The organism is Actinocrispum wychmicini, from assembly GCF_004345645.1.
GTDB lineage: Bacteria > Actinomycetota > Actinomycetes > Mycobacteriales > Pseudonocardiaceae > Kibdelosporangium > Kibdelosporangium wychmicini.
This window is the reverse complement of record NZ_SLWS01000020.1, coordinates 1-115,343: the sequence shown is the minus strand read 5'-3', so window position 1 is coordinate 115,343 and position 115,343 is coordinate 1. Positions and strand designations below refer to the sequence as shown.

Here is a 115,343-nt window from a genome sequence, read left to right as displayed (position 1 = left end):
CAAGCTCCCGGAGCACGACCGCGGTGATGCCGCGACCGCCCCCGGCCGCGACGATCACCGGCCGCTCGCCGAGCGCGGCCGTTGCCCCATCCGGGGCTTCGGGCAGTGGCCGATGACTGGCCTCTTCCGTGTAGCGCAATCCTGCCCGGTAGTGCACGACACAACGGTCCCGTGCGGTCGTGGCCTCTGCCGCGAACAGGTCCAGTGCGTCGCTCACGGTGGCGTCGGTGACCAGCGCGCAGACTCGCTCCCTGGGCAGCTCCAGGGCGAGGCTACGGAAGAATCCGGTGAACAGAGCGGTTTCCGGATGCGGCAGGCACTCGCCGAGCGGGTCCAGGATGATCGCCGCCGCGCTTCCCTGGCCGTCGGCGATTCGCACGTGCAGCCGCTTGAGACAGAGCACCGCCATTTCCAGCAGCCGGGTGAGCTCGGGTGCTTCGGCAGGCCAGGGACGGGTCGCGTCCTGGACACGGAGCAGTACCCGCAGATGCGGGGCGTAGGCGTCCAGCCGGCTGAGCAGTGGCGCCACGTCCCGCTCGTCCGCCAGCTCGGCGACCACGTTCGCCGGGTGCGGGTCGGTCAGGGGATCGGTGCTGATGAGCAGGGTCTCTGCCTCGCGAGCCTGCTCGGCGAGCTGTTCGGCGAGCAGAGCGGACCCGACCAGCACCACCCCACGGCGCGGAAGACCGGCCGGGGAGCCGAACGGATCGGGCTCGGCCGCCGCGTAGCCCTTGGGGTCGGTGCGCCGCAGGCTGGTGGCCCAGCGGCGGGTGTCGGCGCCGAGCGTTTCGTCGAGCGCACGGCGCAGGAGGTCGACGACTCCTTGGGCTCCGTAGTAGTCGAAGGTGTCGCCGGATGCCGGCTTCGCAGGGTGGTTCACGGGTGCGACGATCGTCCAGCCGCGTTCACGCGCGAACGACTCGCGGGCGAGGGCCAGCAGGAACGCGCCCTCGGCGAGCTGCCCCTCCGGCCGTCCGCAGCACCAGGCGGCTTCCTGTTCCGCGTTGGCGTTGATGGCCAGCAGCAGCACCAGATCCAGGCGGCCGTCGGCCAGATAGCGGCGTGCGGTGCGCAGTGCTGACTGTGACGAGTCCGGCCCGGTGTCGATTGTCATGATCGGGCCGTGCAGGTCCCAGCGGTTGGCGATCCGGTTCACGGCGACGCTTGGGGTGGCGGCGGTGAAGCTGTCCTCGGTGACCCCCTGACGGGTCCGCACAGTGTCCAGATACGCGGACAGAGCCTCGTGATCGTCCCCCGAGGAGAGCAGGTTCGCCAGTTCGGCGCTGCCCGCCCTGATCATCGTGTCGTGCAGAGCACGCGGCAGACCGGACTGCGCCCCGATCACTCCGGTGGTGTCCCGCAGATCGGCCCACAGTTCGCCGTGTTCGGCCACGAACCGGCCGGAGACGTCCAGGGCGAGAAGTTGTCCGCGGTCCATCACATCGGTGACTGTCGGCGAGAGCCGGGACACGGTGACCGGAGGTCCACTGTAGTGCGGGCCGAAGCTGCGCTCGGGAGCGCCGGTACCGGTGCGCAGCCAGTCCTCCAGCCGCTGGCGCGATCCCTCGCCCGGCACGCGGGCGCTCCAGCCGACCAGCACCACCGGATCATCGGCTGGGAAGGCAGGCGGCAGCGGCTCGCCGCCAAGCAGCCGGTCGTGTACGACAACGTGCCCGTTCACTCCGCCGATACCCATGCTGGATACTCCCGCGGTGCGGGGCCGATCGGCGCGCGAGGTCCAGGGGAACGCGGTGCGTGGAACGTGTACCCGCGTGCCGACCAGCGCCTGGTTCGGGTCGGTGAACCGCTGCTGCGCCGGGATCGTCTGGTGCCGCAAGGCCAGCAGGACGTGGATGACGGATACGGCGCCGGATACCCAGCCGGTGTGCCCGATCACTGATTTGTTGCTGGAACACGTAAGTTCGCCCGCGACGGTCTGCCCGGACAGGACCTCGATCTCGGCGGCGTCGCCGGCGAGGGTGCCGGTGCCGTGCGCCACCACCCAGTCCACAGCTGCGTCACCGAGCCCCGCGGCCTGCCAGCCGCGCTGGATCGCCAGGCGCACACCGGCGGGGTTGGGCGCCGCGATGGCGCGGCCGCGGCCGTCCGAGGACAGCCCGGGTCGGCTCAGCACCCCGAGGATCCGGTCGCCGTCGGCGACGGCCCGGTTGAGCCGCTTCAGCGCCAGTACGGCCGCGCCGTCGGAGAACACGGTGCCGTTGGCGGCCACGTCGAAGCTCCTGACGTCAGAAGTCGGCGATACGCCGTGGAACCTGTCGCCCATCAACGTGAAGGCGCGGCACAGTCCGTTGACGCCGCCACAGAACGCCACGTCGCAGGTGCCTTCGTAGAGGGACTGGATGCCGAGGTCTATCGCGTACAGCGCGGAGGCGCACGCCGCGCCGACGGTCAGCCAGTCGGTGGTGTCGGGGAGCACACCGGTGAAGGCCCGTCGCACGATCTCGTGCGGCAGCGCCTCCCGCAGGTCATGCGGTGCGCAGCGGAAGTGCCCCGCAAGGAGATCACGAAGCCGCTTCTCGTGCCGCTGGCGGCCGACAGCATCGTCGGCCAGGCGCCCGGCCAGTTCCCGCGCCACGGACGCGCACAGCAGGCCGTCCTCCAACGCCATCGACCCGCCGGTCCAGGCACCGACATAGCAGCCCGCCCTGGCACCGTCGGTCATCGCGCAGGTGTCCAGGCACTGGAGAAGGCTGTGCCGTAGCCATAGGCACTCCTCGTCGCCGTCCTGCCACAGCCCTTGCTCGGCCGCGATCTTCGCGTGTGGACGGAAGCCACGGAGGAAGCCGCCGACGCGGATCCCGACCCGGTCCGGGACGGATTCCCCGGGCTCGGACATGGCGTCGATGTCGAACCGCTCGGGCGGGCCGAACTGGGAGGTCTGCTGGTGCAGCACCGACCAGAACTCGTCCGGGGAACTGGCACCGGGGATCGCGAGGCCGTAGCCGACGACCGCGACCGGTGCCACGCACGCGTCACGGGCTCGACGACCGGTCATCGCCGGGCCGCCAGATCACGCAGCAGCCCGGCCATGTCGGCGACCGTCCGATAGGTGAAGACCTGCACCTCCTCAGCCGGGGTGGGCAGCCCGTAAGTGTCGAGCAGCCGGACGAACACGTTGGTCCGCTGCAAGGACGAGATGCCGAGTTCGCCTTCGAGCTCGGTGTCGTCCTCGACCATCTCGACCGGGAACCGCAGCACATCGGCGTAAGCGTGCCGGATCTGGTCGCGCAGTTCCGGCTCCGCCGGCAGGTCGTCCGAAGCCTCGGCCGGGCCAGGCACGGCAACTGGGTCGGGCGCGTTCGGCTTCAGGTCGTCGAGTGAGAGCTGTGGGTTGTCCAGCGCCGCCGGGACGACGAGCAGGGAGGCTGTCTGCCACGACGCGGGATGCTCTGCCGCCAAAGACTTCAGCAGCCGCGGAACGGCGTGCGCCTGAGCCCTGCCGATCAGCAACGGCACCGCGGATGCCGCGGCGGGCAGGTTGTGCGGCACGAGTTCGCTGAGCACCTGGCGTGCCCCGCACTCGACGAACACGCGGGCGCCGTCGTCATAGAGGGTTCGCAGCGTTTCCCGGAACCGGACCGGCAGGACCAGTGTCCCGGCCAGTAGTTCCCTGGCGTCATCGGCGGTGGCCAGTGTCCGTCCCAGTTGAGGGGAGTACACGCGGCGCTGTGGTGAGCGAACGGGAACGTCACCGACGCGAGCCGCGAGCCGCCGCGCCGCCCCGCCGAGGACCGGGTTGTGGTAAGCGGCGGCGAACCTGAGCCGGTGGGTCTTGATCTCCAGCGCGGCGGCGACTGTCTCCAGCCGCTCCAACCCGGAAACCAGCCCGGTGACGACGACTTGGTCGGGGCTGTTGTCGACCGAAACGGCCAGCGAGCTGTCATCCACGACGTCGCACATCATCGCCAACCGGCGGGCCGGTGCCGCCACAGCGAGCATGCCGCTCTCGGGCAAGCCGTTGCCCTCCACCGCCAAGGTCCGCTCGCACAGCACCCGAGCCGCGTCCTCCACGGTCATGCACCCGGCGACAACCAACGCGCTGACCTCACCCCCGCTGTGCCCGATCAGCACGTCGCCCGCCACGCCGGCGTCGATCAGCAACTCCGACAGCACCAGGGAAGTGGCGAAGAAGCCGAGCCACAAGTGTCCGTCGTGCTGCTCGGTCGTCTCGTCCGCGGGACCGAGCAACAGCGGGGACACCGGTCCCCACCGGTATTCGTCGGCGACCGTGTCGATCGTCTTGAGGATCGACAACTGATCCGATTCGGGGTCGACCAACTGACCCAACGCGCCGGCCACATGGCCACTGGGCCCCGGAAACATCCAGACCGTCTTCATCTCAGGTTTCCTTCTTCCCTTGACGTTCTCGTTGGTCAGCGGTGCGGGCAACGAGCTGGTTGGCCGGGTTCGGGTGAGGGCGGCAAGAGTGCCTCTTTGAGCGGGCTCATGTGCTCGTCGCGGCCAGGCCGGTACCAGGGCACGTCGGCGGCGGGACGGCGGTTGCGGATGATCACCTCGGTTTGGCCCACCGGCCGGTTCAGGGTGGCCATCACGTAGCGGGCGTGGTCTACCCGGGGGAAGCAGGGTTCCAGGTCGAGGCGGCCGAAGAGGCGGTGGGTGACGATGCTGGCCTCGGTGAGGTAGAACGTGCTGCCGGGGCAGCGGTGGGGCTGGGCCGATACGCCGAAGGGGACGAAGCCCCAGCGGTCGGGCTTGCCCTCGAGCCATCGCTCCGGGCGGAACTGTTCGGGCTGGGGGTACAGCTCTTCGTTGTGGTGCACGGCGGTGATCGGCACGAAGACGAAGGTGTCCTTGCGGATGCGATAACCGCCCACGGCGATGTCCTGCGTGTTCGAGAACGGAACCAGGGCGGTGACCGGCGACACCATGCGCAGCGCCTCGGTATTGGCCGCCTGGGCGTAACGGTCGGTGACGGCCGCGCGGGCTTCGGCGATGACCTTTTGCCGGGGGCCGGGATTGTGCAGCAGGTACTGGGCCGCCCAGGAGTAGGCGACCACGGAGGTGTCATGACCGGCTATCAGCAGGGTGGCGATGATGTCGCGCAGCCGCTTGTCCGTCCAGGCGGGGTTCTCCCGGGCGCCGTACCCGATGAGCCGCGACGCGACACTGTCGTTGGGGTGGGCGCGTTGTTCGGCGATCTTCCGGTAGATCAGCTCGTCGGAGCGCCTCCGCAGCCGATAACCACGCGGCGAGAACACTCGTGACGGCATGTCCTGGCGCAGCGAGACAGCCGCGGGAAGGTAGCCGCGGCGCAGCGAGAACATGCTGGCGACCATATATCCGCCCAGCCGGCGTCCGCCCGGTTTGATGTAGTACTTGCTGGCCTCGTAGAGGAAATCCCGCAGTTCGTCGAGATCACGGCAGTCCCAGCCGAACACGACCCGCAGGATCACGTCCTGGGTGAACCGGGTGAAGAAATCGTGCAGGGCGACGGGGGTGTCGAGCGGGAGCGCGTCGATCATGTCGTCGAGCAGTGCCACGCTGCCTTCCCGATAGTGCTCGACCTGGGCGGGGGTCAGCTCGGCGGCGAGCGCTCGGCGTATCCGGACGTGATCGCGCCCGCCGACCAGGAACGGACTCTGCGCGCCGAGCAGGAAGAGCAGGAACTTCTTCCAGTCCTCGTAGTTGAGCTGGCCGGGCGGCAGACTGTACAGCTCGCGGACCAGCCGGGGTGAGGTGATGATGACGGTCTCGCCGGCGAAACCGTCGACAAAGGACTCGGTGATGAGCGCCTTGAACGGATTCGGCATCCGGGGGACGGCGAGACGGAAGATCTCGCCGGTGTCGCGCATCCGGAGGCCGGGGTCGTCGATCAGGGCTGCGAACGACAACACCGTGTCCACCGTTCGCCAGGCGCTGCGCCAGGTCAGCGGAGCCAACGGCAGTTCCTCGACGGGTGTGGTGGCGGCCGGCTGGTCGACGGTGGTCATCGCTGGGTCCTCCGCTCTCGATAGTTCGGTGGGTCCTGGATCTGGGCGCGGCTGAGGTCGGCGCCGAACTGGGCTGCGCAGTCGGCCATTTCGCGTGGCCACGGGCAGGGTTCGTAGTGGCCGTCCACCAATGAGGCGCTTGCCCACATCTGTTCGCCGCGAGCGACCAGGTCGCCGTCAGGCTGGCCGGGGACATCGATTCGGTGGTAACGGAATTCGGCCTTCATCAGGTGCAGCCGCACCCAGCGGACGGTGAGCCGGATTGCGACGAGATCGCCGTAGTAGAGCTCCTTGAAGTACTCGCAGGAGCAGGACTGGGTCAGCATCGCGTAGTCGCCGGAGATATCGCTGCTGAACAGGGGTGCGCCGGCCATGCCGGCGCGTTCGCGGCATTGGCCCTGCCAGTCGATCAGGCGGGCGTAGTAGACCGGGCCGACGGCGCTGGTGTCGCCGGCCGTGACGGTGTGTTCGATGGTGAACCACGGGGTTTCCGGCGGCAGCGGGGCGGTCCGGACGACGGGCTCCTCGAGGATGGTCATTCGTGCCACTCCCGGTAGGGGATGTCCGCGGGGACGGTGTCCACGGTGTGGATGGTCAGGTCGGTGACGGCGATCAGGACTCGGCCGTCGGCGACCGCGACGGCCCGGCGCCCCGCGACGTCGTAGGACAGGTCCAGGCCCGCCGGATACCGTTCGGCGAGTACGACGTCGGTGTCGGCGGTGAAGAAGTCGATCCGCGCGACAGCACCCGGGACCGCCATGATCTGGCGCCCGTCGGGCAGTGGTGGGTACCCGAAGAGCCGGAGCGTCGAGTCGAGCAGCAGCGCCGGGATCGGGAGCCGCGCGAACACGCTGTGCGGTTCGGGATGCGGCCGGCAGCGGGCGCGAGCGCCCGTGGCGTTGCTCGCGGGGTGATGAATGGTGCGCCAGACACCGGTGAGCTGCGCGGCTACGTCGGGCCGGACCGCGGGGTCGTCGGCGAGTTCGGGCATGTCCGGTATGGACGGTGCTGGTGGCGGGGGCGCGAACTCGCCGAGGTCGACATCGACGCGGCAGTGCAGCCGGTCGCGCACCAGTACCCGCCCGTCCGGCATGACCACATCGGAGCGAAGTTCGACCCGAACAGCCTCAGGCGCAACGGCTTCGGTCGTGATCCGGCATCCGGCGGCCGGCACGTCGGTGTAGACCGGCGCGTCGATCCGCACGTCGCGGAAGGCGGTGACGTGCGATCCGGGCCGCGTCCGCAGTGCTGCCTCGGCGGCCATCGACAGCATCATCACCGCGGGCAGGACCGGCCGGCGGTCGATGAGATGTTCGCCGAGGTACGAGTCGCGGACCGGGTCGGGCCGCCAGGTCCACATCCCGGCGCTGTCCGGCTCGCCCAGCAGGGGCCCGACCGGATCGGCGTGGTGTCCCCAGGCGTCCGCGACACCGTACAGGGCAACCGGATCCAGGGGACGGGGCACCGCGAGTTCCGACAGCATCAGGTGCGCGCCTTGCGTGTTGCGTATTCCGGTGAACCCGTGTTCCTGGCTCAGATGCTCGGCGACGCTGTGCACCATGCCGGTTTCCGACCACAGTCCCCAGGCCGGGGTGAACTCGCTGTCGTCACTGTATCTTGCCGCGGCACAAAGGTATTCGTTCGCGGCGGCGTAGTCGGTGTCGCCCGCGCAGCCGAGCAGGGCGTTGCCGGAGCCGAAATTGCACCACAGCGCCGGAGCCGGGTCGGCGAAGGCTTCCTTCAGGGTGTGGTAGCCCGCCACCTTGATGTCACGGATCTCCCGGAAATCGGTGAGGGACTTGTGGGCGACGTCGGCGGACCGGATGCGTCCCGCGCCGTGGATGAGCAGGTCGACGCGATGGTGTCGGGCGTACACCGATTTCGCCGCGTGCATCACCTGTTCGCGGTCGCGCACGTCACAGACCAGGTAGTGGACGTTGTCGGCCCCGCACAGTCGCTCCAGCCGCCGGAGAGTCCTGCGGATCTCGCGGCCTCGCAGCAGAGTGTCGAAACGCTTGTTGAGGGCGATGATCGTGGCGAGCGGATCGAGTCTCCGCTCGCGCGCGAGGAACTCCGACCGCAGCCGGGCGAGCTCGTGGTCGGCCGCCTCGCACAGGTCGTCGGGCGGATCGTCGATCGGCGTGGTGCCCAGCAGCCACAGTGCCGCTGGGTGCGTCCGCTCGGCCAATGCCGTTACCACCACTGCGGTGGCTCCGCGTGCGCCGCCCGTCGCGACGATCACCGGATTGTCCCGCCACGGCAGTGGACCCGCCTGGCGATTCGCGGGAAGCGGTGCGGGGCACAGCTGTTCGAGGTAGCGCAGTCCTTGGCGGTAGTACACGACAGTGCGGTCGCGTGGTTGGGCTGACTCCGTGCGGAGCTGCTCGATGCCGGTGCCGAATGCGGCGTCGGTGACCACCGCGTGGACCGGGTTCGGGATCTCGTGCGCGAGACTGCGCAGAAACCCGGTGATCAGCGTGAGATGTGGATGGATGACGCTGTGGCGCAACGGATCCAGCAGCAGAGCCGTCACCGTGCTGGCGGGCGCGGGTTGCTCGCCGAGGGCCGCGGTGGCGGCCAGCACGTGTTCTTGCAGTGCCAGCAGTTCGGGCGACGGCGGAGCGGGCCAGGCGGCGACGCGCGCCGAGGCGACGACGAGTACATGCTCAATACCGCCGCCCACCACTGCGGCGTCGACGGCGGCCCGCGGATCGGCGCCGTTCGCCGTGGTGATTCCGTGGTTCCCGGCAGCTGCCTGATCGGTGCACAGCACCCACGAACCAGCCGTTCGGGCAAGGAGTTGGAGTTGCGAAGCGATATCGGCGCTGTGGGTCACGATCAGCGTGCCAGGTTTGATCGCGGGCTGCCGGGTACCGCCAGGTCGCGGATCCACGCGGCGCAGCACGACCACCGAACGGTCCGGCAGCGCGGCTGTTCCGGTGTGCGACGGCATTGGCTCGATCTCAACACGGGGACCGGGGTCCAGGTTACGGAGGACGATCGACCCCGCGTGCCTGTCTTCCAGGGCACGTAGTACGGCGAGTGCGCCGTCGGCGCCGAAGTAGCAGCGACCTTTGGCGCCTGGCATCCCTGTGTGCCGCCCGGCCCGACTCGAGTCGGTGCGCACGACTGCGCGTACCGGCCAGCCGTTGCGTTCCGCGACAGACCTGCGGGTGACCGCCAGCAGCACGGCCGCTTCGCCGAGTTCCTCGTCCCTGATTCCGCTCAGGTCCGCCATCAGCTCGGTGCTGTGCCCGTTGACGCCAATCACCAGGGCGAAGTCCAACTCCTTGAAGCGCAGGCAGCGTTCGGCGGCATGCAGCGCCCCCTGGGTGGACGACCGGCCGCAGTCCACATTCATCGCCGCGCCGTTGAGCCGGTACCGATTGACCACGGTCGCGCCGATGATGTTGGTGAGCTGTCCCGTCATGCTCCAGTCGTTGGCTTCGGGCAGCCGTGCGCGCAGGGCTGCCAGTGTGTCGTCCAGCCGCCGCAGCTGTTCGGAGGTCACGTTCGGCACTTCCCGCAGTGCGGCGTGCAGATCGTCCGCGCCCACTCGGATGGTGTACTCGGCCATGCAGCGAGCGGGGCCCGTATGTCCGGTGAAAACCCCGGTGCGCTCCCGGATCTCGTCCCAGACCTCGCCGTGTTCGGCCACGAAGTTCCGTACGGCGGCGAGTGCCATCAGATGAGTGCGGTCGATGCTGCGCGCGTTGACCGGTGGCATCCGCAGTTCTTTGAAGGGGGGTAACGGATACTCCTCGCCGAATGACGGGGCTGGAACGGATCCCTCGCCGCGCAGCCAGCGGGCGATATCCGCGGGTGACGTGACACTGGGAAACTGCACCGAGGTGCCGATCAGCACCATCGGATCGTCATGCGGGTCAACGGTGTTCGGTCCAGTTGATCGGAGCGGCGCAAATCCCGGATCCGGAGCTTGCACGAGGAGATGAGCGTTGGTGCCGCCGAGGCCGTAGGCACAGACACCGGCGAGCCGACGGCGGTCAGTGCGAGCCGGCCACGGAACCGGAATCTTGGGAATGGTGACACGGTCGGTCCGCACCCCGTCGCGCAGCGTTGTGAAGTACTGTTCTGCGGGGATTTCACCGTGCCGCATGGCCAGTATCGCGTGGATGATGTTGATCGCGCCGGCCGCCCACGCGCCATGCCCGATCAGCGGTTTGTTCGAGGTGCACCACAACCGACCGGATCCGGGCGCGTCGGTGAGCGTTTCAAGCTCCACGTCGTCGCCGACCATGGTGCCGGTGCCATGCGCGACAATCCATTCGACCGTGTCGGCGGTGGTGGGGTCGGCGGCGTGGGCACGTTCCAACGCCAGACGTTGGCCCACCGGCGATGTCGCGAGCAGACTGCCCTGGCCGTCGGTCGCTGCGCCGAATCCGCCCAGCAGCCCGAGGATCTCGTCACCGTCGGCGAGCGCGCGGTCGAGTGGTTTCAGGGCGACGACCGCCGCTGAATCCGCGAACAACGTCCCGGCGGCATGGGCGTCGAACGCCCGGACTTCACCGTTGGGCGCTAGCCCGTGCAGTTTCGCGAACAGTACGAGGTCACGGCGCGAGCCCACGATGGCCCCACCACAGAACACCACGTCCCGCTCACCGGCCAGCAGGCTCTTGACACCGAAGTCGATGGCGTACAACGAGGATGAGCAAGCCGTGTCGAGAACGAGCAGGTCACTGTCCTCCGGTAGCAGATCCCGGCATGCCGTACGCAGCATCCGGTCGGGGAAGGCATCGACAGTCCGCTCGGGCGCGTGCGGATAGTGTGCGCGCCACCGTTCGCCCGATCGTGAACCCAGGGCGTGCGCTGCCGTGGCCAGCAGAATCGCGTCTTCAAGCGCGAGCCCGCCCGGCTGCGCGCCGACGTAGGCCCCGCAGCGATCGTGCGGGCGGACGGTGACGGTGTCCATGGCCTGCAGCAAACTGTGGCGTAGCAGGAGTGTGGTCTGGTCCGCGCCATCCCAGTAGCCCCGGGATTGTTCTTCCGCGAGGCGTGGATGCGGTGTGAAATCGTGCAGGAATCCCGAGACACGGGCGTAGGTCTTGTCCGGTGCCGATCGGTCGGTGTCGAACCAGTTGGTGACGTCGAAGTGCTCGGGTTCTCGCAGTGTGTTCGTGGTCGTGTTCAGGACCCGCCAGAAGTCGTCTGGGCCGTCGACTCCGGGCGCGACCATGCCGATGCCGACAATGGCGACGGTGTCTCGGCTGGCGGAGGCGGTGTTCATGCGGCGTCCCCATCGGCGGCGAGTGCTTCGATGAGTCCGGCGAGTTTGGGGAGCGTGGTGTAGTCGCGCAGACGCACCTGTGCCGGTGGTGTCGGCAGGTGGTACTCGTCGAGCAGGCGGACCAGCAGTTCGGTTTTCTTGACCGAGGCGATGCCGAGATCGGCCTCGAGGTGGGCGTCGTCGGTGAAGACGTCCTCCGGGTAGCCGAGAGCCTCGGCGAAGATGGTTCGCAGGCGGGCCAGCAGCGCCGTACGGTGCGGAAGGGTGAGCGTGGCAGTGCCGTTCGTCGCTGGAGTGGGTTGCTGTACAGCGGAGCCGTTGACTGCCGGCGAGGGGTGCGATGCGGCCGGTTCCGCAGCGTGCGTGGAGATCGTCTGGACAGGCAGGCGGGGCGGGAGCTGCGCAGTCGCCGCGCCAGTCAGAACGTCCAGGATCTGCCGTGCGTCAACAGCATTCGGCGGCGCGCTCAGCAAAGTGGTTCCGGCAGGCAGGGTTTCGCGAGCGGAGTGGGCCAGCACCGAACGGACTCCGACTTCGAGGAACTCGCGAACGCCGAAGTTGTCGTACAGTGTCCGGATCGCACCCAGGTAGTCCACCGGATCGGTCAGATGCCGGTCGACGATGCGGCGCGCGTCCGCGGCGTCGGCGACAAAGCGGCCGAGAATGGGGGAGTACACCCGCGCGAGTGGATCGCCGATCGAATAGGACGCGGTCGCCGCCGCGACCCGGTGTGCGGCCGGCCGCAGCGCGGAATTGTGATGCGGATAGCGCACCAGGAGCCGGGTTGCCTGGACGCCCGCGGCCCGCGCCACCGCCTCCAGCCGCGGCAGCTCCGGCTCGGTCCCGGAAATCACGCTCTGCTCAGGCGAGTTCGACAGTGACACCTGCAGCGACCAGCCGCCCGCAGCTCCGCACAACTGCTGGGCGCGTGCGGAGCCGACGCGCACCGCGACCAGTCCGCCCAGAATGCCCGTCTCCTCGAGTGCGATCTCACGTTCGCACAACACCCGGGCCGCATCCGGGACGCTCAGTGCACCGCCGGCAGCCAGTGCCGTGATCTCGCCGGTGCTCTGGCCCAACAGCACATCGCCGTCGATTCCCTTGTCGCGCAACGCCTGGTAAAGCACATATGCGGAGGCGAAGGATGCCAAGTGCAGCACTGTCGGCGTCTGGGCGAGTTCTTCGATGGCCGGACCGGCCGGATCGGTCAGTGGTGCCGACACCGAGCCGATCCGGTAGGCCGCGGCGACCTGGTCGACGTCGGCCAGGATCGCGGCGAGACGTGGTGCGTCCGTGACCATCTGGGCGAGGATGCCCGGCGTGTAACCACCTAAACCTGGGAACTGGATGAGGACACCATGTGCCATCGCGATGCTCCTCGAATCGTCGAAGCGTAGTTTGGTCTGCCCGAACCATGTCGAGATCGCTGTCCACATCGGATCGCTGGACGATTGCCTCGGCTCGCACCACAGGCAGAACACTGCAGCCGGCCGTCGGCCGAGCTGGCACGGCAAGACTGGCGATGGCTGCGCGCGATACCAGCCGCGTCCACCTCCTCGTGGGCTGTCCGGGCGTCGACTCGCTCGGCGTCCTGCTACCTGACGGGTTCGCGTCACCAGTCCAGCCCGAGAAGATTCCCGCCGTACACCGCCGCGCGGAATCCGAGTTGTCAAACTCCTGGCCGATCTTGACTGCGGAGCGTGTTCGCCCCCGTTCGGGGTTCCCCTGAGCGAATGCTTTTGCTGGCCCCGCGTTGGTCGACACCGGATAGTGGACGTGGTCGTTGGTCTTCATCCTGGCCGCCTGCTGACTTGGGCAGGCGCGATATTCACCATGAGGAGAGGTTTGACGATGAATCGGAGCGTTCTACGGGAGCGGCTGGCCACGACCACGCAAGTACTGCCAGGTGAGGTCGTGGTGGCGCATCAGGTTGAGCACCCGACGCGAGGCCCTGTCCGGTGCGCGGCGGCGTCCCTGGTGAGCGGAGCGTTGCGGCGGCGCGGGATCCCTGTGCGGTACGACGAGTTCAACGCCCCAGGACCTGGTGAGCGGGACTCGATGCTTGACGTGACGAGCTGGTTGGACCAGGAAGGGCAGGCGGTGGGATTCGGCGCCGCGGCCCACCATGACGACTCGGCCGCGACCATTGCGATGAGCGAGGTGATGCGCGAGTGGTCGTCGGTGTTGCGCACGCGGCGAATGCTGCTGGCCGCGGTGCCGCCGGTGTGCTCAGGCGCGATGCGCACGACGGAGATGGCTGGGCAGATCCTGACGGCCGGGGACACGGCCTTCGTGTACGGATCGATGGTGGCCGAACAGCATACGCTTGAGGACTTGCGGCGTCGCGGCGCACTCAGCGGCACCGAGTTGGCGCGGATACCGGATGGCGCTACCTTGGTGTTCCCCGCCCATGGGGTGTCGCTGGCCGTGCGCGCCGAGGCCGTCGCCCGCGGAATGTCCGTTGTGGACGCTACCTGCCCGGTGGTGGCCTGGGCGCACGCGGAGGTTCGGCGGTTCGTCCGTCGGGGCGACGAGGTGGTGGTGATCGCGCACGCTGATCACGCGCTGGTCGATGCCCTGATCGGGCAGGCACCGGAAAGCGTCCACCTGGTCACCACAGTCGCCGACGTGCACCGCGTACGGATCAGCGATCCGGACCGGTTGTCCTACCTAGTGGCGCCAGGGTTCCCGGTCGCCGAGGCCGCCCCGATGATCGCCGCTCTGCGTGCCCGGTTCCCGGCCTCGCGCGCCCAGCATCCGAACGGATTGTGCTACGCGGCCACAGACAGGGCCGAGGCGATCGCGAGCCTCGGCCGGGCCTGTGACCTGCTGCTGGTCGCCGGTGCCAGCGACTGCCCGGACGCGGCGAGCGTGGCCGATCAGGCACGGGCCAGCGGCTGTCCCGCTGTACGGGTGGTCGCGTGTCCCGACGATATCCAGCCGCAGTGGTTGGCTCCCGCCTGGTGCGTCGGCCTGACCAGCTCATTGTCGGCTGCGCCGCACGTGGTCGAGCAGATCGCGACCGCCGTGTCCGGGCTTGGACCGCTGTCGGTGGTCCGCCGGGCGGTCGACAGCTACGTGACCGCGCTGGGCTCCCTGACCGGCCCGGGACCGCGTCCGGCACTCACGATCGGCTGACGGGTGTGTCGCCGCCCTTGAGCGCACGCAGGACCACCGGCCGGGACATCACCCCAGCCGCGACCGCGGCCAATCGGTTGGCACTCGTGCCGGTTTGATGCTCGGCGCGCAGCGCATCGACTAACCGTTCCCGCGCGCGCTCCGTCGCGGCCATCGCGTCATGCAGATCCGCCACCGCGTCGGTGAGACTCGCCGGTCCTGTTTCAGAATGAGGTTCGGTGGTCAAGGGGTTGACCACCCGTGTAGCACCGTCACTATGCTCCGATCCCCACCGCGCCATCTGGTGCAGGGCCGTTGCCCGACGCAGCACCGTCGCCGCGCTCGGGTTGCTGGCGAACGGGCGTACCCGCGCGCGCAGCGTGGCCAACGCCGAGTCAGCGCGGCCACTGCCCAGGCAGGGATAGTCGTCCAGGAATCGATGCGAACTCGCCACGGCATCTTCCAGGTGCCCCTGCCGCAACTGCAAGTCAGCCAAGGACGCCAGGGTGATGGCACGCGAGCGCCGTTCGGTGGCCGGTCGATACCGGATCGACTGGCGCAGCGCGGTGATCGCGCCGGGCCGGTCGCCCAGGCATGCCCGGACCGCGGCACGTTGATGGGCCATCGACGACTGGTGGTGCACGCCAAGGGCCGCCGAGTCGTCGCCGGCACGGTCGAGAAGATGTTCGGCGGTGCGCAGGTGGTCGATGGCGCGATAGCGGTCCCCGGTGGCCGCAGCGGCCAACGCGAGCTGGCCGACCAGGAATGCCCGGCTCGACGGCGCAACGGCGGCACCGGTTGTCTGGGCGGACTCCGCCAAGTCGAAGGCGTGCGTGTAGTGGCCGAGCGTGTACGCCTGCACTGACATCGCTCGCAACGTGGTCGCGTAACCTGCCGGGTCGTTGGCTTCGGCCGACATGCGCAGCGCGGTGTGATAGTAACGTTGTGCGATGCCGGGAAGTTCGTCGTCCACACAGAGGAAACCGCACAGATAGGCAAGTTTCGCCGCGACCGCGACCAAGGCGCGGTGTGTCTGATCGGTGGCGGGCGCGCGCAGCCACGGACTGATCGTGGTGGCCAGGTAGTCCGCTGTCGCCCTGCGCGTGGCGCGGGCACCGTACTCGGCATCCACGGCGGAGAACTTCCGCAGCATCGCGTCCGCCGCCTCCACCTGACCACAGCCGACCCGCAGCGTGGATGCGTCGTCCGCCACTGTCACCGGCGCGGTGATCGCGTCGACCCACCGGGGGAACGACAGTGCCGCAAGGCTGTACACCGCCGCCCGCATGACCTGTCTCCGCTGAACACCCGCGAGTGTCACAAGCTGTTCCACCGGATCCGCCTCCGACTGCCAACCCCCGTCATGGCCATCGCAGTACCCGATCTGGGCCGGCGTCACCGGGTGGCCGACCTTGCGGGACAACGCCTCGGCGATCAACTCCGGCACCGGAGGGCGGGGACGCACGCCCGCGAGCCACTGCGCCACCGACGCCCGACTGTACCGGAGCGGTAGGCCCGACTCCGTACCAATCTGGTTGACCTCTCTCGCCAGCGCGGCCCCACTCCACCCCACCCGGTCCAGCAACGCGCGCAGGCGTTCACCCGATCGGTCCGAGTCCGGCATGTCAAGCTGTGCCCGGGGATCCATGATCTCTCACGTTAAGATCGGTACGACACTTGACGATGCCGTCAACACGCGGCGGTGTTCGCTGGCGACACCGTATGGCTTACTGGTCCCATAGTGGCGTGCCGGCGCCGGGACAGCTAGCGCCGAACAGAGTCTCCTTGCGGGTACGAATCTTTACCGGCACGGTCGTCCGACTCGACGGCACTTCCCAACGGAATCAGCGGCTTTGTACGGGGTGATACTGATGACGACCAGTAGTGAGGCCTCAACGGGACGCGCCGCGACATTGTCCCGGGCGTCGACCGCGACGATTGTGTTGGAGGGCGGCCCGCGAGGGTTGGCTGGGGTCTGCCGAGTGTCTGCCGTAGCGATGCCGGCTCGGGTGACGGTCGATCACTACGGGCGGCATGAGCATTTCGAGCGCACCGACGGGGTTGAGACCGTCGACGGCCAGCAGGTGCCAGTCTTCCGATGGTCCTACAGTACTGCGATCGCCGAATAGTCGATACCTGCCGGCGAGTATCACGGGCTGTTGGTAGAAATCGGCGCCGGAGAAAGCACCGATTCGGCGGAGTGCTGGCGACCGCGGTTCCGCCATTGTGGACTGGCGGAAGCGGACTTCTCCCGTGGCAGCCACGGTTCCCCGCTCCTTCTCCCGCGATCGGGCCCGGACACATCTGCCAGGACACGCCTAAAAAATGGGGGCGGCATGCGAAATGATCTCACCGGCTTCGACCAGATCGTCCTGCCCGAGTTCGCATTGCCCTGGACGGCCGGCCTCCACCCCGACGTGCAAGCGACCCACGTGGCCCTGGTCGACTGGTCTGAACGACACGGGCTGCTCCGCGACGACGCGGAACGCGAACGCTATGCCGGCTACCGGTTCGCCTGGCTGGCCGGGCGCTGTTTCCCCGCGCCGACCGGGTGTTCGCCCGGTGGGCCGCCACCGCTGGCGAGCCAGACCGCGCGGTTGCACCCACGTGAATCTCCGGCATTGGCACCATGCGCCGCTCGAATGTCACCGTGGCTGACGGGGTTGAGAGCCTGTCTGGATGATCGTGCCCCTGTTGCACAAGGTGACCCGTAGGGCGGGCGGCGATTGGAGAAGCTGGCCGGTCCGGGTGATCACAATGCATCAGCTACCACCACCTTCCCCGCATCCGGCTCATGTGCCGCGTACAGCGCATCGACCTGGGAGTTCTCCTCACCTGACAGCGAATTCACTCCCGTGAGGCAGGCGACGCAGCCATCGGCACAGCGTTCAACACCCCCCGAGATTCAACAATGTCACCGCCGAACTCAGGCCTCGCCGCCGTTCTGCGACGGTTGACTGGGTCGGGTCACCCACACGGGTTCGGTTGATTGCGGTGGAGGACAGGCATGGCCAACGTGGTCTGGATGTACCCCGGCCCGGGTGCTCATCTCGCGGGCGCGCTCGGACATCTGGTCGACGAGGACTCGGCGCCGTGGTTGATCGTGAGCACTGTCGACGAAAGCAGAAAGAACTACTGGACCGCGTACGTCCCACCCTGGAGGTTCGAGGGAGCGTGCCGGGCGCGTTCCCCGAACTGGGCAGCGACGGGACCGGACACGGGCGCTACGTGGACGGCACGTGGAAGCTGACCGCGGACGTGTTCCTTACGGCCGACCGGTCGAACGTGGGTGGCGTTGACCTCAACGAGAAGCAGATTCCATGGGAGACACGGTTCTTCAACGCCATCACAAGGAAGCGAAGGCGAGCCGGTGTGGACTACCTCGGAGTGACGGACGAACACGGCGGATGCCCTGTGTGTGTGGGAGACGAACTCCTCAAGTCCTTGGACAACAAGGTGAATCTTGGAATCTGGGTGTGCTTCACCGTGGGAAATTTGATCTATGACAACATGCTGCTCGGTGAACCGGGAGACCAATCGCTCGGCAGCCGCTGACCGCGGTCATGCCGTCCTCGAAGCGCATAGGGCCGCGGACGCGGCGGGCGATTGTCTCGTCCTCGCCGTCGATCGCCCGCAGAGTGTGCGGCATCGCCCAGGCAGCGTCCGCGATGATGAGGGCGTTTTTCGCCTCGGTCTTGGCCGCAACTGAGCACGGCCGCCCACGTGCGTGCCCCGGGCCTGGCAGCGGGGGTGATGCCGAGTGAGGCGTTGATCAGCCACTATGGACACCGCTTCGCATCCAACGCGAACGACGGAGCGTGACCGTGGCAGGTCAAGGCGACCGGTTTCCGGGTTCCGCCCGGCTGCACCTGGTCGACGGCGTAGCACTGCTGCGCACGGAAGAGCAGGTGTTCGAGGAGATGTTGGTCGGCTGGCGCAACCAGCAGTTGGCCCGCAACCTGGCGCTGTCGACGATCGAGAAGCGAGCAGGTCGACTACGCGCGTTCGTTGAGCACACCGGTGGGGCGTTCCCCTGGCAATGGACACCGCAGCACGCCGACGAGTGGTTCGGCGACCTGCAGGCGGTGCGCGCCTGCGCGCATTCAACCCTGCGGTCCTACCAGGACGCGTTGCGCTCGTTCTGCGCATACGTGGCCGACCTGGCCTACGACTGGATCTCGGTGTGCGAGCAGCGGTTCGGCACGCACCCGATCCAGGTGGTGCACGAGTGGGACACCGCGGCGCATGTCCAGAAGACCGAGTCGCGGCCGAACAAGCGCGCGTTCACCGTCGACGAGTTGCAGGACTTTCTTCGACTACGCCGACGAGCAGGTGACGAAGGCCCGCGATCGGAGCTGAAAGGGCTGGTTACCCCCGTTCCGGGACGCGACCCTGGTCAAGATCGCGTATAGCTTTGGCCTACGCCGCAACGAATCCCGGATGCTCGACGTCACCAGTATCGGTCGCAACCCCCACGGGCCTGAGTTCGGCGACTACGGCCTGGTCCACGTCCGGTACGGCAAGGCCAAGAAGGGCTCGCCGCCCAAACGGCGCAGCGTGGCGACCGTGTGGACATGGGCGGCGGAGATCCTGGAGGAATGGGTCACCGAGTTCCGGCCTCTGCTGGCCACGGCTGCCACCACATCAGGATATGCACCCTCTCCAACGGACGCACCGCAGACACCATGCACCTCATCAACCAGGCAACGAACCACACGACACCACAATGACGAAGGTCCCTACACACAACGACAACCACGCGGACAATGCAGAGAACCACTGCGCAACAACGACACCCACCAGCAACGTGGTCTCGACGGCGCCTTGTGACCACGCCGCGTGCAAATGGCTGAGTGTCATCGCAGCTTCACGCCGCCGACCGGCCAGGTGGACTCCACAGGAAGCTCATGGAGGTCTTCCAGTTCGAGTTCTTGGATGACCGGTAGCTGCGGCTTCGACGCTGGACGGGGCTGGACAGGACCGCTGCTGCTGGACCTCCTCTTTCAAGTCCGGCAGAATCCGGCTGACCTACCGCTCGGGCCCGCGCAACGCCGATCGTCGTCCTCGCACGCCGTCTCGGCGATCACCCTGTACCGCTCGAAAAGTCGTCGCTCTTGGTCTGCTACCAGGACAAGGACCTGAGACCGTGTCCGGCCCGGTAGGGGGCATCCGATGCCTCGCCCGACTGACCGGCTCCCTCAGTCAGTCGAACGGCGGTTGCCCCGCATCCCCTTCGCACGGCAAGGTAAGCATCACGGCGCGATACGTCGCTCGTTCGCGTCCGTATGGTGCTGCTCCGGTCCCTGGCGGCCCCGGCCGATTGTTTCGTGTCGCCGTTAACGTCAGGGAGCGGTTCATGCTCATCCACGGTCATCCCTTGGCGCAGAAACTGTTCCCGCAGGGTTCTCTGCTCGGCTTGGCCGTCACCCCGGTCCCACCCGCGACCAGCGCCGAACTGGCAGGGGTCATCTGGTTGCCCCGCCGTCCGGCGTACGTACCGGTCCGGCGCCGCGATCCGGGCAACCCGGCATGTTGTCGTGATCGCAACCTCGGGCCTCGGACGCCCGGGCTGGAGTTGATCGCGGAGGCCTTGTCGTGCAGGCTCGGCCGTCCGATCACCTGTGCTCAACTGGGGTATGTGCCTTCTGCGGGCGGCGACTTTGAGGTGAAGGGAGAATCCCGTGGTCCAACTCGTCACCCTCGCGGCGGGTACCGACCCTCGCCGGCGGAGGGTGTTGCTTGCGGCTGTGTACGGTCTCGCGGCGCTCTCGGTGCCCGAGTGGGCCAGAGTCGCGGCACGGCCGATCGCCGTCGCGGCCGAGGCTTCCGCCCTCCGGGTCGGTCCCGCTCAGGTCGAGACGGCCAGGACGATGCTGCACCTGTTCTCTGCTGCCGACGCCGCGTATGGCGCCCGCGCCACCCGCGCCGCGGTTGTTGACTACCTCGCCACCACGATCAGTCCGTGGCTGCACGTCCCGACCACCAGACAGCTACACCATGAGTTGTTCACGGTTGCGGCGCAGTTGACGTATCTGTGCGGTTTCCTGTGTATGGACGACGAACTGCACAGGGCGGCCCAACGCTACTTCCGGATCGCGCTGAATCTGTCGGCCGAAGCCGATGATCCAGTCACCTACGCCACGACACTGCGGACGATGTCGGTGCAAGCCCACACACTGCACCACCACTCCCAGGCACTTGACCTGGCCGAGTCCGCCCAGTCGGGCAACACCGCGGCGCCGGGCGCCACACGCGCATTTCTCAGTGGCCAGCTCGCCCTGGCCTGCGCGGCCACCGGCGACCGGTACCACGCCCTTGTCCACCTGCGAACCGCCGAACGCCACCTTGATCGCGTGCCCAATGGTCGGGCCGTGGTGGGCGCCCACCATCAGGCTTCGATGGCTCACCAGCGCGCCGCGATCCGGGCCTGCCTCGGTGATCGGTCCGGTGCGATCTCCTCTCTTCAACACTCGATCGAGCAACGGCCCGTCACCGAGCGCCGCTCACGCGCGATCACCCTGGCAACCCTGGCCGATCTCCAACTCCGGCACGGCCAGTTGGAGGCGGCAGTGGCCACCTGGCACCGGTTTCTGGACGACTACCCGCATGTGGGCAGCGCGCGTCTGGATACCGCACTGGCCACGCTCCAGGCCCGTGTTCGCCCCTACGCGAGAACCTCTGTGGCTACCGCGCTATTGGCGCGGACCACCGACCTGCAGCAGTTGCGGCGCCAACTATCTCCTCCACTGAGCAGGCGCGCGTGATGCTTGGGGTGGCCTCGATGGGTGCCCGGTCACTCACGGATTCATCGCAACCGTCTCTCTGGCCAGGCCACCGGGTGCCATCATGGTGTTGTATGGCTGCGGCCGTTGCCTGCCGACGCGAACGGGGGAATCCAAGGCGACGACGTGGGTGTCGATTTCACGATGGGCCACCGACAGCGGCCCAAGGCCGGAGATGGCCGTTACGGCCTCGGCGACTATTCCGGGCGCCGCCGACCGTGCGCACGTCATCCCGACGCACCAGGCTGATGCCAGCCAGTGTGGCTGGATGTCCTCGACCCGAGTGACGGTGTGGACCTCGGCATGCCGTTGCGCGCGGGCCCGCTCGGCCACGTTCGTCGTGTCGGCGCAGTCGTTGGCACCGGCCACCAGCAGGACGTCACACGCTCTGGCGGCACCGGCGAGCGCCTCGGCCCGGTCCGAGGCGGAGTAGCACAGGCCGTCGGGATGCTGGGCGCGTGCCGTCGGGAACCTGGCCCGCAGGGCGGTGATCACCGCAGCGGCCTCCTCCACCGGCAGCCCGGGTGCCACCAGGTAGGCGGCGTGGTCCCGGTCGGGGATCTCCAACGCGTCGACCTGCGACACGGTCCGTGCCCAACGGATGCTTCTCGGCGCCTGCCCGGTCAGGGCACCGGCCAAGGCATGGTCCGCACCGCCGATCACCACGACCGTGTCGCCGCGCCGGATCAACCTGCGCACCTCGGCGTGTACGCCTGCCACCAGCGGGCAGGTGGCGTCGACAATGGACACCCCGCAGGCATGGGCTTCTGCTCGCACCGCACGGGAGATCCTGTGGGGTGCCAAAGCCTTGCAATGTGTTCTTGACCTGCGGTGATCGCGGGTGTTGGTCATGGGGCATGATCGCGGGCCGTGGGTTTGCGATTGATGTACCTGATCTTCGTTCGGCTGGTTGGCTGGCTGGTTGTCCTGGGACGCTCCTCGGCGGCGAAGGACGCCGAGTTGTTGGTGTTACGGCACGAGGTCGCGCTGCTACGGCGGAGAAATCCCCGGCCGAGGCTGGACTGGGCTGATCGCGCCATACTGGCGGCTCTGGTACGGCGGTTGCCGCCGGTGTTGCGCCGACGTCGGTTGGTGACGCCGAGCACGCTGTTGCGGTGGCACCGGCGCCTGGTGGCCAGGAACTGGACCTATCCGACCCGATCCGGTCGCGCGTCCATCGCGGCAGAGGTGGTGACACTGATCGAGCGGATGGCGCGAGAGAACTCGACGTGGGGCTATCGCAGAATCCAAGGCGAGCTCCGCAAGCTGGGTCACCGGGTCGGCGCTTCGACCATCCGCCGAGTCCTGCGGTTTCTGCGGGTGCCGCCGGCACCGGGCCGGGACACGGACACCTCATGGCGGCGGTTTCTGCGGGCGCAGCCATCCACCATGCTCGCGTGCGACTTCTTCCACGCGGACTGCGCCGTGACGCTCAAACGGATCTACGTGTTCTTCGTGCTCGAGGTCGCCACCCGAAATGTCCACATCCTCGGCACGACGCCCCATCCCGACGGACTCTGGAGCACACAACAGGCCGCAACCTCCTCATGGACCTCGACGATCGAGCGGACAGCTTCCGGTTCCTGATCCGTGACCGCGCTGGCCAGTTCACCGCGTCGTTCGACACGGTGTTCGCCGACGCCGGTATCGACGTGGTGAAGATCCCGCCAGGCTGTCGGAGAGCGAACTGTGATGCCGAGAGGTTCGTCGGCATGGTCCGACGCGAGGTCGCCGACCGGCTCTTGATCATCAACGAGCGACATCTGCGAACGGTGTTGGCGCGCTATGTCTTGCCCTACAACCACCGCCGTCCGCACCGTGCCCGGCAACTCCGTCCCCCACGGCCGGATCGCTCCATTCCGACCCGGTGTCACGGTCGTGCCGTCCGCCAGTCGGTCCTGGGAGGCTTGATCAACGAATACGAGCCCGTAGCGGCTTAACGCCAGGTCAGCGCCGTGGCCCCAATTATGGAACCCCACAGGCCGCCTTCGACCTACGTTACGACATCGTGCGACGCACGGAGACTGACTATTCAGCGTTCGTCTTCGGCCAGTACGGCCAGGACAGCTTCTTCCTGCTGCATCTGGTGGATGATCCCACCGACACTGACTGCCCTGGACCGACGACCTTCGGCCTGCTGGTCGACGATCTGGACCTCCGGCATTCCCGGGCGCTCACCGCTGGCGGCACCGAGATCACTGCGCCCCGCGACCGTCAGGGCATGCCACGCAGCTCGGTGATCAGAGACCCCAGCGGCAACTGGATTTGGCTCTACCAAGCCTGACTACGGACAACCGGTGATCAGCGTACGGCCCCGACCCCGCTGGCCGCGCTGCCGGCCCGTCCTAACTCGCAACACGTCGATACGCGATGGCGTCAGTATCGGCTTGACCCATCGGAACGAAAGCAGGCCAGGGGCTGGGAGTTCCTCCGCGGTACTGCGTTTGGGTGAATATCGGAGCGTCCGTCGACGGGATGCCGGGGTTGCCATCTCCGGGATGCCGGTTCCCACGGAATTGCAATGCCCCGTTAGTGGTCATCATCGGATGGCGACGTTGGGGTCCGAATGCGACTCTCGGTGCCGTATGCGCGATTGCGGCGTCTACGCGGGAGGAGCGGTGGGGATGCTTACGCGAAAACGCAAGGCTGGCCTGGCAGGCGGCGCGGTCCTGCTGGCGGCGACGCTGGGCGCCGGGGGTGTGGCGCAAGCAGGGCAACCAGGCCCCACGCGGCCGGCGGCCCCGGTGGCGGGAGATGTCGACCTGTATCTGGTGCGTGGCGGGGCGGAGTTGGTGCCCGGCGCGGCGGTGGATCGCGCCATGACCGTGTTCAACCGGGGCCGTGACATGACCGGCAACGTGGAGTTGTTCTACACCACACCGTTCTTCGTCAACATCGACAAGAGCAAACCCCTGCCCGCGGGCTGCGTCATGCGCTATGTGAACAAGGACTACTACGTCCCCGAAGTCGTGAAGTGCACCCTGCCTCCACTCGCCCACGACGCGCGCCACGAGGTGAGCTTGCCCCTCGTGGTGCTGGCCGGTGCCCCGACCACAGCCACCTACGGCGCGGCGATCGCCCGGCCCGCCGCGCCTGACAAAGATCCTGAGCGCAACATCACCGACAACATCGCCACGCCCGGCGGGGTCATCGCCACACCCGCCGCGCCCGGCACGGCGAAGAAGGAGACCGCGGGCGCACGCGTAGCGACCCAGGTCACCAGCGGGGTGCTCGTCGACGACAAACCCTCCGAACAGGTCTACCGGATATCCAACCTCGGCGACCAGGCCGCGCGCGGGGTCCGCCTGGTCTCGGTCACCCCGCTGTATGTCAACACCAGCACCGCCGGAAGCCTGCCCGACGGCTGCACCCTGCAACTCAAAGACCCCGACCCGGCCGTCCCCGAGATCGCCGACTGCGCGATCGGCACCATCGAACCAGGCCAATCCCGCGAACTGCGCATCCCCGTCAAAGCCGTCCCGGGCGGACCCGACACCCTCAAACTCGGAGCCGTCGTCACCGCCGTCAAGCCCATCGGCCGACAGGACGGAAACATCGAAAACGCCAACGTCAACACGGTCGCATCTGGCAACGCTGTCAGCGTTGGGCGATTGTGATCTTTCCGGGGACCACAGCGCCAGCCGGTCGGCGACGCCCTGATCCACGCCTTCACCCGCCGACCCGGAGTTCCGGTCACGGGTCGCGGTCCAGCGCGGCGTCGATGGCGTGCTCGGAGACGCCCAGGAGCTTGAGGTGGCGCAGGATGAGCCGGAGGTTGAGGTCGATCCGCTGGGTCCGGCGGGAGATCGCGCGCAGCCTCGGACACATTGGACCTGTCAGGGGTGGTGCCCCAAGCGGAAATTGACACCACCGAAGAGGCGCGCCGTAGCCAGTGCCGGACAGGGGTGTCCTCGGTGGACTCGCGAAGGACACCATCGTCGCTGTTCTACACGAACCTCGCGGACAATCAAATGACGATCGGGCCCGGAACGGGAGCCGCACAACGAACTGGGCTGTGATCGGCGACGTCGACACAGGGCGATAGCGCAAACTGTCAAGTTTTCAGTGAGCCATGTTCACTCCGTTGTCGAGGTTCCTTGGTGGCTGATCGTCCGTCGGCGGCCGTCCGCGCCTTCGCATTCCTTGTGAAGCGCAGAGTCAAAGGTAAAATGGGAGGACATCATGAGCAGACGGCGAACAGTAGTGCGCCGCAGTGCGTTGGCGTCAGTGGTAGGTGCTGTCCCCATCGCCATCCTGCTGGGCTTGACAGGAACGAACACCGCATCAGCCGCCACCATCACGTGCCCTCCGGTGTCGCTGCTCGGCATCCAGGCGAGTTGCAGCCTCACCGTCACCGGCGGCAGCGGGTTGCTGCCAGCGAGATACACGTCGACGGTGTGATCACCTGCCGGGGGTTAAGGTGTCGGTGTCCGGGACACCGCCACGCCGTGACCCGCGCTCAGGCTCGGTGTGCTCGGGTTCGGTGTGCTCAGCCAACCGCATGGCTTCCTCGAGGAGGGTGTCGACGATGCGGTGTTCGGGGACCGTCGTGATGATGGTGCCGTGGGCGAAGATTTGGCCTTTGCCGTTGCCGCAGGACACACCGAGGTCGGCTTCCCGGGCTTCGCCGGGGCCGTTGACCACACATCCCATGACCGCGATGCGCAGCGGGTGAGGGAAGCCGTCGAACGCGGCTTGGACTTGGGCGGTGAGTCGGTAGAGGTCGGCTTGCAGACGGCCGCAGCCTGGGCAGGACACGATCTCCAACTGGCGGGGCCGAAGGCCGAGACTGGCGAGGATCTGGTTGCCGGCTTTGACTTCCTCCACTGGGGGGCCGGTCAGGGAGACACGGATGGTGTCCCCGATACCGTCATTGAGCAGGACGGCGAAGGCGACCGCGGATTTGATGGTTCCCTGGGGTGCGGGTCCCGCTTCGGTGACGCCGAGGTGCAGCGGGTAGTCACAGCCAACGGCCAGCAGCCGGTACGCGCGGATCACCGTCGGCGGGTCGTGGTGTTTCACACTGATTTTGAGGTCCGTGTAGCCGTGTTCCTCGAACAGGGAGCATTCCCACAACGCGGATTCGACCAGTGCCTCTGGTGTTGCGCGTCCGCCGTGCTTGGCGAGGATCCGGGGGTCCAGGGATCCGGCGTTGACGCCGATGCGGATCGGGATACCGGCCTGCCCGGCGGTGTGGGCGATCTCCTTGACCTTGTCGTCGAAGCGTTTGATGTTGCCGGGGTTCACGCGCACGGCGGCGCAGCCAGCGTCGATGGCCGCGAACACGTACCGGGGTTGGAAATGGATGTCGGCGATCACGGGGATGGGGGACCTGCGGGCGATCGTGGGCAGTGCGTCAGCATCGTCCTGGGAGGGCACGGCGACCCGGACGATATCGCAGCCCGCCGCGGTGAGTTCAGCGATCTGTTGCAGTGTGGCGTCGATGTCGGCGGTGACGGTGGTGGTCATCGACTGGACACTGATCGGTGCATCGCCGCCCACCGCGACCGCACCGACCTGAATCCGGCGGGTGGCGCGCCGCACCGCCGTGGGCTGTGGCGGCGCCGGGACAGTGGCTCGGGTCATGGTCGGCTCCGGTGTCGTAGCAACAGGTTCAGGCAGGTGTCGGCGATGCCCGGCCCGGACAGTCCATGTGCGGCCAGGATGTCCCCGCGGGAGCCGTGTGCGATGAACGCGGTGGGTAGGCCGAGCCCACGGCACGGAGTCGACGTTGCCGCGGCGGTAGCGTGGGCCAGTCGGGCGCCGACGCCGGCGTCGGCGATGCCGTCCTCCACGCACACCACAAGTTGGTGACGGGCGGCCATGCCGAGCAGGGCGGGGTTGATCGGGTGGACCCATCGGGGGTCGACGACGGTCACCCCGAGGTGGTGCTTGGCGAGGATGTCCGCGGCGTGCAGGCACGCCGGGGCCAGCGCACCGACCGCGACCACGAGCACGTCCAGCGGGGTGTGCGGGGCGCGGTACAGCACGTCGACGCCGTCCACACGGGCCAGGCTCCGCAGGTCCGGTCCGATGGTGGCTTTCGGGAACCGCAGCGCGGTGGGTCCGTCGATCCGCGCGGCCTCGTGCAGCAGTTCCCGCAGTCGCGCCGGGTCGCGGGGGCACGCTACCCGCATCCCGGGCACGGTGCTCAGCAGTGCGAGGTCCCACATGCCGTGGTGGCTGGCGCCGTCCGGGCCGGTGATCCCAGCGCGGTCCAGGACCAGGGTCACCGGCAACCGGTGCAGCGCGATGTCCATGAGCAGTTGGTCGTAGGCGCGGTTGAGGAAGGCCGAGTACACGCACACCACTGGATGTCGGCCGGCGGTCGCTAGCCCGGCGGCGGAGGCGAGCAGGTGCTGCTCGGCGATGCCGGAGTCGAACACCCGGTCCGGTGCAGCCGTGGATAGCCGGCCCAGTCCGGTGGGTAACCGCATCGCCGCGGTCAGCGCGACCACGTCCGGTCGCTGGTCAGCGAGCACGATGATCTCGTCGGCGAACACGTCGGTCCAGGTCGGCTTGGCCGGGGCCACCGGCATGCCGGTGGCGGGGTCGATGACCCCGCACGCGTGCATCCGATCGGCATCGTCGGCCTCGGCGGGCGGGTAGCCGCGCCCCTTGACGGTCAGGACGTGCACCAGACAGGGCCCGGCCACCGTCGTCGCCTGCCGCAGGGCCCCGCACACCGCGTCGATGTCGTGGCCGTTCACCGGCCCGAGATACGTCAACCCCATGGCCTGGAACAGGTTCCCGCCCGGGCGCGGAAGGTCGAGACGCAGCCGGGCCAGGTGCGCGGCCAGGCCGCCGATGGTGGGGTCATAGGAGCGGCCGTTGTCGTTGAGGACCACGATGACCGGGCGCTCCGCGCCGCCGATGGTGTTGAGCCCTTCCCAGGCCACCCCGCCGGTGAGCGCCCCGTCACCGATGACGGCCACCACGCGCCGGTCCGGTTCGCCACCCAGAGCCAGGGCCTTGGCGATCCCGTCGGCCCAGGCCAGGGCGACCGAGGCGTGGGAGTTTTCGGTCCAGTCGTGTGGTGATTCGACCCGGCTGGGGTACCCGGACAGGCCCCCGGCCTGGCGCAGCGTGTTGAACCGCCCGGCCCGGCCGGTCAAGACCTTGTGCGGATAGGTCTGGTGCCCGGTGTCGAACAGGATGACGTCGCGCGGCGAGCGGAACACGCGGTGCAGGGCGATGGTCAACTCCACCGTTCCCAAGCTGGCGCCCAGGTGGCCGCCTGTCGCGGTGACCCGGTCGATGAGCAACGCCCGCACCTGCTCGGCCAGTACGGGCAGGTCCTCGGCGGGTAGCCGCCGCACGTCAGCCGGACACCCGATGCTGGCTAGCACGTCGCGAGGATCCGTGGTATCGGCGGGCGACGTCGCCGGGGTGACGATGTCCGTCGCAGTGATCATGGGAAATCCTCCCTGGACACCTCCGGCCCAGCCGAGACAGCAGTGGACCCGTCCGCACCGGCCGGGGTCCGTACCTGCTTGGGTAGCGCGAAACGGATGGTTTCCACGGCCACCTCACGCTCCAGCACCCGGGTCGGGCCGCGGGCGGCCAGAGCGCTCAACACCTGGTCGACCAGCACTGCGGGGGCCGACGCGCCCGCAGTCAGACCGATCGGTGTCACACCATCCACCCAGGCCGGGTCGATGTCCTGTGGGCCGTCGATCAGGTAGGCGGGCGTGCCATGTCTGCGGGCCAACTCCACCAGGCGCACCGAGTTCGACGAGTTGCTCGACCCGACCACCAGCAGCACCCGAGCCTCGGCGATGACCGCACGCACGGCCTCCTGCCGGTTGGTGGAGGCATAGCAGATGTCCTCCGACGGTGGTTCGCGCAACCCGGGGAACCGGCGACGCAGAGCCTCGATCACGACCGCCGTCTCGTCAACCGCGAGCGTGGTCTGCGTCAGGTAGGACACCCGCGCGTCGACCGGAATGTCCAGGGCGTCGACGTCCTCGACGCTCTGCACCAGGACCGTCGCCTCGGGCGCCACCCCCAGGGTGCCCTCGACCTCTTCGTGTCCCGCGTGACCGATCAGCACGACCGTCTCCCCGCGGCGGGCGAACCGGGCAGCTTCGGCATGCACCTTCGACACCAGCGGGCAGGTGCCATCAATGACCATCAGCCCGCGCCGGTCGGCTTGCGCCCGGACCACGGGAGACACGCCATGTGCGGAGAACACCACCGTGGCGCCGTCGGGAACCTGGTCAAGCTCCTCGACGAACACCGCGCCGTGATCTTCCAGTTCGGCCACAACGAACGCGTTGTGCACGATCTGCTTGCGCACGTACACCGGGCCGGCGGCATCGTCCAGGGCGCGCTGCACGATCTGCACCGCCCGCTGCACGCCGGCGCAAAACGATCGGGGCGCGGCCAGCAACACGGTGGTCACCACCGGCGGGGCCTGCGTGCGGTGGCTACTGGATGGGGGGCCGCTCATCGCCGCCAAGTCAACCTCCCTTGCCGGTGAAACCGTTGTCGTGCACCGTCAGTAGAAGCTCAACCGTTCGGTGGCTGCCAGCACGTGACGGAGGTGGAAGTGTTGAATCCTCCGGCATGTTGAACGCCACGCACCCAAGGGATGTCAACGTGACGTCGTCCCGTCGCGACCCCAACCTTCGGCTTACCGTGCTGCTGCACGAATGCGGATGGACTGGTCAACGGTTGGCGGATGCCGTGAACAGCGCGGCCGGCCGGGAGAACGGGCTCGCGCTGAGCTTTGACCGCAGCACGGTCGCGCACTGGCTGTCCGGCTCCCGACCCCGGCCGGTGGTCGCCGACCTGATCACCGAAGTGTTATCCCGGCGGCTCGGCCGCCCGGTCAGCCTGGCCGACATCGGGCTAGCCTGCCGGGAAACGACCCCACCGGGCGAGTTATCCGCCTTGGCTGAGCCCCTGGGGGAGGTGATCCGCTTGACGGATCCCCGTGTTCAACGACGCACGGTCCTCCGCGCCACCCTGTACACAGTCACGGCCACCGGACTGGCCGCCGCGAACGCGGGCCCTCGGCGCCGGCAGCACGACCTCGACCTGCCACCGCCCGCCCGGCCTGGTGAACGCGTGGGCACCGCCCACGTTCGAGCCGCGCTGCTGATGCTGACGATGTTCTCCGAGACCGATATGGCGTGGGGCGGCGGGCACACCCTCCCGGCGTTGTCGACCTACCTGTCCACCACCGTCACCTCCTGGCTGCACACCTGCGCCTCTCCCACCACCCAGGGGCGACTATGGTCGGCCGCCGCGCGCCTGATCTACCTCGCCGGCTGGACCTGCTTCGACGAAACCTGGCACGGCGCCGGACAGCGCTACTACCGGGCCGCAGTCCAGCTCGCCGCCGAGGCCGGCGACATCGCCTGTCACGCGGCGGCCCTGCGTGGCTTGAGCGTGCAAGCCCACTACACCGGCCACCACACCGCCGCCCTGCGGCTGGCCGAGGCCGCCGCCGGCCACGCCCGCCACCTGCCCCACACACAGGCCGCGTTCCTCACCGGGCAGCACGCCCTCGCACAGGCCGCCTGCGGCGACCGGCACGCCGCCCTCGGCAGCCTGGGCACAGCCGAACGGCTGCTGGATCGCGCCCACGACTGTCCGGTTATCGGCGGTTACCACAGCTCCGCCCTGGCTCACCAACGCGCCGAAGTCCTCGCCGCCACCGGTGATCAGGCCGGCGCGATCCGCGCCCTGGACCAGTCCCTGCGCCACCGGCCGCGCACCGAGCGGCGCGCCCACGCGGTCACCGCCGCGCGCCTGGCCGACCTGTGTCTGCGTGCAGGGCGCCTCGAGGAAGCGGCGTCGGCGTACTCGAGCATGTTGGACGACTGGCCGTACCTGTCCTCGGGCCGGGTCGATCAGGCTGTTCGGTCCATGCGCGCGTCGCTGCGTCCGCACGCCCACCGCGCGGCGGTGCGGACCCTGCTCAAGCGTTCAGCAACTCGCCCGGTGTGGTCGCCTCCCCCAGCCACGTGACCGGCGATGACCGGGAGGTCACCTCCACCAGCTCCACCGGACCCAGACCGGTCAACATGCGAGTGATCTGCTCGACCAGGCCATCCGGTGCGGTGACGCACCCGGTGACCCCTACCGCCGCCGCCCGCCGCAACCAGTCCGGCCGAATATCCCCCAGCTGCGTCACCACGTGGACCGGTGTCCCGGCGGCCCGGATCACGTCGAGCACCATCCCCAGGTCCACGTCCTGCCCCGCGGTGTGGTGTCCACTCGGCCGGACGGCGAGCAGAACCACGTCGGTCTCGGCGGCCAACCGCGACAGCGCTGCCTGCCGGTCCGACGGCTCATGACACAACGTGCCCGGACGTTGTGGAATCACCTGGCCGAACCGATCTCGCAACGCCTCAGCCGCCGGCCTGGTGTCGGCCAACGCCGCACCGGGCGCTCGCACGACACCCACCCGACGCGGATCATCTACCACGACATCCTCCGCCGCCCCGTCGGGCGGCATGACTCGCACCTGTTCCGGCGCCTGCCCGACCAGGCCGGGCACTGCGGCGTGCGCGGGATCGCTGACCAGCACCACCGTCTCGCCCTGCTCGGCCAGCCGGCGCACCTCCCCAGCCGCAGCCGCCACGAACGGACACGTCGCCTCGGTGACCGCCAGGCCCCGCGCGGCGGCCTCCGCCCGCACCGCCAGCCCCGCACCGGCCTGCGCCACCACCACCCGCGCCCCATCCGGCACCAGATCCACTGAGTCGACCACCTCCACTCGCGACGCCGGATCGGACACACCAGGTACCACCCCCAGCGTGTACACCGGACCCGGCCCGTCCGCCAACACGGCCGCCACCGCCCGCCGCGCGGCCAACACCCCACTGCATGACGGTCGAGCCTGCGCCGAGACCACGATGCGGGACCGCCACACCCGCGACCAACGCCGCATCTCCGCCGCCACCACCGCGGCCAACCCGTCATCACCCCACGGCGCCGCCGCGGCCAACCCGACCGCCGCCCCTTCGGCGGTCAGATAGGACACCACCCGCGCCGTCCCCGAAACCGCCGCTGCCGACCATTCCTCGTAGCACACCCGGATCCCCCGCCGCTGCAACGCGCTCCCCAACAGCAGCGCCGCCGGGCACGTCACCCGGCCACGGCGCGGATGCCGCAACGCCGTAGCCACTACCACCTGTCCCGCCGGGGGCCTGACACCGACGGGCAGGATCTCCTCGACGCGCGTCCGCATCATGCCCTCACCTCCGATGAGCTCATGATGCAGCGCGCCAGCACCCGGCACACCGACCAGCCGGGACCACCACGCCATCGAGCAGCAGATTCACTCCGCCGGAAGGTCGGGTCAGAGTTCCCCGAGGTCACGGGCAGCGGCGACCGCGGCGTTCAACATGCGGGGAGATTCAACGTTCTCACGACCGCGCGGGGCTGGTAGCCACCGGGCGAGCGACCGTCTACTGAAACTCCGCTGAACGTCCTGACATGGCTATGGAGGCGGGTGCGGCGTTGAGCACGAGGACCGACCCTGGGCAGAGCAGCCTTCAGCACGCCCGTCTGCGGCGGGCGGAAACCCAACTCGAGCACGCCCGGCAAGTGACCGAACCGGTACTGCGGGACGCGGTGCAGTCACTGCCCGAGGCGCTACGCCTGATGGCCGGGTACCACTTCGGGTGGTGGGACCACCTCGGTGTGGCCGGCAACGCCCCATCCGGCAAAGCATTGCGGCCGGCGCTGGTCCTCGCGGCGGCCACCATCGCGTCGGGCATCGGGAGCGAGGCGGCCGTCGGCCAGGGCATCGCGGCGGCGGTGGCCCGAGCGGCCGCCGCGGTCGAGTTGGTCCACAACTTCACCTTGCTGCACGACGACGTGATGGACGCCGATGAGACCCGCCGCGGACGCCGGACCGTGTGGCATGTGTGGGGGATCCCGGACGCGATCCTGACCGGGGACGCCTTGCAGGCTCTCTCGGTCACGGTGTTGGCCGACACCGCGCATCCGGCGGCACCGGCGATGATCACGCGACTGGCGACCTGCGTGGCCGAACTGTGTCAGGGACAGCACGAGGACAACGAGTTCGAAACCCGCCTGGACGTCGACCTGGACCAGTGTGTGCGGGTGGCGCGACGCAAGACCGGAGCGCTGCTGGGGTGTTCCTGCGCGCTCGGCGCGATCTGCGCGCACGCCGGGCCGGGGGTGGTCGAGGCGATGGACCGGTTCGGCCGCGAACTGGGGGTGGCCTTCCAGATCGTCGACGACATGCTCGGCATCTGGGGCGACCCCGCGGTCACCAGGAAGCCGGCGGGCAGCGACCTTGTCCGCCGCAAGAAGACCGGGCTGGTGATCGCCGCGCTGAGCTCCGACACCCACCCCGGTAGGGAACTACGGCAGCTTTACCGGCAAACCTGTCCACTCGACCCCGCCGCGGTCGCCCGGGCCGCGACCCTGATCGAGCAGGCCGGTGGGAAGCAGTGGGCGCACCACAACGCCACCCGATACGTACAGCTCGCGCTCGACGCGCTGCCTGACCAGGCCACGGCCGGTGACCTGCTGGCCCTGGCTGATCTCGCCACTCAGCGGGAGCGTTGACACGTGGTGATCAATCAGGATCTCATGACCGGATCGTTCTGGGCGCGGCCTCCGGCTGTCCGGGATGAGCTGTTCGCCGGACTTCGCGCGACAGACGGTCCGGTCTTCTGTCCGCGTGCGGGGACCGTCGGCTTCTATGCGCTCACGCGGCACACGGATGTAGTCGAGGCCGCCCGGAACCCTGGGGTGTTCAGCTCCGAGCCCACCGCCGTCCGACTGGACGAGCTGCCGGCGGGCGCGGAGAAGTATGGCGGTTCCATGGAAAGCATGGACGACCCTCGGCATGCCCGCCTACGCCGGATCATTTCCGGGTCGTTCACTCCGCGAATCCTGGCCCGGTTCGAGGCGGACATCCAGGAGCGCGTCACCCGCCTGGTGGATGGTCTGGCCAATCGACACGAGAGCGATTTCGTGGAGACGGTGTCGACACCGCTGACCCTGGGGACTGTCTTCTCGATGATGGGGATTCCTGTGTCGGCGAGCCAGGAGCTGATGCCTGCCGTCAATATCGTGCTGGCGATCAGTGATTCGGGCAACTTGGACTTCCAGAGTCCCGAGGAGCGAGAAGCGTTCATCAAGGAGAAGTTCGCTGTGATGCACGGATTCGTGACAGACCTGGCCGAGGCCCGTCGTAAGCGGCCGGGTGAGGATCTGATCAGCGTGCTGGTCAATGCGAACGTGGACGGCGAGTTTCTGACGGATCTCGAACTGGGCCGCTTCTTCACCTTGCTGGTCGCGGCCGGAGTGGAGACGACTCGTCACGCGCTGTCTCACGGAATCCACCTGCTGACGCAGAATCCGGCACAGCGGGCGTTGCTGCTGGACAACCTGCCCACAGCCGTCGAGGAAATCGTCAGGTGTGCTACGCCAGTCGCGTGGGTCAGGCGCAACGTCACCCGCGACTACGCACTCCACGGGCACACCTACCGGCGGGGGGATCGCGTGATCCTCTACCACTGCTCCGCGAACCAGGACGAGCGAGTGTTCACCAACCCGCACGCTTTCGACGTTACAAGGTCCCCCAACCCGCACGTGGGATACGGCGGGGGCGGTCCCCACATCTGTCTGGGTGCGCATCTGGCTCGACGACAGATGACGGCCCTCCTCAAGGAGCTTTACACGCGACTTCCCGGCTTCCACGCGACCGCCCAGCCCAGCTGGGTGAAGGCGAGTCTCGTCAACGGGGTCGAGCGCCTTCCCTGTGCCATCGAATAGGAGGGACACGGCATGACGACCTACGGTCACTACTGGGCTGACTGGCTCTACGGCACCCAGAAGGACGCGTTCATGGTGTCGGTGTACGACGCCTGCGCGGAGATCGATCGGTGCGACAGTCCCGTCATGAAAGCGAAGCTGATCGGCGCACTGAGGCAACGCGTGTCGGGCAGCAACCGGGACTGGGTCGAGGGCATCACGGACTTTCTCGACTTCGAGACGCACCGGCTGATCCACGGCCGGGCCCCGCTTGACGTGCTGGAGGACAGCGACGAGTACCGGGTGCTGGCTGTCGTGGACGCGGCCTGGCGGCACGGGGCCTTTCAGGGGCTGTGCCGCACACCGGGCGGAGTCGAGTGGATCGGCCACCTCGGGGAGATGTGCGCCGCCCTGGTGCACCAGGGCTTCAAGTGGGTACGCGGGTCCGATCACGGCCCGGACGACTGGGAGCTTCCGGCACTGGGCGAGGCCTGGTGCAAAGGCGCCGCCATGTGGGGGTCCGCGGGCTTCTTCGCAGCCCTGGACGAGGCAGGAGCAGACCCGGACAACGACGCGGCCCTCACCCGCATCTTCCGTGTTGTTGCGGCGCATCACATGGCGGGCGCTACCTGGCTCGCCTACCGGGGCAAGCACCCGCACAAAGCCTGGCGAGCAGATGTGCGCGGACGCGCACCCAGCCCCGAGGCGGTGCACAGGGCCGGAGTCAAGTTCAGGTGGCCCCCCGAAATGATCGACGTGCTGGCGCGAACAGCAGAGCACGTGAATACGTGGGTCAACCCCCCACACCCGAAAGAGATCCCGGACCGAACTCGGGGGTTTATGATCGGGGCTCACACCCCGCGAATCCTCACCCACATTCGTGAGCTTGCCGCCGAACTGGGAGACGCGGCGGGCGACCTGACCCCCGCAGAACACGAAGAACTCGTCTACCGGTCGGCAAGCTGGATGTCCAACTACGCGACCTATTGGTTTGCGCGCGGGGACACCGACGACCGGCTGCTGGAGGTTACGGCGTGTGGTGCACTGGCCGGGGTGCTACGCGAACCCCGACCGTACCTGACACAGGAACACGTACACCGGATGGTCGAATGGGCGCGGCCACGCACAGGGCACCTCAGCGGACAGAAGCAGAAAGAACTACTGGACTCCGTACGTCTCACCATGGAGGTTCGAGGGAGAGTGCCGGGCGCGGTCCCCGAACTGGGCAGCGACGGGACCGGACACCTGCGCTACATCGACGGCGCGTGGAAGCTGACCTCGGACGCGTTCCTTACGGCCGACCGCTCGAACGTGGGTGGCGTTGACCTCAACGAGAAGCAATTTCCATGGGCGACACGGTTCTTCAATGCGGTCACAAGGGAGCGAAGACGAACCGGTGTGGACTACCTCGGAGTAACGGACGAACACGGCGGATGCCCTGTGTGCGTGGGGAACGAACTCCTCAAGTCCTTCGACAACAAGGTGAATCTCGGAATCTGGGTGTGCTTCACCATCGGAGTTTTGCTCTATGACAACCTGCTGCTCGGTGAACCGGGAGACCAATCACTAGGCAGCCGCTGACCGCGGTCATGCTGCCTCGAAGCGCATGATGGACTGCGAACGCGGCGGGCGATTGTCTCGTCCTCGGCGTCGATCGTCCGCAGAGTGTGCGGCTTCGCCCAGGCGGCGTCCGCGATGATGAGGGCGTCCTTCGCCTCGGTCTTGGCCTCAGCAGGCTCGGGGGGCTGGAAACGCAGCTACGCGACCGCGCCAGTCCCCGACGCTACTTACCGTCGCCGCAACGCCTTGAACTACTCGGCCGCCTGCTGGTCGAGGACGGCCAGCCCCTCCGGACCCGAGTCGCGGCAGCGATCGTGGCCAGCGCCCGCCAGTCCGGTGGGCTGGTGCCCGGCGTGCCGACCGGTAGCCGCTCGACCGAGTGAAGATCACGTGGGACAAACACCCTGGAGCGACAACGCAAGGCGAGACGAATCGAGGTGAGCGACAAGATCAGGTGAGACGGTTCGGCATCGCGGGTTCGGCCGAATCGATGTCGGCCCAGACACCAGCGGAGGGTGTCCAGTTTGTATCGGTGACGCCCTGTTCGGGGCATTGGTAGACAACCGACCGACTACGGGGGTGTCGCAATGCTCGATATGGGGAGCGCTCTTGTATGGCAATCTCGGATTGGGTGATGTCGATGACATGTCTCTCGGATGCTGAATCCGTGCATGGAAACCTGGACGATTGGTGTTGAAATGACTGACATGAATAGCTCTCGCATGGACGCCTCGGTTGCTGATATAGCAGAATACGGCATTCGTTGTCTGGCTCCGACTGAAAACTGGTTCGTAGCCATCGGAGCCTACATCGGATATGCCGTGCAGGTGCGCGGACAAGTCGATCTCCGAATATTGTCAGCGGCATTCGACGCCGTGCGAAACGCTTATCCAATCCTTTCAACTCGACTCGAAACGGTCGGAAGAACCCACATGCTCGCGCGAGGTGTTCCGCCGCTGCCGACGCCTACTGTTTGCGATGCCGAAAATCTGGATGATCTCTTCTTTGATGTGAACGTGGATCCGCGTCGCGCAATGGCCGGAATCCATGTGGTTCGTGTCGGCAATCGGTCCACGATTACGTTGATGGTGCACCATGCGATCGCGGACGCACATCACGCGTTGGCCATCCTGGATGAGCTATGGTCTGCGTATGCCGACCTCGCTCGTGGTGTGACCCCAGATTTGAGCCCACACGCGTATCCTGATGCGGTTGAAAAAATACTGTCCGACCGGGGCTTGGGTAAGTTCGAATACCCCACGCCACCGGCGAGTACTCCACCACGGCGAGATTTTGCCAGCGAGGCCGGACTTCCCGTTTTTGCTAACTCAATTATTCGTTGTAAGCTAGATGCAGAGCGAACCAGTGCTCTCATTGAATTGTGTCATCGCGAGAAGATCACGATGAACGCATTGGTGTCGGCGGCTATCATCAGGTCGGAAGCGGATGACCGACACGTATCCATTGCGAATGTTCCGTACTTCATCACCGTCGATATGCGCACGAGGCTGGCGCCACCTCTCACACCTACAGCGGCGACTAACGTGTTGAGCTGGATCGGTTTTACCGCCACACCTCACACTGATATCGACTTTGTTGGGCTTTCACGCGCAATCGGCGCGCATCTTCCTGCGGAGCTGGCCGATGGTACCGCTGTACACGAAACGGCGAGGCAGGTCGACGATTTCTTCGCAAACCTAATGACTCCAACAACTCCGGGCGCGGTCGTGACAACCAACTGGGGCGTTGTGCCGATGTTACATTCACCCCATGGCCTGGAGATTGAAGATTTTCGTGCTGGCATATATAATAAGATACAAGACGTCAGCGTCTTGACGCCTACCGATTCCGAAGCGTTAAGCGTCTACATAATATACACCTTCGAGAATCAACTGAGTGTGGATATTGTTATCACAGACCCGAAACAACTGGACTCGGCGCGCAATAGGGGCGATGCTATCAATGCCTGTCTATGCTCAATTTCCGATTAGAGCCATGTGTGGTCTAATTCAGATCTTTCGCATGGCCGGCACGCAGTGTGGCGGGTTTGATCACAGGTAACTGTTCAGGGCTTATGCGAAGTCGGATGTCAGCGGCTTGGCCTGCTGATTTGCGTTGCGACACACCGGAGATCGCCTGTATCGGCTGCTCGATTTGTCCGGGGTCGCGGTGGGGCCGGTTGTTGGGTACTTCTTGGACCTGCAGGCGGCCGGGCTGGTCGGTGGCGACGCTGGGCTCGTACGGCATGGACCTGCTGCGCTGGTTCCGACCTGTGGGCGGTCGAGGTGAGCTGGGACCGGGCGAGCCGGATCGAGGCACGCGACCTCAACCGTGGCTGCAACTGGCCGGTAAGCCGGCTCGGGTGCACTGGCGCCGCCGTGGACAGAACGCAACGGGCATCGACGAGCGGACAAGCGCGGCGCCGTTGCCGGGGACGGTGAATCCGGTGACCGGAAGACCGTTGCTCGGCACAAGATACGCGGCGACGGCGATCGCACACAGTGTATTAGCTCCGTGCTCCGCGCTTTCTACGAGTTCCACGCCGAGGTGTGCTCGGGGCCGGTCATCGACCCGTTCCCGCTGGCTCAGTGCCGATAGTCGACCAGCCAGTCCCGTCGGACAGATGTCCGCCTTCCGATCATGGGGACTGGGGTCGGCGGGTGTCGAGCGTGACCAGAACGCCGGCCTGGTCGAGTTCCTGGCGTAGCAGGGTGTTGTCGTGGTGCAGGGCTGCGATCGCTGTGGCCGCCGCGTCGAGCCGTTGGTTCAGCTGGGTGCATTCGCGGGTCCGATCCGCGAGCTTCGTGCGAAGCCGGGTCAGCTCGTCGTTCTTGCGCGCCTCGCCGGGAGTCAGCCCGCCGCATTCGGTGACGCGCCTGTCCCAGTCGGCCATGACACGGTGTGCCGGTTCATGGTGGCGCGGCTGACACCGGATCGCCGGCTGGGTCTGCGCCATCGGGGTAAGGGATGTCGATGGTGGCTTGGGTAGTAGTGGGCTGGCTATGGAGATTTCCACGCCAGGTCACCGCGGTCGTGGCGACGGTGCCAGTCACGGTTGCGTGATCGGGGCTGTCGGTCAGCACTGCGGCGGATGCTCGTTCGCGCAGTAGGGTCAGGTAGCCAGCGTGGTCGAGTTCGCACTCGTCGGTGGGGGTCCTGGTGGCCAATCAGGCGCGTGGTGGCCCCGGGTGACGGCTGACAGCCAAATGTCCGGAACGCGTTGCTGGTGGTGAGGTCGGCTGACCAGTTGTTCGCACATCCACAGTAGACGGCCAGCGCCGCGGCCAGGTGCCAGGCGGCGCCAGCGAATGCGTTGAGCTAGATCCGCTGCGACGACAGCGATCCACGGATGCACTGTGCCGAGCAAACCCTGTGCCGCAAGCCAAGACAGGAAGCGCGGTACCCGGTCGTAGACAGGGTACAGAGTGCTTAGTGGGATGCCTGCCACTACGCGTCGAGCCGGCTTGCTGTGAGCGAACAAATGGGGTGAGCGGGCGACAAGCAGCATTCCAGCGCGGGCGAGGTCGCCTGGCGATGCGGTGGTTTGGGCGCCGAGACCCTTTACGATGCGGTGTGGGTGATGAGCTGCGTCCCCCGGCTTTGAGAACGGTGGCGACTGCGGGACGGATCTTGTCGGGTACCAGGATCGTACTGAGTGCTTGGACAGCGACCGACAGGACGAGAATCAACGCGTCTTCGGCGGCATCTGGGTCGGTCGGTGCGGGAAGCGCGGTAAGGGGCTCGGCGCAGCCGGCTGCCAGCTTGGGTGGACACCATCATCCGGGCGGTCAAACGACCGAGGTCGGTGATGGTCAATGTGGTGTTGTCGCCGTCGTGTTTCTGAGTGAGAAAGCCTTCGTCGACCAGGAAGGACACCGCATGCTGCCCGGGGTCCAGTGCGTCGTCGCCTTGGGCGTACGCCAGGGTTTCCACCCACCATGCTTCGGCGTCGGCCAGGCTGGTGATGCGGCCTTGTAGCACTTCCGCCAGCACGTGGTCGGGCAGGCTGTCGTGGATGTGGAAGTAGACGGAGTACTCGGCTACGAGCCGGGTTTGCCAGGCGGGGCGCTGATTTTCGTCGACGATCAGGTGGGCCCAGCCTTCCGTTTCCCTGCGCCGATTCGTCCCGCCCGGCCGAACATTTTGCAACACCATTGCCGTGTCCATGGTCTGGTTGCCGACGGTGGTGTCCCGTACGACTACGGCACGCGCTGGCACACGCCGGGTTGTCCGCGCACGAGCTGTCGGCCACTGCGACGGCGCTAAGTGACCGGGGTGCGGTCGCACCACTCCCGCCAGGTCAGGCCGTGTGGCGCCAACTGCTCGCGGTGGAACGCGACCCATCGGTTGTCGTCCCACTCTGTTTCGGCGCTGGTCGGTGGGGTCAGCAGGTCGGGATAGGTGGTGGTGACCAGCTCCCGCAGCCAGGGAGCGGCTTGCTGCAGGTCGCTGATGGATTGTGCGGTCTCGGCGTAGAGCCCGCGTCCGCGGACATCCGATTCGGCGAGAGCGGTCTCGGGTGGGAACGGCTGGATGGTCGAGCTGTTCGCCGCGGCGGAAACGACCACGGGCAACACGGGCAATGTCCCGAGCAGGGGCGCGGCGATCTGGCCGCTGACCAGCCGGGTGTAGTGGTTGCCGAAGCCGAAGTCGTCGGTGATGCCGAACTTCTCGGCGAGTGAGTGCGCCTGCCTCAGCGGGACGTTCCAGGACAGGTTTCCCCGAACCGAGGGGGCGATGGCACCGGGGGCGGACGCGGCGTCCGGAGTCCCCACGGCCAGCCGCCCCTCTCCTAGGGTGCTGACCCGTTTCGCCGTCCGCAGGAACGTGGGCGGCACGGGACGTTCCTTTCCGTCGACTGGGTTTCGCCAGGTCGTGATCCGGTTTCCGGTCCGCGGGTCGACCGGGACATACAGAATCCGGGACAACCGGGTCAGCGTGAGGTCACCGGTGCGGACCAGGCGGGAGGCGCGCAGCCCGGTGTAGTGAATGAGCTCGGCTCCGTGTGGCAGCTTGTCCGGCATCGGGTTGCCGGGCATGTCGGCGTAAACGGTGATGTCGCTGGCCTCCCAGGCAACAGCGCCGTCGATACGCGTCTGTCCCGCGAGCAGGAGCAGATCGTTGAGATTGGTGACCTTGGATAGGATATCCGCGATATTCGCGGGTACACCTAGCGGGAGGGGAGGCGGCGGGAACTGGGACAAAGTGGGTGTTACGGCCCGGGCCAGCCCATTGCCGGCCAACGATGTGCCGAGGGCGGTCATCGCGCCTATTGCGAACGTGCGTCGTCTCATGGCGTGCTCCTTGTCGGCACGATGCCGCGGCCGGAATTCCGTCTCCGGTCAGCGGTAGCTGGGCAGATGCAGGTCGAGCCCAACATAGGAGACGACCTCCGGGGGCAGAAGGTCCCCGAGCCGGTGCCCAATCTCGCACCACTGCGAAATCGGCGGCAAGACCTCCCGCCATTGAGGTATCCAACAGGCACCCAGCGCATGTGCATCGACCACAGGGATGACGGTGAGGCGGCTCCCGGCGACCGCAGCAAGCCGATGGGTTCCGGTCAATGCCCGGTCCCCGGCCATCACCACCGGCGGCCCGTTCCACCCTCGTTCATCCATTTGCCTCCGCAGGAGCGCGACTTTGCCGGGATCCTCGACCGGTCGCGGTGGACAACACCCCACCCAAGATCTGTACGTGACCAACGACGCAATGACGCATTCCACTCGCTCCATAACGGCCCTTCCTTCAGGTTTCCATCCGATCGTAGGCTGCATTCGGCAGTACCGGCACCGACGTTCCCTCGAAGGTGTACGGGCTGAAAGACCCTGGCATCGATTGCGACTACTGGTGACCGGATGGGGTCGTTGTCCCCGGAAGGGTTGACGGGTTCCGGCAAAGCAAAGTCGATCACCCGGATGCGGGTAGGCAGTTGGATCGATATCCGCGACCTAACCCATATGCGCCACCTAGCATCAAACATGCTGGTTTACCAAGGTCGAGTACTAACTCCGGACACCACCGAGTTCATTCGCTCGCTCGGGTGACAAGCGCCGCTAATTCACCCGTTTGAGTCACGATCGCCAATGAGGAGACCTGCCTGCCATGAGGAGCATGGCAGGCCCGAGCAGGCCGTATCCGTGTGAGCGGGACGTCCAGTCCAACGAACGGGAGTCGTAGTGTCCAAGCAACGGGAAGCGCGACCGCGAGGCAGACGTTTCCGAACAGTTATGGCTGGGACAGGGATCGCCATCGGCGCCGGGCGATCTCCTCGGTGGCGTTCGCGGCATGGACCACAGACGCTACCGGCAGCGTGTCGCGCAAGGCCGGCAGTGTGCAAAACCTGACCATTGTCGCCGCGCCGGATCCGAAGGCGGACCTGTTCCCCGGCAAGACCGGTGCGGCCCAGTTCACCATCACCAATCCCAACCCGTTCGACCTGACGATCACCTCGATCACCTTCGGTACGGCGACCACCTCGGCGGCCGACTGCGTCCCATCGAACATTGGCAGCAGCTCAGGCGCGGGTGGAGCAGTGGCGGCGCACGGGCAAGCAGCCGTCGCCGGTGATGATCTGGACGCCGGCGCAGACTGGGCGATTTCTCGATCACGCCGTGCATGACCGGCTCTACCCGCTGTACTTGTTGGTCGCTCACCGGGGCTTGCGGCGCGGGGAAGCGTGTGGGGTGCGCTGGTCGGATATCGATCTCGACGCTGGGGTGTTGACGGTGGCGAATCAGATTGTGCAGTACGGGTGGGAGACGGCGATGTCTCGTCCGAAGACGACCTCGTCGGAAGGCCAGGTCGCGTTGGACGGCGATCTGGTCGCGGTGTTGCGTGCCCACCGAAGCCGGCAGGTGCGGGAACGGGACGAGGCAGGCGCGCGGTGGGTGGAGACCGAGGGGTTGGTGTTCACTGGGCCGAGCGGAGAGGCGCTGCATCCGGCCGACGTCACGGATCGATTCCAGTTTCGGTCAGGCAGGCGGGGTTGCCGCCGATCCGGCTGCGTGATCTGCGGCATGGTGCGGCGACCCTGGCGCTGGCCGCCGGGGTGGAGATTAAGGTGGTTCAGGAGATGCTGCGGCATTCCTCGATCACGGTGACCAGTGACACGTACACCAGTGTCTTGCCGGAAGTGGCTCGGGCGGCAGCGGAGAAGACAGTGTTGATCATCCCTCGGAGCGCTCAGAAACCTCTCGGGCTCGTCTCGGGCGCGTTTGCGTCCAGTGTGGACGGTGAACAGATGGTCGGCGAGTATGTAAAAGAGCAGGTCGAGATGCATCTCGACCTGCTCTTTGGGGGTGCGCCGCCAGGGACTCGAACCCCGAACCCGCTGGTTAAGAGCCGACCCGAGACCGTGCCGGGTGGTGCCGAATAATGTTGCCCTGCAGTGTTTCTGCACGTCGAGTCCATTGTGGCTTGCCGGGTCGTGTCGCTTGGTGTCGTGCTGTTTCGGTCCTCTCGGGCTCTCCTCGGGCTCGCACATGCCGGATTCTATCGGACCGTCCAGCTGCGTTGGGGTGGTTGTGATGAGCGTGATGACAGCGGCAGCCGCGACCACTGGAGATGCCCCGGCAACGGTGGCTCCGTCGCGCGAACTCACGACTGGAGACCACTTGCGGCGGTTGAGTTTGGGACAGTTCACGGCGGTTGCGGTGTCGGTGGTTCTGGGGCTGGTGGTGGCTGGCTATGGGTTGGCGGGTTCGTATGTGACGGTGTCGGAGTTGGCTGCGCGGCGGGGTGTGCCGTTGGCGGGGTGGGTGCCGGCGGGTATCGATGGTGGCTTGATCGCTGTGGTGGTGCTCGACTTGGTGTTGGCCTGGATTGGTGTGCCGGTGGGGTGGCTGCGCCAGTTGGTTCGTGTTCTGTCGGTTGGCACGATTGCTGCGAATGCGGCTGGTGGCTGGCCGGACTGGATTGCTGTTGGGTTGCATTCGGCTGCGCCGTTGATGTTGCTGGCGATCGTTGAGGCGGGACGTGCGGTTCTACTCCGGCGGATGGGCCGAGCCAACAACACGTTGCGCGATTCGATCCCGTTGGTTCGTTGGGTGTTGGCGCCGTGGCGGACCTGGTTGTTGTGGCGGCGGATGGTGTTGTGGCAGCTGACCAGCTATCGCCAGGCGGTGGACACCGAGTTGGAGTTGCGTCGGGCGATGGCCCTGCTTCGGACGCGTTACGGTCGGCGCTGGCGGCGACAGGTCCCGGCGGATGTGGTGTGGATGCTGCGTACGGGCACTCACGTGAGCGACGCCTGCGCGTGGGTTCGCACCACTGTTGAGCTTCACGATCCTGCTCTGAGTTCAGCGGAGCCGGTGCCGGCAGTGTCCGGCGACCAATCAGGCAGCGCCGTGATGCAGGCTGTGGTTCATGCCGCGCCAGAGCCGTCGTCGCGGGTTGACCTCGATGCCGCGTTGGCGTCCCGGATGCCCGCAGTACGGGCCGATCGGGAGCAGTTCTCCGAGGCGGTACGGCTTAACCGTGAACACTGGGCGGCGACTGGCCGGCCTATCTCCGCCGAGACCCTGCGCAAGCGGTTGCGGCTCGGTGCGGCCAAGTCCCGCGACTGGTGTCGAGCCATCCGGGACGAAGATCGAGCGGCGGTGTGTGGCGCTGGCGCCGTGAGGTAGCGGCCATCAAGTGGATGCACTTTGATCTGCATGCTGCCGGTCAGCTCATAGGGGAGTCGGGAGATGTGCACAGGCTGTGGACAGTCGGAATATTTTGACGTATTATTGCTTGCATGATGGTTCGACGGCCCGGCTTGGACGTCAACCCTGACCTGTTGATCGCCGCTCGTGAGGCGCTTGGTCTGACGCAGAAGCAGTTGGCTGAGCGGCTTACCCAGTTGTCCGGCGCTCAGCCGGAGATCAGTCAGGGGTACGTCTCTCGAGCTGAGAAGGGCGTCTTGACCGTGTCGGGGGACAGGCTGGACCTGTTCGCGCTCGCCTTGGAGTCGACACCGGACCTGCTGGCTGGTGACGCGAAGTTGTGGTCTCTGGGAGACGGCTGTCTGTACCACCGCAATCGCGCGTCGACGAAGGCCTCCACGTTGCGGCGGTTGCACGCCCAGGTCAATCTGCTGCGCTTGTATGTCCGTCGGCTCGCCGATGTTGCGAGTGTGCCGCTGCCGGAGTTCACCTTGACGCCACTGCAGGTCGGCGGCGTCGATGGGCCTGAAGATGCCGCACGTGCGTTGCGACGTGCGTTGAAGCTGCCGGACGGCCCGATCGACTCGATGACCGAAGTGGCAGAGCGAGTGGGAGCTCTGGTTGTCCCGATGTCGCTGGGTGGACGAGAGGTGGATGCGACGAGCCTGCATCCACCGGGCGAGCCGCCGGTTTTCGTGATCAACATCGACGCGCCGGTCGATCGGCGGCGGTTCACGCTTGCGCATGAACTCGGGCATGTCGCGTGTGCTCCGGCACCGGACATGGACGCTGAGGAGATGGCGCAGGCGTTCGCCAGCGAACTGCTGGCCCCTGCGAAGCAGGTTCGCGCTCACCTTACGACCGCGCCGATCACCCCGGCGCGTTTGTTGCAGCTCAAGGCGCACTGGCGGATGTCTGCCGCGGCCTTGTTGCGTCGTGCGGTCGACCTCGCGGTCATCACTGACGGGCGGTATCGCAGTATCAATTCCCAGATGTCCGCGTTGGGCTGGCGTACCAGTGAGCCCGAGCCGCTGCGTCCCGAGCCGGTGCAGTTCGTTCCCGTGGTTGTTGCCGCCGCTGTTCGGAACGCTGGAGGTGTCGACAACGCCGCCCGGCTTGCCGGGACGACCTCAGGCAACCTCCGACGTCTGCTTGGTGACGACTTGCTGGCGGTGACCGATGACTGATCTGCACGGTGGACGCGCCGCGTCCGCGGGCGAGTCCGAGTTCGCCGGCCGTTTGAAAACGCTCGCGGGGCGGGCTTGCCCGGAACGTCCGGCAGGCAGAGTGGGGGCGTTGCTCAATCGGATCCTCGTCTACGCCCGGCCGAATCAGGTGCCGTTCCTGCGTCCTTATGTCAGCACCGAGCGGAGCGGTTTCGTTCTCGCCGGCGCGAAGGCCAAGGATCGGATGCAGTCGCTGGACGATGCGAACTATGAGGGCGTAGCCCTGTGGGATCCAGCGGCGTACGAGACGTACACGGCCACAGTGGACGCACCGTTCCAGCTGCCTAAGAACCAGTTGCTGCCGATGAGCCTGGACGACGTGCTCGATCAGCAGTTGGTGGCGGGCGGGGCTGCCGCACTCACCCCGACCGGATATATACCCGCGGGTGACACCGACGCGCTGAAGGCGGCTGTCGGCCAGGTGAAACAGCTCCGTCGAACGGATGTCATCTTCGTCGTTCCCTTGGATGTCTCCCTGCTGGGCCGAGCCTTCATCCGGCAGACCACGGCGATCCTGGCCGACGCGGACTGTCCCGTCGGGCTCGTGCTGGGGAGGCAATACGACCCGCTCGCCCAGGACACGGCACGGATCATCCCGAACTTGCGAACACTGGCTGCCACAGTGGATCTCATGCCGTTACGGACCGACTTCAACGCGCTCGATCTCGTGGCACACGGCGCGTTCGCTGGCGCGATCGGTACCGGAGGAACGGTTCGGCACACTATCAACCCTGAAGAAAAGTCTTTGGCGCGAATAAAAGATCAGTCACCCAGCGTGCTGTTCCCAGAGCTGGTGTGTTGGTGGAAGGGCAGCAAGATCGCAGATCTGTACGGTGCCCGGCCGGGCCCACGGTGCGGCTGCGCAGTCTGTGACGAACAACAGCTGACTCGGTTCCTCAGAAGAACACATCAGAACGAGGCCCACGCCCATGCGGTCGCCGTATGGGAACAGTGGGCCGGCTACATGCTTGAGAAACCGACGATGAAGGACCGGGCGGAGTTCTGGCGGACGCTGTGCGCCAGTTCCCTCCAAGAGCACCAGTTCATTACCCACAGGCTGCAGCGGAAGGAACCGCTCAAACCGCAGAAACCGGTCGAGGTATGGGCGACTCTCCCCGCGTGGCCTGACTCCTGACGTTAGCCAGGCACTTGCGCTGGTAGGAGCTGTCCGTACGCGACTTCGGCGAAGCGCCACCATGCCGGAGTGGGGCGCCACTCGGCGAACACCTCTGGTTGAAGAACCGTCACTGGAGCGGCCTTGGGGCCGACGGCAACACCGATTCCGTACCAGGACGCCTCGGCGAGTGCTTCATCAGCGTTCTCGGGAAGGTCGGGCACCACGACCGTGCGCTGGCAGTAGGACGCGAATCGAGAAGCTCGAATCAATCCGTCGTCCCACTTCTTCGCGTACACGACTGCCATGATCGGCATGACTGCGGGAACAACGCGACGTACCACTTGTGCGCCCGTGAACTCGACTACCCCAGGTTGGCAGCGTCGAAGCTGATGCAAGCTGGTCACGTCCAGCGAACGCTGCGGCACCGGCACGTCAGCTGGCAAGTCCATCAACACGTCGATCAACTCCAGCGACGTCAGTTGGCCGAGGCCCAACTCGCCTCGACGGCGATGCTCCACCGCATCGAGCCGATGGACCATCACGACGGCCGTATCGAACAGGCGCATCTTGGCGGCAGCCAGGTCCTCGCCGGGCACGACGAAGGCGGAACCGGACTGGACCGGGACGGCGGATGGCGACACCGACACTGAAACCTCCGCCCGTGACAGCGGGACTGGAGTACACGGGTCAGTCGCCACGGCGCGATCCTCTCCTAGCGGCCGCCAGGCTCTGCGCAGAGGGTGCCCCTTAGGGTGTCGTTGATCCGGGGCCTACTTCGCGCAGGTCAGGAACTACTGACAGGTGAATCGAACACCTGTTCGGAAGGGATTGCAACCGCTGGACAGCTCACGGATCACTCAACGACGGGACTCAGGGCGACGACACTCCGGGGCAGGTTTGTCTCTCCCGGGGCTGCGCAGGAGTTCTTTGAGCTTGGCGATGGCGAAGCCCCAGCCTTAGACGATGGTGAGCTTGGGTGGCACGGGTATCTTTGTCCGGTTGGTCAGCACGTCCAGCAAGACTGGGCCAGCCGTGCTGAACGCTTACTTTGCCCGGTCGGTGCGGTCGTGATTCCGAATCGCACAGAGTATGTCGACGACCTGGTCGACCGTCATCCCGAAGGCCAGCGACCTCCGTGCTGGTGTGGTGTGTACTCCCATCGGCGACGCTGCTCATCCGGCAGTTCCCACAACTCGATCGGGCCTCTGCGTACCGAACCGGTGCCGGGTTGCATACCTGCACGGGACCCACGGTGATCATTTCAGGGTCGAGTCTGACGTGCTACGAGGCGTGAGTTCGGTCAGCGTGGACGTCATCCAGCATGCGCAACACGGCGTGGTAAACCTAAGCGCTCTTGTTAGTAACGTCTAGGGGGACGAGTGGACAGCCTGACCCGCTTCCAGCATCATATCTGGCTGGCTGCTGACCAGCTCCGCGGCACGTTTGCGGTCGGCGAGTACGACAGAGTTATCCTGCCGTTCGTCTTCCTACGCCGCTTGGACTCCATGCTGGCGTCTACCAGAGAAGCGGTTCATGACCACTTGAGGGAAAATCAGAGTGTGCCCGATGGTTTTACCGGCTTCGACTTCTATAACACCAGTCCGTTCGATTTTTCTTCCCTTCTCTCTGACCCGTCACGCGTCAGGGAGAATCTTATGCACTTCGTGGATGGATTCTCTCCTAATGTGCGTGAAGTGATCGACGGCTTTGGCTTCAGGCTCATCGTGTCTCGGTTGGATGCTGCTGGCCTGCTATACGGAGTGTGTCAGAGTTTTGCTAGCATCGACCTTTCCGAGTCTGCCTTTGACGAATTTTCGATGGGGTATCTGTTTGATGACTTGATCCGCAGGTTCGGTGAGAGCGGCAACGCGGATCCGACCCCGCTTGACATAGCGAGCCTGATGGCGCACGTGCTGGTCGATCAGGATTCGATCGAGTTGTCTGACAGTTCCTCGATAGTGTCCGTCATGGATCCATGCTGCCGCAATGGGCAAGTGCTACTTAAGTTGAATGCGCATATAAACCAGATTTCTCCTAAATTGGGTGTCGATCTTAATGGTTACGAGGCAGATGGCTTCGCCTACGCGCTAGCCAAGTCGTCCTTCCTGTTACAAGGGGTGCCATTCGGGGGAGTAAAGCTCGGAAATGTCTTACGTCAAGAGTTCACCGGGTCATTCGACTACCTCGTCACACATATCCCGTTTGGCGCTTCATGGCGTGGAATAAAGGACTATGTCAAGTATGAGCCCAAAGGGCGGTTCCGGCACGGATTGCCTCGCACTACCGACAGCGCCTTGCTTCATATTCAGGATCTCATGGGCCACATGACGCCAGCTACCTCTGGGGGTGGGCGAGCTGTCGCGCTAATCAACGGATCACCTTTGTTCGCTGGCCACGTGAACTCCGGTGAGGCGCAAATTAGACAGTGGCTGATCGAGTCTGATTACGTCGAAGCGGTCATCGCATTGCCGGAAGGTCTTCTCTCTGGCAGTGCTGTCGGGTCATACCTGCTAATCTTGACTAACCGCAAGGAGTCTTCTAGGCGTGGAAAAATACAGATGATCAACGCTCAGGAGATGCACACCCCTTTGCGTAAGCGGTTGAACTATAAGCGTCGAATGTTGTCCGGAGAAGACATTCAGGGCATCCTGGGCCTCTATCGGCGGTTTGCGGACGAGGATCGATCCCAAATCATGTCGAACAGTAAGCTTGGCAAGCAACGAATCGTCATCGAACGACCGCTTCGGGTACGGTGGGAGATCAACAATCATACGGTCGAGCTGGTAGGGAAGACCAAGGTTGTCGGTGCGCTGGAACCAGGCGTCCGTGGACGTCTGATGGATAGACTTCGCGGTTTGGTTGGCCAAACTCACGACGATGACCGGAAACTTCGCGTCACTGTGGCTGAACTCGTCCGAGAACTCGATGCGCGCCCGTCGCTGAGCAAAGCGATTCTTCGAGCCTTTACCGTCCGAGCTCTCGATGCATCACCTCGGTTGTCGCGGAGCGGTGAGCGGACACCCGATCCGGACTTGCGTAAGACAGTCGACCTGCCATTGATCGATACAAAGGAGAGTGTCGCCGCTCGCTTCAAGAAGGCGCTCGGCGAAGGTGCATGGATCGATTGGGACCGAACGGTAACGGGATATACTTTCCCCCGTCAGCCGTTCCTAGTAGCCAAATGGGAAGGGCCTACACGTCCACTTAACGAGATGGTTGACCAGATCCGGTCTCGATCACGCAGGTACGGTCAGGAGCAGGTCTTTCCTCTACTGAGTGCTCAGGATCTTGATTCCGTCGACTTCGCTGGCGATCTCGATGCAACTGCAGATGGCCAGGATAATCTTGCGCTGTGTCATGGTGGAGACGTCGTGGGCTCGTTCAACCGGTGGCGCCATCTTCCTCCGGACTTTGGAGAGGCGCTTACGAAACTCACCGTTCTACGGCCACGTGGCGGTGTTCATGCAGGGACGCTCGCTGAGTGGCTCAACGCGGGCCAAATCACTGGATGGTCAGGCGGTTTTTCTCTCCCTGATAGCCTGCCTACTCCTACAGTCGCACTACGGGACGATGAGATTGCAGCCCTGATCGCCTCCTTGAATCAAGGTAGGCGGACTATCGATCAAGTCACACGCACACTACTGCCCAACGTGTTCCGTACGGACGTAGCCGATCTGGAGGCACTGAAGGGGATTGCGGTAACGACAGCATCCCAGGCGCACCTACTCAACCAGGTACTTCAGCCTCTGGAGGATCCTTTCTGGCGTGCCGAGTGGAATTATCCGTTCCACGTTGCTGTGCTGGCTCGCCAGTATCGCCTCGCGCAGGGCGCTACCGCGCGCAGAGAGCGAATCCTACGCCTTGCCGAAGGCATCACGAGAGTGCTTGGACTATTCGCGCTCGTCATTCGAGTCCGTAGGCAAGGCGTCTTTAGTAACAACCTCAAGAAGAGCTTTGACCGTGGCGCATCGTTCAACTCGTGGCTTACGGTGCTCAGGAACCTGAAGGCTGATGGCGAGATTCCTGAGCTGCCCGAACTGAACAGGGTCGCATTTGACCCGGGAGGTCTAGGGGCGCTGCTGGAGTCGCTGTGTAGAGCTCGCAACGACCCGGCGCACGCCCACGGGGCCATGACTGACCGCGCGATCGAGGACGAGGTTGTCGTTGTGGAGCAGGACGTGATGACCTGCCTGGACCTGGTCGGATGGTTTGCCACCACCCGCTGGGAGTTTGTCGAGCAATGTCTATACCTCGGTGAAGGTGAAGGCTTCAGGCTTGTCGGCTATCGTCTGGTCGCCAGCCACCCGGACTGGGAACGGTTCGAACGGGACGTAGCCGACCCCCTGCACCCCGACCGTATCCACGTCTGGTCAGAGTTGGCACCGCCGATTTCCTTCAAGTGTTTCGCACGAGTGCTTGACTGCGACGATTGTCGACGCAAAGAGTTGTTCCTCTTTGATGGAGTCACTGATGAACGTGTGACTCTTCGCAGCCTAAACAATTGTGACACTAATATCCCTATCGACCTTACGGGATAGAGCTTGTTGCGTTGTGTTAGCCGACGGCGTATCGGCAATGTAACTTCGACTGCCGCAACAAACGCGACGGTTGGTACTGCGTCGGCGTCGCCCACGCGAGTCAAATCGGGATCGCCATTGCCGGTTGAACAGGTTGATGGAGGTCGGTTCTTCGAGGCGGTACGGTGATGTTGCCCAGTTTGACGGGCACGGAGGTTGGGAGAGATACGGTTGGCGATCTTGTTGAAGGAGATCGTTGGTCGTGCCGGAGCCTTATCCGTCGAAGCCGGGCATGGTCGCCTGGTAAGCCTCGCTGAGGAACGCGAAGCCGTTCACCTCGTCCAGGCCGTGGCCCTCGCCCTCGCGGAAGGCCCAGCCCCGGCCGTCGCGCATGGGGTCCAGCAGGGCTATCGAGATCACGTTCTCCAGTCCCTTGAGGGCGCGGACAATCGTGCTCCGGTGGCAGAACGGGCCACGGCCTGGCGGCGTAGAGGTGGTAGCGGCCAGGCTCGGTGTCGTTCGCGGTGATTCTGTTCGGGAAGGCCGGTGCCGGTCGGCCAAGCGGCTTGCCGGCCGGTGTCTTCGACGGCCTCGGCACCCCCCGTATGCCCCGTAGGTGTCGAAGTCCACAGGCTGCTGTCCGCGGTGTGCTGATCATGAGGGCTTGTTTCCTCTCAACTCTTTGCCCAGCCCAGTGGAACCACTGGGCTGGGCGGGCACGCGTGGTGGTTCATCCAAAATGTCACTACCGCCGACGACGGTGGGCGCAGGCTCGGTTGGTTGTGGACGATTGCCGGCGGGTGGTCGCAGTGCCGCGGTGGTGGCGGCTTGGACGGCCGGGTGCGGGTCGGCGAGCGAACCGGCGAGGCGGTCGCGTAGCTCGGCGGGTGCCGTTCGGCCCAGGGCGATCGCGGCGTTGGCACGGACCCGTGGTTTGGGGTCGGTTAGGGCCTGGGTCAGTGGCGCGACTGTTTTCGCGAGCGTCGTCGTGTCGGTGATTCCCCCGAGTGCGGCTGCGGCACGGGCTCGGACCAGTTCGTCATCGTCCTGCATCGCGGTGATCAGCGCATGGGCGTCGCTTGGGTCTGCTCGTTGGCCGACGACCCAGATGACGGCGCGACGGACAAGTGGGTTCGGATGCCGGGTCGGCAGATAGGTCCGTGTGCCGGTGTGGGCGAGTGCTTGTCCGGCGAGCTTGCGGGCCTGCCGGTCGGTGGTGGTCAGCAGGGTGTGCACCAGAGTGGGCACGACCGAGGCGTCGGCCAGTCGGACGAGTCCGGTGAGCGCGATTCGGACGTGTCGGCCGTCGCATGCCGACGCCAATCGGCCGACGGCGCGGTGATCGCCGTGTTTGGCGAGCAGGCGGATGGCGCGTTCGCGGACGGTGGGATCGCCGTCGTCGGTTGCGGCGAGGGCGGCGGGGATGACCAGCGGACCACCGACCCGGGCCAGGGCCAGCAGGGCTGCCTCGCGAACGGTGGCGCAGCTGTGGTCGAGCATGGCGCGTATCCCGGGCGTGGCCTGCTGTGATCCGATCTTGCCCAGCGCTTCCAGCACGATTTTCGCCTGCTCGATGTTGGGCTCGCGTAGTGCGTCGATGAGCGCGCTGGTCGCCTCGGCGACGCGCAGATGCCCGAGCACGAACGCGGTCGCGCATCTGCTCGGGGAGTGTGCGCGCAGGAGCTCGATCAGCACTGGTGCGACCCGCAGGTCCCCGGCACGAGCCAGGGTGCGGGCGATGTCGTGGGCGCTGCCATGATCCACATGCCCTAGTGCGTCGGCCAGGATGTCCAGCCGTCTCGGGTGGCTGGACCCGGCGATGCGTTGTGCGGCAGCGCGGCAGACCCAGGCCCATCCGCGTTCGGTCCGGTTCAGCAGCTCGACCAGCTGGTCGAACACGCTGGCCGTGGTCTGGGCGGTGAGGCCCCGGACGGCCGCGGCGACGACACGAGGGTCTGCGTCGGACAGGGCGTTCACCATGATCGGCTGATGGGTGCTGACTGCGGCCAGGGCGCTGACCGCGATAGCGCGCACCGCGTTGCTCGGGTGCGCCGCCATCACTGACAGCCAGTCGAGCTATGCCGGGTCTGGTAGCAGCGTCTGGTCGTGCGCATGCTGGAAGAGCGCTCGGTGCGCTTCGTCATACGCTGCGGACCTGCGTGGTCGTCCGGTCGGTTCGAGGTTGATCAGCTGTGCGACTCGAACGTCACCTAAGGCGACGTCCGAGTCACCCGAACCCTTGTGACCGTCGCTGCGCTGATGCATGACATCCAGTGTGCCGGGGCAGCCACCGAGATGCCCCAGTCAGGCCAGTCGGTTTGTAACAGGCGGCGTCGATCGTGATCGAGGCTGAGAAACACGATTCAGCAGATCTCCAGCACCCATCCCAGCTGTAGGCGTCATATCCGTTCCCATAAGTGGAAACAACTCCGCGTTGCAGACCGATCTGTCGACCTCGCTGAATCCAGTGCCGCGCTGGGCTTGTGCGTCACTCACATCGGTGACATCGCGGACTGTTCTCCTGGGAGTGTTTGCTTGCCGACATTTCCGGAGTGAGATGAGGAGTGCGGAGCAGGTTGATCCGCATGCTGCACGATCGTCCTTTATGGACGATATGACTGCAAGGGTGACGATGCGGCCAGTGCGGCTACCGCATGTAAGGGTCCGGACCGATAGGTGAAAGGGACGTCATGGTGGACAGTCGAGGCAGTGTGTCTAAGCGGTGTGGTTGTCGCGTGGAGGGTCGTCGTCTCGGTAGGAAATGTCCACGTTTGGCTGAGCGTGGTCATGGGTCGTGGTATCTCTCGTTGGAGTTGCCGGCTGGTCGGGATGGGCGGCGGCAGCGGGTGCGCCGCGGTGGGTTTCGTACACGTGCCGCGGCGGAGCGGGCGCGTGACTATTTGCAGGGTGCTGATGCGGATCCTGATTTGACGACGGTGACGGTGGGGCAGTGGCTGGATCTGTGGTTGGAGACTCGCCAGGCGTTGGCGGCGTCGACTCGACGTCTGTATGCCCAGCACGTCCGGGACTACTTGAAGCCGTATCTTGGTGGGGTTCCCTTGCGGGATCTGACTGTGGGCAAGGCACAGGCCATGTTCACGTCGCTGATGCGCGTCTCGACCGCGCGGGGGAGGCCGTTGTCGGCGGCGACGTTGCAGCGGATCCGTGGTGTGCTGCGGGCGGCGCTGAACGGTGCGATTCGGCGTGGGTTGATTGAGCGGAATCCGGCTCGGTGGGTGGAGTTGCCGTCGGGGCGTCGGCCGAAGGCGGTGGTGTGGACCGAGCCTCGGGTCGCGCAGTGGCAGGCTACCGGTGAGCGGCCGCCGGTGGCGGTGTGGACGGTCGCGCAGACGGCGGCGTTCTTGGAAAACATACGTGGTCACGGTTTGTATCCGCTGTATCTGTTGGTGACGTTGCTGGGGTTGCGGCGTGGCGAGGTAGCGGGGTTGCGGTGGTGTGACATTGATCTGGAGGCGCGGGTGCTGATGGTGTCGCATCAGATTCAGGACCACAACGGTAAGACCGTGATCTGTCCACCGAAGACGAGATCGAGTGTGCGTGCCATCGCGCTGGATCATGGACTGGTGACCGTCTTGCGGCGCATGCGAGACGCACAGCAGCGGCGGCGTCTCGCTGAGGAGCCGCCGACGGGTTTCTTGTTTGTCAACAAACGGGGCGACCCGTTGAGCCCCGGTTATTTTACGCACTCGTTCCGGAGGTTGGCGGCCCAGGCTGGACTTCCGCCGATAAGGTTGCACGATCTGCGTCATGGTGCGGCCAGTTTGTCGCTGGCTGCGGGCAATGCCTTGAAGACGGTGCAGAACATGTTGGGGCACGACAGTATCGTGCTCACTGCAGACACTTACACCAGCGTGTTGCCCTGTCTGGACCACAAGGCGGCGGAAGCAACCGCTGATCTTGTCCTGCGCGCGGCGCAGCGGACCGCACGCAAGCTGCGCCGCCGGCCCCGTCAAGGGCGACGCCGGTCCCGCGCCGGAGTCACGCCGACGATCACCCAGCCACGGAGGACCGTGAAGGTGGCGTAGCGGGGCAGGTCGACCAAGGAAAGATCGTCGTCGAGATAGGGGATCGCCAAAACTGAGGGTGCGTCCGACACATCGGTCGGTGAGGTCCGCAGCCGACGCGGCGACTGCGAACAGGGCTTGCCGCGCCCGGTGTCCAAGTTGCCGCTGATCTTCCACGAGGCAGAGGATTGTGGCGCTGTGGGCAGGCCATGGCGGCGAGATCGAGGCCTCAGGGAATGCGAGTTCGTCAACGGGGATGGGTCTCTGAACGCGTTCAGCGAACAGCGGCACAACGTGACGTGCCGCCAGGCGGAACACACTTTGCAGGCCGGGCACCATTTCCATAGCGGCGACCGCGGACTGTGACGGACAACTGCGGCCACCCGCCGGCCTCACCATAGATCAACGGCGACCAGCATGATCCTCACTTACCGGAGGATTGGCTGGTCGCCGCCGACTTTCCCGGGTGCGCCGCCAGGGACTCGAACCCCGAACCCGCTGGTTACAGATCACGATCGCGGTGAGCTGGTCGATGCCGTGCACGATCAGGTTTCCCAGGTTGCGTTTGACGTGGGACCACACGTGCTCGGTTGGGTTGAGGTCCGGGGCGTAGGGCGGGAGCTGGATCACGTGCAGCCAGTCCCGGGCGGCGACCAGTTTGCGCATCGCGTGACTGATGTGCGTGTTGAGATTGTCCCAGATCACCACAATCGGGGCACCGAGCTGCTGGTGTGCGGCGTCCAACAGGGCGGCGTAGTCGGTTTCGGCGAAGCTGCGCCGTTCACCCTTACGACCGCGATGGGTCCGCACGCGGTAGATCAACCGAGGCCGGTGCCCAGGCCGGACACACACCAACCCGGCGATCGACACCCGGCCCGACCCTTTCCCTGACACCGAGATCTGAGGTGTCCGGCCCCGCCGGCCCCAGGTGCGGGCCTTCGGCGGGCGCAGCGTCTGCCCGGCCTCGTCCTCGAAACACAGCCAGGCGTTTTGCTGCGCCGCTACTGTTTTCCCGCCGGCCATGCCTCCCGCCGCCAGGTAGCGATCGCCCGCTCGTCCCGCTCGGTCGCGCGGTGGGCCGGTATCTGTGGCGAGAATCCCATGCGGTGCAACAGATACGACACGCAACGCAGCGTGTAGCGGGTGTGGAACATGCGGGCGATCAGATCGGCGACCCGGGCCAGGGTCCAGCGTTGATCCTCGCCGAACCCATGCGCGGCGGGGCCTTGCTCCAACGCCGCAGCCAGCCGATCCAGTCTCGGCTGGTCCAGCCGGCACGACGACCCACCGGATCCTTGTGACGCCAGGCCAGCTTCACCCTCGGCTCGCCATCGGCGCCGCCAGGTATAGACCGCGTTGGTGGATACCCGCAGTCTGCGGGCGATCTCGGCGACCGGAACGTCCTGAGCGAACCACTGGGCCGCCTGCAATCGAACAGCTTCGCGTGTGGCCCTGCCCCGCTCGGACAGGCCGCCTCCATCCGCGTACCTCATCCATCCCTGCGTAGATCATGAATCGATCAGGATCGGGGAGGACACGCCGAGCAACGGCAAGATCAACCCTGGCCTTTCATGATCTGTAAGAGGCCAATATACATTGTTTTCGCACGTCACGTCCACTGTGGCTGGTTGGTACGTGTCGTTTGGTGTCGTGCTGTGCCAGTCTTCTCGGGCTCTCCTCGGGCTCGCACGTGCCGGGTTCTGTCGGATCGTTCACCTACAGGAGGGTGGTCGTGATGAGCATGGTGACAGCGGCAGCCACGACCACGGAAGGAACCTCAGCAATGATGCCCTCATCGGACGAGTCATCGGCGAGGGACCGTTTGCGCCGATTGAGTTCGGGACAGCTCGCAGCTGTGGCGGTGGTTCTGGGTATGGTGGTCGCCGGTTATGGGTTGGCAGGTTCGTATGTGACGGTGTCGGAATTGGCTGCGCGGCAGGGTGTGCCATTGGCAGACTGGGTGCCAGCTGGTATCGACGGTGGCTTGATCAGTGTGGTGGCGCTCGATTTGGTGCTGGCTTGGATCGGCGCGCCGGTCGGGTGGCTGCGCCAACTGGTTCGTGTCCTGTCGGTCGGCACGGTCGTGGCGAACGCGGCTGGGGGTTGGCCGGACTGGGTTGCCGTTGGGTTGCACTCGGCGGCACCGTTGATGCTGTTGGCCATCGTCGAGGCGGGACGTACGGTACTGCTTCGGCGGATGGGCGGCGTGAACAACACGCTACGCGACTCGATTCCACTGGTTCGGTGGGTGTTGGCGCACCTGGTTGTTGTGGCGGCGAATGGTGTTGTGGCAGCTCACCAGCTATCGCCATGCGGTGGATGCCGAGTTGGAGCTGCGTCGGGCGATAGCTCTACTTCGAGAGCGTTACGGTCGGCGCTGGCGGCGGCAGGCTCCGGCGGATCTGGTGTGGATGCTGCGTACTGGTGTCCACGCGAGCGACGCCTGTGCGCGGGTGCTCGTAGCGGGCCAAACTGAGAGTGCTGTTTCGAGGATGCCATCGGAGTCGGCGATATCGGCGTCTGGCGACCAATCAGATAGCACCGCAGCCCGGCCGACGGTTCATGTACTGCCGGAGTCGCCGTTGCAGATCGAGCGCGACGCGGCGTCCCCGTTGCCGGTGGCGGGAGTTGAGCGGAGGCAGTTTTCTGAGGCAGTACGGCTGAACCGTGAGCATTGGGCGAGGACCGGTCGACCTATCTCTGCGGAGACTCTGCGCAAGCGGTTGCGGCTTGGTGCGGCGAAGTCTCGTGATTGGTGTCGAGCCATCCGCGCCGAAGACCGAGCGGCGGTGTGCGGTGCTGGGGCGTCAGGCAGGTCCGGTCCCGCGGAGCTTGCTCCGGACCTGCGTGGATGACATTTCGGCAAGCACAACCTCTGCAGTTCCTGTCCTTACCGGCGGAACGGTCCGGCCGGTTCCTGGCCAGCCGGATACCCGACGGCACCACCGAACCCGACCAGACCGTCGCCGACCTCGATCAATGGTGCCTGCGGCACCTCGATGAGAACAGCGGCGCACGCCACAAACGCCCGTCACGAGGGCATCGAGGAACGAATGGTGTCAGCCAACTTGCCCGAGCACACCCCGGTGACCGAGATCAACAGTCTCACCCGCACCGCCGCCTACTTCATCCAGCGGGGGACCGAAGCGACGGAGGCCGAGCGGGAAGCCTACGAGACCCGCAAGAAGGCGATGCTGACCACGCTCAGCCGGGACACAGGCTGAGCCGGTGCCGTCACGCGACAGGAACCGTTGCCAGCCTTGGGAATGGCACGAGTGCGGCGGATGAGTCGTCGGTCCTGCGGTCAGCCGGCCGCCGAACGACATCAACCGTTGCTGCACGTTGCGGACGGCAGATGAGACGAGTGGGTGACCGCCTGCGTTTTTGGGCTAACCACAATTTCGGGTCGTCACACGGATTCGGATGTGGCTGGTCCAATGGAGTGTGAAGGAGGCGCTTCGTTGTGTCGGTGACAACAGGTCTGGCAGTCTGGCCTGGCGGTGACGGCTTCGAGCACGTGGGGGGTGCATTGCGCGCGATGGTCGCGGGCGGAGCTGGATTTCTCGGCTCCCACCTATGTGAGCGCTTGCTCGCCGATGGCTACGACGTCGTCTGTGTCGACAACCTGTCGACAGGTCTTGCGGAGAATATCCGCCACGTGCTGGACCAGGATTCGTTCACGTTCCGCAACACCGACGTGGTGCAGCCATTCGACCTGGCGGGCGAGGTCGACCTGGTCGTCTACCTCGCCTCACCTGCGAGCCCCGCAGATCACTTACGCATGCCGATCGAGACGTCGCGGGCGGGGTCGGAGGGTACGCGGACTCTGCTGGAGTTGGCGCTGCACAAGAAGGCCAGGTTCGTGCTGGCCTCGACCAGCGAGGTCTACGGCGATCCGGCGGTCCACCCGCAGCCGGAAAGTTACTGGGGCAACATCAATCCCGTCGGTCCGCGCGCTGTCTATGTCGAGGCGAAACGCTTCAGCGAGGCGCTCGTCACCGCATACCGAAAACATCTGCGGGGTTGACGCGGCGATCGTCCGCATTTTCAACACATTCGGGCCGCGCATGCGGCTGGACGACGGTCGGGTTATTCCGACCTTCGTTAGCCAGGCGCTAAAGGCGCAGCCGATAACCGTTCACGGCGACGGCATGCAAACGCGGTCATTGTGCTATGTGTCCGATCTCGTTGATGGTGTCGTGCGCATGGCTAAATCGGCGCATCCCGGACCGATCAACATCGGAAACCCGCGAGAGACGACGATCATCGAACTGGCAAGGTCGGTCCGGGACCGCTGTGTTTCGGACTCCGACATAGTTCTGGGGCCAGAGAAGGCCGAAGACCCCCGTCGGCGTATGCCGGACATCTCGCTCGCGTCCTCCGTCCTCGGCTGGGAGCCGAAGACCTCGTTTGAGGATGGTCTAGACCTCGCAATCCCGTGGTTCTCCTCGCGAATCGCGGGGACCGCCGCCTGCACCGACGCCGGAGCTCCCGGGGCGGGGCGATGATCGGGCCGGTCTCGATACCGCTCAGTGCTCCTGATCTCTCGGCAGTGGAGAACGAGTACGTGGCTGAGGCGATGCGTCAAGGCTGGATATCCGGCACAGGGCAGTTCGTGGCCGAGTTCGAACGAGCCCTGAACGCGCGGATCAGCCATAAGCACACCGTGGCGGTGGCGAACGGCACTTTGGCCGTCGAACTGGCGTTGCGGGCCCTGCGGATCGGTCCCGGGGACCAGGTGATCGTCCCCGCGCTCACCTTCGCCGCGCCCGCTATGTCGGTCCTGGCGGTCGGAGCCGAAGTCGTCTTGGCGGACGTCTCGCCGACGACGTGGACGCTCGACCCAGCCCCCGCAGCCGGGGCCGTCACCGCTCGGACGAAGGCAATCATCGCAGTCGATCTACTTGGGCACCCCGCCGACTACGACGAACTCGCCGGACTGGGCCTGCCGGTCATCCAGGACGCCGCCTAGGCACATGGGGCCACATACAAGCGGGAGCCGGTGGGCGCGCAAGGAGTTGTGTCGACCTTCAGCTTCCATGCGAACAAGGCGGTCACCACCGGTGAGGGTGGCTCCGCCAGCACCAACGACGCCGAACTCGCCGCGACGATGCGGCTGCTGGTCAACCACGGGATGACTCCCGAGGAGCCCTACGTGCACCGTATCCTTGGGCGGAAGTTCAGGATGACCAATCTGGTGGCGGCCGTCGGAGTCGGGCAGGTTCAGCGGTGGGATGACCTGGTTGCCGCGCGGCTCCGGGTTAGCGAGCGTTACAGGGAGCTCCTTCCCGATGCCTGTTCGGGTCCGGCCTGCGCGCCCTGGGCTCGTCGTTCCTGCTGGCTGCACACAATCCGGGTACCTCGCCGCACTGCGGTCGTCGACAGGCTCCGCGGGGCGGGGATCGACGCTCGGCCGATCTGGCCCGCGCTGGACCGACAGCCGGTGCTCGCCCACGTGTCGGGGAATTTTCCGGTCGCGCACGCGATAGCGGGTGCGGCCATGTGGTTGCCGACATACGGCCAGTTGCGCGACGACAAGATCCAGTACATCGCCGAGCACGTCACTGCCGCCGTCACCGACGTCGGTCCGGGGGAGGCGTTGTCCCATGCCTGACATCAGTGTGATCGTGAGATTCCGCAATGAAGCCAAGTACCTCGACGCCGTGCTCAGGGCGGTCACCGCCCAGCAGTGCGTCTACAGCGTCGAGGTTGTCGCCGCTGACAACGCCTCCACAGACGGTTCCCGTGAGTTGGCGCTCAACTACGCGAACAAGGTCATCGACATTTCCGACTACCGACCGGGTATCGCTCTCAACAGGTCCATCGAGATATGCTCGGGCGCCTTGGTGGTCGTGCTCAGCGCACACGCCGTGCCCGCGAACGCGAACTGGCTCGACGCCCTCGTGCGACACCTCCGGAACTCGGGAGTGCTCGGCGTCTACGGCAGTCAGATCTACCCGTCGACCGCGCGCTTCCTGGACAAGCGCGACCTGGACATCTTCTCGGACGCCCACCCGAGGTCGGAATTCGCTGACTCGGATTTCTGGAACGCGAACTCCGCGTTCCGGCGGACCTCGTGGGAGGCGCGACCTTTCGACGAGACTGTGATCGAGCTGGAGGACCACTACTGGACCAAACAGGCCCTTCCCAGTGCAGGCCGCTGGGTCCGGTTCGAGCCGAGCGCGTCGGTCTACCACTACGGACATGAGGAACGCAATGACCGGACCTTCGTCACACCGAGTTCGGCATCGCCGCTCAAGCTGATAGACCAAGTGATCGCCGACCTACGCGCTCCGGACGCGACCTGGCCCACGGTCATGGCTGCCGGGATGCACCTCGGCAGCCTCGACGACATCCCTGAGGTCGCTGGTGCCATCCCCGTGATCGGCGACACTTTGCTCGAACACGACGACTTCGACGTCCGCTGGCGGATGGCCGCGGCCCTAGGGCGGATCGGGGGTGAGGCCACCGTGCCGTTCGTCATCGCGGGTCTGCGTGATCGGTCGTTTTACCCCAGGGACGAGTGCGCCTGGTCGTTGGGCAGGATCGGCGCGCCTGCGGTCGCGGAGCTGCTGCGAGCGACCACCGGCATGGACGAGCGCACGCTTCCGTTCGCCGGACTGGCCTTGGGAGTATCCGGGCTACCGGACGCCCAAGCCCACGCGATCGACATCTTGGCGAGATGTGTCGGGTTCAACGACAACGAGGTTGTCCGCGACGCCGTCTACTTCCTGGGCGAAGTGGGACATGTCGGTGCTCGTGTCGAGTTGTGGCGGCCCGTCGTCGACCAGCTGTCAGCCGCCGATCACCGGCTGGCCGGGGCGGCAGCCTGGTGCTGCGGAAAGTTCGCTCGACAGGCTGATTCACCCTTGGGCGCGACTGAGCTCGTCGACGTCGCGCGGAGCCATCCATTCGACAGCGTGCGCGCCGAGGCTGTGACCGCGATCGGGCGCTTCGCCCTGCACTCGCGGTCCGAGCGGTGGATCGCCGAGCTGGAGCGGGTCTTGGCCACCGACTGCGCGGGCAACGTCCGGTACTCAGCGATGCAGGCACTGCGGTTGAGTGCCAAACGCGGCTGGAGTGACGCCGGCGCGGCTGCCGCGAGACATCATGCGGACGACGACTTCGGTGTGCTGTTCGAACAGCGTCTCGCGAGTACACCCCGCCCCACCTCTCCCGCACCTAGCCGTCCGTTCCAGGAGGAGTGCCATGCGCGTAGTCGTCACCGGTGGAGCTGGGTTCATCGGGTGCAACCTGGTGGGCGCGTTGCTCCGCGACGACCACGACGTCGTGATCGTCGACTCGCTTAGCCGCTCGGGAAGTCTCGCCAACCTGAACATGCTCCTCGACGACGCTGGGTCGCGGCTGACGTTCGTGTGCGCGGACGTGCGAGACGCCGCCGCAATGACCGCGGTGGTGTACGACCACCAACCGGACGCGGTCGCCCACCTAGCCGGTCAGGTCGCGGTGACGACATCGGTGACCGATCCGGGACTCGACTTCGACATCAACGCACGGGGCACGCTCAACGTACTTGAGGCCGTGCGCACCCAGGCGCCCGCAGCTCGGGTGCTGTTCACCTCGACCAACAAGGTCTACGGAGACCTCGCGCCGCTGACTAAAGCGCGCGTCGAAACCCGGTACCACCTGCCCGACTACCCACGAGGTGTCGACGAGGACTTCCCGACCGACGCGGCGACGCCGTACGGCTGTTCCAAACTGGCGGGTGATCTCTACGTCCGCGACTACGCCCGCACGTTCGGGCTGGCGACGACAGTGTTCCGGATGTCGTGCATATACGGGCAGTGGCAGAACGGCACAGTCGACCAGGGCTGGGTGAGCTGGCTCACGCGCAGGACGCTGGCAAGGGAGCCGATCACTATCTTCGGGGACGGCATGCAAGTCCGAGACCTGCTGCACGTTGATGACCTCGTCGAGGCGATGCTGCCGGTGTTGATCGACGGCCGCGCCGCAGGTGAGGTCTTCAACGTCGGAGGCGGCCCCGACTTCTCGATCTCCGTGTGGCGCGAGTTCGGACCTCTGCTGGCCGAGATCACCGGTCAGGCGGAGCCGGAGGTGGCGTACGAACCGCGTCGGGCTGGGGATCAGGACGTCTATATCAGCGATCTGGGCAGGATCGCATCGGCTCTTTCCTGGCGTCCCAAAATCAGCCCCAAGGACGGCGTGGCCCGGATGGTGGAGTGGCTCCGCGCCCGGCTGTAGCGCCATGCGCGTCACCCGCACTGACCGCCGCCCTCGGCATCCAGCGTCGCCGACTCCAACCGACGGGAGACGAGACACCCATGCAGACCGTCGAGGTGGTGCTCCTGGCGCCCCCGTATTACCCCGGTTCTGTGGCTCGCACAACAGCCGCGTTGCTCCGACATTGACCTTTCTCTCCAAGTTCCTCGACGACGCGGGCATCTCCCACGTCGTCTACAACGCCGACCACACCGGAGCCCAGCGGGCGTGGAGCATGCGTTGGATGTTCGACAACTACCAGTCTTTCGTGGACGGTGTCGACGGCCGGGGAGCCTGTACGGAGAGGTGCTCGAAGTGGTCATGTCCTTCGAGCCCAAGACGGTCGTCATACTCGGCGGGGAACCGCTCATCGCCACCAAGGACTGGGCGAACCCGTTCATCGCGGTCAACTACTCGCGCTTGCTGCGCCGGCTGGGCGTGCGCACGGTCGGCGTCGGCCACTTCTTCACGTTGGACCGGGCACGGTTCGCGGGTGACTTCGACGCCGTGCTGGGCGGCGAACCGACCATAGCGATCGTGGACGCGGTCACGGGTGCGCGGTCGGGCTACATCTCCCCAACGCCCATACCCCTGGACGTCTGTCAACCAACGCCTCAATCACGTCCGCATTCAACAGCGACGACACGTCGGTAACACCATCGCCACCAGCAGGGCGTTTTTTCAGTTCACTCGCAGACACAAACTGATCCTATCCAGCCGACCAATCGGACGACTATTCAGGCTCGCCCTGCCTTACACGAATTAATTTACAGGCCCGATCGCGATCGGCACTCCGGCTGCCTCGACCTGCTCTTTCAGGGTCGTGAGCCCGCGATTGGTATCCAACCAGCTCAGATGCAAGCCGAGCGGGGCTATGGCGTCCTCGCCCAGACTCCGCACGCGGGTCAGGATGCTTTCTAGCCCGGCTGTGTCGCCTTCGGCGACGTACCCGGCGTCGGGCATCACGGCAGCGAGTTTGAGGCGACGCTGCCGGCTGATCCAGTTGTTGTCGAAGGGTTCGCACGCGAACTTGCGCCGTCTGCCCGCGTACCAGCTCTACGCCTAGCCGAGCTCGGCTGCATCTTGTCCGCCGAGGCCGCAAGCTTCCCCACGTCCGCTTATATTCTGGGGTGCCGTACCTATTCGGACACCTCGCTATACTTCCCTTGGAAATCCTGCTCGTAATCGAATCGGTTAGCAAACATACGAGCCAGACCTGCAGGCCAACGATTTGCGTTCGGTGACTCGCCGACGGTGGACAGCCTGATCGCGTTTTGCCAGAAGCTCTGACATCTGTGAAGCAGCTTTCGTTAGAACCGATGTGCGTTCGTGCCCCTGGGCAAGCTCCGCTCTGAAGATCCTGGCCGCGGCCCGCCCGCAAATCAGCGGCGGCCCCTCCAGTTGACGCAGTACCAGCAAGATCTTTAGGCCCGAGCCGGACAACCCAACAGTAACCCCACTTGATCAAACCTCGACAGAAAGGCCAAGGTCAAAGGGGGTAGTTGAGCCTGCAGCGGAGTGCGCGCCGCTGTAACGAACAGCGGGTCAACCGGCAAACTCAGATGCGCTTACCTTCTCGTCCCCCTCTGCAAGGCTTATACTGGTCGACTCCAGTCAAAGGATCTTCGAGGGGTCGAGGCTATGGACGACGCTGTGGCGGGCTTGGCCGATGCAATAGATGCGCTCCGACTAGAACTGTATGAGGCGTACGCGCGGGGAGACGGGCAAGGCATTGGGTTTCGCGTTAACCCCATTGAACTGACACTTCAGGTTGTTGTGACAAAGATTGGGGGCGGAAAAATTGGCTGGGGGGTGCTCCAGGCGGGCGCAAGACTTGAATCTGCTACGACTCAGACCTTGAAGCTACAACTGCAGCCGATACAACAAAACTTCAGAGAAGATCCGGTAGATTTAATTGTCGCCGACCAGGCTCAAAATGAACCGCAGCTTGATTCAGCGACCCAGGCGCAGGACCGGGACTAAGCTGGTAGCAAAGGTAGGGTGATAGCCTAAGCTTTTGTGACAATGTCAGCTATAGGAATGTCGGTCGCCGCTCCGATTCCTGTGAATCGTGTTGTCGCGGTGACATCTAGGCTAGAAGATGGAACGTATATTTTCGGTTCGGGGTACCTGGTTGGTGGCCGTCTGGTGCTCACCGCAGCGCATTGCATTTACCGCCAAAACCGATCTGGATCATCAACCCGAGAAATATCTATACGAAGACTAAGCGACGGCGCTCGTGTGTCTGCAACCATTGCCGTTCACGATACTCATCCCGCGATTTCGCAACGGCTTGACATTGCACTCCTAGAGCTAGATAAAGGGGGCATCTCAGAGGTGTCGCCAGTACCGTTTGCCAACGTGGACCGGAGATACGCTACTATACTTTCACCTTGTGATGCCATTGGCTATCCATCGTGGCAGACAGATCCGCGAAACCATGTTCGAAACGTCGCTCACATACGTGGGCGCATACGTACAACGGATGATTTCGGAGCCATCCCTCCACGTTTAGTAATGCTGGATCCGCAGCTAGAGACAGTGCGGGTCGACGACGGAATCGGGGAGGTGAATGATTCGTCCCTGTGGCGGGGAATATCAGGTGCTTTGGTTTTCCATCGCGGCTTTGCAATTGGTGTTGTGGTAGAACACAACCTTAGGCAAGGGAATGCCTCACTCATTGTTCGCCCTGTGGACACCATAGCCGCTAGCAAGGAACAAGGAGCTCAAACGATCACGCACCTGCTACAGCTCGCCGACGCGCCCGATCTCTCCGCCGAATGGGAGGATGAATTCAGACAACTAGGCCTACACGTGTGGACACCTGACGACTTCTCAATTGGGTTATCAGCGCGTGGTGATACAGAGCTAGCGAGCATACGACTCGGAGAAGTTGTCAATGTAAACACGTTGCGACAAGGGCGCTTGCAGGGTCTTCAGACAGAATTCATCACCTTGGGAAAGACATTCGACAGGTGGCTTGATGCGAAACAGCAGAAGGAAAGCCCGGATAGGCTTCTCGTGTTTTGGCTCGTTGGCGAGCCCGGGGCTCATCGAAGCAAAGCACTTCTAGCATGTCTTGCCAGGGCACGCGCCCGAACTGTGTATGACGCCGGACGAAATCTCGAATTGGTTGGGAAAGTGTTCTGGCAATGTCAGTCTAGGCCCAGCTATCATAAGTCTCCACTGGTCGCTGTTGATCTCAGATCGAAAGAGTCAAGTAGGCCGTGGCATGACATTTGGAATGTCCTTACGCAGACCCGTCTTCGGCCTTTCTCGGACCAGTGCGAGTATCCACGGCTTCTAGTCGCGGGAACGCCAGCGCAGGCGCAAGACGCTTACGAGGAATTGTCGACTATATCAGAAATCAGGACGTTCGATACGCATGGCCGGGATCACCAACGCCCCTACAGCTATGAGGGCACGCTTGCGATGGCGAGTAAGAGCCTCTCCCAAGAAAATGTCTTTAATCGTGGGCTTCCGATGACGACAAAAAGTCTCGTTGGACGCGACGAACAACTTGCTAACCTGAGGCAAGCGTGGGGCTCGAAGCACACTCGCATTGTACCCGTAGTTGCATACGGAGGGACCGGAAAGTCTGCGTTGGTGAATACATTCCTCGAGGAAATGCGCGATGCGGACTATCGTGGCGCCACGAAGGTTCTAGCGTGGTCATTTTATAGCCAAGGTACTCGAGAAAACCTTGTTTCCGCTGACCCATTTGTCAACTTCGCACTTAGCTGGCTAGGTGATGAATCGTCCTACATTAGAAGTCCGACTGAGAAGGGGATTCGACTGGCGTCGCTTGTTAAACGTCATAAGACGTTACTTATCCTTGATGGACTGGAGCCTCTGCAACATCCGATTAACTCGCCACATGTGGGTGGGCAGCTGACGGACGATTCAATGCGCGCCATGCTCCAGCAGCTTGCCAGGCCAGATTGGATGGGTCTCTGCGTCGTGACAACTCGCGTCCCGTTAACCGATCTCCGTCGGTTTGAATACGACCGAGGCGGCCAGAAACCGACAGTCACTGAAGTTAAGTTGGAAAACCTAGACGATGAGGCTGGGGCAGCACTGCTTAGGAGTTTGCTTCGCAAACCGAGGGCGTCTTTCGCGCAATTGCAACCAGCAGTTCGTCAGGTTGACGGCCATGCTCTTGCCATCACACTATTGGGTAACTATCTGCGCGAAGTCCATGATGGTGATATTACAGGCCGTTTTGATTTGAGGCAACTTACAATTGACGCACATGAAGGCGGCCATGCGCGGCGGGTCATGGATTCGTATGTCACCTGGCTCGAACGAGGAGACCGACGTGATGATCTGGCGTTGCTGCACATAGTGGGACTCTTTGATCGTCCGGCAACGCCGGACGCGATGGCAGCGGTCTTGGCTACTGCAACGCTCAATTCAGGCACAAGCTTGCTTGGCGTCGGGAGCGATGAGTGGAACCGTTCGGTTGCCGCTCTTAGGGGGATGGGGCTTCTTAACGGCCCTATTCCTGATTGGCCGGGTACGCTTGACGCGCATCCACTCGTGAGGGAACATTTTCGCGATCAGTTGCAGAAGTCGGGGAATCGTGCGTGGAATAAGGGAAACACAGCTTTATATCACTACTATCGAAATCAGGCGCCGTACCAGCCATCGAACTCTCAAGACATGAATTCACTGTATGCGGCCGTCACCCACGGATGCGCCGCTGGATTACACCAAGATGTCTTTGATTCGGTTCTCGAGCCACGGATATGGAGAGGGCGAAGGACCAGTTTCTCAACAAGGCGACTTGGAATGACCGGGTCGGACCTGGTGGCTTTGTCCAACTACTTTCGAGACCGGCATTGGAACGAAATTCAGGACCGACGGCTCGGAGCGCGATCACGAGTGCTGGTCTTGACTAATGCTGGTGTGCGCCTTCGGCAGTTGGGTCGACTACTTGATGCACGCGATTGTTTTGGAGCAGTGGTTCGGGAAATTAGTTCTACAGACGCTGGACAGGAGGAGCTTGAAGACGCAGCCTATGCGGCTGCACAGCGCTGTGAACTCCTGGTAATTGCAGGTAAACTTGTAGCGGCTAACGATGAAGACGATTCGGCGATGACCGCGGGACGAGCGGCAATTGAATATTCATCGCGAGGCGCTGATCCTTACTTCAGAATGCATTCCAGAGGTGCACTGGCTGAGGTGCACTTCATGCTTGGCAACGTCAGTCAGACGCATACACTCTTTGAAGAGGCGCGGTTAATCGCCGACGCGCGTCCGTCATTTCTTTATTCTCAGGGTTTGTACAGATATGGTTATTACTTGATTGAGACCGGTCATGCTAGCGAGCTTTTGGCTGAAGAGGCAACTGACGCGAATTGGGGAACGAATGGCGAGGATTCCTCGCTTTTGTCTAGTGCTATTAAACTCCTTGTCGTTGGAGCAGGCCGCCGCTCGCTCGTTGAGGGCAGTGTCGCGACTCCCGCTTTAATTGCGGATGCCAACGCCATCCTGGATGACTCCATTATCCAACTGCAGGCGGCAGGTTACTCGGATTATCTCGTGCGAGGCTTGCTTGAGAGGGCCCACTTCTATCGTGTACGGCGCAGATCAGACGATTACGGAAGAGCTTTACAAGATCTTGACAATGCTACTTTCGAGGCTGAGAGAGGACAGATGGATTTGCTGTACACGGACATCCTCTTGCAACGTACAGCCTGTCATCTAGCGTTTTGGCAAACGATGACTGGGTCTGAAAGGGAGTCCGTTAGACCTGGTATCACCAGAGGCCTCGCTGAGGCCGTCAGTCTCGTGAGGAAAATAGAGTACGGGCGACGACGGCGTATGGTTCAAGCTCTTCAACTGGAGGTGGAACTGAAGGAACTGTAGTAGGTCAGGCCAGCGACACAGAGTCTATCGAGTGATTTGCGGGCATTTGAAGACGTCCTATATGTAGCGCTGTATTCCTGCACTAGCATCCTCTCGATGCGAGCGGGCTTTTGCGCAAATATCACGGAGGGAAAAGATGCGCGAGTATATGAATGCCGGCGATGCGTGGTTGTCGGACGAAGAGTATCAGTTCGTATCGTCTCGAGTGCCGATATTGTGTGTTGACCTGCTTCCGATTGTGGACGGTGGCCAGAAGTTTGGACTCATTCTAAGGGACATACCTGGTGGCCGTCGCGGGCTAAATCTGATTGGAGGTCGTGTGTTAATCGATGAACATCTGCACGAGGCTCTCGAGCGCCATGTCCAAGCCACTCTTGGTGAGAATGCCGAGTTGAGGGAAGAGACCTTGGTGCTCGTGGGTGTTTACCAGTACTTCAGGGAATTGACAAGGGGGGCGCTTCATGACCCTCGGAAGAACGCTGTCTCTATAACATATGCTGGTGAAGTTTGTGGTACGATCATTCCTCAAGGAGAGGCTTATGGATTCCAAACGTTTGAAATTGATTCACCGCCGCCTGGCCAGGACTTTGGATTCGGACAAGGTTCGGTAGTATATGATGCACTGAAACTGTTCCGATCATCTCCATTGTGCATGGGCTCGCGTCGCTGAACGTGATGGATGACAAGTCGCTGGAAGGCGGCATTTGGTCTGGGATCTTCTTAGGAGTGGATGTGCTTGTATTTTGTGATAACGAAGGCTGTATAGTCGAGGGTAAAGGAGCACCTTTTGATCTTCCAGCGATGATGGAGCTTGCAAAGATGATCAAGGCGTCTTCATTGGAGTTTTCGATTTGCACTGGGCGCCCGGTCCCATATATAGAAGCGATCACGCAGATGCTGCACCTGTTGGACTCAAAGACAGAGTTTGTTTGCGAGGCAGGCGCAGTCCTCTATGACCCGCAAACAGATCATTACGAAGTTCTGTCAGATCGAGTGGACGTCACAACTATCCGATCCCTATTGCCTCCGGCTGGATATCGTGAGGAACTTGGGAAGATTGCCAGTTACAGCGTCTATCCCGAGTCGCCATACACGGTAGAGCGGCTCTATGAATTGTTGATCTCAGCGGGTCTGTCTGGAGTAAATCTAACCCGCTCCGTCGCCGCCGTGGACATTACCGCCGCCGGAGTCGATAAGGCGTTTGGGATAGAGGTGATCCTTGAGCGCAGGGGGATGGACTGGACTGGCGTGCTCGCAATCGGCGACTCTTGGAACGATCTACCTATGCTGCGATTGGCCGGGCGCTCGGCCTGCCCGGCGAACGCTACCTGGGAAGTAAAGGCGGTCGTCGATTACGTATCGCCGTATCCCGCTACGGCGGGAGTAGTCGATATCCTTCGATGGGCCGGAGCCGCCTAGTGGCTCAACACGCAACGTTGACCGTGTAATTGATCTTCTTGGAGGGCTCCGCCAGGCTGGTCCCACTCAGTGGAGTGGGAGGTGGTCATGGCTCGTCGTCCGGATGTGTTCGTCCGGTCGTTGTCGATGGACGAGGGCCGCAAGCTGCAGCGGATCACCCGCACGGCCAAGGACCCGGTCAAGTTGCGCCGGGCGATCGTGGTGCTGATGTCCGGCCAGGGCCAGGCGGTCGGGGACATCACCGGCTTGTTGCGGGTCAGCGCGGATTACGTGCGGGATGTGATCCACGCGTTCAACGAGCGGGGGTTCGATGCTTTGGACCCAAAATGGAGCGGGGGTCGACCGCGGAAGATCGGTGAGTATCTGCGGGAGCAGATCTGCCTGATCGCCCGGACGTCCCCCGCCGATTGGGGCATCACCGCGTTCAGCACCTGGTCGCTGGCGAAACTACGAGATCATCTGGTGGGCAGGTTGTCGATGGTGCCGATCTCGATCGAGACCGTGCGGCGGATCCTGCGCGATGGGAAGGTGTCCTGGCAGACCTCCACGACCTGGAAGACCTCCACCGACCCGGACTTCATCGCCAAGATGCACCGGATCCTCGACCTCTACGACCATCCACCGACGGATGGCCGGGTGGTCTGCGTGGACGAGTTCGGCCCGCTCAACCTCCAGCCCCGCAAAGGAAAAGCCTGGCGGCCGATGTCCTCGCCACGCCGATTACGGGCAACCTACAACCGCACCGGCGGCGTGATGCACATGCTGGCCGCGCTGGATCTGACGACCGGCAAGATGTTCTATCGCATCCGGGCCCGCAAGCGGCATCGCGAGTTCCTGGGACTACTCCAGGCGCTGCGGGACCGGTGGCCCGGCGAGAAGTTGTACGTGGTCTGCGACAACTTCTCCCCACATCGGCATCCCACCGTCACCGCCTGGGCCGCTGGCAACCAGGTCGAATTAGTGTTCCTGCCGACCTATGGGTCCTGGCTGAACTGGATCGAAGCTGAGTTCGCCGCGCTGCGGTACTTCGCCCTCAACGGCACCGACCACCGCACCCACGACGAGCAGAATGCCGCGATCGCCGCCTACATCCGATGGCGCAACGCTCATGCCCGACCCAAGACCAGCTTCGCCACCGACTCACCCATCCGCACCTGGACCCATTACCCGGCCAAGGTTGCGTGATGAGCCACTAGTCAATCGAGCCTTGCTCACGTGTGCTCTGCTGACCCGCGACCAGCTTGATCCGCTGGCAGTTACTGGTGAATCGGTGGTGCTCGACCAGCTGCTCATGGACTGTGGCCCCTCAGTCGCAGCGTCGAGCGCAGTGGGAGGACGATCATTTGACACTACCACTACAATTATCGCCCGCCATACTCGCCCGTACCGGCCGTGGATTAACGGCAAGGCGCATCGAGTCGACCGCATCCTTCGTGGCGAATGTCGGCAGTGACGTCGGCGACGGGTGATTCCGCAACGGCAAGATGCTTGAATGGGCAGGTGCTTATTGGTGCCTGATAGGTAGTAGTGCTTCATTAGATGGTGTTGATCTGGGGTTGTTGCGTGCTTGGTTGCGGTTTGGACAGGTTGTCGACAGGTGTGGCAGACACCTGTCCAGACCGCGAGTAAGGCCTGAAGGTCGCGCAGGACCGCGTAGAGCGTCAGGCGTGCGCAGGGACTTTTAGGGTGCGGCGGAGTTGGGTGCAGATCGCCTGTGCCACTGCGGCGAGGGTGACGTGCCGGTGCCAGCCCAGCCAGCTGCGGCCTTCGAAGTGATCCAGGCCCAGACCCGTCTTTGAATTCGCGGTAATCTTGCTCGATGCGCCACCGCATCTTGGCCAGCCGTACCAGGTGTCGCAGCGTGATCCCGGCGGGCAGGGTGGACAGCCAGTAGTCGGTCGGCTCGGGTTGGTCGGGTGGCCACTCGGCCAGCAACCAGCAGTCGGGCAGGCTCCCATCGGTGTCACGGGGGGATGTTGCGGTTGGCCGGACGCACCCGCAGATCCAGAAACTGTGACCGCATCCTCGCGGTTGGGTTGCCCGGGAGGTGCTTCGATCCGTGCCGCCACACCACGAACCGGCCCTGCGCCTTGCCCGCGTCCATGACCAGGGTTTGCAGGTCGATGGGCTTGTAGGGGTGGCGAGGCTGTGGCGGGCGGCCATTGCCGCGACAGGCCGGTGTCACCGGCACGGCATGAGCCGGGTGGGCGGTCTTGGTCGGGGACCCCGCCAGCACAGAGGCCAGGCCGTCGGTCAGGCCGAGCCGGAACTCGGTGGCGTCGCCATAGCTGGCGTCGGCCACCACCGGCCTGTGCGGTAGGCCCCATTCGGTGGTGACCTCGACGAGCATGTCCAGGGCCAGGGCCAGGGCCAGGGCCGCCACTTCTCCCGATGCCGCGCCTCATGCGGGATCGCAATACGAGGTCGCCGACGCCGAATCCGGCTGCGGACCACTCATCCACGGCTTTCTCCTCATCCCAGGACTCTGGCACGAACAGTTCAGGCGCTGCGTTAAGGACAGCGACGTCCCCGCGTGATGGCGCCTGACCGGCAGCTTCATGCCGGGCGTTCGCCAAAGGCACTACAGCCACCTGGTCAGCCTCGAAGCTCGCAAGAGCTTCGCCGCAGCGCCTACATCGGAGGCCGGGCCGAGGCTGACACACGTCAAGATCATCACAGCTTTGCGCCGAGTGGGCAGACAGCCGGCCGTCGACGCCCTCGCGGCTCGCCAGCATTGTCTTGAGCCTCCAACCATCGCGCTGCCAGGACAACCTCATGACCACTACCAACGCTGGCGGGCCTGGGCGACCGCCAGCAGCCCTAGTTCCACGCTTCGTTGGGCAGCTCGCAATCGCCGCCTCAACTGCCGATCACAGTTACAACCCCATCGAAGCCTTTGACAGGCCAACTCCCCCACGCGAACTGGCTACGGCTTGACTCTTAACAAGGGAGAAGATCTCCTCCCACTGCCACCAGTCTGAGACCTAACGCCGCGTGCCATTACCTCAGTAGCGGCGCCTACTATCGCCACCGAGGTCACACCGTGCTCAGCGACCGGCTCCCCACCAGTCGCGTTCCCAACCTCCCAGGGCAGTACAGTGGGGGGTATAGTTCCACGTCAAGCACGTGTGCACCTAAATCTGAGCGATGCGAATGAGGGATAGTAGGTTGACTGATTTCAGGGTACCGGTACCAACAGATCCTGACGAGGGGATCACGCGGGAACTTGATTGGGAGCGCGACCTCGGCCGCTGGACACGCTCAGAGAAAGAGGACGGGGACGTCCGGTGGGTGCAGAACCTCAAACCTTCGACAGCGGACCTGGACTTTCTGCGCACATTCTTCCGTATCGAGCAAGCGATTGTGTCCTCTGTACTGATGCAACTTAGTCCAGGTGAGCTTACCTTGCTTCACTCAAATGGACGTTCCGATAAGCACGTGCTGGCTGCGTTGTGCCCGCAATGTGGAGGTCATTGGATCGTCTACATACGCGAGGAGGATGCGAATTGGTACCGCTATGGAAGAAATTGTGACTACAAATGGTCGCGCGGGGACTGGGTTAACGCTGGCTCTGACGAAGTGCTCGACTCACTCCTAGCATCGGAAGGGCGAATCTAGCTATGTCGTTGTTCCATCAAGGAAATGCGAGCGTCGCTCGTGCGGACAAGAGTTCCGCGACGCGCGCTATTATTGTGACTGGCGACGACAAGCAGGCGGCGTTTTGGAGAAGTCGGCTGGGCGAGACTAGTGAAAATCGTCCCGGAGAGACCTTTCCGCGAGTCCTCGCTGAACGCGGCAGCAAGGGTAACTTCCTTGGGACTCTACAGGCTTATGATCAGGTCTTCGCCGGTAGAGAGCTTGTGTCATCTGGCCTCACTAGGCTCGAGCAGATAGTTATGCTGGTCGGCGCCGGAACCAGGCTGAGTCCATTTACGCAGGCGCTAGGTAACATGAAGTCTGCGTTTCCGCTTCCCGATGCAGATTCCTCTCCTGCGGGCCTTAGTGTTGGTGAAGCCGCCATACGGTCGACTGCTCCTTGGATACAATGTCTACGTCAGGGCGGGTTTGAAGGACTGATCGTCCGGTGGGGTGACGAGGTGCTGATTCCGAGTTCGGAATTGGTTGCAGCGCCGGATCAATACGCTGATGTTGATGCTGTTAGATTTGCTTGGCGTACGGACCCTACAATATCACTTGCTAACCAAAAGGAATGGTTGTTGGTTGACAGTCGCACAGGTTTCGTGATTAGAGATCTTCCGCGTCAGCCCATGTCATCGCTCTTGCGTGAGCTCTCTGCCTCGGCGTACTCAGATACTGCCACCTATGTTAACTTGGGAAGTCTAGCGGCCTCGCATCGACTCCTAAGAGCGGCCTGTGAGAGCTTTCAAGGCGAACTTAACGATAGCAGTTCAGCTGTCAACTGGGATCCGTATTTTTGGATGGCGTTGCAGTGCGCAGATATAGATTCTTGGGAAGCTATTGGCCGAGCCGAAGCTCGTTTCGGCGGAACTGGCTTTGCAAGTTTGGGCTCAGCGGTTCCGAGATTCTTTAGCGCAGTCCAGTCTATGAAACGTCGGCTCCAACAAGAACTCGGGCGCGAACTACGAGTGGCCGTGATGGATTTTGGTGAACCTTACTGGCTGGACGCCGGAAACCATTTGTCACTCCGCAATACCTTCGGCGATGTCTTCGCTCCCAACGAACAAGGACGTGTCGTTCGAGCCTTTCTCGGCCTGCCAGAATCATTGTCAGAGGGCGAGTCCTTTGTTAGAGATAGCAAGATAGCGCCAGGCGTGCGAGTCCATGGCTCAGTGATCATTGGATCTGAGATTCGCGACCCGGGGTCAAGTATTGAGGGTGCCATCGTGATAGGCAGCAGGCTTGGGCGTCTCCGTGTTAATAGTGGCGGTGTAGTGCTATGTAGTGTTTCGGACGACTTGGAAGTACAAGGGCCGCATGGCATCGCATTCCGAATTTTCGGCAAGAGCAAGGTTGCAGGCACTGAGAGCGCGGCAACCTTGCTAATGGGAAATCGGTCGACCACCATGACGTACGACGATAAACTTGGTACGATCGGGGACGGAACATATAGCGAGGCAGTCTTGGGGAACTCGATGTCTTTTAGGGACGCGTCGCAAGCCATGGGCCTTGTCGACCCACTTTTGCTGGACAGGCTTTGGAGCACTGCGCGATCAGTATCGCAGACCTAATTGGCTATGGCACGGGCACTTGCTGCGACAAGGGAGGTGGTGTGGAGGCTATCCATGACTTAGAAGGACAGGCTGCTGTCTTGGAGTTAGAAAACAAATATGTGTATTTGCAAGAATGAGGTACGAGTGAAAACTACTCTTCGTTGAGCAAGCCGTGATTGGCGTCAGTCTGTACCAGCAAGGTCTCGGCCAGCGTCTGCTGCACCCGAGTAGTGCTGGGGGCGTTCATACCGGCATCAGTGGCACCCAGCCGATGCGGGCCTCGTCGCGTCGCTAAACGCGGCGGGGAGATCGTCTGGAGCCAGCAGCGTGGGCAGGGATTTGGTCACGAACGAGACGGCGAGGCCGTTGAGCCGCCGGACTTGGTCGAGTACGTGTTCGGGCGGCTTTGATCGCCCACTCCTGGTCGGGCATGTCCGGCAGGTAACCGGTCACGGTGACAATCAGGTATTCCTCGGAAATCTCTGCCTCCGCCTCGGTGATCGTGGGAGGAAAATCGCGGGTGGGTTGGACGAATCCGAGCGCGGCGAACCCCTCCAACGTGGCGTTGCGCCAGCCACCAGAGGCCTCTGGGACGAGGGCAAGTTGCTCGCAGGACGGGTTGATCACCATGACGGGGATGTCGTCCTTGCGTGGCTTGCCGCCGCGCGGCGGCCTGCTCCGGCGACAACTTCCGCCCCGAGCGCGCCTCTGTCTCATGTGGACTCACAGCGTCCAGTGTCATCACTCACAGTGCCCTGTCGGTGCCGGAAATGGCGTCACATCACGCGACGTGCTGATATTCGTGGATCAGTCCACCGAGCCGATCGTGCCGTTGGACGTGCATGGCTGCGCCGAACGGTGGGACATGGATGGCGTCGTCGTGAGGTGGCCGCTGGTTCAGCGTCCGGTGTGGCCGATGCACGTTGAAATGATCAACATAGTCAGCCAACACCCTTTCGAGGTGATGCCGGTTCACGATCAGCATCCGATCCAGGCACTCCCGGCGCACACTGCCCACCCAGCGTTCCGCGATCGCGTTCGCTCGAGGTGCCCGCACCGGCGTCCGCAACACATCCATACCTGCCGCGGTGAACACCGCATCGAACGCGGCGGTAAACTTGGTGTCGCGATCCCGGATCAGAAACCGCAGGCTCTCGGCCCGATCATCCAGATCCATCAGCAGGTTGCGGGCCTGCTGCACCACCCATGCCGCCGTCGGATGGGCCGTCACCCCAGCCACGTGCACACGACGACGGCCATGCTCGACAAAGAACAACACGTACAACCGGCGCAGCAACACCGTGTCGACGTGAAAGAAGTCGACCGCCATAACCCCCTTTCGCTTGCGCCGTCAGGAATTGCTTCCACGTCGGTCCCGACCGACGAGGCGCTGGATCCAGTCCCGCGTCCTTCAGGATCGACCACACCGTGGACGCCGCCATCCGGTGCCCCAAGCCAACAAGTTCGCCATGGATACGCCGGTAACCCCACAACGGGTTGTCCCTGGCCATCTCCAGCGCCAGCCGACGGATCGTCGCTGCCGTTGGTGGCCGCCCGGGCGGACGCTGGTAGGTCCAGTGGCGTCGTACCAACCGCGCATGCCACCGCAGGATGGTACGTGGTGAAACGATCAACCGCAGCCGCCGCCAGTCCGGTATCAACCGGACCAATGCGGCCAGCACCGCACAATCAGCCCAGCTCAATCGTGGTCGCTCCACCTGCCGACGTAACACCGCGACCTGATGTCGCAGCACCAAGATCTCCGCATCCTTCGCGGCATCTGACCGTACCCACAACACGAGCCAGCCGAACACGCGCATCATCAGCAGGTAGACCAGTCTCATGATCACGAGTAAGGATCATGCAACAACGACTCGACGGTGACCTTGTACCGTGCCAGAACTCGTCGCTGAGGCTGTGACCAGGTGTTTCGTCAGCTCCGGCGCCCGGCATGATCATCGCCTGTGGCGTTCCGTTTCTTGTACCTGATCACAGTTCGGATGCTCGGCTGGCTGACGTTGCTCGCTGGCAGCAGGACCATGCTGATCGCCGAGGTAGTGGTGCTGCGGCACGAGGTGGCCGTACTGCGCCGCCAGAGCAACAGACTGCGTCTCACGTGGCCGGATCGCGCGGTCTTGTCGGCGCTCTTCAGGCTGCTACCGCGCCAACTGCGTGCGCACCGGATCGTCACCCCGGCCACGCTGCTGGCCTGGCATCGGCGTCTGGTCCGGAAGAAGTGGACATACCCACGTCGGACTGGGCGTCCGCCGATAGCCGAGGAGATCCGCTCCCTGGTTGTGTTTATAGCGCGGCAGAATCCTCGATGGGGACATCGTCGTATCCAGGGCGAGCTCGCCCGGCTGGGTCACCGAGTGGGTGCCGGCACGATCCGCCGGATCCTGAGCCGTAGCCGCCTGGGGCCGGCTCCGCGGGGTGCGGACACGACGTGGCGGACCTTTCTGCGCAATCAGGCGCGGGGCCTGCTCGCGGTGGACTTCTTCCACCTCGACACCATCGGCCTGCGTCGGCTCTACGTGCTGTTCGTGATGGAAGTCCGCACACGCCGAGTACACCTCCTCGGTGTCACCGCGCACCCGACCGCATCGTGGGTCATCCAGCAGGCCCGCAACCTGGCAATGGACCTCGCAGAACGGATCGGCTCTTTCCGGTTCCTCATCCGGGACAGGGACACAAAGTTCACCGCCGGGTTCGACGCCGTGTTCCTCGACGAAGGGATCGAGGTCGTGAAGATTCCGCCGCGGACACCTCGAGCGAACTGTTATGCCGAGCGGTTCGTACGCAGCGTCCGGTCGGAGTGCACCGACCGGATGCTGATCTACAACGAGCGGCACGCCGCCGCTGTCTTGGGAGAGTACGTCCGGCATTTCAATGACCACCGGCCACACCAGGGCCTTGATCAGCGGCCACCGAACCATGACCCGGCGAGCGTCATCCCACTGGACGCTCCTATCAGACGCCGAAAGGTGCTCGGCGGCGTGATCAACGAATATCGGCGAGCCGCTTGACCTGACCGGCGAAACACCTGGCCACCGCCCACATGTGGACTTTTGGCACGGTACAGGCGGAGAAGACGGCGATGATCATCCCTCGGGCGTCGTCGCGTCCTCTCGGGCTTCCCTCGGGCCAGCAGGAGACCACAATGGACAGTCAAACGGCCGGAATGAATTGTTCGGAAACTACAAAACCGCAGGTCAACATGGATGTTGACCTGCGGTTGAGGGGTGCGCCGCCAGGGACTCGAACCCCGAACCCGCTGGTTAAGAGCCAGCTGCTCTGCCAGTTGAGCTAGCGGCGCTCGCTTGGTCTCCCTTGCGAACGTGGTAAACCCTAGCATGGGGCGGCCAGCGGTTAAAAATCAGCCCCCCGGGTGATTGAGTCCCGCAGCTGGCGGGCAGAATCCGGGGTGTGGGCCCGTCGGTGGGGTCCGCGCGGCACGCTGGGGTGGGACTGGAGTGCGCGGCAGCAGTGGCAACGTATTAGGTGGGGTCATGGTTCGACGGTCGGTTGCGGCCCTTGCCGCGGGTTTGGCGATGCTCACGGCGGCCTGCTCGTCCGGCACGCCGGCGGCGGATCAGGCTCGGTCTGCGTCCAGTAGTTCGAGCAGCGCGCCGGGCGGCAGCAGCAGCGGGGCTCCGGTTGGTCCGCAGGCCAAGGCGGTTGGGTTGACGCTCACGCCGATCGACAAGGCGGGGGATGTCGCGCCGGGTGAGCCGGTGACGGTCACGGCGACCGACGGCAAGGTCACCGACGTGAAGGTGGCCAACCAGGACGGTAAGCCGATCAATGGCACGTTGTCGGCCGACGGCACGAAGTGGGAGTCGTCGGAACCGTTGGGGTACAGCAAGACGTACACGGTCAATGCCACTGGGCAGGGGGCGGACGGCAAGCCGGCGACGGCTTCGTCGACGTTCACCACGATCAAGCCGGGCAAGCAGATCACTGTGTCGATGAGCCCGACCGACGGGCAGTCGGTGGGGGTCGGGCAGCCGCTGGTGTTCTACTTCTCGTCGAACGTGGGGGACAAGGCCGCGGCGGAGAAGGCGATCTCGGTCACCACCCAGCCGTCGGTGCAGGGCTCGTTCTACTGGTTCCGGGACAACGAGGTGCACTGGCGGCCCCGGGAGTACTGGAAGTCCGGTACCAAGATCACGGTCAACGCGGCCATCTACGGCAAGCAGCTCGGCCCGGGCTCGTTCGGCAAGGAGGACCGGAAGGCGAACATCACCATCGGTCCGAAGCTGGTCGCGGTCGCCGACGGGCAGACCCACCAGATGACGGTCACCAAGGACGACCAGCTGCTCAAGACGGTCCCGATCTCCATGGGCAAGAAGGGCCACGAGACGCCGAACGGCACGTACGTGGTCATGACCGAGCAGCAGGACTACACCATGGACTCCGGCACGTACGGTGTCCCCGCCGACTCACCGGGCGGATACCGGACGAAGATCGCCTTCGCCAGCCGGCTGTCCAACAGCGGCATCTTCTACCACTCGGCCCCCTGGTCAGTGCGCCAGCAAGGCGCCAGCAACGTGAGCCACGGCTGCATCAACATGTCCACGGACAACGCGAAATGGATGCAGGACATAGGCCTGAAAGGCGACATCTTCGTAGTCCAGAACAGCGGGGGCCCGGCCCTCCAGTCCTGGGACGGCCTGGGCGACTGGCAAATCCCCTGGGACGAATGGACAAAAGGCGGCAAGAAGTAAGACGCCCACGACGTAACGCTTTTGACAGCTCAAGCGTCAAACAGGGCGACAATCTTTCTCACTGTATTGCAGTTTCGTATTGTCATTTTCTGGGTGAGGCCAGGGTCGGTGAGTTTGGCGATGCCGGTTCTGTTCACATTCGAACCATCAAAGGCCCACAGTACCGCACCCGGGACGTACTTCACGGTATCGATGCCTGGCTTGGCGGGAAGCCGCTCTATCACGTCCGGGCTGTCAATGTCCTGCCACAGGAACAGCACATTGCAGCCCATCGACTTGCCGTGGGTCCAGTTGTCCGGCAGGGCGTCAGCGATCTTCCTGAAGGCTGTTTTCGTCAGCGTGATGGCGTCCACTTTGAAGCCGAACGTCTTCTCGATGACTTCGCCAACCGCGTCGTTCACCTTGCTGGTTGGCAGGGGGCTTGTCAGTATCACGTTGCCGGAATTGATATAGGTCTGTACTTCGTTGAAGCCGTCCTTCTTCAGCGCTGCTTTGAGGTCGGCCATGCTGACCTTGCTGTTGCCGCCGACATTGACGCCTCTGAGGAGGACGACATATTTCATACACCGATTTTACCATGTCCACGCTATTCAAGATCGTCGACGCTGCCGCATTTTCCACGGCTCCTTGGAATGCACCCAAAATCCCCATTGGGCCAGACGCGGAGTGCGTGGAGTGAGCAGGGCGGTGGCTGACACGGTCAGGGTTCGCCGAGTCGGCGGCGGTCTCCAGCGCGACGTGATCGGCCGGCCGACCTGCCCGCGCGAGGGACGCCTGTTGAGCCGGACCCCAGACATGCAGAGGCCCTCGCCTCCTGAGCGGAGGAAAGGGCCTCTGATCTGCGGGTGAGTGACGGGACTTGAACCCGCGACTTCCTGGACCACAACCAGGTGCTCTACCAGCTGAGCTACACCCACCATGCTTCGTGCGAAGCGACAGTATCGTACCGTGCCGCTGGGGGCAGCTGAAATTCGGGTCAGATGTCGGCGTTGAGCACTCGTTCGGCGGCTGCTCTGGCTTCTTCGCTGGTGGGGCCGGGTTGGGGGACGAAGGCGGTGCTTCGGTAGTACTCGAGCTCTTTGATCGATTCGCGGATGTCGGCGAGGGCACGGTGGGCGAGGCCTTTGCCGGGCTGGGCGTAGTAGATGCGGGGGTACCAGCGGCGACAGAGTTCCTTGATGGAGGAGACGTCCACCATGCGGTAGTGGAGGTGGTTGTCCAGGTCCTGCATGTCTCGGGCGATGAAGCCTCGGTCGGTGGCGATGGAGTTGCCGGCCAGGGGTGCCGTGCGGGCTTCCGGTACGTGTTCGCGCACGTAGTCGAGGACCATCCGCTCGGCTTCGGCGACGGTGACTGTCGACTTGCGGACCTCTTCGGTGAGGCCGGACCGGGCGTGCATCTCGCGGACGACCTCGGGCATGCGGGCGAGCACATCGTCGTCGGCGTGGATCACGACGTCCACGCCTTCACCCAGGACGTTCAGCTCCGCGTCGGTCACCAGGGCGGCGATCTCGATCAACGCGTCGGTCACCAGGTCAAGGCCGGTCATCTCGCAGTCGATCCACACCAGATGCGCATTCACCTGAACCAGCCTATCCCGACCACTGGTGGGGAGGCTTCGAGCTGCGGACTGCGTGTCTTGGATCTACGTTCCTCCCTAGACATCGAGGGAGGCGCCGGTGAACGCCGCGCAGGAGATCGCCGCTGGCTATGCGACCTCAGGTCGGGCCGTGGAGTTGGGTGCGGTTGTCGTCGACGGCCAGGTCGACGCCACCGCCCTGGTCAGGTTGCCGTTGGCCACGTTGAACCGGCACGGTTTGATCGCCGGCGCGACCGGCACCGGGAAGACGAAGACGCTGCAGTTGATCGCCGAGCAGTTGTCCGCCGCGGGGGTGCCTGTGCTGCTCGCGGACATCAAGGGTGACCTGTCCGGTTTGGCGAGGGCTGGTGAGCCCAGTGACCGGACGGCGACGAGGGCGGCCGAGACGGGCGATGACTGGCAGCCGACGGCGTTCCCGGTGCGGTCGTTGTCGTTGGGGACCGGTGGGCCTGGTGTGCCGGTGCGGGCGACTGTGACGAGTTTCGGCCCGATTCTGCTGGCCAAGGTCCTGGGCCTGAACGACACGCAGGAGTCGACTCTGGGCCTGATCTTCCATTGGGCGGACGCGCGTGGTCTCGCCCTGCTGGACACGAAGGACCTGCGGGCCGTCATCACGCACCTGACCAGCGACGAGGGCAAGGAGGACCTCAGGTCGCTCGGTGGTGTGTCGGCGGCCACGGCCGGGGTGATCCTGCGCGCACTGTCCAATCTGGAGGCGCAGGGCGGTGACGAGTTCTTCGGCGAGCCCGAGTTGGAGGTCGCCGACCTGATGCGGACCGGCCAGGTCACCCTGCTGGAGGTGGCTGATCTGCAGAGCCGGCCGGCGTTGTTCTCCACGTTCCTGATGTGGCTGCTGGCCGAGTTGTTCCACGAGCTGCCCGAGGCCGGTGACCTGGACGCCCCGAAGCTGGTGTTCGTCCTGGACGAGGCCCACCTGCTGTTCAAGGACGCGTCCAAGGCGTTCCTTGGCCAGATCGAGCAGACGGTCAAGCTGATCCGGTCGAAGGGTGTCGGCGTGTTCTTCTGCACCCAGCTGCCGACCGACATCCCCAACGCCGTCCTGTCCCAGCTCGGCGCCCGCGTCCAGCACGCTTTGCGCGCCTTCACGCCGGAGGACCAGAAGGCGTTGTCCCAGACCGTGAAGACGTACCCGACCACCCCGCACTACGACCTGGGCAAGGCGTTGACCACGTTGGGGATCGGTGAGGCCATCGTCACGGTCCTCAGTGAACGCGGTGCGCCCACACCTGTCGCGTGGACACGGCTACGCGCCCCGCGGTCGCTGATGGGGACCATCGGCATGGACGCGATCCGCGACGCCGCGAACAGCAGTGACCTGCACGGGAAGTACGCCGAGACGATCGACCGGGAGTCGGCCTACGAGAAGCTCACCGCCAAGGTGGTCGAACCGGCACCCGAGCCAGAGGCACCGAAACCGGAGAAGCAGGAGCCGGGCGGCCTGGAGAAGGTGCTCGCCAGCGCGCCGGTGAAGTCGTTCCTGCGGTCCGCGGCCAGCGCCCTCGGCCGGGAGATCACCCGTGGTCTGTTCGGGACGGCCAAGAAGCGGCGCTGATAGGCTGAAAGCGCCAATATCGGAAATCAGGCGCCTGAAGGCACGAGGAACTGCTGACCAGGAACAGCCATCTGGTCGTGGACGAACCCGCCCGGCACAACGTGCGCATGACGCTCGCGTTGCTGGCGGCCTATCAGCTGCTGGGGTCCTTGGACCTGGTGCGGGCGGCGTTCACCGAGCCGCTCGCCGAGATGGTGCGGGACGCGACCACCGCGATGCTGGACTACGCCGAAGACCCGTACCAGGCCATGGTGGACCTGGCGAAAGCCCGGGAGGAACACTTCTTCGGCGCCGGGTTCACCTTCGAGCACGCGGTCGACGACGGCACGCGGTTCCATCAGGACGTGCACCGATGCCTGTACCACGAGGTGCTCGCCGGCAACGGGTCGCCGGAGCTGGCCCCGGTGATGTGCGCGTTCGACGGCAACTGGATCGAGGCGATCGACCCGGACCGGCACGGGTTCCGGTTCGACCGGGCCACCACGATCGGCACGGGCGGCCCGGTCTGCCCGTTCCACTTCAACAGGGTCACAGCTTCCGCCACACCAGCCGGGTGAGGGTGGCGGCGACCGTCGCGAGTGGAGGTTGGGGTCGGCTCCGGGCTTCCGGGGCCGACTCCGCCATCATCCGGTACGCCAGGTTCGCGCCCCGGCGCGAGCTGCGCGGCGCGATGATCCTGGCCAGCTCCAACAGGATCCCGGCCGGCCGGCTGGTCACCTCGGGCCGGCGCACGAGGGAGTCGACGACCATCCGGGCGGCGTCGTCCGGCGAGATCGGCGCCATGCCCTGGTAGACCTTGGTTGATTCGATCATCGGGGTACGCACCAACGGCATCCGCACGGACGTGAACGTGACCCCGTCGGCCAGCAGTTCCCGGCCGGCCACCCGGCCGAACTCCTCAAGCGCGGCCTTCGACGCGAGGTACGCGGAGAACCGCGGGGTGTCGCTCTGCAGCCCCATCGTGGTCACGTTCACCACGTGCCCGAACCGGCGGGCGCGCATCTGCGGCAGCAGCCCGAGGGTCAGCCGCAGCGGCGCGAAGTAGTTCAACGCCATGGTCCGCTCGTAGTCGTGGAACCGGTCCACGGACAGGAAGACCGAGCGCCTGATGGACCGGCCGGCGTTGTTCACCAGCATGTCCACGGCTTCGTGGTCGACCAGGACCTGTTTCACCAACGAGTCGACCGCGACGCTGTCGGTCAGGTCGCACGGGTACACCGAGGCCGAGCCGCCGAACGCGGTGATCTCGTCCCGCACGGCGTTCAGTTCGTCCGCCCGGCGCGCCACCAACAGCACCTGCGAACCGCGCCGGGCCACGGCGATCGCGGTCGCCCGCCCGATCCCGGACGACGCGCCGGTGATGAGGATCCGCCTGCCCGCCAACGGGTCCGCCCGGTCGACTCGGCGCCGGACGCGGTACGGGTCAAGGTGTTCCGACCAGTACCGCAGCAGTCGCGGCGCGTACGCCGACAGCGACGGCACTGTGATGCCGTGCAGCGCCAGAGTCGCGGAGCTGTCGAACTTCGGCGCCAGCGCCATGTGCGGCATGACCTCCGGCGGGATCCCGAGTTCGACCAGGACCGCCGACCGGGCCTCCCGACCGCCGGGGAGCCGGTCCACCAGCCGGGCCGCGAGCCGGGTGGCACCGCGACCGCTTCGCATCAGTCCGCGTGCGCGTGGGCTGGCGACGATCGTGGGGGCGCCGGCCGGTTTGGCGAAGGCGTTGTAGACCTCGGTCAGCCGCTGGTTGCGGGGCGATCCGATGTGGAACGTGGTCCGCGCGGTGGTGGTGTGCATCAAGGCGTCGATCACGTCGACGACATGGTCGACGGGCACGATGTTGGTCGAGCCGATGTCGGGGACGACCAGCGGCAGCCGGGCGGGGAGCCGGGCGAGGCGGGTGATGGCCGGCAGGAAGTAGTACGGGCCGTCGATCTTGTCCATCTCGCCGGTCCGCGAGTCGCCGACCACGGCCGACGGCCGGTACACCCGCCACGGCACCAGATCCTGGCTACGGACCAGCTTCTCGGCTTCGAACTTCGTCGCGTGGTAGGGCGAGGGCAGGTGCTGGCCGAGGTCGAAGTCGTCCTCGGTGAAGCGGCCGCGGTGGTCTCCCGCGACCGCCACCGACGACACGTGGTGCAGGCATTTCGCGCGCACGGCCGCGGCGAACGCGATGACGTGCCCGGTCCCGGTCACGTTCACCGCTCGGTTGACGTCGAGCGGTGCCGTGAGGTCGTAGATCGCACCCAGATGGACAACGTGGTCGATGGGATCGGTGAATCCACCGATGCCCAACCCGGGGGCGGTGAGGTCCCCGACGACGGCGGTGACCCGTGGCGAGTCCCACTCACGGGCCGCCGAAGCGAAGCGGTCTGTCGATCGGACGAGCACGTACACGGCGTCGCAGTCCGGGCGCGCGAGCAGCCGAGTGATCAGCCTGCGCCCGAGAAAACCAGTTCCACCAGTGACGAAGTAGCTGGCCATCCGCACCTCCTCGGTACGGACCCACCATACCTACTGATGAGTAGTTTTATCCCTCCGGGATCGCCGAGGCATCCACCACGGCGTCTCGGAGCGCCGCGCGCAGCCGGCCCACGTCCAACGGAGACAGCACTGCCGTCTCGCCGGGCGGGGACACCAACACGACGCGGCCACTGCTGACGAACACCGTCAGGTCTCGTCGCCTGCCAGCGATGTCTCGGCAGCTGACGGACCATTCCTTGCGGGCGTTCACCTCTGTCCAACCTCCCCGGTTGTCTGGCCAACGGTTCCCATCGCCGTTGTGGAGACGCCTGTCGTCCGACGCCATGACGCGTCCGCGAAGGTTTTTCGCACTTTCGGTACCAGACCCGTTCGGTGCCAATGTCGATCTTGAACTGGTAGAGCTTACCCGGCGGCTTACCCGATCGGGGACACGTTTTGATATACCGAAACTGACCAGATTGCACCGAACGGGTGACGAGCGACCATCGATCGTGTAACGCGCGGATTCTTGGTGGCATCCTGTTCCGCGTGCCAGGCCGTGTCTCGACGTCCCCGTCCGCGATAGCCGGGCCGAGGTGGTTCCTGGCGCCACCGCCGAAGCGCCCGAATACAACCAAGGTATTGGGGCGCTCCTGCGGCGACGCCAGGAACCACCTCGATCCCGGCTCTCATCGAACGGGGACGGCGAGACACGACCTTGACCCTCCCCTGCCGACGGTGTCGACAGTTGACTATGCAACTATCGCATCTCCGTTGGTGCCGGTGAGTGCCTCGGGGCGGATCCGTGACCGGTAGGGCGCAGGGCGCGCCGACCCGGCTGCGGCTGGCCGACGAGTTCTTCCTGGTGGCGCACAACCACGACGCCGACACGATCCTGCCGCGGCTGCACGGCACCGGGATCGACCTCGGCCTGGCCGGCGCGCTGCTCGCCGAGCTCGTGCTCGACCGGCGGGTGGAGATCACCGAGGGCCAGGTCGTGGTGTTCGACCCGACCCCGCCGCGCGACGAACTCGCGGCGAGCCTGTTGCGCGACATAGTCATGGAGCCGCCGCACACCATCCGGGTGTGGCTGGAGTACGTCTCGCACGACGCCCGCGACAAGGTCGGCAGCCGGTTGCACGTGGCCGGCCAGCTCGCCCAGGTGAAGCACCGCAAGTGGTGGGGCGGCCCGGCCGTGCAGTACCGGGCGGTCAACGCCGAACGCGCCCTCATCCCCGAGGTCAGGCTGCACGACCTGCTGGCCCGTCCGCATCCGGGTCTGGGCGGTGCCCGGATCAGCCAGGACCACAGGTTGATGCAGGACGTCACGCTCGCCGCGCTCGCGCAGGCGACAGGCCTGCTCAGCGCCCTGCTCTGGTACCACGGACCGCATCGCGCGCGGTCCCAGTTGGACGAACTGCGGCGGGCCCTGCCGTCGCCCTTGCTCGAACTCGCCAAGCAGACCGAGGCGGCCGTGGGGGACGCCGTCCTCGGCCGCCGGAGATGACCCCTGCCCGTCCGCCGCTCAGCAGAAGGAGCGAAGTCCGTTGTCCGAGAACAGTTTAGGACTTCAGACCCGACCGGCCCCGCCGCCGGCCAGGCCCAGCCGTGTGTCCCGCGCGCTGGCGAGGAACCGGCTCGGGGTGTCCGCGGTCGTGTTCTTCATCGTGTCCGCGGCGGCGCCGCTGACCGTGATCGGCAGTGGCGCCGTGGTCACGTTCGCGCAGACCAAGACGATCGGCATCCCGGTCGCGTACGCGGCGATCGCGGTCGTGCTGGGCGTCTTCGCCGTCGGTTACGTGGCGATGTCCCGGCACATCACCAACGCGGGGGCCTTCTACACCTACGTGGCCCAGGGCCTCGGGCGGGTGTTCGGCGTGGGCGCGTCGTTCGTGGCCATCGTGGCGTACAACGCCATGCAGATCGGCCTGTACGGCGGGTTCGGCGGGATCCTGGCGACGCACCTGAAGACGTGGTTCGGCTGGAACGTGCAGTGGTGGGTGCTGGGGCTGGGCGGCTGGCTGATCGTCGCGATCCTCGGCGTGCTGCGGATCGACTTCAACAGCCGGGTGCTCGCGGTCCTGCTCACCGCGGAGTGCCTGATCATGCTGGTGTTCGACGCGACCGAGCTGACCCACCCGGCGAACGGCACGGTCAGCTTCGCGGCGTTGTCCCCGTCGCATCTGTTCGCGGCGGGCGGGGGCGCGCTGCTCGTGACCGCTGTGACGGGCTTTGTCGGCTTCGAGGGTGGCGCGGTGTACGCGGAGGAGACCCGTGACCCGAAACGTACGGTGGCTCAAGCGACGTACATAGCCGTGGCGTTCGTCGGTGTGCTGTACGCGGTGTCGTCATGGGCGCTGACTGTGTTCACCGGGCCGGGCAACATCGTCGACGCGGCGACCACCCAGTCGACCGACCTGATCTTCAACATCAACTCCGGGTTCCTCGGCGCGTGGATCGTGGACATCGGCCGGATCCTCATCGTGACCAGCCTGTTCGCCGCCCTGGTGAGCTTCCACAACACGGTCGCGCGGTACCTGTTCGCGCTCGGCCGGGAACACGTGCTGCCGTCCGGCCTTGGCGCGACCAGCCGCCGGACCGGGGCGCCGTACGTGGGTTCGCTGGTGCAGACCGCGGTGGCGTTGGTGGTGCTGATCCTGTTCGCCGCGTTCAAGCTGGACCCGTTGGGCGACTTGTTCTTCGTCGTCACCACGTACGGCGGACTGGGTGTGCTGATCCTGATGGCGGTCACGTCGGTGTCGGTCATCGGGTACTTCGCGGCACGCAAGATCGCGGGGGAGAACGTGTGGCACCGGGCTGTCGCGCCGGCGATCGCGGCATTGCTGCTGGTGGTCGTGTTGTGGCTGACCCTCAACCAGTACTCGACGTTGCTCGGCCTGCCGTCGGATCATCCGGCGGTGTGGATGCTGCCGGCGTCGTTCGCGGTCGCCGGGGTGGTCGGCATCCTGTGGGGGTTGTTCCTGCGGAGCAAGCGCCCCAAGGTCTACGCCGCCATCGGCCTCGGCGCCAACAGTGTGATCGGGCGCGCGTCCCAGGAGCCACTGGCGATCACGGCCGGCCCGTCGTCCGGAACCAACGTGCTGCCGGCCCAGGTGACCAGCCCCGGCCTGGGGGCGTCCCCGGTCCGGCACGAGATCTTCCTGGTGGGCGGCGACCACCCGGTCGGCCCGGTGAGCACCGTGCTGAGCGAGGCGTTCATCACCGGCGATATCGCCGACTGGCTGGTGCCGAACGTGGCGGACCGCCGCCGGATCTACCCGCAGTACTGGGCGATGGCGGTGGAGCACGCGCTGAGCGGCGCCGGCGAGGTGTACGCCGGTGGCGAGCTCGCCGGCACCGCGTTGTGGTACCCGGCGGTCTACGGGCCGCCGAACTCGGAGCCACGGGACTTCGCCCAGCGCCTGCGGGCGATCTGCGGCCCGTACACGGACCGGTTCTTCGCCTTGCACCAGGCCATGGACGCGGCCCATCCGACCATGCCGCACCACTACCTGGCGTTCGTCGCCGTGCTCCCGCCGGAGCAGAACAGGGGGATCGGGTCGGCGCTGGTCCAGCACCGGCTCAGGGAGCTGGACGCCGCGGCGGTGCCCGCGTACCTGGAGGCCACCAACCGGCGGAACCTGGCGCTGTACGTCCACCTGGGCTTCCAGCCGACCGGGAACCCGATCGTGCTGCCGGACGACGGCCCGAAGCTGTACCCGATGTGGCGGCCGGCCTCAGTCCACAGAGGACTCTAGGAGACCGGGTGGCGGCCGGGGCCGCCACCCGTCACCACTAGTTGTTGTTCACGAAGGCCTGTGCTTTGGCCGCGCCGACCGAGTCCGCCGCCGAGTTGCTCTCGATCGGGGACACCGTGGAGTTCTTGAAGCAGATGTAGGTCACGCCGCTGTCCACGCCGCCGTTCGACGGGTCGGGGTTGATGCCGAGGTCGCGGGCGGTCGCGTAGGAGGCCTCACCGATGATCTGGGTCGGCCCGGTGTCGCCGATCACCGCGTAGAGCACCTTGTTGTTGAAGATCACGGCGCAGGAGCCGGCTCCTTTCAGGCCGGACGACGGGTAGCGCCAGATGCTGCTGGTGCTCGGCACCACGATGTAGTGGGTGACGTCCGCGGTCAGCGGCTTGTCCTTGGACGTGTGGAACGCCGTGTCCGCCTGGAAGCAGCAGTCGGTGTTCTCGTTGCAACGGGACGTCCGGACACCGTCGCAGTCGATGTCCATGTCGGCCTTCCAGAAGACCGCGCCGTTGGCGTCGCAGACCGCGACCGTCCGGCCGGTCTCGTCGTCCGTCTTGTACTTGCCGTTCGAGATCTGCTTGCAGGAAGTGGTTTTCGCGAGCAGTTGGCTCGCGGTCGGCCCAGCCTGGACTCGGGGCTGGGGACTCGCGCTCGCGACGGCGGACGGGATGATCGAACCCGCCGCCAACAGGGTCGCCGCGAGGAGCAGGAGCTTCCGCATCTAGGTCTCCCTTAATTAGGAAACTTTCCAGACATATGTGGCGGCAGGCCCACTATGCTCGGTCACCGCGCGTCAACTCAAGACCTTGTCCGAAACATCCTGTTCGGTTCGGGTGTGCGAACGAAACCCGGTTGCGGCGGCGCGGGACCTCCCGCACCCTGTCCGGCATGACCGAGAAATGGCTCCTTCGAACGCGTCCCGCCGCCCCGGCAGGAACGCGTCGACAGCGCGCCGCTTTCCTTGAAGGGTCCGACGACACGCAGCTGTGAGCGGCGCGTTCGCCGCGGGACTGGTGGCCGGTTACGGCGTCGCCATCCCGGTCGGCGCGATCGGTGCCCTGCTCGTCGGACTCACCGCGCGAACATCGCTGAAAGTCGGCGCCGCCGCCGCCCTCGGGGTGGCCACGGCCGACGGTCTCTACGCACTCGCCGCCGTCCTCGGCGGAGCGGCGCTCGGCCGGCTGATCGAGCCGATCGAGACCGAGATGCGCTGGGCCTCGGCGATCATCCTGATCGGACTCGCGGTGCGCACGGCGGTGGCGGCGTTTCGTCAGAAATCCACAGTAGACAAGAACCCGACGACGCCGGTCCGGGCGTATTTCACCCTGCTCGGGTTGACTGTCCTGAACCCGGCCACGATTGTCTACTTCGGAGCGATCGTGATCGGCGGGACGGCCGGGACAGCATCCGGCCTCGGCACCGGCATGGTGTTCGTGGTCGCCGCGTTCCTGGCGTCAGCGAGCTGGCAACTGCTGCTGGCCGGCGGTGGCAGCGTGGTCGGGCACTTCCTGTCCGGGCCGCGCGGCCAGCTGGTCACCGCCCTGGTGTCCAGCGTCGTCATCGCTGTCCTGGCGGTGACCCTGGTGACCTGACGTCAGCCCGAAGTAGCAGGCGGCCGCGAGCACCGCGGCCGATCCCATCAGGACGACCATGGGCAACGCGCTGCTGCCGCCGGATCCGGCCAGCGGCGCGGTCAGCCCGCCGATCAGGAACTGGGTCAACCCGATCAGCGCGGACGCCGCACCCGCGGTGTTCGCCTGGTCGGCGAGCCCGAGCGCGGTCGCGTTCGGCATCACCAGCCCCACGCTGGAGATCAGCAGGAACATTGGCGGCAGCAGCCCGGCCAGGCCGAGTCCGGCGACGACCGCGACGATCGACCCGGCGCCGCCGGTGACCGCGATCGCCAGGCCCGAAGCCACGAGCGCGCGCGGTGAGCACCAGCGCAACAGCAGGCTGCTGACCTGTCCGGCGATCATGATGCCCACCGAGTTCACCCCGAACACCAGGCTGAACTGCTGCGGCGACAGGCCGTAGACGTCCTGCAGCACGAAGGACGACCCGGAGATGTAGCCGAACAACGCGGCGAACAGCACCGCGGACGTCAACGCGTATCCGAGGAACACACGGTTGCCGAGCAGCCGCCCGTACGAGCGCAGCACGCCGCCGATCCGCGCGGGACGGCGACGCGCCGAAGGCAACGTCTCGGGCAGCCCGAGCAAGGTCGCGAGCAGCAGGACCGTCCCGATCACGGCCAGCACGACGAACACCCCGCGCCACGACGTGAACCGCATGATCTGCCCGCCGATCACCGGCGCGATGATCGGCGCCAGGCCGTTCACGAGCATCAACGACGAGAAGAACCGGGCCATGGCGATACCGGAGTACAGGTCACGCACCTGCGCCCGCGAGATCACGATGCCCGCTGCCGCCCCTAGCCCTTGGAGGAACCGGAGCACGACCAACACCGCCGCGGAGGGCGCGAACGCGCACGCGACGGACGTCACCGCGTAGAGAACGAGTCCGGCGATCAGGGGTGGGCGGCGGCCAAAGGCGTCCGACAGCGGTCCGGCGATCGCCTGACCGAGAGCGAGGCTCACCACGAAAGTGGTCAACGTGAGCTGGATCTCGGACTGGGTGGCGCCGAGCTGGCCGGTCATCACGGGGAACGCCGGCAGGTACATGTCGACCGACAGCGGGGCGAACGCCGACAGCCCGCCCAGGATCAGCGCGAACCGGACCTTCACATGCAGGAGCCTTCGACCGGCCCCGGCGTGATGATCCGGCGCAGCAGAACCCGCAGGTGCTCCCGTTCGTCCTCGGTCAGGTCGCCGAACACGCGGTCCTCGACGTCCTGCAGCGAGCGGTACAGCTTCGCCTGCAGTTCCCGGCCCTGTTCGGTGACGACCGGGATCCGGGCGCGCCGGTCGTTCGGGTCGGGGGTGCGCACCAGCAGGCCCTGGGCTTCGAGTTTGTCCAGGACCGCGGTCATCGTGGTCTTGTCGAGGCCGATCCGGGTGCTCAGCGCCAGCTGGGTGAGGTGCTGGTCGCGTTGCTGCACGATCGCGGTCAGGACGATCTGCCCACGGATGGTGGTGCCGTGTGTGGCGGCCTCCGCGTCCATGGCCTGCCGCAGGTCGTGCGCGGCCCGGCTCATCAGCCAGTTCAGGTCGTAGTGCTCCAGGCAGCGTTGGGCCTCGGTGCACTCGGCCGAGACGGTTTCCTCCACGGGGTGAAGTCTACGTGACCAGTGCGAACCGAGATGTTCTTGACTCGGATCATCTTAGTTCGTATCTTCTTGGTTATGACGAACTTGCTGCACATCGACTCGAGCATCCGTGGCGATGAGTCGGTCTCCCGCGAGATGAGCGCGGCCTTCGCCACCGCGTGGCAGGCGGCCCACCCGGACGGCGGCTACACGTACCGCGACTTCGGCGCCGCCCCGGTGCCCCACCTCACGTACGACTACGTGGTCGCCGCCCAGCTGCCACCGGAGCAGCGCTCCGCAGCGCAGCAGGCCGAGTGGGACGCCCGCCGGCAGGTCCGGGACGACGTCCGCGCCGCCGACGTGATCGTGCTCGGCGTGCCGATGTACAACTTCACGTTTCCGTCGCCCCTGAAGGCGTGGCTGGACCACATTGTGGTGCCGGAGTTCGTTCCGGACGAACAAACCGGCGTCGGTCCGCTGGTTGGCAAGAAAGTCGTCGCCGTCACGGCGCGCGGCGGCGCGTACGGCCCCGGTACACCCCGTGCGGATTTCGACTTCCAGGAGCCGTTGCTGCGCGGGGTGCTCAGCCAGATCGGTCTGGACCAGGACCTGACGTTCGTCCACACCGAGATGGTGCTTTCGTACGTGGTCGAGAAACTCGCCCAGTTCCGGCACATTCACGACGCCTCGCGGGAGAACGCGCGCAAAACGGTGCAGGAACTCGCCGCGGTGCGCTGAGTTCTATCCCCCTCGCGGGTGAAAAGGACGGTCTAACGGGTACGCGGAAATCGGTGCGCGGGGCGCAGTGCAAGACTGGGCCATCCGAAACCCCGATCCAGGGAGTCAGGATGGCCGAGCCGGTCGCCGTCGCGTTACGCCGCGCGGCGAACATGACCGCGGCGGGGAACTCCGACGCGGCCATCAACCTGCTGCGCGGGGTCGTCGACGAACATCCCGCGCATTCCGAGGCGTGGTGCCAGCTTTCCGCGGCGTGCCTGGACGCCGGGGACGCCGAACAGTCGTTGGACGCGGCCAAGGAGGCCATCCGGCTGGGTGAACGGTCCTGGGGGCATCGCGTCGCGAGCCTGGCGTTGCTGGAGATGGGCCGGCACGGCGAAGCCGTCGTCTCGGCCAGGGAAGCCGTCCGCCGGGACCCCACCGACTGGCGGTGTCACGTCGCGCTCGCCGAGGCGCTCGGCGCGGACCAGCCGCAGGAGGCGTTCGCGGCCGCGTGCCGCGCGATCCAGTTCGCCCGCAACGAGGCACGGCCGTTCGAGGTGCTCGGCGACGCGGCCGTCCGCGTCCACGACCGGGGCACCGCCCGCCGCGCCTACCTGGAGGCGCTCAAGCTCGACCCGACCAACCAGCACGCCCGGGTGAACCTCGTGCGGCTCGGCCGGCCGGTGTTGGACACGACGACGACACCGGCCGCGCCCGAGCCGCCCGCGCCGGTCCGGCTCGGCCGGATCGAGGAAGTCGGCGTGTGGATGGCGCTTCGCCGGGCGTGCGTCGCGCTCGCCGCGGGCAGCCTGCTGCTCATCCTCGCCGGCATGCCGTCGCCGACCGGGATGCTCGGCTGGTTCGGCCTGGTGGTGCTGCTGTTCGTGCTGTACCTGGTCGGCAAGGGCTGGTTCGCCTACGCGCGGGACGTTCCACTGCGCGCCTTCCCCCAAGCGCACCGGCTGCTGTCGATCGCGGCCGGCGTCACCGGCCTGGCGACGCTGTTGCTCGCTGTGTGGATTCTGGTGATGGCGCTCGGTGGCCGCACGTTGAACCCGTTGACTCTCGTTTTGGTCACGAGTGTGGTCGCCGGGTGCATTGTCGGATTCGCCCTCTGGCGCAGGACGCACCCGAGTCGTTAGCGTTTCGCCCCGTCAGGGGGAACCAGGTCCGTCTCCGCCGCGTCGCACCCTCGGTTCTTGTGGCTTCTGCTTATGGGGAGTGGACTCATGCTTGTCCGCATCGGTGGATTATTGATCTTCCTCGGGTTCGTCTCGGCGATCCTGCACTACACCAGCATCCAGTTGCGCGTCCTGTTCTGGTCCGAGCCGATGCAGCCGGCTCTCGGCATCGGCATCGGCCTGGCCGGGGTCGCCCTGATCGCCATCCCGTTGCTGGTGCAGCGGAACAAGAAGGCGCAGCCCGCGCCGTACCCGCAGCAGCCCGGCTTCCAGCAGCAGCCGTACGCCCAGCCGCAGCCGTATCCGCAGCAGGGCTACCAGCAGCCCCCGCAGCAGCAGTACGGCCAGCAACCGTACGGACCGCCGCAGCAACCCTTCGGACCCCAGCCGCAGCAGCCGTACGGCCAGCCGCAGCAGCCCACGCAGCCGTACGGCCGGCCGCAGGATTTCGGGCCACAGCGTTAAATAGGCCGCATGACACTAGGCGGCTACCAGAACGAGATCTACCTGCAGGGCCTGGCCGACCAGGTCCCGCCGTTCACCACCGACCCGACCAGGCTGGCCGAGTCGGCCAGGGAGATCCTGCCTCCGGGGCCGTTCTGGTACGTCGAGGGCGGCGCCGGGTCCGGCGCGACGGTCCGGGCCAACCGAGAGGCGTTCGACAAGTGGCGGATCGTGCCGCGCATGCTCAGGGACGCCACCCATCGCGACACCGCCACGACCGTCGTCGGCACGCAGATGGCCGCGCCGGTCATGCTTGCGCCGGTCGGCGTGCAGTCGATCGTCCATCCGGACGCCGAACTGGCGACCGCACGCGCGGCGGCCGCGTTGAACGTGCCGATGATCCTGTCCACGGCGTCGTCGAACACCATCGAGGACGTGGCCAAGGCCAACGGCGACGGGACGCGGTGGTTCCAGCTGTACTGGCCGAACGACCTCGACCTGTGCGCGAGCATCCTGCACCGGGCCGGCGACGCGGGGTTCACGACGCTGGTGGTCACGCTGGACACGTGGACCCTCGCCTGGCGGTCGCGTGACCTGGACCAGGCCTACCTGCCGTTCATCCGCGGCACGGGCACGGCCATCCCGTTCTCCGACCCGGTGTTCCGGTCCGGACTGGCCAAGCCGCCGGAGGAGGACCTGGCGTCCGCGGTGCTGAAATGGGTGTCGCTGTTCACGGGCACGGACCGTGGCTGGGACGCGTTGCCGTTCCTGCGGGAACACTGGGACGGGCCGATCCTGCTCAAGGGGATCCTGCACCCGGACGACGCCCGGCGCGCGGTGGACGCCGGGATGGACGGGATCGTGGTGTCCAACCACGGCGGCCGGCAGGTCGACGGCGCCATCGCCGCGCTCGACGCCCTGCCCGGCATCGCCGCGGCCGTCGGCGACCGGCTCGACGTCCTCTTCGACTCCGGCGTCCGCACCGGCGCGGACGTCCTCAAGGCCCTGGCCCTCGGCGCGAAGGCGATCCTGCTGGGCCGGCCGTACGTGTGGGGTCTGGCCCACGGCGGCGAGGACGGTATCCGGCACGCGGTGCGCGGCGTGCTGGCCGACTTCGACCTCACGCTGGCCCTGTCCGGACACCGGTCCCTCGCCGAGATCACCGTGGACTCGTTGGTCCGAGCCTAGGGCTGCAGGTTTCGTCACATCGGCCGCGGCTGGACCGTCAGATCCATGACGGGCCGAGGTGAAGGAATGTGACCGATGGAGCTGACCGACCAGTTCGAGGCCAACCGGGCCAGGCTGCGGGCGATGGCGTACCGGATGCTCGGTTCGCCCAGCGAGGCCGACGACGCGGTGCAGGAGGCGTGGATCCGGGTCAGCGGGTCGGACCCGGCCGAGGTCCGCAACATGGCCGGCTGGCTGACCACTGTGGTCGGTCGGGTGTGCCTGGACATGTTGCGGTCACGGACATCGCGCCGCGAGGACCCGTTGGACGGCTACCAGCCCGACGGCGACGGCGCGGTCGATCCGCAGGACGAGGTGCTGCTGGCGGACTCGGTCGGGCTGGCGCTGCTCGTGGTGCTGGAGACGTTGGCGCCGGCCGAGCGGCTCGCGTTCGTGCTGCACGACATGTTCGGGGTGCCGTTCGACGAGATCGGCCCGATCGTCGGCCGGTCGTCGACGGCCGCCCGGCAACTGGCGAGCCGGGCGCGCCGCCGGGTGCGGACCGCGAACGCGGTCCCGGACGCGGATCTCGGGCGGCAACGGGAGATCGTCGACGCGTTCCTGGCCGCGTCCCGGCACGGCGACTTCGACAGCCTGCTGGCTTTGCTTGATCCGGACGTGGTTCTGCGCGCGGACGAGACCGCGGTCACGATGGGCGCGGCGGCGGCCGTGCGCGGCGCGCGGCCGGTCGCGGAGGTCTTCCACGGGCGGGCGAAGGCCGCGAAACTCGCGCTCGTCAACGGAGTCCCGGCGGTGGTGTGGGGGCCGGCGGGACGGCCGAAGGTGGTGTTCGCGTTCACGATCTCCGGTGACCTGATCGCCGGAATCCGGATGATCGCGGATCAGGATCGCCTGCGCGGCATGGATGTCAATCAGGTCTGACTTCCGTTGTGGGAACGCCGGAATCGACGGGAAAGACTCAAAAGGGTCTTGTCACAACTCTTTGTCGATTCGTGTCCTGGGCATTTACGCAGGTAGACCAGTGGTTCGCGGATATGTGGCGGGCACGAGCGCAAGACGGCGGGGCAATACCGTTGTACGCTTCAAGTGCGTTGATCACTCGTTTCCGGGGAGCACGTGTGGAAGTCAGTCCCGAGCAGTTGCGGAGTTGGGTCGAGTCATGGTCCTGGCGTATTCCGCGCGGCCCACAGCATGGCGGGATGTCCGGTGACGTGCGGGAATGGTGGAGCCTCACCATCTGGCGCCGAGCCGACCACGCCGAACTGCAACTGGACGTGAACCGGTTGCGGCCCACCAGGGGATCAGAGGTCCAGACCTTCACCAGGACCGTCCGGCACGAGGAGCTCCGGCCGGTGCCGGACTACCGGATGCTGGTCAGCCGGCTGAACCTGGAGCTGGGGGAGTTGTTCATCCAGGCCGGGATCAAGCCGCCCCGGCTGCCGGACGGCTCGCTGTCCGGTGACGTCTACGAAGTCTAGGACTGAAGTTTCACGGATGTTCAGTTCCGGACACTATGGTCCGGCCGTGTCGTCCAACAGACGTTCTTTCTTGGTGAGTGCCGGCCTGCTCGGCGCCGGCGCGGCTGTCTCATCCGCCACCCCGGCGCTCGCGGATCCCAGTTCGCAGTCCGGATTCTGGTGCCCTGACGGGGAAAACCCGCGATTCACGATCGCGGTGATCCCGGACACCCAGTACCTGTACGACGAGGACCGCGGTGACTCCGCGCCGCTCGACGCCTCGCTTCGTTACATTGTGGACACCGCGGGTGAGCACAACACGGTCTTCGTCGCGCATCTCGGCGACCTGACCGAGCACGGCGAACCGCGCGAGTTCGACCAGGTCAGCCGGACGTTCCGGTACCTGGACCAGCGGACTGTCGGCTACAGCGTGCTGGCCGGCAACCACGACATCGACTCGGGCAAGGACGACCAGCGGGGCCCGAGCGCGTTCACCGCCACCTTCAACCCGGCCAGATTCCGCACCAGCCCGACGTTCCGGGGCGCGACGAAGGACGGCTACAACTCGTATCACGTCTTCCGGGCCGCCGGCCGGGACTGGCTGGTGCTGGCGCTGGACTGGCGGCCGTCCGCGGGCGGCATCCAGTGGGCCAAGGACGTGCTGCGGAAACACCCGCGCAGTCCGGTCATTCTCACGACTCATGAATTCGTCCACGCGGATTCTGGTGATGGGACCGCACAGTTGTCTGATTTCGGACAACGGCTCTGGGACCAGTTGGTCAAGGGCAGCGATCAGATCTTCCTGACTCTCAACGGTCATTTCTGGCCGCCCGGCCGGGTAGTGCTGCGCAACGACGCCGGACACGACGTGCACGCGCACATCACGAACTACCAGGACCGCTATTACGGCGGCAGCGGAATGATCCGGCTGTACCGGTTCGACGTGGAGCGCGGCACGATCGACGTCGAGACGCTGTCGCCGTGGCTGTTGGGCCAGCGGCCGGACCGGCTGAACGAGTTGGCGCACCAGGAGATCGAGCGCACCGGACCGGCCGACGCCTTCGCCGTGCCGATCGACTTCAAGGCCCGGTTCGCCGGGTTCGACCCGCGTCCCGAGCCGCCCGCGCGGCCGGCGAAGGACCTGCTCGTGCCCGGCACGGTCGCGTACTGGCGGTTCGACGCCAAGAACCCGCGGGACATGTCCGGCAACGGCAACGACCTGGTCGCGCAGAAGTTCCCGAACGATCCACAGTGGAGCGACGAGCACCACCCGGACCAGCCGGGACACGGCAGCGTTTTCCTCAACGGCTCGTACTTCAAGACCGTGCCGGGCGCGCCGATGAACCGGTCAACGTTCCCACGCGGGTACACCATCGAGGCGTTCTTCAAGGTCTCCCCGAACTTCGGCGACACCAACACATGGAGTAGCCTGCTGTCCCGGCTCGGCACGGGCGCGGACGCGGGCAAGACCGGCGACGACCCCAAGGAGCCCGTGGCCACGCTGAGTGTGACCGGCGGGCACGGCGTCCAGTGGGCGGTGTTCCCGTTGAACCAGAACCGCATCTCCACCAACTGGGGACACGAGATGCCGCTGGACAAGTGGTGGCACGTGGCGGTGGTGAACGACGGCCGGACCACGACCGTGTACATCGACGGCTCGAAGCTGCTGCGCAACCCGTCGACCCCGGCTGTGGGGATCTCGACCGCCAACGACAGCTGGCTGGTGGGGGCGTACACGTACGACCGGAAGGTCGACAAGGTGTACTACGGCTGGATCGGCGACGTCCGGGTGGTAGACCATGCTTTGGAGGTCTCGCGGTTCATGCTGTACCGGTGACACCATGTGGTCATGCGTAAATGGTTGCCGATAGTCATCGGAGTGCTGCTGGTCCTGATCGGCGGCGTGTGGACGTTCCAGGGACTCGGCTACATCACCGGGAGCTTCATGACCGGCCAGCGGTTGTGGACGAGTATCGGGCTGCTGTGCGTGGTCGGCGGCCTGGCGCTGGTGGTGTTCGGAGTCAGACGGCCCAAAGCCCGCTGACGTCTGTTACATTCATCGCGCGTCAAAGGTCCGACCTTTGATCCGTCGCCGCATCGACACGTCTCTATTCGGCATGTCCAAGGAGCGACGAGAAAGTGTTCAGACGCATAGCGACCGCGGTCTTACTCGTGCTGTCCGTGATCACCGTGGTCAGCCCGGCGGCGAGCGCCGAGCTGACCGGTCCGCGCCAGCAGTGGCTCCGGGAGGCCACGAACGGCCTGTTCCTGCACTGGGGCGAGCGCACCGCCCCGGCCCACACCGACTGTGCCGCCTGGGAGAAGGACGTCACCGACGGCGGCTGGACCGCCCAGTACTGGGTCGACGAGGCGCTGAAGCTGCACGCCCAGTACCTGGTGCTGGCGTCCTTCCACAGCCGTCTCGGTTACGCGCGGGCGTGGCCGTCGCAGATCCCCGGCACCTGCTCGACCAGGCGGGACTTCCTCGGTGAGCTGGTCAGGGCGGGCGCCGCCAAGGGAGTCAAGGTCGTGCTCTACATGACCGACGACCCCAAGTGGTGGTTTGAGGGCCTGCCGGCCGGCCAGAGCTGGCTGGACTCGCCCGCCTACTCCGCGTACAAGGGCAAGCCGGTCGACCTGAGCACCCGGCCGGGCTTCGGCGAGTTCAGCTACGACAACTTCGTCGAGGTCATGCACAACTACCCGGACCTGGCCGGCTTCTGGATCGACAACGACAACGAGTACTGGGAGCAGAACGGGCTCTACCAACGGATCCGGCAGGAGCGCCCGTCCTGGACGCTCAGCAACAACAACGAGGACACCCCGATCATGGACATGGTCAGCCATGAGCAGAAGGTCGGGATGACCCCGGAGTACGACTACCCGCAGGCGGTCTGGACGCCGCAGCCCCGGTTGACCGAGGGTGAGTGGAAGCTGCCGGTCAAGGGCTCGTGGTGGTTCGACGGCACGAACTCCGACGTGGACTATCCAGTGACGATGGGCCGGATGGTGTCCAACGCGGGCGCGTCCATCCGGTCGCTGATGGCCGAGACCGCGATGCTCAACGGGAAGTTCCCGTCGAAACAGGAGGCGTTCAACAACTTCGCCGCGAGCTACCTGCCGCAGATCTGGGAGTCGATCCACGGCGTGGAGGGCGGCGGCTACCTGTACGGCGGCCTGGAACCGGGCGACTGGAACGACGGCGCGCACGGCACCATCACCGTCAGCCGGAACAACCCTGACCTTGAGTACGTGCACGTGCTGACAAAGCCCGCCACGGCATCATCGATCACGTTGCGGGACAACGGTTATCGCGTCACGTCCGTCCGCGACCTGCGTACTGGCCAGCGCAAGGCGTTCAGCCAGGCCAACGGTTCGCTGACGATTGACGGCATCGCTGACTGGGACACCTACGACACGGTGTTCAAGGTCGAGACGGCCGGCCGCGTCGACACCTACCAGGCCACCGCGACTGCGACGGCCGGCACCTCGGCGAGCGGCCTGGCCGACGGCGACTACCTGACCTACTGGGACAGCAACGCAACGCTTCCAGTGTCGGTCACGCTGGACCTGGGCGCGGCCAAGGACGTCAAGTACCTGGCGGCCAACCAGCGGGAGATGTCCCCGACCTACAACCGGAACACTTTCGGCCGTCCAGAGGACTCGGCCAGGATCAAGGACTACACGGTCGACGTGAGCACGGACGGGACGACGTGGGCCACGGTCAAGTCTGGGGTGATGCCGAGCGCGCGGGCGATCCAGTACGTGGACCTGCCGGCCGGCACCACGGCCCGGTTCGTTCGTCTCACCGTGATCGACACCTGGGCGGCCGCGAACGCGCCGAACTTCTTCCACAAGCTGCAGATCGACGAACTCTGGATCGGCGGGACGTACGCCACCGCCGGCTCGGTCCGGACACAGGGCCTTGCCTTCGAAGCCGAATGGGGCCTGCCACTGGCTGGCGCCCACCGGGTCGCCTGCTCGAACTGCTCCGGCGGAGCGAAGGTCACCGGCCTGGGAACCGTGCTGATTCCCGTGTTCTCACCGTTCGGCGGGGACCGCACGCTGACCGTCGTCGGCGCCGCCGACGGCACGAAAACCTTTGACATCAGCGTGAACGGCCGGGCGCCGGCGGAAGCCAAGATCACCGGCTGGAGCTCGTCCGCGCCGCTGGTCGGCCGGACGGTCACGGCCACGCTGCGGCCGGGGCTGAACATCGTGGCGGTGCAGGGAACCGGCGACCTGGACAAGATCATCGTCCACTGACACCCGCGTGTCGCGCGTTCTGGGAACGCGCGACACGCGCCTACTTGGTCAGTTGCTCGTTCATGATCAGGAACGCGCCGAGGCCGTGGAAGTCGTTGGTCTTGCGGGCGCGCTTGAGGTAGTAGTTCAGGTCGCCGACGTTGGTACCTTCGCAGATGTCCGTCAGGTTCGTCCGTTTGTCCGAGCCCAGGGCGATCTTCGCCAGCACACCCTGGTATCCCTTGGCCGCCACGGCTTGGTAGCTCGGGTCCAGGTAGCCGCGTTCGACCCCGCGCGACAGCATGAACGTGTACATGGCCGAACACGAGGTCTCCAGCCAGTTCCCGGCCGTCGTGCCCTTGTCCACCACCTGCCACCAGCGGCCGGTGGCCGCGTCCTGGAAGCGGGCGTAGCCGCCGGCCAGGTGCTTGACGATGTCGATCAGGTTCTGGCGGCGCGGATGCGCGGCCGGCAGCACCTCGAGGATGTCGATGGCGGCCATGCCGAACCAGCCGATCGCGCGGCCCCAGTGGAACTTCGAGTGGTGTCCGGTGCCGGACGCCCAGGACTCCGAGCCGTCCTCGTCGTACGCGTGGAAGATCAGCCCGTTGTCGGCCTTGAGGTGGGCGAAGTACACGACCATGTTCTTGGTCGACTCGTCGAAGCCGTAGGAGTCGTTGTAGGCGGCCGCGTAGTTGGCGATGAACGGTTGCGCCATGAACACGCCGTCGCCCCAGAGCTGGCCGACTTTGCTGGTGGCGTGGAACATCCCGCCGTCCGAGGTGCGCGGGTAGCCAGGGAAACGTTTGCGTAGTTTGTCAGCCGCTGTCTTGTACCGGGCCAGCCCGGTCTCGCGGTGCAGGATGGGCAGCAACTGCATGCAGCGCATGGAGTCCAGGTTGGTGAAGCTCTGGCTGATGTTCCCGCTGCCGTCGACGAACCGGTCCATCCACGTCTTGATGTAGTCGAAGTAGCTCCGCGTCCCGGTGCGTTTGTAGACCAGGTACTGGCCGTAGAGGTACAGGCCGACCGGGTAGCTCCAGCCGCCGATCGACGACGGGGTGAAGCGGGCCGTCGTGGACTTCACGACCTCCAGCGACCAGTCGGTGGCGGCGGCTGACGCCGTGGCGTTCAGCAACGGGAGCGCGGCCATCGCGCCGGCTCCGCCGAGCAGGACAGACCTACGGGTGACTGGGGACATGGCTGCGCCCTTCGCCATCAGTGAGTTGGAGGTCGGGATGCCGATCCGCCGCCCGTCGGCATCCCGACCAGCTCTAGAGGACGGCCGGAGGACCGTCGAGGTGACACGCGGTGATCCTGGCCAGGATCTGCGGTAGGTGTTTCCGCTGGTCTGGCGGCAGCACTCGCGCGGCCGTCCGGATCGCGTCCGTGTGCACAGTCGCTCTCCTTCCTGGCGGCGCTGGCGAAGGTCGGGTAACCCTGCTGCAATGTAACCCAGCGAAAACGGTTACATGCACAATGTGTACTCCGCTGACGCGGGCCTCGTCAAGAATAGATCCGATCTTTTGTGCCATCTGAACCCATAAAGCCAGCTCTGTTCCTGTCAGCGGGAACAGAGATCGGAGGTGAGCCTTGACGAGCGCTGTTGCCGGTTGGTAAACAGCGGGAGCCGCCGCAAGGAGCACATCCACTCCTATTCGAAGGGACTCCTGTGTCGCGCCGAGGTTTACTGGGCCGGGCGGCCACCGTCCTGGCTTCCGTGGTCACCGTGGCGGGCGTGCTCGCCACCCCGACCGCGACCGCAGAGCTGCAGAATCCACGCCAGGACTGGCTGCGCGCGTCGCAGGCCGGCCTGTTCCTGCACTGGGGCGAACGTACTTCGCCCAGCCACACCAGCTGCACCGCGTGGGAGAACGACGTCACCAACGGTGGCTGGACCCCGCAGTACTGGGTGAACGAGGCCAAGAAACTGCACGTCTCGTACCTTGTGTTCGCCTCGTTCCACAGCAGGCTCGGCTACGCCAGGGCGTATCCGTCGAAGATCCCGGGCAGCTGTGCCACCAAACGGGACTTCCTCGGCGAGACCATCAAGGCCGCCGGCGCCGCGGGCCTGCACGTGCTGGTCTACATGACCGACGACCCGCAGTGGCACGACGAGACCGGCCACGAGTGGCTGGACTCGAACGCGTACTCCAACTACAAGGGCAGCAAGGTCGACCTCACCAACCGGGACGGCTTCGGCCAGTTCAGCTACGACAACTTCGTCGAGGTCATGCAGCGCTACCCGCATTCGGACTACCCGGCGCTGTCCGGGTTCTGGATCGACAACGACAACGACTACTGGATCTCGCACAAGCTGTACGAGAAGGTCCAGCAGGACCGGCCGGAGTTCTTGTTGAGCAACAACAACGAGGACACGCCGATCATGGACACCATCTCCAATGAGCAGAAGACCGGCATGACGCCGAACTGGGACTACCCGCAGGCGATCTACACCGCGGCGCCCCGGCTGATCGAGGCCTGCTACAAACTGCCCAGCAAGGGCGCGTGGTGGTTCGACGGCTCAGACTCCACAGTGGACTACAAGCTCAACATCGGCCGGTACGTGGCGAACGCCGGCTCGTCGGTGAAGTCCAACATGGCCGAGACCGCGATGGTGAACGGCAAGTTCCCGTCGAACCAGGAGACGTACAACAACTTCCTGAACGGCTACCTCAACCAGATCTGGGAGTCGCTCGACGGCACCGAGGGCGGCGGCTACATGTACGGCGGCATGCAGCCGGGATTCTGGAACGACGGCGCGCACGGCGTGATCACGGTCAAAAAGAACAACCCGAACCAGCAGTACATCCACGTGCTGGACAAGCCGTCCGGCAGCACACTGAAGATCCGCGACAACGGCTACAAGATCACGTCGGTCACCAACCTGCGGACGGGCGCGGCGATCCCGTTCACCCAGGCCGGCGGCACGCTGACGATGACCGGACTGTCCAACTGGGACCAGTACGACACGGTCTTCAAGGTGCAGGCCAACGGCCGTGAGGGGATCTACAGCGGTGTGACGATGAGTGCGACCGCGTCGGCCAGTGGGCACGGCGCCGCAGCGGCCGGCGACGGCGACTACCTGACGTACTGGGACAGCAACAAGACCCTGCCGGTGTCGTTGAACTTCGACCTCGGCTCGGCCAAGCGGATCCAGTACCTCGGCGTCAACCAGCGCGAGGACTCGGTGAGCTACGCCCGTTCGGGCACCGAACAGTCCGCGCGGATCAAGGACTACCGCGTCTACGTCAGCAGCGACGGCACCAACTGGGGTTCGCCGATCAAGACAGGCACCCTGCCGAGCCACCGCGGTGTCCAGATCATCGACCTGCCTGCCACCACCGCCCGCCACGTCCGGCTGGAGGTGGTGAACACGTACGCGGCGTCCAGCGACTCGACCCGGTACAAGCGTTTGCGGATCGACGAGGCGTGGGTGGGCTCGGCGTACGCGGGCGGTGGCGGCGGTGGACCACAGCCGTCCCGTTACGAGGCCGAGGACGCGGTTGTCGCCAACGGTGTCGTCGAGTCCAACCACCCGGGCTTCAGCGGGACGGGCTTCGTCAACTACGACAACGCGGTCGGCGGCTACGTCGAATGGACGGTGAACGCGGCAGCCGCGGGCCAGGCAACCCTCACCTTCGGCTACGCGAACGGGACACCGGACAACCGTCCGGTCGCCTTGTCCGTCAACGGGACAACTCTCGCGAATGTCGACTTCCCAAGCACGAACGTGTGGACCACGTACGCCACGGCAACCGCGACAGCGACCCTCAACGCAGGCTCTAACACCGTTAGAGCCACCGCCACGACAGCGAACGGCGGTCCCAACGCGGACTACCTCGAAGTGAGCTGATTCCTGCCCCAAGGGGCGGCCCTCCGTTGCGGAGCGGCCGCCCTTTGGTGTGACGGAACCGGTTGGACCAGCCCGACGTCACACTAGTGTGCCAATTGGTAACCACATCGTGTGAAACGTTTTACCGATCACTAGGCCGTTGTGACAGAATTACGCCGTTCGCGGGCATGAGGGAACCGACGAACGTCGACGCACAGCAACATCTTCAGGGGAGGAAGAGCAAATGTCGACCACCACAGAAACCAGCCCGACCGACGACCAGAACGTCCCGCTCGACCCGAACGAGCACCCACAGGACGTGAATTCCCAGGACGACCAGCACAGGTCGGACGAAGAGGAACACGTGCACAACGACAAGTGCAACCCGCCGCACTGCTGGTAGTGAACCCGTGACCCGCCGGTCCCAACTGACCGGCGGGTTCCCAATCGGTTACAGGTTGTGTTGTCATAGACGGGTGGCTGGGGTCATCGAAACAGCACGAGAACTGTACCGCCGCGCGGTGGACGCGTCCTGTGTAGGACATACCGACGAAGCACTCAGGCTGACCAAGCAGGGGATCGCGCTGCTGGACTCGGCCGAGCCGGAGAGCGGCGAGGCGAAGTCGGAGTGGTTGCGGGCGCGAATCCGGTTGGCGTGCCTGTTGACCATGGAGACATTGGACGAAACGGCGATCGAGGACTTGCGGCCGCTCATCGCGAGCCTGCCGAACTCGTTGGTCCGTGCGGAGCTGAACGGGCTCGTTGACCACGACCACGGCGTGATGTTCTCGTCTGCCGGCCGGTTCAGGGAGGCTGTTCCCTATTACAGCTCGGCCATCGCCCGCAAAGAAGAGTGCCTGTCCGGCACGGACGAACCTCGCATGTTGACCGAGTCGCTGATCAACTCACTGTGGACACGCGGCTGGGCGCACATGCAACTCGGGCTCGTCGAGCAGTCCCGGGACGACTTCAACCGAGCCTTGCTGCTGTCCGACGAGCTGGGGCTGAGATCGAAAGGCGCGAACGCTCGGCACGGTCTGGGAGGTGTGGAGCTCCGGCTCGGGAACGTGCCGGCCGCGCTGCGGTGGTTCGAGGATGCCCAAGCCGGCTATTACGGCATGGGGCTGGGGATGCTGTCGCTGCTTCGGGTCGACCAGGCCCAGGCGATGCTGATCGCCGGTCTCGCCGACGAGGCCGGGCGGCATCTCGACGAAGTCCTCGGTGCCATGCGCGCTGAGCAGGTCGAGAGCACTTTTCTGGCCGAGGCCGAACTTTTCCGTGCCGCCGCCGCGCTGCACGAGGGTGAGTACGAACTCGCCAACGAGATGGCCGCGTCGGCTGGCCAGCGGATGAAACGTCGTGGATGTGAGCCTTGTACCATGATCGCCGCACTGATCGGCCTTCGCATCGACGCCGAATCGGCCTTCCGAACCGGAACGATTCACGCGTCGCTGCCGACCCGCGCGCTTCGGTTGGCCGACAAGCTCGACCGCACCAGATTTGTCGACTATGCCGCTCTGGCGCGGATTCTCGCGGCACGACTCGAACTGCACCGGGGGCGGCTGGCCAAAGCGGCCGCCTTGCTGGAGGCGTCGCCTCGGCCAGGGCGGCTCACGTCCACCGACTACCGGATGGCCCGGCGGCTGTGTCGGGCCGAGGTGGCTGTGGCCGAGGGGAACACCAGTAAGGGGTTGGCGGAGATCCGGATCGGTCTCGGTGAGCTGGACCAGGTTCGGGACCGGATGGGTGGGCTGGAACTCGGTTCGGGGACCGCGCTTTACGGTCGTGAACTCGCGGATCTGGCTGTCCGCTTGGTGATCGACGGCGCCGATGCCCGTCGGTTGTTCTCCTGGTTGGAGCGGACGCGGGCGCAGACGTACCGCTACGAACCCGTGCCCGGCGCGGCGGACCAGCGGTTGGCCGAGGTTTCCGAGCAGAACCGGACGTTGCACCTGTCGCGGTTCGAGGGCTGCCCGACCGCGGCCGTGCAGACCAGGTGGCTGGCCCGGCAACGGGAGACCAACCGGCTCGGGCTGCACGCGGGACGATGGGGCAAGCCACGGCCGGTGGCCGGGCTCGGCGAGGTCATCGGGCAGTTGCGGGGGCGGGCGTTGGTGAGTTTTGCCTCGTCCGAGGAGACGCTCGTGGCCGTTGTCGTGGTCGACGACAAGGTGACGATGGTCCGGCTCGGTTCGACGGCGGTCGCGGCGGAGCGCGCGCGGATGCTCAACGTCGACATCAACGCGCTCGCGCCGGACGGGTTGCCCGGGACTATCGCGCAGGTGGTCGCGATTTCGGCACGGAAACAGGCCGACCTGCTCGACGCGCAACTCATGCGTCCCCTGCAGTCGTTGATCGGGGACAGGGACATCGTCGTCGTGCCGACGGGTGCGTTGTACGCGGTGCCGTGGGGTGCGTTGCCTTCGTTCCATTCACGGCCGACCGTTGTCGCTCCTTCGGCGACGGCGTGGCTGGCCGCGGACCAGGCGCAGACACGGCGTGGACGGACGGTCTTGGTCCGTGGGCCTGGGTTGCCCGCGGCCGTTGGTGAGATCGACAAGCTGGCCGCGCACCACCAGACCGCGAAGTTGATGTCCGACGGGGATGCCACGATCGCCACGGTCCTGAAGGCGCTCGACGGGGCGAAACTGGCCCATATCGCCGCGCACGGCGCCCACGAGCCTGAGAACGCCTTGTTCTCTCGGCTGGAGTTGGCCGACGGCGCGTTGTTCGCCCATGAGATGGCCGGGGTGCGGCGGCCGCCGCAGCACGTTGTGCTGGCCGCCTGTGAGTTGGCGTTGAACCGGATCCGGCCTGGTGACGAGGCCTTGGGGTTCGCCAGCGCGTTGCTCGCGAGCGGTTCGCAGACCGTGGTGGCGCCGCTCAGCCGGGTCGGCGACCAGGCGTCGGCGGCGGCCATGGACGACTATCACCGCCGGCTGGCCGCGGGCGTGAAACCCGCGGTGGCCTTGGCCGACGCGATCGCGGTCGACCCGCTGCGCCGGCCGTTCGTGTGCCTCGGCAGCGGTCATTCATGACTCAGGCGGCGATCCGGCGCCGCACGTAGGCGGAAAGCTGGTCCACCACGACGACCACGACAAGCACCACCAGGATGTGCGTGACCATCTGGTCGAACCGGAACACCTTGATCGACTGGTTGATCAGGAACCCGATCCCGCCGGCGCCCACCAGCCCGAGCACCAGCGACGACCGGACGTTCACGTCGAACCGGTACAGCAGCAGGCCGACGAGCTGCGGCATGGCCGCCGGCAGCACGGCGTTGGTCGCGATCTGCGCGCCGGACGCCCCGGCGACCTGGAGCGCCTCGCGCGGGCCGGGATCGGTTTCCTCCATCGCCTCGGCCCAGAGTTTGCCCATGACGCCGGTGTTGTGGAACACCAACGCGAGTACGCCCGCGAACGGTCCGAGGCCCACGGCGGTCACGAAGATCAACGCGAACACCACGTCCGGGACCGACCGCAGGAACGACAGAATGGACCGGGCGACCTGGTAGACGATCGTGTTCCGGGTGGTCGCGCGCGACCCCAGGACCGCGAGGACGAACGCGAACGGGACGGAGAACGTGGTGCCCAGCAAGGCGATGTAGAGGGTCACGACGGTCGCGTCCAGGCTGTCGGGCAGGACGCTCAGGTCAGGGGGCAGCGCCTGGCCGAGGAAGTCGGCCATGCCGCGCCAGCCGTCGATGAGCGCGCCGGGGGAGAACCCGGTGCCGCGCCACGCCAACACGTGCACGGCGACGAGAACCGCGAGCACACTGATGATCACGGGCGAGGGCCATCGTCTGCGCGGCGGGTCCACCGGCGTGACCAGGCGGGGTTTTGTCCGTACGGTCATGGTTTGTCCCGGTAGAGCGAGTCGATTTCCCGTTGCGGCAGGTCGGCCGGAGACCGGTCGAACACCACTTGGCCCTGGTCAAGGCCGACGATCCGGTGCGCGTACCGGCGGGCCAGCTCCGGCTGGTGCAGGACGGCCAGCACCGCGAGCCCCTCGGCGGCGAGCAAGGCCAGCAGCGACACCACCTGGTCGGCCGCGCTGGGGTCCAAAGCGGACACCGGCTCGTCCGCGAGGATCACCTTGGCCCGCTGGCACAACGCCCGCGCGATGGCCACCCGCTGCTGCTGCCCGCCGGACAGCCGGCCGGCCCGGTCGCCGGCGCGGTCAGCCAGGCCGACCCGGTCGAGACACGCCATGGCCTCGGTCCGGACGTCGTTGCCGAACACCAGCGAACGGTGGAACGGCAGCCGGCCCAACGCGCCCGCACACACGTTGTCGATCGCGGTCCGCCGGTTCACCAGGTGAATCTTCTGGAACACCATGGCGGCGCCGCCGTGCACGTCCACCGACCCGGCGTCGGCCGGCTGCAGCCCGACCGCGCACCGCAGCACCGTCGACTTCCCGGAGCCGTTGGCGCCGAGGACGGCCACGAACTCGCCGGCGGCGACCGTGAGGTCGACACCGGCGAGCACCTGCCGGCCCGCGAACGACTTGCGCAGTCCGCGAATGGAGATGGACATCAGACGTCGTGCTCGGTCAGGCCGAGGGCGTTGGCGAGGTCGAACAACGGCTGGTACGTCTCCTTCGTGACGGACACCAGCGGGCCGGGCGGGGTGACGTCCAGGAACGCGCCGACCTGGGCGACGTCGTTCGGTCCGAGCTGCAGCAGCGCGTCCTTGACGGCCTTCTGCAGGGCCGGGTCGGTGTCGCCGCGGACCGTGATCGGGTCGTTCGGGATCGGCGCCGACGTCCAGATGGAGCGGAACTTCGACGGGTCGAAGCTCTTCTCCTTGACCGCCGTGGCCATGGTCTGGCTGTTGATCTCGGCCGCGTCGGCCTTGCCGTTCTTCAACGCCAGCAAGGCTTCCGGGTGGCCACCGGCGTAGTCCAGCTTGACGTCCTTCTCGTTGACGTTGGCTTGTTTCAACGCGTACCGGGGCAGCGCTCCGCCGGACGTCGAGCTCGGGCTGGACAGCGCCAGCGACTTGCCGCGCAGGTCCGCGACGGAGTGGATGGGGGAGTCGTTCGGCACCCAGATGCCGGCGGTGTACGTGGTCAGCTTGCCGTTGACGTCCGCGAACGAGGCCACTGCCTGGGCGTTCGCCTTGTCGCTTGCGAAGACGAAGCCGAGCGGACCGAACTGGGCGATCTCCAGCTTGCCGTTCCGCATGGCCAGCACCTCGGCCGAGTAGTCATCGACCACCTGCAGCTCGACCGGGCAGTTCAGCTTGGCCTGCAAAGCTTTCGCCAGCACATCGTACGCCGGCTTGAGTTTCGCGGGATCTTCGTAGGGCTCGATGCCGAAGCGGACCTTGCCGTCCGGGCACGTGCCGCTCGCGGCCTTGTCGGTGGACGTCCCGCAGGCCGGTAAAGCCAGGCACAGCAACGCGATCGCGGGGAGGAGGACGCGGCGCATGGGTGAAGCTCCTAGAACGTGTCGATGACGGTCGGGGCGAGCCCGAACGCGGTGGTCATGCCGATCCCTGACGTGACGGAGACAACGCGGATACCGTCCGCCGGGGTGGCGACGAGGAAAGGGTCCGGAGCGGACGCGTACACACCGTGCCAGCGCTCACGGACCGTGAGACTCGGCACGCCCAGCAAGGCGGCCGTCTCCTTGAGAACGTGCTCGTCGAGTTCGTTGTCCACGAACGGGTCGACGGTCTTGCTGTAGGTGTGGGTGTCGCCGATGGTCAACGACCCGTCCGGGCGTTGGGTGTACATCAGGTTAAGTCCGATGTGGACAAGGTCGGGTTGTTGCCGGGTGAGCCGGTCGCGGACGTCCGGGAAAGTCGGGCAGGCGTGGAAGCCGTCGTAGCGCAGCAGGGAGAACCCGGTCAGGACGGCGGGCTGGATCCGCCGCTCGAACGGGCCGTCCACCCTCAGCATGCGCAGCGCGCACCGCTGGACTTCGTTGGCCAGCAAGGGGAAGTACCGGTCGGCGTCGTGTCCGACCGCGACCACGATCCGGGGCGCGGTGACCCGGCCGCGGCTGGTCCGGACCTCGCCGGGATCGATGGTCAGCGCGGTCGTGCCCCACTGGAACGTCACGCCGTGGCCGGCCAGCCAGGACGCGATCTCCTTGACGCACGAACGCGGATCGACCCGGATGTCGAGCGGCAGCCACGCGCCGCCCACCACGTCCGAGCCGGTCGGTACCCGTTCCGCGACCTCCTCGGCGGTGAGGAGGACGACCTCGGGGCGTTGGTCGGCGAACTCGGTGAGGACCGCCTGCTCGTCGCCGGCACGCGCGACGACGACGCTCCCACTGTCCTCCAGCCAGAAACCGGCCTGCTTGGCCAGGCGCAGCCAGGTTTCGCGGGCGGTCATGGCGTAGTCGAGCGCGACCCCGGACTGGGCGGTGAAGCACCCGTGCCCGAAGTTGCGGACCGACGCGCCCGTCGCCCACTCGTCCCGCTCGACGACCACCACGGACAGACCTCGTTCGACCGCCGCCACGGCGTGCGCCAGCCCGACAATGCCTGCCCCGATGATCACCAGGTCTGCGGAACTTGTCATGACAAGTACTGTCGGCGGTGGCTTAGCGGGTTGTCAACGCGCGCTTCTTACTGTTCATCTTGCGTTTACACTTGCAGTTCTCCGTTCTTTTGCCTGTATAGTCAGCCGACGTGGACGACTCGTTGCACAACCGGATCGCGGCCGACATCCGCCGCCGGATCCTCTCCGGAGACCTTCAGGTGGGCGCCGCCGTCCCGTCCGAGTCCCAGTTGTGCAGTCAATGGAACGCCTCCCGCGGTCCGGTCCGGCAGGCGCTGGGCGCGTTGCGGTCCGAGGGGCTGATCGGTGGCGGCCGGGGCAAGCCCCCAGTGGTGCTCCGGCAGTCGATCAGCCAGCCGTTCGAGACGTTCATGTCGTTCTCCCGGTGGGTGGCCGGGATAGGCGGCACCCCGGGCCAGCGAACCCTGGAAATCGCCCGCCGCCCAGCGGACGCGTCCGTGGCCGACGCCCTCGGTCTGACCGAAGGCACTCCGGTCGTACAACTGTTGCGGCTTCGGCTGATCGACTCGCGGCCGACAATGATCGAGCGGACAACGTTCATCGAACCGGTGGGCAGGCTCCTGTTCGACTTCGACTGTGACTCCGGCTCGATCTACGCCTACCTCGCCAGCAAAGGAATAGACCCGCCGCACGCGAACCACGTGATCGACGCGGTAGCAGCGGACACAACGGACAGTTCCCTGCTGGAAATCCCCACAGGTGCGCCACTTCTGCGTGAACGCCGACTGGCAACGAGCGTATCCGGTGAGCCAGTGGAGTACTCGGACGACCGCTACCGCCCGGACATAGTGAGTTTCTCCATAGAGAACACGGAAAGCGCACACCCAGCGCTCGCCCGTATCGCGGAAAGGAAAACGGCCTCATGATCACCCTGGCCGTGCTGGACATCGCCGGCACCACAGTCCAAGAACACGGCGCGGTCTACCGAGCCCTCGCCGAAGCGGTGGACGCCCCCGAGTCCCTGATCCCCCCATGGATGGGCGCGGACAAAGAAGAAGCCATCAAAGGCCTCCTGACCGAACTGGGCCGTACCGCCACGCCGGAACTAGTGTCCACACTGTACGCGGACTTCCGTCAACGCCTGGACGATTCTTACACTGTAAAACCACCGGAACCCCTCCCCAGGGTCACCGACGCCTTGGCCCACCTGCGCTCCAACGGAGTGCAGGTAGCACTGACCACCGGCTTCGACCGCGCGGTAACGGACACAATCGTGCGCGCTGTAGGCTGGCAGGACACATTGGACGCGGTGATCTGCACCGAAGACGTCCCCCAAGGCCGCCCAGCCCCCTACATGATCTACCACGCCATGGAAGCCACCGGAGTCGTTGACATCTCCCAGGTTCTGGTCGCCGGCGACACCACCCGCGACCTCCAATCCGGCACAAACGCCGGCGCGGCAATGGTCATCGGAGTCCTCACCGGCGGCCAAGACGCCGAAACCCTTGGCGCGGTGCGGCACACCCATATCCTGCCAAGCGTCGCTGACATTCCTGACCTGCTGGGCCATCAGTAGACAACGAGATCTCCGCTGGTGCCGTTCCGGGCTGGGAAAAGATTGTTCGCTCGCCGCGAGGGCAGGCCGCCAAGAAGGAGTCTGTTGGTTGGGTGGTGCTGCATTGGTTTGGTTGTCTTTTGGTGGGTCGTGGTGTCTCCTTCCCGTGTGGCCTGCCCAAGGGAATCACATCTGGCCCGTGGTGTCCGGTGTGGGTTTCGGTCCGTATCGCTCTCGCTG

General features: G+C 65.6%; 93 protein-coding genes, 2 tRNA genes and 4 pseudogenes (1 of these 99 running past the window's edge). 59 read left to right on the top strand and 40 right to left on the bottom strand.

Features of this window, described 5'->3' with window-relative positions:
• The 6 genes in view from EV192_RS51210 to EV192_RS51185 are tightly spaced (at most 35 nt apart) and all read right to left on the bottom strand, a layout consistent with a single transcriptional unit that may run on beyond the window.
• Positions 1-3,016: the 5' portion of an SDR family NAD(P)-dependent oxidoreductase gene (locus EV192_RS51210; protein ID WP_132126098.1), read on the bottom strand. 2,843 nt of this gene lie to the left of the window's left edge; only the first 3,016 of its 5,859 coding nucleotides appear in the window; the start codon lies at positions 3,014-3,016; its stop codon lies off the left edge, out of view.
• Entirely contained in the window at positions 3,013-4,359 is a 1,347-nt protein-coding gene (locus tag EV192_RS51205; protein WP_132126097.1) for an acyltransferase domain-containing protein, read from the bottom strand. Before EV192_RS51205 ends, EV192_RS51210 begins: the two co-directional genes overlap by 4 nt.
• Before the next feature lie 35 nt (positions 4,360-4,394).
• Complete coding sequence (locus EV192_RS51200) at positions 4,395-5,972, bottom strand: cytochrome P450 (protein ID WP_132126096.1); 1,578 nt, start codon at positions 5,970-5,972, stop codon at positions 4,395-4,397.
• Entirely contained in the window at positions 5,969-6,511 is a 543-nt protein-coding gene (locus EV192_RS51195) for an acyl-CoA thioesterase (protein ID WP_132126095.1), read from the bottom strand. The genes EV192_RS51200 and EV192_RS51195 overlap by 4 nt, the downstream gene beginning before the upstream one ends.
• The gene (locus EV192_RS51190; RefSeq protein ID WP_132126094.1) at positions 6,508-11,217 is read right to left on the bottom strand and encodes an SDR family NAD(P)-dependent oxidoreductase; all 4,710 of its coding nucleotides are present in this window, start codon (positions 11,215-11,217) and stop codon (positions 6,508-6,510) included. Before EV192_RS51190 ends, EV192_RS51195 begins: the two co-directional genes overlap by 4 nt.
• On the bottom strand, positions 11,214-12,584 hold the full coding sequence (locus EV192_RS51185; protein ID WP_165961036.1) for an acyltransferase domain-containing protein: 1,371 nt from the start codon (positions 12,582-12,584) through the stop codon (positions 11,214-11,216). Before EV192_RS51185 ends, EV192_RS51190 begins: the two co-directional genes overlap by 4 nt.
• 484 nt (positions 12,585-13,068) lie before the next feature.
• On the opposite strand from EV192_RS51185, the gene EV192_RS51180 reads away from it, so the two are divergent.
• Positions 13,069-14,355 carry a 4-hydroxy-3-methylbut-2-enyl diphosphate reductase gene (locus tag EV192_RS51180; RefSeq protein WP_165961035.1) on the top strand — a complete coding sequence of 429 codons (1,287 nt, stop codon included), beginning with the start codon at positions 13,069-13,071 and terminating at the stop codon, positions 14,353-14,355.
• Here the strand turns inward: EV192_RS51180 and EV192_RS51175 are convergent.
• Positions 14,342-15,982: an NsdA family TPR-like regulatory protein gene (locus tag EV192_RS51175; protein ID WP_132126091.1), complete on the bottom strand. Its 1,641-nt coding sequence runs from the start codon at positions 15,980-15,982 to the stop codon at positions 14,342-14,344. The two genes, EV192_RS51180 and EV192_RS51175, sit on opposite strands and share 14 nt — an antisense overlap.
• Before the next feature lie 223 nt (positions 15,983-16,205).
• Here EV192_RS51175 and EV192_RS56615 point away from each other — a divergent pair, with 223 nt between their 5' ends.
• The 6 genes from EV192_RS56615 (at position 16,206) to EV192_RS51155 (ending at position 21,098) form a co-directional block, all read left to right on the top strand.
• Positions 16,206-16,463, top strand: a complete 258-nt coding sequence (locus tag EV192_RS56615; protein ID WP_243727614.1) for a DUF5988 family protein — start codon at positions 16,206-16,208, stop codon at positions 16,461-16,463.
• Positions 16,464-16,670: 207 nt separating this feature from the next.
• Positions 16,671-17,048, top strand: coding sequence for a hypothetical protein (locus EV192_RS51170; protein WP_132126090.1), 378 nt, complete (start codon positions 16,671-16,673; stop codon positions 17,046-17,048).
• A gap of 379 nt (positions 17,049-17,427) precedes the next feature.
• Positions 17,428-17,889: a hypothetical protein gene (locus EV192_RS51165; protein ID WP_132126089.1), complete on the top strand. Its 462-nt coding sequence runs from the start codon at positions 17,428-17,430 to the stop codon at positions 17,887-17,889.
• Positions 17,890-18,152: 263 nt separating this feature from the next.
• Positions 18,153-18,746, top strand: a complete 594-nt coding sequence (locus EV192_RS51160) for a hypothetical protein (RefSeq protein ID WP_207926954.1) — start codon at positions 18,153-18,155, stop codon at positions 18,744-18,746.
• Between the two features lie 28 nt (positions 18,747-18,774).
• A complete protein-coding gene (locus EV192_RS55225) occupies positions 18,775-19,164 on the top strand; it encodes a hypothetical protein (RefSeq protein ID WP_207926952.1) in 390 nt (129 codons plus the stop codon).
• Between the two features lie 851 nt (positions 19,165-20,015).
• Positions 20,016-21,098, top strand: a complete 1,083-nt coding sequence (locus EV192_RS51155) for an NsdA family TPR-like regulatory protein (RefSeq protein WP_132126088.1) — start codon at positions 20,016-20,018, stop codon at positions 21,096-21,098.
• A 33-nt stretch (positions 21,099-21,131) separates the two neighbouring features.
• On the opposite strand, the gene EV192_RS51150 is transcribed toward EV192_RS51155, so the two are convergent.
• Complete coding sequence (locus EV192_RS51150; RefSeq protein WP_132126087.1) at positions 21,132-21,968, bottom strand: hypothetical protein; 837 nt, start codon at positions 21,966-21,968, stop codon at positions 21,132-21,134.
• Positions 21,969-21,986: 18 nt separating this feature from the next.
• Between EV192_RS51150 and EV192_RS56605 the strand changes: the two genes are divergently transcribed.
• The 4 genes from EV192_RS56605 (at position 21,987) to EV192_RS51135 (ending at position 24,733) form a co-directional block, all read left to right on the top strand.
• On the top strand, positions 21,987-22,703 hold the full coding sequence (locus EV192_RS56605) for a hypothetical protein (protein WP_243727613.1): 717 nt from the start codon (positions 21,987-21,989) through the stop codon (positions 22,701-22,703).
• Positions 22,664-23,056, top strand: a complete 393-nt coding sequence (locus tag EV192_RS55215; protein ID WP_243727612.1) for an integrase core domain-containing protein — start codon at positions 22,664-22,666, stop codon at positions 23,054-23,056. The genes EV192_RS56605 and EV192_RS55215 overlap by 40 nt, the downstream gene beginning before the upstream one ends.
• Before the next feature lie 68 nt (positions 23,057-23,124).
• On the top strand, positions 23,125-23,400 hold the full coding sequence (locus EV192_RS51140) for a VOC family protein (protein ID WP_132126086.1): 276 nt from the start codon (positions 23,125-23,127) through the stop codon (positions 23,398-23,400).
• 340 nt (positions 23,401-23,740) lie between these two features.
• Positions 23,741-24,733, top strand: a complete 993-nt coding sequence (locus EV192_RS51135) for a hypothetical protein (RefSeq protein WP_132126085.1) — start codon at positions 23,741-23,743, stop codon at positions 24,731-24,733.
• Positions 24,734-24,809: 76 nt separating this feature from the next.
• Here the strand turns inward: EV192_RS51135 and EV192_RS57070 are convergent, their stop codons facing one another.
• Positions 24,810-24,944, bottom strand: a complete 135-nt coding sequence (locus EV192_RS57070; protein ID WP_279496222.1) for a hypothetical protein — start codon at positions 24,942-24,944, stop codon at positions 24,810-24,812.
• 354 nt (positions 24,945-25,298) lie between these two features.
• Between EV192_RS57070 and EV192_RS51130 the strand changes: the two genes are divergently transcribed.
• A complete protein-coding gene (locus EV192_RS51130; RefSeq protein WP_132126084.1) occupies positions 25,299-25,517 on the top strand; it encodes a hypothetical protein in 219 nt (72 codons plus the stop codon).
• Here the strand turns inward: EV192_RS51130 and ispG are convergent, their stop codons facing one another.
• Genes ispG through ispH form a run of 3 tightly spaced genes read right to left on the bottom strand, consistent with a single transcriptional unit; the run spans position 25,518 to position 29,568 of the window.
• Positions 25,518-26,702: a flavodoxin-dependent (E)-4-hydroxy-3-methylbut-2-enyl-diphosphate synthase gene (gene ispG / locus EV192_RS51125; RefSeq protein ID WP_132126083.1), complete on the bottom strand. Its 1,185-nt coding sequence runs from the start codon at positions 26,700-26,702 to the stop codon at positions 25,518-25,520. It lies immediately after the preceding gene.
• Positions 26,699-28,531: a 1-deoxy-D-xylulose-5-phosphate synthase gene (locus EV192_RS51120; protein WP_132126082.1), complete on the bottom strand. Its 1,833-nt coding sequence runs from the start codon at positions 28,529-28,531 to the stop codon at positions 26,699-26,701. Before EV192_RS51120 ends, ispG begins: the two co-directional genes overlap by 4 nt.
• A complete protein-coding gene (gene ispH / locus EV192_RS51115; protein WP_132126081.1) occupies positions 28,528-29,568 on the bottom strand; it encodes a 4-hydroxy-3-methylbut-2-enyl diphosphate reductase in 1,041 nt (346 codons plus the stop codon). The genes EV192_RS51120 and ispH overlap by 4 nt, the downstream gene beginning before the upstream one ends.
• Before the next feature lie 149 nt (positions 29,569-29,717).
• On the opposite strand from ispH, the gene EV192_RS51110 reads away from it, so the two are divergent.
• On the top strand, positions 29,718-31,094 hold the full coding sequence (locus EV192_RS51110) for an NsdA family TPR-like regulatory protein (protein ID WP_132126080.1): 1,377 nt from the start codon (positions 29,718-29,720) through the stop codon (positions 31,092-31,094).
• Here the strand turns inward: EV192_RS51110 and EV192_RS51105 are convergent.
• Entirely contained in the window at positions 31,045-32,322 is a 1,278-nt protein-coding gene (locus EV192_RS51105) for a hypothetical protein (RefSeq protein WP_132126079.1), read from the bottom strand. The two genes, EV192_RS51110 and EV192_RS51105, sit on opposite strands and share 50 nt — an antisense overlap.
• Before the next feature lie 245 nt (positions 32,323-32,567).
• Here EV192_RS51105 and EV192_RS51100 point away from each other — a divergent pair, with 245 nt between their 5' ends.
• The 4 genes from EV192_RS51100 (at position 32,568) to EV192_RS51085 (ending at position 38,416) form a co-directional block, all read left to right on the top strand.
• A complete protein-coding gene (locus EV192_RS51100) occupies positions 32,568-33,671 on the top strand; it encodes a polyprenyl synthetase family protein (protein WP_243727611.1) in 1,104 nt (367 codons plus the stop codon).
• Between the two features lie 3 nt (positions 33,672-33,674).
• Positions 33,675-34,886, top strand: a complete 1,212-nt coding sequence (locus tag EV192_RS51095) for a cytochrome P450 (RefSeq protein WP_207926950.1) — start codon at positions 33,675-33,677, stop codon at positions 34,884-34,886.
• 12 nt (positions 34,887-34,898) lie between these two features.
• Positions 34,899-36,446 carry a hypothetical protein gene (locus tag EV192_RS51090; protein WP_132126078.1) on the top strand — a complete coding sequence of 516 codons (1,548 nt, stop codon included), beginning with the start codon at positions 34,899-34,901 and terminating at the stop codon, positions 36,444-36,446.
• A gap of 650 nt (positions 36,447-37,096) precedes the next feature.
• Complete coding sequence (locus tag EV192_RS51085) at positions 37,097-38,416, top strand: phthiocerol/phthiodiolone dimycocerosyl transferase family protein (RefSeq protein WP_165961033.1); 1,320 nt, start codon at positions 37,097-37,099, stop codon at positions 38,414-38,416.
• A gap of 13 nt (positions 38,417-38,429) precedes the next feature.
• On the opposite strand, the gene EV192_RS54475 is transcribed toward EV192_RS51085, so the two are convergent.
• From EV192_RS54475 to EV192_RS51070, 4 genes are all read right to left on the bottom strand, one after another.
• Positions 38,430-38,672, bottom strand: coding sequence for a hypothetical protein (locus EV192_RS54475; protein ID WP_165961032.1), 243 nt, complete (start codon positions 38,670-38,672; stop codon positions 38,430-38,432).
• A 391-nt stretch (positions 38,673-39,063) separates the two neighbouring features.
• Positions 39,064-39,318: a hypothetical protein gene (locus EV192_RS51080; protein WP_132126076.1), complete on the bottom strand. Its 255-nt coding sequence runs from the start codon at positions 39,316-39,318 to the stop codon at positions 39,064-39,066.
• Between the two features lie 668 nt (positions 39,319-39,986).
• Positions 39,987-40,592: a hypothetical protein gene (locus EV192_RS55210; protein WP_207926949.1), complete on the bottom strand. Its 606-nt coding sequence runs from the start codon at positions 40,590-40,592 to the stop codon at positions 39,987-39,989.
• Between the two features lie 95 nt (positions 40,593-40,687).
• Entirely contained in the window at positions 40,688-41,719 is a 1,032-nt protein-coding gene (locus EV192_RS51070) for a hypothetical protein (protein WP_132126075.1), read from the bottom strand.
• 977 nt (positions 41,720-42,696) lie between these two features.
• On the opposite strand from EV192_RS51070, the gene EV192_RS51060 reads away from it, so the two are divergent.
• The 5 genes from EV192_RS51060 (at position 42,697) to EV192_RS51035 (ending at position 47,431) form a co-directional block, all read left to right on the top strand.
• Positions 42,697-43,044, top strand: a complete 348-nt coding sequence (locus EV192_RS51060) for a hypothetical protein (RefSeq protein WP_132126073.1) — start codon at positions 42,697-42,699, stop codon at positions 43,042-43,044.
• A 57-nt stretch (positions 43,045-43,101) separates the two neighbouring features.
• Positions 43,102-43,800 (top strand): tyrosine-type recombinase/integrase, encoded by a 699-nt coding sequence (locus EV192_RS51050; protein WP_341771007.1) that lies wholly within the window; start codon positions 43,102-43,104, stop codon positions 43,798-43,800.
• A 151-nt stretch (positions 43,801-43,951) separates the two neighbouring features.
• Positions 43,952-45,049, top strand: coding sequence for a DUF2637 domain-containing protein (locus EV192_RS51045; protein ID WP_243727620.1), 1,098 nt, complete (start codon positions 43,952-43,954; stop codon positions 45,047-45,049).
• Positions 45,050-45,162: 113 nt separating this feature from the next.
• Positions 45,163-46,257 carry an ImmA/IrrE family metallo-endopeptidase gene (locus EV192_RS51040; RefSeq protein WP_132126070.1) on the top strand — a complete coding sequence of 365 codons (1,095 nt, stop codon included), beginning with the start codon at positions 45,163-45,165 and terminating at the stop codon, positions 46,255-46,257.
• A 301-nt stretch (positions 46,258-46,558) separates the two neighbouring features.
• The gene (locus tag EV192_RS51035; RefSeq protein ID WP_132126069.1) at positions 46,559-47,431 is read left to right on the top strand and encodes a hypothetical protein; all 873 of its coding nucleotides are present in this window, start codon (positions 46,559-46,561) and stop codon (positions 47,429-47,431) included.
• Between the two features lie 2 nt (positions 47,432-47,433).
• Here EV192_RS51035 and EV192_RS51030 read toward each other — a convergent pair whose 3' ends face one another.
• A complete protein-coding gene (locus EV192_RS51030) occupies positions 47,434-48,060 on the bottom strand; it encodes a hypothetical protein (protein WP_132126068.1) in 627 nt (208 codons plus the stop codon).
• Between the two features lie 732 nt (positions 48,061-48,792).
• Between EV192_RS51030 and EV192_RS51025 the strand changes: the two genes are divergently transcribed.
• Positions 48,793-51,951, top strand: a complete 3,159-nt coding sequence (locus EV192_RS51025) for an HsdM family class I SAM-dependent methyltransferase (protein ID WP_132126067.1) — start codon at positions 48,793-48,795, stop codon at positions 51,949-51,951.
• Between the two features lie 252 nt (positions 51,952-52,203).
• Here EV192_RS51025 and EV192_RS55205 read toward each other — a convergent pair whose 3' ends face one another.
• Positions 52,204-52,350 (bottom strand): hypothetical protein, encoded by a 147-nt coding sequence (locus EV192_RS55205; protein WP_207926947.1) that lies wholly within the window; start codon positions 52,348-52,350, stop codon positions 52,204-52,206.
• A gap of 234 nt (positions 52,351-52,584) precedes the next feature.
• Positions 52,585-53,988 carry a HEAT repeat domain-containing protein gene (locus EV192_RS51015; RefSeq protein WP_132126066.1) on the bottom strand — a complete coding sequence of 468 codons (1,404 nt, stop codon included), beginning with the start codon at positions 53,986-53,988 and terminating at the stop codon, positions 52,585-52,587.
• An 878-nt stretch (positions 53,989-54,866) separates the two neighbouring features.
• Between EV192_RS51015 and EV192_RS51010 the strand changes: the two genes are divergently transcribed.
• Positions 54,867-55,976: a tyrosine-type recombinase/integrase gene (locus EV192_RS51010; RefSeq protein WP_243727619.1), complete on the top strand. Its 1,110-nt coding sequence runs from the start codon at positions 54,867-54,869 to the stop codon at positions 55,974-55,976.
• 381 nt (positions 55,977-56,357) lie between these two features.
• Here the strand turns inward: EV192_RS51010 and EV192_RS51005 are convergent, their stop codons facing one another.
• Complete coding sequence (locus EV192_RS51005; RefSeq protein ID WP_132126064.1) at positions 56,358-56,978, bottom strand: transposase; 621 nt, start codon at positions 56,976-56,978, stop codon at positions 56,358-56,360.
• Positions 56,957-57,448 (bottom strand): winged helix-turn-helix domain-containing protein, encoded by a 492-nt coding sequence (locus EV192_RS51000; protein WP_132126063.1) that lies wholly within the window; start codon positions 57,446-57,448, stop codon positions 56,957-56,959. Before EV192_RS51000 ends, EV192_RS51005 begins: the two co-directional genes overlap by 22 nt.
• 242 nt (positions 57,449-57,690) lie before the next feature.
• On the opposite strand from EV192_RS51000, the gene EV192_RS50995 reads away from it, so the two are divergent.
• The 8 genes and pseudogenes from EV192_RS50995 (at position 57,691) to EV192_RS50965 (ending at position 64,850) form a co-directional block, all read left to right on the top strand.
• Positions 57,691-58,431, top strand: coding sequence for a DUF2637 domain-containing protein (locus EV192_RS50995; protein ID WP_132126062.1), 741 nt, complete (start codon positions 57,691-57,693; stop codon positions 58,429-58,431).
• A 580-nt stretch (positions 58,432-59,011) separates the two neighbouring features.
• Positions 59,012-59,179, top strand: coding sequence for a hypothetical protein (locus EV192_RS54470; protein WP_165961028.1), 168 nt, complete (start codon positions 59,012-59,014; stop codon positions 59,177-59,179).
• 239 nt (positions 59,180-59,418) lie between these two features.
• On the top strand, positions 59,419-59,982 hold the full coding sequence (locus EV192_RS57250; RefSeq protein ID WP_341771006.1) for an NAD-dependent epimerase/dehydratase family protein: 564 nt from the start codon (positions 59,419-59,421) through the stop codon (positions 59,980-59,982).
• Entirely contained in the window at positions 59,918-60,463 is a 546-nt protein-coding gene (locus EV192_RS57245; protein WP_341771005.1) for an NAD-dependent epimerase/dehydratase family protein, read from the top strand. The genes EV192_RS57250 and EV192_RS57245 overlap by 65 nt, the downstream gene beginning before the upstream one ends.
• Positions 60,460-61,569, top strand: a pseudogene (locus EV192_RS56595) (DegT/DnrJ/EryC1/StrS family aminotransferase). Before EV192_RS57245 ends, EV192_RS56595 begins: the two are co-directional and overlap by 4 nt.
• Positions 61,562-63,265, top strand: a complete 1,704-nt coding sequence (locus EV192_RS50975; RefSeq protein ID WP_132126059.1) for a HEAT repeat domain-containing protein — start codon at positions 61,562-61,564, stop codon at positions 63,263-63,265. Before EV192_RS56595 ends, EV192_RS50975 begins: the two are co-directional and overlap by 8 nt.
• Positions 63,213-64,178, top strand: a complete 966-nt coding sequence (locus EV192_RS50970; protein ID WP_207926945.1) for an NAD-dependent epimerase/dehydratase family protein — start codon at positions 63,213-63,215, stop codon at positions 64,176-64,178. The genes EV192_RS50975 and EV192_RS50970 overlap by 53 nt, the downstream gene beginning before the upstream one ends.
• A gap of 339 nt (positions 64,179-64,517) precedes the next feature.
• Positions 64,518-64,850 carry a hypothetical protein gene (locus tag EV192_RS50965; protein ID WP_132126057.1) on the top strand — a complete coding sequence of 111 codons (333 nt, stop codon included), beginning with the start codon at positions 64,518-64,520 and terminating at the stop codon, positions 64,848-64,850.
• A gap of 108 nt (positions 64,851-64,958) precedes the next feature.
• Here the strand turns inward: EV192_RS50965 and EV192_RS50960 are convergent, their stop codons facing one another.
• Positions 64,959-65,162: a hypothetical protein gene (locus EV192_RS50960; RefSeq protein ID WP_132126056.1), complete on the bottom strand. Its 204-nt coding sequence runs from the start codon at positions 65,160-65,162 to the stop codon at positions 64,959-64,961.
• Between the two features lie 675 nt (positions 65,163-65,837).
• Between EV192_RS50960 and EV192_RS50955 the strand changes: the two genes are divergently transcribed.
• The 6 genes and pseudogenes from EV192_RS50955 to EV192_RS50935 all read left to right on the top strand — a co-directional run bounded on the left by EV192_RS50955 (position 65,838) and on the right by EV192_RS50935 (position 72,671).
• Positions 65,838-66,179, top strand: coding sequence for a trypco2 family protein (locus EV192_RS50955; RefSeq protein ID WP_132126055.1), 342 nt, complete (start codon positions 65,838-65,840; stop codon positions 66,177-66,179).
• A 42-nt stretch (positions 66,180-66,221) separates the two neighbouring features.
• Positions 66,222-66,803, top strand: a pseudogene (locus tag EV192_RS57625) (trypsin-like serine peptidase); the annotation flags it as partial.
• A gap of 999 nt (positions 66,804-67,802) precedes the next feature.
• Positions 67,803-70,067: an ATP-binding protein gene (locus EV192_RS56590; protein ID WP_243727609.1), complete on the top strand. Its 2,265-nt coding sequence runs from the start codon at positions 67,803-67,805 to the stop codon at positions 70,065-70,067.
• A gap of 136 nt (positions 70,068-70,203) precedes the next feature.
• Complete coding sequence (locus tag EV192_RS50945; protein WP_132126053.1) at positions 70,204-70,737, top strand: DUF4916 domain-containing protein; 534 nt, start codon at positions 70,204-70,206, stop codon at positions 70,735-70,737.
• Positions 70,738-70,742: 5 nt separating this feature from the next.
• Positions 70,743-71,486: an HAD family hydrolase gene (locus tag EV192_RS50940; RefSeq protein ID WP_132126052.1), complete on the top strand. Its 744-nt coding sequence runs from the start codon at positions 70,743-70,745 to the stop codon at positions 71,484-71,486.
• Positions 71,487-71,573: 87 nt separating this feature from the next.
• Entirely contained in the window at positions 71,574-72,671 is a 1,098-nt protein-coding gene (locus EV192_RS50935; protein WP_243727608.1) for an IS630 family transposase, read from the top strand.
• 476 nt (positions 72,672-73,147) lie between these two features.
• On the opposite strand, the pseudogene EV192_RS57620 reads toward EV192_RS50935, so the two are convergent.
• Positions 73,148-73,984 (bottom strand): annotated as a pseudogene (locus EV192_RS57620) (IS701 family transposase); the annotation flags it as partial.
• A gap of 3,475 nt (positions 73,985-77,459) precedes the next feature.
• Positions 77,460-78,008: an integrase core domain-containing protein gene (locus EV192_RS55200; protein WP_207926943.1), complete on the bottom strand. Its 549-nt coding sequence runs from the start codon at positions 78,006-78,008 to the stop codon at positions 77,460-77,462.
• Positions 78,009-78,642: 634 nt separating this feature from the next.
• Here EV192_RS55200 and EV192_RS56585 point away from each other — a divergent pair.
• Positions 78,643-79,704 carry an integrase core domain-containing protein gene (locus EV192_RS56585; RefSeq protein ID WP_132126050.1) on the top strand — a complete coding sequence of 354 codons (1,062 nt, stop codon included), beginning with the start codon at positions 78,643-78,645 and terminating at the stop codon, positions 79,702-79,704.
• A gap of 217 nt (positions 79,705-79,921) precedes the next feature.
• On the opposite strand, the gene EV192_RS50915 is transcribed toward EV192_RS56585, so the two are convergent.
• Positions 79,922-79,994, bottom strand: a tRNA-Lys gene (locus EV192_RS50915).
• A 193-nt stretch (positions 79,995-80,187) separates the two neighbouring features.
• Between EV192_RS50915 and EV192_RS50910 the strand changes: the two genes are divergently transcribed.
• Positions 80,188-81,405 carry a L,D-transpeptidase gene (locus tag EV192_RS50910; protein ID WP_207926941.1) on the top strand — a complete coding sequence of 406 codons (1,218 nt, stop codon included), beginning with the start codon at positions 80,188-80,190 and terminating at the stop codon, positions 81,403-81,405.
• A gap of 29 nt (positions 81,406-81,434) precedes the next feature.
• Here EV192_RS50910 and EV192_RS50905 read toward each other — a convergent pair whose 3' ends face one another.
• The 3 genes from EV192_RS50905 to orn form a co-directional block, all read right to left on the bottom strand.
• Positions 81,435-81,968 carry a DUF1697 domain-containing protein gene (locus tag EV192_RS50905; protein WP_132126049.1) on the bottom strand — a complete coding sequence of 178 codons (534 nt, stop codon included), beginning with the start codon at positions 81,966-81,968 and terminating at the stop codon, positions 81,435-81,437.
• Positions 81,969-82,249: 281 nt separating this feature from the next.
• Positions 82,250-82,322, bottom strand: a tRNA-His gene (locus tag EV192_RS50900).
• 59 nt (positions 82,323-82,381) lie between these two features.
• Positions 82,382-82,987, bottom strand: a complete 606-nt coding sequence (orn, locus tag EV192_RS50895; RefSeq protein ID WP_132126048.1) for an oligoribonuclease — start codon at positions 82,985-82,987, stop codon at positions 82,382-82,384.
• Between the two features lie 97 nt (positions 82,988-83,084).
• On the opposite strand from orn, the gene EV192_RS50890 reads away from it, so the two are divergent.
• Together EV192_RS50890 and EV192_RS50885 are read left to right on the top strand one after the other, a co-directional pair.
• Complete coding sequence (locus tag EV192_RS50890; protein WP_132126047.1) at positions 83,085-84,578, top strand: helicase HerA-like domain-containing protein; 1,494 nt, start codon at positions 83,085-83,087, stop codon at positions 84,576-84,578.
• Between the two features lie 77 nt (positions 84,579-84,655).
• Positions 84,656-85,135: an L-2-amino-thiazoline-4-carboxylic acid hydrolase gene (locus EV192_RS50885; RefSeq protein ID WP_243727607.1), complete on the top strand. Its 480-nt coding sequence runs from the start codon at positions 84,656-84,658 to the stop codon at positions 85,133-85,135.
• On the opposite strand, the gene EV192_RS50880 is transcribed toward EV192_RS50885, so the two are convergent.
• Positions 85,107-87,065: an SDR family oxidoreductase gene (locus tag EV192_RS50880; RefSeq protein ID WP_132126046.1), complete on the bottom strand. Its 1,959-nt coding sequence runs from the start codon at positions 87,063-87,065 to the stop codon at positions 85,107-85,109. The two genes, EV192_RS50885 and EV192_RS50880, sit on opposite strands and share 29 nt — an antisense overlap.
• 46 nt (positions 87,066-87,111) lie before the next feature.
• Positions 87,112-87,315, bottom strand: a complete 204-nt coding sequence (locus tag EV192_RS50875; RefSeq protein WP_132126045.1) for a hypothetical protein — start codon at positions 87,313-87,315, stop codon at positions 87,112-87,114.
• Between the two features lie 534 nt (positions 87,316-87,849).
• Between EV192_RS50875 and EV192_RS50870 the strand changes: the two genes are divergently transcribed.
• Complete coding sequence (locus tag EV192_RS50870) at positions 87,850-88,551, top strand: GOLPH3/VPS74 family protein (protein ID WP_165961026.1); 702 nt, start codon at positions 87,850-87,852, stop codon at positions 88,549-88,551.
• 40 nt (positions 88,552-88,591) lie between these two features.
• Positions 88,592-90,802 carry a GNAT family N-acetyltransferase gene (locus tag EV192_RS50865; protein ID WP_132126043.1) on the top strand — a complete coding sequence of 737 codons (2,211 nt, stop codon included), beginning with the start codon at positions 88,592-88,594 and terminating at the stop codon, positions 90,800-90,802.
• 37 nt (positions 90,803-90,839) lie between these two features.
• On the opposite strand, the gene EV192_RS50860 is transcribed toward EV192_RS50865, so the two are convergent.
• The gene (locus EV192_RS50860; RefSeq protein WP_132126042.1) at positions 90,840-91,520 is read right to left on the bottom strand and encodes a glycoside hydrolase family 75 protein; all 681 of its coding nucleotides are present in this window, start codon (positions 91,518-91,520) and stop codon (positions 90,840-90,842) included.
• Between the two features lie 265 nt (positions 91,521-91,785).
• Here EV192_RS50860 and EV192_RS50855 point away from each other — a divergent pair, with 265 nt between their 5' ends.
• Positions 91,786-92,391 (top strand): LysE/ArgO family amino acid transporter, encoded by a 606-nt coding sequence (locus EV192_RS50855; protein ID WP_132126041.1) that lies wholly within the window; start codon positions 91,786-91,788, stop codon positions 92,389-92,391.
• 18 nt (positions 92,392-92,409) lie between these two features.
• Here the strand turns inward: EV192_RS50855 and EV192_RS50850 are convergent.
• Together EV192_RS50850 and EV192_RS50845 are read right to left on the bottom strand one after the other, a co-directional pair.
• Positions 92,410-93,543: pseudogene (locus EV192_RS50850) on the bottom strand (multidrug effflux MFS transporter); the annotation flags it as partial.
• On the bottom strand, positions 93,540-94,025 hold the full coding sequence (locus EV192_RS50845) for a MarR family winged helix-turn-helix transcriptional regulator (RefSeq protein WP_132126040.1): 486 nt from the start codon (positions 94,023-94,025) through the stop codon (positions 93,540-93,542). The gene EV192_RS50845 and the pseudogene EV192_RS50850, both read right to left, overlap by 4 nt.
• A gap of 75 nt (positions 94,026-94,100) precedes the next feature.
• On the opposite strand from EV192_RS50845, the gene EV192_RS50840 reads away from it, so the two are divergent.
• From EV192_RS50840 to EV192_RS50800, 9 genes are all read left to right on the top strand, one after another.
• The gene (locus EV192_RS50840; RefSeq protein ID WP_132126039.1) at positions 94,101-94,742 is read left to right on the top strand and encodes an FMN-dependent NADH-azoreductase; all 642 of its coding nucleotides are present in this window, start codon (positions 94,101-94,103) and stop codon (positions 94,740-94,742) included.
• A 110-nt stretch (positions 94,743-94,852) separates the two neighbouring features.
• Positions 94,853-95,866 (top strand): tetratricopeptide repeat protein, encoded by a 1,014-nt coding sequence (locus EV192_RS50835; protein ID WP_132126038.1) that lies wholly within the window; start codon positions 94,853-94,855, stop codon positions 95,864-95,866.
• Positions 95,867-95,953: 87 nt separating this feature from the next.
• Positions 95,954-96,370 (top strand): hypothetical protein, encoded by a 417-nt coding sequence (locus tag EV192_RS55190; RefSeq protein WP_207926939.1) that lies wholly within the window; start codon positions 95,954-95,956, stop codon positions 96,368-96,370.
• 9 nt (positions 96,371-96,379) lie between these two features.
• Positions 96,380-97,537, top strand: a complete 1,158-nt coding sequence (locus EV192_RS50825) for a lactate 2-monooxygenase (protein WP_132126037.1) — start codon at positions 96,380-96,382, stop codon at positions 97,535-97,537.
• Between the two features lie 75 nt (positions 97,538-97,612).
• A complete protein-coding gene (locus EV192_RS50820) occupies positions 97,613-98,458 on the top strand; it encodes a sigma-70 family RNA polymerase sigma factor (protein WP_132126036.1) in 846 nt (281 codons plus the stop codon).
• A 278-nt stretch (positions 98,459-98,736) separates the two neighbouring features.
• A complete protein-coding gene (locus tag EV192_RS50815) occupies positions 98,737-99,015 on the top strand; it encodes a hypothetical protein (protein ID WP_132126035.1) in 279 nt (92 codons plus the stop codon).
• Positions 99,016-99,031: 16 nt separating this feature from the next.
• Positions 99,032-100,831, top strand: coding sequence for a LamG-like jellyroll fold domain-containing protein (locus tag EV192_RS50810; protein WP_132126034.1), 1,800 nt, complete (start codon positions 99,032-99,034; stop codon positions 100,829-100,831).
• A gap of 12 nt (positions 100,832-100,843) precedes the next feature.
• Complete coding sequence (locus EV192_RS50805; protein WP_132126033.1) at positions 100,844-101,038, top strand: hypothetical protein; 195 nt, start codon at positions 100,844-100,846, stop codon at positions 101,036-101,038.
• A gap of 95 nt (positions 101,039-101,133) precedes the next feature.
• Entirely contained in the window at positions 101,134-103,260 is a 2,127-nt protein-coding gene (locus tag EV192_RS50800) for a discoidin domain-containing protein (RefSeq protein ID WP_132126032.1), read from the top strand.
• 40 nt (positions 103,261-103,300) lie between these two features.
• Here EV192_RS50800 and EV192_RS50795 read toward each other — a convergent pair whose 3' ends face one another.
• Together EV192_RS50795 and EV192_RS57065 are read right to left on the bottom strand one after the other, a co-directional pair.
• A complete protein-coding gene (locus EV192_RS50795; RefSeq protein WP_132126031.1) occupies positions 103,301-104,440 on the bottom strand; it encodes a glycoside hydrolase family 88/105 protein in 1,140 nt (379 codons plus the stop codon).
• 73 nt (positions 104,441-104,513) lie between these two features.
• A complete protein-coding gene (locus EV192_RS57065; RefSeq protein ID WP_279496187.1) occupies positions 104,514-104,636 on the bottom strand; it encodes a hypothetical protein in 123 nt (40 codons plus the stop codon).
• A gap of 275 nt (positions 104,637-104,911) precedes the next feature.
• Here EV192_RS57065 and EV192_RS50790 point away from each other — a divergent pair, with 275 nt between their 5' ends.
• From EV192_RS50790 to EV192_RS50785, 3 genes are all read left to right on the top strand, one after another.
• A complete protein-coding gene (locus EV192_RS50790; RefSeq protein ID WP_243727606.1) occupies positions 104,912-107,095 on the top strand; it encodes a discoidin domain-containing protein in 2,184 nt (727 codons plus the stop codon).
• Positions 107,096-107,318: 223 nt separating this feature from the next.
• A complete protein-coding gene (locus tag EV192_RS54460; RefSeq protein WP_165961025.1) occupies positions 107,319-107,477 on the top strand; it encodes a hypothetical protein in 159 nt (52 codons plus the stop codon).
• Positions 107,478-107,550: 73 nt separating this feature from the next.
• Positions 107,551-110,112, top strand: coding sequence for a CHAT domain-containing protein (locus EV192_RS50785; protein WP_165961024.1), 2,562 nt, complete (start codon positions 107,551-107,553; stop codon positions 110,110-110,112).
• 1 nt (position 110,113) lies between these two features.
• Here the strand turns inward: EV192_RS50785 and phnE are convergent, their stop codons facing one another.
• The 4 genes from phnE to EV192_RS50765 are packed head-to-tail and all read right to left on the bottom strand — an operon-like array spanning position 110,114 to position 113,608.
• Entirely contained in the window at positions 110,114-110,929 is an 816-nt protein-coding gene (gene phnE / locus EV192_RS50780) for a phosphonate ABC transporter, permease protein PhnE (RefSeq protein ID WP_132126029.1), read from the bottom strand.
• Positions 110,926-111,609, bottom strand: a complete 684-nt coding sequence (locus EV192_RS50775) for a phosphonate ABC transporter ATP-binding protein (RefSeq protein ID WP_132126028.1) — start codon at positions 111,607-111,609, stop codon at positions 110,926-110,928. The genes phnE and EV192_RS50775 overlap by 4 nt, the downstream gene beginning before the upstream one ends.
• The gene (locus tag EV192_RS50770; RefSeq protein ID WP_132126027.1) at positions 111,609-112,505 is read right to left on the bottom strand and encodes a phosphate/phosphite/phosphonate ABC transporter substrate-binding protein; all 897 of its coding nucleotides are present in this window, start codon (positions 112,503-112,505) and stop codon (positions 111,609-111,611) included. The genes EV192_RS50775 and EV192_RS50770 overlap by 1 nt, the downstream gene beginning before the upstream one ends.
• 11 nt (positions 112,506-112,516) lie before the next feature.
• Positions 112,517-113,608: a TIGR03364 family FAD-dependent oxidoreductase gene (locus EV192_RS50765; protein ID WP_132126026.1), complete on the bottom strand. Its 1,092-nt coding sequence runs from the start codon at positions 113,606-113,608 to the stop codon at positions 112,517-112,519.
• A gap of 110 nt (positions 113,609-113,718) precedes the next feature.
• Between EV192_RS50765 and EV192_RS50760 the strand changes: the two genes are divergently transcribed.
• Positions 113,719-114,474 carry a GntR family transcriptional regulator gene (locus EV192_RS50760; protein ID WP_132126025.1) on the top strand — a complete coding sequence of 252 codons (756 nt, stop codon included), beginning with the start codon at positions 113,719-113,721 and terminating at the stop codon, positions 114,472-114,474.
• Entirely contained in the window at positions 114,471-115,124 is a 654-nt protein-coding gene (locus EV192_RS50755) for a phosphonatase-like hydrolase (RefSeq protein WP_132126024.1), read from the top strand. Before EV192_RS50760 ends, EV192_RS50755 begins: the two co-directional genes overlap by 4 nt.
• Positions 115,125-115,343: the final 219 nt, after the last annotated feature.

Excerpts from the sequence above, each read along its gene's own strand:
- EV192_RS51045 (WP_243727620.1), top strand. The coding sequence starts at position 43,952 with ATGAGCGTGATGACAGCGGCAGCCGCGACCACTGGAGATGCCCCGGCA.
- EV192_RS55215 (WP_243727612.1), top strand. The coding sequence starts at position 22,664 with ATGGACCTCGACGATCGAGCGGACAGCTTCCGGTTCCTGATCCGTGAC.
- EV192_RS50840 (WP_132126039.1), top strand. The coding sequence starts at position 94,101 with ATGACGAACTTGCTGCACATCGACTCGAGCATCCGTGGCGATGAGTCG.
- EV192_RS51135 (WP_132126085.1), top strand. The coding sequence starts at position 23,741 with ATGCTTACGCGAAAACGCAAGGCTGGCCTGGCAGGCGGCGCGGTCCTG.
- EV192_RS51005 (WP_132126064.1), bottom strand. The coding sequence starts at position 56,978 with ATGGCCGGCGGGAAAACAGTAGCGGCGCAGCAAAACGCCTGGCTGTGT.
- EV192_RS50755 (WP_132126024.1), top strand. The coding sequence starts at position 114,471 with ATGATCACCCTGGCCGTGCTGGACATCGCCGGCACCACAGTCCAAGAA.
- EV192_RS51015 (WP_132126066.1), bottom strand. The coding sequence starts at position 53,988 with ATGGCGGCGCACCCGAGCAACGCGGTGCGCGCTATCGCGGTCAGCGCC.
- EV192_RS55190 (WP_207926939.1), top strand. The coding sequence starts at position 95,954 with ATGCTTGTCCGCATCGGTGGATTATTGATCTTCCTCGGGTTCGTCTCG.
- EV192_RS50995 (WP_132126062.1), top strand. The coding sequence starts at position 57,691 with ATGAGCATGGTGACAGCGGCAGCCACGACCACGGAAGGAACCTCAGCA.
- EV192_RS50770 (WP_132126027.1), bottom strand. The coding sequence starts at position 112,505 with ATGCGCCGCGTCCTCCTCCCCGCGATCGCGTTGCTGTGCCTGGCTTTA.
- EV192_RS51180 (WP_165961035.1), top strand. The coding sequence starts at position 13,069 with ATGAATCGGAGCGTTCTACGGGAGCGGCTGGCCACGACCACGCAAGTA.
- EV192_RS51170 (WP_132126090.1), top strand. The coding sequence starts at position 16,671 with ATGCGAAATGATCTCACCGGCTTCGACCAGATCGTCCTGCCCGAGTTC.
- EV192_RS55200 (WP_207926943.1), bottom strand. The coding sequence starts at position 78,008 with ATGGCGGTCGACTTCTTTCACGTCGACACGGTGTTGCTGCGCCGGTTG.
- EV192_RS54460 (WP_165961025.1), top strand. The coding sequence starts at position 107,319 with ATGTCGACCACCACAGAAACCAGCCCGACCGACGACCAGAACGTCCCG.
- EV192_RS50765 (WP_132126026.1), bottom strand. The coding sequence starts at position 113,608 with ATGACAAGTTCCGCAGACCTGGTGATCATCGGGGCAGGCATTGTCGGG.
- EV192_RS50940 (WP_132126052.1), top strand. The coding sequence starts at position 70,743 with ATGGATGACAAGTCGCTGGAAGGCGGCATTTGGTCTGGGATCTTCTTA.
- EV192_RS51085 (WP_165961033.1), top strand. The coding sequence starts at position 37,097 with ATGGAAACCTGGACGATTGGTGTTGAAATGACTGACATGAATAGCTCT.
- EV192_RS50910 (WP_207926941.1), top strand. The coding sequence starts at position 80,188 with ATGGTTCGACGGTCGGTTGCGGCCCTTGCCGCGGGTTTGGCGATGCTC.
- EV192_RS50815 (WP_132126035.1), top strand. The coding sequence starts at position 98,737 with ATGTCCGGTGACGTGCGGGAATGGTGGAGCCTCACCATCTGGCGCCGA.
- EV192_RS51080 (WP_132126076.1), bottom strand. The coding sequence starts at position 39,318 with ATGGCCGACTGGGACAGGCGCGTCACCGAATGCGGCGGGCTGACTCCC.
- EV192_RS50820 (WP_132126036.1), top strand. The coding sequence starts at position 97,613 with ATGGAGCTGACCGACCAGTTCGAGGCCAACCGGGCCAGGCTGCGGGCG.
- EV192_RS50805 (WP_132126033.1), top strand. The coding sequence starts at position 100,844 with ATGCGTAAATGGTTGCCGATAGTCATCGGAGTGCTGCTGGTCCTGATC.
- EV192_RS50860 (WP_132126042.1), bottom strand. The coding sequence starts at position 91,520 with ATGCGGAAGCTCCTGCTCCTCGCGGCGACCCTGTTGGCGGCGGGTTCG.
- EV192_RS54475 (WP_165961032.1), bottom strand. The coding sequence starts at position 38,672 with ATGCCGTACGAGCCCAGCGTCGCCACCGACCAGCCCGGCCGCCTGCAG.
- EV192_RS51090 (WP_132126078.1), top strand. The coding sequence starts at position 34,899 with ATGACGACCTACGGTCACTACTGGGCTGACTGGCTCTACGGCACCCAG.
- ispG (WP_132126083.1), bottom strand. The coding sequence starts at position 26,702 with ATGACCCGAGCCACTGTCCCGGCGCCGCCACAGCCCACGGCGGTGCGG.
- EV192_RS50825 (WP_132126037.1), top strand. The coding sequence starts at position 96,380 with ATGACACTAGGCGGCTACCAGAACGAGATCTACCTGCAGGGCCTGGCC.
- EV192_RS57070 (WP_279496222.1), bottom strand. The coding sequence starts at position 24,944 with ATGTGTCCGAGGCTGCGCGCGATCTCCCGCCGGACCCAGCGGATCGAC.
- EV192_RS57245 (WP_341771005.1), top strand. The coding sequence starts at position 59,918 with ATGTCGAGGCGAAACGCTTCAGCGAGGCGCTCGTCACCGCATACCGAA.
- EV192_RS51000 (WP_132126063.1), bottom strand. The coding sequence starts at position 57,448 with ATGAGGTACGCGGATGGAGGCGGCCTGTCCGAGCGGGGCAGGGCCACA.
- EV192_RS51190 (WP_132126094.1), bottom strand. The coding sequence starts at position 11,217 with ATGAACACCGCCTCCGCCAGCCGAGACACCGTCGCCATTGTCGGCATC.
- EV192_RS50945 (WP_132126053.1), top strand. The coding sequence starts at position 70,204 with ATGCGCGAGTATATGAATGCCGGCGATGCGTGGTTGTCGGACGAAGAG.
- EV192_RS56615 (WP_243727614.1), top strand. The coding sequence starts at position 16,206 with ATGACGACCAGTAGTGAGGCCTCAACGGGACGCGCCGCGACATTGTCC.
- EV192_RS51195 (WP_132126095.1), bottom strand. The coding sequence starts at position 6,511 with ATGACCATCCTCGAGGAGCCCGTCGTCCGGACCGCCCCGCTGCCGCCG.
- EV192_RS51070 (WP_132126075.1), bottom strand. The coding sequence starts at position 41,719 with ATGAGACGACGCACGTTCGCAATAGGCGCGATGACCGCCCTCGGCACA.
- EV192_RS50965 (WP_132126057.1), top strand. The coding sequence starts at position 64,518 with ATGTCCTTCGAGCCCAAGACGGTCGTCATACTCGGCGGGGAACCGCTC.
- EV192_RS50935 (WP_243727608.1), top strand. The coding sequence starts at position 71,574 with ATGGCTCGTCGTCCGGATGTGTTCGTCCGGTCGTTGTCGATGGACGAG.
- EV192_RS50795 (WP_132126031.1), bottom strand. The coding sequence starts at position 104,440 with ATGTCCCCAGTCACCCGTAGGTCTGTCCTGCTCGGCGGAGCCGGCGCG.
- EV192_RS51105 (WP_132126079.1), bottom strand. The coding sequence starts at position 32,322 with ATGATGCGGACGCGCGTCGAGGAGATCCTGCCCGTCGGTGTCAGGCCC.
- EV192_RS51040 (WP_132126070.1), top strand. The coding sequence starts at position 45,163 with ATGATGGTTCGACGGCCCGGCTTGGACGTCAACCCTGACCTGTTGATC.
- EV192_RS50905 (WP_132126049.1), bottom strand. The coding sequence starts at position 81,968 with ATGAAATATGTCGTCCTCCTCAGAGGCGTCAATGTCGGCGGCAACAGC.
- EV192_RS51150 (WP_132126087.1), bottom strand. The coding sequence starts at position 21,968 with ATGACCAACACCCGCGATCACCGCAGGTCAAGAACACATTGCAAGGCT.
- EV192_RS50835 (WP_132126038.1), top strand. The coding sequence starts at position 94,853 with ATGGCCGAGCCGGTCGCCGTCGCGTTACGCCGCGCGGCGAACATGACC.
- EV192_RS51200 (WP_132126096.1), bottom strand. The coding sequence starts at position 5,972 with ATGACCACCGTCGACCAGCCGGCCGCCACCACACCCGTCGAGGAACTG.
- EV192_RS50775 (WP_132126028.1), bottom strand. The coding sequence starts at position 111,609 with ATGTCCATCTCCATTCGCGGACTGCGCAAGTCGTTCGCGGGCCGGCAG.
- EV192_RS50975 (WP_132126059.1), top strand. The coding sequence starts at position 61,562 with ATGCCTGACATCAGTGTGATCGTGAGATTCCGCAATGAAGCCAAGTAC.
- ispH (WP_132126081.1), bottom strand. The coding sequence starts at position 29,568 with ATGAGCGGCCCCCCATCCAGTAGCCACCGCACGCAGGCCCCGCCGGTG.
- EV192_RS55210 (WP_207926949.1), bottom strand. The coding sequence starts at position 40,592 with ATGGACACGGCAATGGTGTTGCAAAATGTTCGGCCGGGCGGGACGAAT.
- EV192_RS50810 (WP_132126034.1), top strand. The coding sequence starts at position 99,032 with ATGTTCAGTTCCGGACACTATGGTCCGGCCGTGTCGTCCAACAGACGT.
- EV192_RS55225 (WP_207926952.1), top strand. The coding sequence starts at position 18,775 with ATGCTCGACGTCACCAGTATCGGTCGCAACCCCCACGGGCCTGAGTTC.
- EV192_RS51120 (WP_132126082.1), bottom strand. The coding sequence starts at position 28,531 with ATGATCACTGCGACGGACATCGTCACCCCGGCGACGTCGCCCGCCGAT.
- EV192_RS51130 (WP_132126084.1), top strand. The coding sequence starts at position 25,299 with ATGAGCAGACGGCGAACAGTAGTGCGCCGCAGTGCGTTGGCGTCAGTG.
- EV192_RS51100 (WP_243727611.1), top strand. The coding sequence starts at position 32,568 with ATGGCTATGGAGGCGGGTGCGGCGTTGAGCACGAGGACCGACCCTGGG.
- EV192_RS51175 (WP_132126091.1), bottom strand. The coding sequence starts at position 15,982 with ATGGATCCCCGGGCACAGCTTGACATGCCGGACTCGGACCGATCGGGT.
- EV192_RS51185 (WP_165961036.1), bottom strand. The coding sequence starts at position 12,584 with ATGGCACATGGTGTCCTCATCCAGTTCCCAGGTTTAGGTGGTTACACG.
- EV192_RS50955 (WP_132126055.1), top strand. The coding sequence starts at position 65,838 with ATGGACGACGCTGTGGCGGGCTTGGCCGATGCAATAGATGCGCTCCGA.
- EV192_RS51205 (WP_132126097.1), bottom strand. The coding sequence starts at position 4,359 with ATGAAGACGGTCTGGATGTTTCCGGGGCCCAGTGGCCATGTGGCCGGC.
- EV192_RS50880 (WP_132126046.1), bottom strand. The coding sequence starts at position 87,065 with ATGGCCAGCTACTTCGTCACTGGTGGAACTGGTTTTCTCGGGCGCAGG.
- phnE (WP_132126029.1), bottom strand. The coding sequence starts at position 110,929 with ATGACCGTACGGACAAAACCCCGCCTGGTCACGCCGGTGGACCCGCCG.